Origin of the sequence: Paenibacillus albidus, from assembly GCF_014644435.1 — a bacterium.
In the GTDB taxonomy this organism is placed as follows: domain Bacteria; phylum Bacillota; class Bacilli; order Paenibacillales; family Paenibacillaceae; genus Paenibacillus_AQ; species Paenibacillus_AQ albidus.
Window position 1 is genome coordinate 1 of sequence record NZ_BMKR01000024.1, and the last position, 106,246, is coordinate 106,246.

Below are 106,246 nucleotides of genomic sequence, written 5' to 3' on the forward strand. Positions count from 1 at the left end.
GCTGATCTACTGCAAGTACCGCATATTTCCCTAAATGATCAACCTCTACGATCATCTGATCCTTTTATGATGCCGCCAACCTTAACCCATTTCCTCATCGCTTCGTCAAAGTAGAAAACAGCTGGTAGTTGGCCTTCCTTCAAGCTTGCTGGTTCAAAAACCAAGGTCAGCGTTACTGGTTTGTTGAAATTCCCGGGGGAATTTTTCAGAATTTCAAAGATCGGGCTGACGGGCACTTCATTATTCTGTAGTAGACTTTGTGTTTCCAATACTTTTTTAATCGTTAGGATTAAATCTTGTTCTGTTGCATTGGCCGGAATTCCAATCATAATCTCATCGCCCAAATGAACCTCGCCATTTTTGCCTGCCGGAAGCGATAGTACGCCATCCTTTGAGATCACTTTGCTGTTATTCGATGGTATTGGGGCACTGCCGCCGCTACCCCCACTATCGCCACCACTGCCAGGAACCGCCGTCCATTTCGCGTACAACGTTAGGTTCGCCGTCACCCTATCGGTCCCGTAATTCCATGGGGTATCGTAGTTTGCTTCCTTGTACCAACCCGCAAAAGTGTAGCCGTTCTTCGTCGGTTCTGCTGGGGCAGTAATCGTAGCTCCCGAGCTCACGTAGGTGATGTCTGTGACCGTGCTGCCTCCCTGTGAGTCGAACGTTACGGTGTAGGTGTCCGCCGGGATTGCTGTCCACTTCGCGTACAGGGTTGTGTTCTCCGTCACCGTATCTGTGCCGTAATTCCACGAGGTAGCGTATGTTGCTTCCTTATACCAACCCGCAAAAGTGTAGCCGCTCTTCGTCGGAGCTGCCGGGGCGCTGATCGTTGCTCCCAAGCTCACGTAGGTAATGTTCGTGACCGTGCTGCCTCCCTGCGAGTCGAAGGTTACCGTGTACGTCGCTGAGGCCGGGACCGCTGTCCATTTCGCGTACAGGGTTGTGTTCTCCGTCACCGTATCTGTACCGAAATTCCACAAGGTACCGTATGTTGCTTCCTTATACCAACCCGCGAAAGTGTAGCCGCTCTTCGTCGGAGCTGCCGGTGCGCTGATCGTTGCTCCCAAGCTTACGCCGGTGACGCTCGTGACCGCGCTGCCTCCCTGCGAATCGAAACTCACGGTATACTTCGGTGCCGGAACCGCCGTCCACTGCGCATATAGCGTCACGTTCGACGCTCCCATGTTGAAGGTGGCGTTTGGCGCATAGCTGGTGCCGCTTCCGTTCGCCGCTGTGTTCCAGCCCGTGAACGTATGGCCTGTTTTCATCAGACTTCCCGTGTTTCCCAGTACCGTTACCGAGGCATTTTGCTCATACGCACTACTATCCGTCGGCACCGTCCCTCCCGTATTGCCATTTCCGTTATACGTTAAGGTGTAGGTCGTCGGCGCCTTGTTAGCGGATTGCAGAATTGTTCCATGATCACCCACCGCCACATAGGAGCTGTCACCATAGGTAACGGCGTAAAGAGGATTCACGGTGTCCATCGTGCGGGTTGTCCAGTTCACCCCATCACTCGAGGTGAAAATTGCATTACCGCCCCCTACTGCCACATAAGTGCCGTTGCTGTAGCTGACACCTACCAAATTATTACCAGTGTCCAATGTCCGGCTCGTCCAATTCACTCCATCTCTGGAGGTCACAATCATCCCACCATCCCCCACCGCCACATACACTCCGTTGCCGTAGGTTACGCCATGTAGATCATAAATGGTGTCCGTCGTGCGGCTCGTCCAGTTCGCTCCGTCACTGGAGGTTACGATCGTTCCACGGTACCCCACTGCCACATAGGTGCCGTCGCCATAGGTGACCCCGTAAAGAGGGCTCGCTGAGCCCATCGTGCGGTTCGTCCAGCTTGCCCCGTCACCCGAGGTCAATATCGTGCCATTGTCGCCCACGCCCACATAGGTGCTGTCGCCGTAGGTGACGCCATTAAGAATATCCTCTATGCCAGACGTCCGGTTCGTCCAGTTCACTCCATCACTGGAGGTAACGATCGTTCCATCGCCCCAAATTCCCCCTACTGCCACATACCTGCCGTTGCCGTAGGTAACGCCAAATAGATTATTAAAGGTGCTCGCCGTACGGTTCGTCCAGCTCAGCCCATCCTTCGAGGTTACTATCGTTGCTCTGTAACCCACTGCTACATAGGTGCTGTTGCCGTAGGTGACACCTACCAGAAAAGACGAAGTACCCAACGTGCGGTTCGTCCAGCTTACCCCGTCACTGGAGGTCAATATCGTTCCACCGTCCCCCACGGCCACATATATGCCATTGCCGAAGATGACGTCAAAAAGCGTTCTCCAGGCGCCCGACGTATTACCAATCCAATTATGCCCATCAGTGGAAGTGTCAACTAATCCCGGATATCCAACCGCCACATACTTGCCGTTCCCGTAGGCAACGGCACCTAGATGTTCAATGGAGGAGGAGTTTCCCGATTTGGATGTCCAGCTTACTCCATCGCTTGAGGACATGATCGATTCACGATTCCCCACCACCACATACATGTTGTTGCCGTAGGTGATGCCATTAAGATTTCCCAAGTCGCCCGTATAGTTTGTCGTCCAGCTCGTCCCGTCATTGGAGGCCAATGTAATCCCATTATCCCCCGCCGCCATATACATACCGTTGCCGAAGGTGACGTCATTAATTTTATTCGTGGTGCCCGACATGCGGCTCGTCCAGCTCATCCCGTCACTGGAGGTCAATACCGTTCCACCTTCCCCCACTGCCACATACTTGCCACTACCATAGGTGACGCTAAGTAGCTTCGCAGTGCCCGACGTGTGGTTCGTCCAGCTCACCCCGTCACTGGAAGCCAATATCGTCCCTTCGATCCCCACCGCCACATACATGCCGTTGCCAAAAGCAACGTCTAAAAGATGATTTTCGGTGTCCGACGTTCGTTTCGTCCAACTTACCCCGTCACTGGAAGACACTATTGTTCCATAGTCCCCCACGGCCACATACATGCCGTTCCCATAGATGACACCATTCATATTCTGATTCGTGGACAAAGGACTTCTGGCGCTCCAATTGTCAAGAGGATCAGCAGAAGCAAAACTAGGGAACATGCCTGCTAAAATAAATAATGCCGTTAATAAAGAAATACAACGTCTGATCATCGATTCTTTCCCTCCTTTTCGCCTTTTGTCATTTTCTTTTGTTCAGCTTAATTAGTTCAAATTTTCCTTATCACTCCACTATAAGTCTATGCAGTCAAAAAAAACCTCCCCAAATGGGGAGGACGACGATTAAAAAAAGGGGGGCATCACTCAACAAGTATTTGTAATTGTTTAGCTCGCTGCAACTTTTTCAAATGCGATTCATTCATGAACATACTTTGAGTCCTCCGGTGACTCATCCTCCAGCAAAACGATATCTTCTCCTTGCCATTGTCTCATTTTAATATTCTCTTTCCCCCAAGTACACATAACGTCAACGAGCTTATTGGCTGTAACTCCGTAGTCCGTGAGGCTATATTCGACTTTTGGCGGCATCTGCGGGTATACATATCTTTTGACAAGTCCATCCTTCTCAAGTTCCCGAAGCTGCTGGATCAGAACCTTTTGTGAGATGCCGTGAATATTGCGCTGTAATTCGCTTGTTCTCTTTGCACCGGACATCAATAAGCAGATGATCAGAGCTTTCCACTTTCCGCCGATGATTTCAAGTGTTGCCTCTATGCCCAGATGATATTGCTTCATAGAATAACACCTCGTTAATGATGATCTTATAAATCCGGTCTAAAAATTCATTGTTGCATATACTTTTTTCCGGGTCCAGTACGTACTTTGAAGTAACCTTCTTACTTTATTGTGTGTATTTTCTTTTTTTCGAGCCTGCAAGATAATAAGGATATTCACAAAAATGAAGCAAAGCACTTTGAAGATACACTCTTGAATATGGGCCTGCGAAGGGAGATTTCATAATGAACACACTGGTAATTCTGGCACATCCGAATCTTGAGGTTTCAAGGGTCAACCAGCGCTGGAAAGAAGAACTGCTGCAATATCCAAACGATATTACAGTTCATGAGATTTACAAAGAGTATCCTGACTGGAACATTGATGTTCCTAGAGAGCAAAATCTATTAGAAACCTATCACCATGTAATCCTGCAATTCCCGCTGTATTGGTACAGTTATCCGCCTCTTTTGAAAAAGTGGTTTGACGATGTTTGGGCTTACGGATGGGCTTATGGATCAAAAGGTGACAAGCTTAAAGGGAAAAGGATTGGGCTTGCCATGTCCATCGGCGATAAACAAGAAAATTATCTGCCTGAGGGCTCTGTTTCTTTCACCGTGGATGAAGTGATTGCGCCTTTCAAAGCCAGTGCAGGACATGTGGGCGCAGTGGCACTACCCTACTTTGCTGTCTTCGGAGCTTCATTTCAAGCCAGTGATGAAGAAAATAATCATAGCGCAAAAGAATATATCAACTATATCCTTAAATACAGCAGCCAAGCTCTTCCAAGTCAGCTGTCCCATCACAACTAAACAAACACAACATGGGCTATCCCAAGTCTTTATCAAAAACTGCAAGGATAGCCCTTTGTCCAGCAAGATTATAACGTCTCTGTACTGAGCGTAAATCCTTCAATCACGACTTCCTCGTCAACCTCGATCATGATGCAGCGTTTTCCTTGATAATTCACCTGCTTCACATACCTTAGATCCTGCGGGCTGACCGAAATCGTGGCTACCTTCGTCTCGATCTTAATCGATTTTGTCGTATATTTCGGTATAACGCTGCTTGCCTTCATTTCGTAGTACTTATCGTCGATGACCGTTTCGAACGCCCGCTCCACCTTTTCCGCCGTCACGTTCTCTACGCCGCTTGCCGCCAGGACGCGTTCTACATCTTTGTAATCCAGCTTAGGAGGTTCTTCCTCCCCTTCGCCGCCTTCAATGACCTGTTGGATTTCCTCATACACCTGGGCGAGGGTGGTCGTATCGAGCTGTTCGCCCGCCAATTCCTTCACGATATCTTCGAAGAAGCTTCTCTCTTCCAAGGCTGTTACCGATCTCTCGGCATTCAGGACCTGCTCGATGAACTGCGGATCCGGATAATTTGATTTTCCCGTACAATACAGAATGCGGTTCACATCCGAATAGTTGTCCGTCACACTCGGATAAAAGAACCCTTGCTCCGGCGAACTCAGCTTGATAATCGGATCGACAATAACATTGTATTTGAATTCCCGCTCCACATAATCGAACATGAGGTTTTTGCGCTGCTGTTCCGTGGAATTTACGCTGCACAGAATAAACGGATGCGCGAACATCTCGTCCTTCCCGCTCTCTTCGGCTTCTTCATTTCTGGCCTTAGTCGGCCGGTAATACTGCCCGCGGACAAAAGTGACCACCATATCCTTTTCATACTTCGCATCTACCAGCATCTTGTCCACAAGCATCATCATCAGGTCCTGCCATTCTTCAGCATCACCTGTCACCAGGCCTTGGTGAAGCATTACCCGCGTCGGCTCCTCCGCTTCCTCTTGAAACTTCAACTCGAACAACTTATGGTCCAGCTCACCAGTGAGCAGTTTTTTGAAATTGCCCATATACAGTTCCTGCTTCTCTCTGTCCACGAGGCCAAACGGCAGGCGCTCCCAATGATAGATCTCGTTGCTTTCCTTCATAATGTACACGTTAAGAATATCGTGGATGTTCATCAAATCGTGATCCAGCTTAAACTGCTTGCGTATGTGTGCGACTTCTTTTTTATTCATAATGGGTTCGGCAGCTCCTTAGATGTGTAATAACTTTATTTAGTATAAAGGATAAGGATGAAAATGCTATAGCGGGGTTGTACATGTCACGGAAATAAGATAAGCTTCATCATCATTAATTTTGGGTTGGGAGGGCTTCCTTTGCAAGAGTTATTTAAAGAAATCATCTCGAAAGACGTCAAACCCTTTTTCTCCAAACATGGTTATCTTAAAAAGGATCTGAATTTCTACAAATCGAGTGAACCTCTCGTCTATAAATTCAATATTCAAAAATCGAAGGCGAACACCTGGAATCACGTCCTGTTCTATATCAACTGCAGTATTCATTCCACCGAGTTAGCGCTATTGCAATCCACTCCGACCTCGGCGCCGCCTCTGGAGGCCAAGTCTCATTTCACTACCCGAATCGAGCAAATCTCCCCATCCGCCCCGGACCGGTATTCGTTGACGCCTGATATTGATCCGGACAAATTTTCAGATGCGCTTTTACTGCATTTGCAAGAGGCGCTCACGTTCATGCATTCGATGACCAGCGCCAGAGCAATAGTGGATTATTATATGGAACGGACAGCGCTGCATTTGAGCGAAGAAACCTTCCGGTTTTTGCTGCTGGCAGGGGATACAGAAGCCGCCGGGCAATATCTGAAGCAGCTGCAATTGAAATACGGAACCGAAAAGCGATGGGCAATATTTGAAAAGAAGTATAAAGCTATTTTTGAGGAGTATGGGGTTCGATATATGCTGAATATTGTGTAAACAAAAAGAAATAGGCCGCCATGCTCAAAGCTAGCGGTCCTATTTCGGTCTCACTCCCGATCGCCCCATACCGAATCAAGCAGTTCGTCCACTGCCCGAATTCGGGTCACCGATGGTGTCTGTATAAGGTTTCCTCTGACCATAACCATAGCTACGTCCGCCAAAGCTTGTATGTTGTCCAGCGGGCTCTGCTCCAGCACGATTAAATCCGCCTGCTTGCCGATATCTATGCTCCCTGTCAGGTGATCGATTCCTAAAATTTCTGCATTAGTTTTGGTTGCCCGTTCAATGATCTGGCGCGAGTTCAGCTTCGTTTGTCTCATTAAATGGTCCAGCTCCCGCCACAAATCATAATGGGTGACATAGGGCATAGCGGCATCCGTACCAACGCCAATTTTGATATTATGTTCTACAGCCTGCCGCACCCCTTTCAGCATGGAGTCATACACAAGCCGGGAATTTTCCTTAACCGTCTCTCTCACCTTCGTCAGGCTCAGGTCCAATTTAGCACTGGGATACGCAGCCTGCAAAGTTGGGATCAACGCGGTGTAGCCCTTTAATGCCCTGGAATTATTCTGGTACAGGCTGATGATCTCCTCATCCATCTCCGCGCCGTGTTCAATGGTGTCGACCCCGCCCTTTAGCGCGATTCTCACCCCTTCGGTACTTTCCACATGGGCCGCCACATGTATGCCGATTTTATGGGCTTCCTCACAAATAGCGGCGACCTCTTCCTCCGTCATTTGCAAGCGGCCTGCTTCTCCGACCATTTTGGCATCGGTAACCCCACCGGTCACGCAGATTTTGATGAGATCTACTCCGTTTTTCACATTGATTCTTACATTTCTTCTCGCTTCCCATGGCGAATCGCCAACCAAAGCTAAATAAGGTGCACCATGCCCGCCCGTTACGCTTAGGAAATAACCGGACACCAGCAGATTAGGTCCAACAAACTGATTCGCCTTAATTTCATCCCTCAACTGCACATCAGTATAAAAGAACTCCCCTACGCTGCGCATAGTTGTAACCCCGGAGTGCAGTGCGGTCAGGGCATTTCGCTTCATCCGTTTCTTCAGCACGCTTCGGCCCAGCCTCGTATTCAAAATATGATGAAACGCAAAATCCAGCAGCCCTTCGCTGGCTGACAGCGTAAACGGCTTACCGTCGGCAAAAAGATGGACGTGCGCATTGATCAAACCGGGCATCACATATTTCCCTTCTAACTCGATTGCTTGATAATGGCTTGGGATGGCCACCTCACTTGCTTTTCCGATCTCCTGAATCAACCCATTCTCATGGATCAGGATTGTCATATGGGTATCTACGCCTCTTCCCGCGTCTCCATAAATCACCTTGCAGTCCTTAAATGCATAACCTGTCTTCATCGTTTCTTCCTCCTTGTCGTGATCACATCACTCAATATTGAATCCCAAATTCATTATTGGGTTAAAAAAAAGGGACTATCGATGCACAATGTGCTTATCCCTGACCTGAATATCCCAGATTGCAGCGCTGCGCCCCAGCTTCAGTTTTATTTACGCCATCGGCGTTATTCATTTATGCCTGTTAGTCCATGCAGCCAGTATAAGCTCAGTGCCTCAAAAATCCGTCTCCGGCTATCGGCGCTCATCTCCCGCTTCAATAAATCCAGAATCATATTGATGACGTTGCTCGCGATGATGTTCAGCAGAATCATATTTTCTTCAATGCCGATTTCATATCTTTTATAATGATCCTTTAAGTAAGGCTTCTTGGTTTCGATCATCAGCTCGATTAGCTCGTTTTTGGCATTGCTGTAGACCGTCCCTTTATTTTTCTCAAAAATAATAACGATCTGCATGCTATATTGCGTTAACAGGTTCATTTGCTCCTGAACGATGGCTGATTTCTTGTCATTATTGGCATCATCAAAAAATGTCTGGTTATCGATACGAATACTCTCCACCAACACATTCTTCAAATAATCCACCAATGACGGAGGAACAACTGAATAAAACAGCTCTTTTTTATTTTTGAAGTACGTATAAATATTTCCGACGGAAATGCGTATCTCATCGGCAATATCGTTCATTTTGGCATCCGCAAAGCCCTTGCGGAAAAATACCTTTAAAGCGGCGGATTCGATTTCCCTCTTAACTTCGTCTTTCTTCGCTTGCATGCTAGGCACTCCTTAATAGTGAATCATTTATTCATTATTAATGTAAGGCAAGGCTTGGGATTTGTCAAACTGCAGGGGGAGGTTGGGAGATCGACTTTATAGCGGGTGGCGTCTGAAGGGCATACGCTTGGAGAGATAACAAGTGAGCGTGAATGGTTGTAATTCAAAAAGCTCAAGCATCAGCAGGTTAGCCGCAGGCTTGAGCTTCTTCAATGTTATTAATTGCCAATCTTTGTGATAAGGGTGTCATACGGATCTAATTCCAAGGTTTGTTGTCCATATTCCGTATCAATAGTAGTTTTTTGAGGTTGACCGCTATTGTTAATAACAACCAATATTTTACTTTCCGGATAATAAGCACACTCTGTATATAAGTTATCCGTAATATACTTCGTTTCATTTAACTCATTGCCCGCATAGCGGATTACATTCAGCAGCAATCTTGTATTTTCCCAGCTGAATTCAAAAGAAGGAAGGTAGATCCCCTTTCCTTTACCGAAGGCATGGGTAGACAGTGTTATCATCCCACTCGTTTCATCCACTACCGTCGCTGACCCATCGGTAAGATAAATGCTGTTCTTTGGTGTTATGCTGGCCCCTTCAGGCACCAGACCAAACTCATCGCGGGCCTCATAGGTCCATCTTCCATGGCCAACCCTGGAGCCTGTATCCTCATCCAGACCGAGAATATGTGCCATTCTGAAAAAACTGTCGTACCCTTCCACCGCCGAAGGCTGGTTGATGCCAATAAAGGTACCGCCCTCATACACCCACTCTGTCAATAGGTCCACGCACTTGTTGTCATTCCAGTATTCTCCACCACTCCATGCTGAACCGGCAGAGCCGGCATTGATCACTACATCACAATCTTGTAGTATTCCCTGACGGATATCTTCAAAATCAATGAATTGTACTTCAACCGGCAATCCCGATAAAGCCTCATTGATATGAATCAAATCATGCATATACGTTTCATGGAAATGGCCGGACAATGTCCACGATCTCAATTTGCCCCAAGCGTGCAGAATGGCTACCTTCGTCTTAATTTGATAGGGTTTACCTTTATGATGCAGCTCTTTAATTTCTCTGAATTCATTGGCAATCTTTTCGATGTAATCGCAAAAATCCGGATAAGGCTCTACCAGATGTAAATATCCGCCCAATCCAATCCGGTCAATAGGCTCCCTGAGCAGGGCACGCCGGATATTGATCCAATACTTTTTGGCATCCAGCGTGGGGTCCCCGCCCTCCATAAAGGTAGGAAGCCCGCCTAAACCAACCGGAAATAAGTAGGGATGCAGCCGAATCTCATGCGTATCCACTTTTACACCTGAACACAGCCTTGCCTCATAACCTGAGAACACACATTTAATCATCCCGTCGAAGCCAAACTCCCCAAAGCGTTCATTGTAAGGCTCTATACCCACCCAACTGTCATCATAGAAGACATACGCCAGCTTGTCATGCCTATGCACAATATCAATTAATTTCTTGCCAAATTCGATGACAAAATCATTGATAAATGCCATATAGTCCAGCTTGCGCTGCTGCGCCGGGATATGACTGGAACGATATTTGCCGCCATTCACAAAATCCTCGGCAGTCAGCGAATACCCGTATCTTGCGGCAAACAGATCAAGCGCTCTTGAACTCACCGTGAAATCATATGAACCCCAGTCAGAGAACAGATGGCGATTGCGCTCATTACTGCCCCAGATCCAGGCGAAATTATAAAATAAGGAGGTAAACCGGACAACCGTTGTTTCCTTATGCTCGAGACACCAAGCTTCCATCCACTCCAGCAGATACTTTTGCGTTTCCGGATACACGGGATCAATCTGCATCAAATGCTCTTTGTCCCAATGATTCGTTGTGTGATTGTACATGGAGATCTCTTCCCAGATCCGGTAGACCATGAAGCTTACGGTGTATTTATGCCAAGGAACAATTCCGGTAAGGACCACATTTCCCGATTCCCGTTCATAATTCCACTGTTCTCTTGAAACTTCCTCGCCGGTCGTCCGGTCAAAAACCTGCCAGTACTTAAACGCCTCTTTGGAATCATTCACTCTGAATTGTTCAGCAAAAAAATCCTCCATTAAATAGATGGATAAATAATCTTGTACAGCTACCTTCGGATTTGTAATTAAAAAACTCTGCTGCAGCTTATCCGGATTCCGGGACGCCCACTCGTTATGATCTCTGATGATACAGATTGTAGAATAAATCCCGTACCCGGCATTGATAATCTCATCTGACAACTGCGTTCCGTCACTGTCACGGATGACATCGGCACCCCACCGTTCAGCTAATTGCAGGGTCAGTGCCTCATAACCGGATTCTCCGGGCAGCGTAAAGGCCCCTGTTGTTTGTTTGGACAACTTTAGCCCCTCCTATCTAAGCATATCGGACAGAAAAGCCAATGCTAAGCCTTGACCCCAGCCCTGAATCCAGTCTTTGGGAATATTGCGATACCCTTCCCGGTCTTTCATAACCGCTGTGCCGCCCGATACACTCAGTACTCGTCCATCTTCGCTGATATTGTCCAAAATGCCTTTGAGGGCCTTTTGCACATATTTGGAATGCAGCGGATTGCCGTTATTGATCATAGCAGCGGCGATCCCGCAAGATGCGGATACTTCTTCATAGGACTCCTCGTCATCCAGCACCGTCCGCCATAAACCGTTCTCCGTTTGAACAATCTTAAGCGCCGCCAATTGATCCCGAAGCGAACACTCCACGTCCATACACTGCGGATACAAATACCAGTCTTTTAAAAGCGGTTTGACCTGCGATAGGGTATAAGCACCCCAGGCATTCGCTCTGCCCCAGTATAATCCGGACATATGATCCTGCTTCATATTATTGTAGCCGTGGTACCAGAATCCGGTGCTAGGGTCCTGCAGGTATTTGATATGCCAGTAGTATTGATTCAGGGCATCCTGGATCATGTCCTGATCTTTCAACTTGCTTCCAACGCGGAGCAGAAAAAATGCCGCCATAAACAAGGTATCCGCCCATGCCTGTTCCGGAAAATCATTGGCAACGGATACGGTATGCTGCAGAACATGGTCTCCGAACCTGAGCGCATCGTTGCGGAGATAGTCCACCTTGCTCATCACAATATCCCAATATTTCTGGTTTCCTGTTTCTTCATATAATGTGATCAGCATATGGCCCATGGCACATGTGTTTACCGTCCAGCTCGGCAGGCCCAGCTCGATATATTCATCTGCCCACTGGACAAGCCTATCCAAATACTCTTTATTTCCTGTTGTTGTATAGGCTCTGGATACACCATAATAAGCCACACCGCAAGGCCAGTCCCACGTTAGATCCATCGCCATTGTTTTTCTGACGACTTTGTCGATGACGCTTAAGATCTCTTCCCTGTCATAATTTAATTGAAGCATTTAAATTCTCCCCTCTTTCGCACACGCCCCCAAAGGCGCTTGAGAGCTGTCCGTCCTTATTGTAAACGCTTTATACACTCAATTGTACGCAGCAAAATGGTCTGAATCTAAGCGTATTCGCAGCAAAACTGCGCAATTCCAACCATTTATTCTTTATGATTAGTTGAATTTGACATAACGTTCGCCTATAATCAACTCAAATTAACGTGAGTGGGAGTATGGAATATGCCCAGAAAAAAGAAGCCCGTCATTGAATACCGCCACTACAGCTTACCTATAAACTTCCCTATCTTGCTGTTAAGCGGTGAACGTTGGAAAATCTCCGATATCAAAAGTGAACATCTTCATTTCCATAACCATTTGGAGATTGGCATTTGCCATTCGGATAGCGGCATCATGGAGATCAAAGGAGAATCTGTACCCTTTACAGCCGGCGATGTGACCTTCATCCCCAGGTACCTTCCTCATACAACATATAGTTCGCCCAATACTGCCAGTCTTTGGTCTTATATCTTTTTTTCGCCAGAGGACCTCTTTGGGCATTCATTTAAAAGTGCTTACAGCAATTTCAAGCCGAATTTGTGGGCAGCGGAGGGAATGAACTGTATTTTGAACAAGGAGGAGCATCCCAAGGTTTATACACTTGCGACGTCGATCGTAGAGGAACTGAAGCAACAGAATCCTTACTATCAGGAAAGTGCCTACGGCTTATTGTTATCCCTTTATATAGAACTCCTTAGAATTCATTCCAGGAATGAACCCTTGGCAGATCAAGAAACAGAGCATAGCCTGAAAGGCGATTTTGTCATTTCTCCGGTTCTGGAGTATATCACTAAAAACTACATGACACCCATTACCATCGATTTTTTGGCTGATCTGTGCCACTTAAGCACAACTCATTTCCGCAGAAAATTCCATGAAATTATGGGCACGGCGCCTCTCGATTTCCTTAACAGCACCCGAATCGAAGAGGCCTGCAAGCAGTTAAAAAGCACGGAGGATTCCATTCTCTCGATCTCCGAACAAGTCGGATTCCAGTCCATTTCCAGCTTCAACCGATGTTTCTCCAGGCTTATGGGAGAGTCGCCAAAAGTATGGCGTAAAGGGGCTCAGTCCGAAGCACAATCCGCGAAAGCGTCTATACTGGAGTTTACGGGGTGGGTATAAGACTAACCGGGGAAAAAGAACAAAATCACCCTACGGGTGAATAACAACTCGGAGCTTATGAGCCCCGGATTGTTGTACAATAGGCAAGATTATCGTCATTTGACTTGCTTAGAGCTCACATTGTTGTACAATGTGCACAACTCTCGCCCATATAGGTGGTTAGGACATGCATTGTTGACCGTGCGATTCTGTGTGGGCCCCTCTGCGGACATGATGATGCCCCTTAACGATCTATCCGCGGCTGATGCGGACAGGAGATCTATTGGGGAGGATTCGTCTATCAGCAGGATAAACGGACAGAGATTCCGCTATTGGCGAGGATTCGTCTATTCAGCAGGGTAAACGGACAGAGGTTCCGCTAATTGTCCTATCCCCCCTCATTCTAAGCTCAATCGAACATTATAACGGCTCCTGAGTCCGAATCCCCCAGGAAAGCAGACTTTTTCGCAAAATAGGGTCTTCTCTGTCCGCTTCACTCCCATCATTTCCTAAACAATAAAAAATAAAGACGCTCGGGAGCAATTCCTGAGCGTCTTCTTGTGTTCTTTTATTTCAAATTATATTTATTTACTATCGTGTATCCATCAGACAAGAACCGAGTAGAATAAGAAATTTTATGTATGGGTATGAATATGTTGTATAGCTGTGATCCCAGATTTCACACGAATACGCGTGTATAATCGCAGAAGCAATAGAAGGCTTACAAGGACGGCCGGCTAACTCCCGGAAGGGAGGTGAGGCCAATGGAGGTGTATCAAGCGTAATCTTTGATGTTCATGTTCGGCATGTTCATTATCGCTTTGCTGAACTACCTGCTAACGCCACTCTTCTTACGCTTTCTTTTGTCCAAGGAGGAGCTTTGGGATGATTCATTATTTCATCGTAGGTCATCCAATGTACGGCTTCAATCTCATCGGGACTCTTGCTATATGCTGTACCTCTATCATATTCGCATAGGAAGACCATATTTATAACGTCGTATCCATCATCTGTCACAAAGGAGGAACTGTAAACAAAAGTAACAGCATCTTTTATCTCGATGCCAACTTCTTCAAAAAGTTCTCGCTTTATAGTCCGTTCTAGGATTTCGAGTGTGTTCCCTTCAACGTCTGCTTTTCCTCCCACAAGGGACAGAGTACCCCCTGCATGTTCTTCTTTGGTACTTCGTGTAATAACAAGCCATTTATCATCCCTACAGATTGCACCTTCTACGTTTACTATGAACACGCTGTTTTGCTCCCCTCTAAAGAGATTCTACTTTAGCAACTTTAACATTATCTTCCTAACGATGGAACCTTGTGTGCGTACAAGGTAGTATTGGAAACATAGTGATAACGGCTCATGGATTCAAAGATCAAAAAAGGCAGCCAATCCTTTCTGGACGGCTGCCTTCGATTAAAGTTGACTTCAATAAAATGAGAGGTTACTCATTTTTAGTCTTATAAGGATATTTTATTGTTAGGCTTACTTCACTAATAAATGTTGATCCCAGTAGCAGGATAGCGCCGAATATTTGAAATACTGTCATACTTTCGCCTATCACAAGTGCTGAAATCAATAATGATGTTAGGGGATCTACATAACTTAATATAGCGATGCTTTGACCATTTAGCCCTTTCATTCCAGAAAAGAAAAGGTAGAACCCCACGCCTGCATGGAGGATTCCCAAAATCAAAATAAGGATCACGGAATCGCTGGATATCTGAAATAATCCTGATTTCTCTTCAGCAATAAAAAGATAAGCCATCAGCAATATCGATGATAATAGTAGTTGTGCAATCGTGATTTCCAATCCATTCATATTCCTAATGAATTTGTTGGTCAAAGTCAGGATGGCATAAAAAGCGGCCGCAATAAGTCCATATACGATACCAAGCAAATGATTGCCGTCTTCACCGCTTCTCCCGCTCTGTAAAATTAAAATTAACCCCAAAATGGCAGCACAGGCACATAAACATTTTTTCAGGGAGAGCTTTTCTTTAAGCACAATAGGTGACATTACTATTACCAAAACAGGAGCGAAATAGTAACTTAAAGCGGCATTTGCGATTGTGGTTTCCTTATAAGCCTGAAAGAGAAAGACCCAATTTCCGCTCAAGGCGATGCTTGCAAGTAATAATGCAAGAGCATTCTTTTTCAGGTTAGGCCATGATACTTTATTCTTGGTTATGATGGAGATTCCGAACAATAACAAACCACCGATCAGGCTCATGAATAAAGCGATCTCACTTGAGCTCAAATCAATATATTTTGCAAAAACGCCAACTGCACCGAAAATCACCATAGACAAAACGAAATATATTTTTTCTTTCATTTGTTTTCCCGCTTTCTACTAATATGATGGTAAGACCAATAAGATATAGTCTGTCCTTACATACAGTAGAATCTATGGAAAAGGACCAGCAAACCTCATGTAGATACCTTGACAGTAGATTCTACTGTTGTGGTTCTACTGGGGGGGCAATAAAATTATACATTTTTTATCCTCCTTCACCAGCGGATTCATTTTTATGAGTCCTGGCAGGTTTTTTTCATTATAACACACGAAATTTAGCATCCCGAAACCAGAGCCATCTTTTATATTGATTTCATATATTTACTCCTTATTTCATCATGTTTCAGGCTGCTGCTTAGGTAAAGCTATAAATATGAAGAATCCAATAATAAATAGGGGGATAATCGCTAGAATACTAAGTTTTGCATTGCCTGTTAAGGTTGTTGTCAAAGACATCACCGCAGGACCGATAATCGCCGCAAACTTGCCGAAGATATTGTAAAAACCAAAGAATTCATTGGAGTTTTCCTTAGGAATAATCTTTGCAAAATAAGACCTGCTGAGCGCCTGGATCCCGCCTTGGGCTGAACCGATTAACGCACCCAGTATAAAAATATGCCACACTGAAGTAATAAAGAAAGCCGCGATACAGGAAAGGATATAGGTGAAAATACCGACGATAATCATCGTTCGGGCTGAATATGTTTTGGCCAGATTACCGTAGAGGATGGCACACGGAAACGCAATGATCTGGATGACTAATAAAATCCCAAGTAAGGTGAAGGTGTCGAAGGCATCCGCACCCAGAACTGATGTAGCATAGGGCACCACCATTTTAATGATGGTATCAACCCCGTCAATATAGAAGAAGTAAGCAATTAAGAAAACAAACACAACTTTGTGCTGTCTGATATTCTTGAAGGTGTCGGCCAGTCTTTTAAAACTGCTCACAACCGGTCTCGGTTCCGGCTCAATATAGTGTCTCTGCTTCACGTCCCTGATCATGGGTACAGTCAGCAGCCCCCACCAAAGGGCAGTAATGATAAATCCAATCTGATAACCGATGGACTTGTCCATTCCCATAACAAAAATCAAAAGAAGGCTGATCCCAAATGGAATGACGCTGGAGATATATCCAAACGCAAACCCTCTGGTGGATACCTTATCCATCCGTTCATCACTCGCAACATCCACCAGAAAAGAGTCATAGAAAATATTGGCTCCGGCAAAACCAATGGCGGACAAGATATAAAACACTATCAATAGCTGCCACTGCCCGCTCTCGGGTGCAATGAATGCCAGCGAAGCGGTAGCCATCACACCAATCACCGCGAAAAATACAAAGAAACGCTTCTTCGTATCCTTATAATCTGCGATCGTGCCTAAAATCGGGCTAAGGATAGCTACCAGAATACTTGCAATGGAATTGAAATACCCCAAATCCATACTGCTGTTCACATTCGTAAACATGCCAAATACAATGGGCAGCAGCGCAGTGGTAATGGCCATCGAATAGGCTGAATTGCCACAGTCATATAAAATCCATGATTTCTCCTCTTTGCTTAACTTCATATAACACCCGCCTCTTATAACCTATTGTTACTGTTATATCACGTGATCGTATGTGGCATGTTAAATGGGTGTTAAATCACAAATGACCGGATTCCCCGAACTACAGCGTTTCCCTTGATAATTCATTGTTGGCTTTGAGTTTATAGTTCCTGTCATCGACGACCGTTCAGAACGCATAGTCCACCTTTTCCGTCGTCAAGTCTATATCAATCCCTTCTCGCGGCAAACAGGCTTTTCGCGTCTCTTTGCAAGGTGCTGGAAGTTAGGTGCACCGTCAGCTCTTCGATCGCCGCCAGGCTGGCAACGATGCAGATCGTCCATTCCATTATACGAAAATCGACGAAAGGATAGAGAAAGGGAATACAAAATAAAAGCCCGCCCGTGGCTTTATTGGCATACGTATGAAGGACGGCAAAGGTGCGATGCTTCCGGTAGACAACCCACAGGGAAGCTATCCGGACAAACGTGATGCCTGCCATCCAGATCCAGATTTCTACTGCGATCGGCTGCGTCGTCAAGATCACGACGATGATGACGCTCATCAGAACCATGTCCGCGATGCTGTCCAGCATGGTGCCGAGCTTGCTTGACGAGCAGGTTCTTCTGGCTATATATCCGTCCAGCATGTCCGTGGCCCCGCATACGACGTAAATCGCCCAAAACAGGGGACCAAACGGGGGTAACGCGAACAGGAACAGCGACAACATGATTCTCAGCATGGAAAGCAGATTCGGTATGTACTTCATTCGTTACCCCGCTCACTATGGATTATCTATTAATTCTCCGCTTCCTTCGACATTCCTCTTAAACTATCCGATATACATATATATGAAACGCGAATCCGTTCCATGCCTTGTCGAAAGGCTGAAACGGATTCGGAATGATTGAAGCGGTATATGCTGCTTTCGATTTACTCAATCATGAGCCACGTACTTATCCGGACTTTTTATGTTTATACGCCCGGCAACGTCATCCCATCCGGATAACAGCCTTCACCACATCTTCCTTGTGATTGATGACAAAATCAAAAGCCTTCTGGGTATCCTCAAAGTTGAATTCATGCGTCACGATGCCCTTGACGTCAATTTTACCATCTGCGATTGCTCCAATGGCGGCGGGGTACAGATTGCGGTAACGGAACACCGACTTGATCTCGGCCTCCTTGAACATGATCTGCATAAAGTCGAAATCAATGATATCCTTGGCCGCCAGACCCACAAGCACAATCGTTCCCCCTCTTTTGACCAGATAAGGCGTCTGCTTGACGGTATGCTCGCTCCCCGCGGTTTCAATCACCTTGTCCACGCCCTGACCGCCCGTTAGTAGGGATATTACATCCAGAACATTCTCCTGCCTGGCGTTGATTACACGGGTGGCTCCCAGCTTCTTCGCTGCTTCCAGCCGCTTGTCAATGATATCAACCACCACAATATCTGTTGCTCCGTAAGCCTTGCAGGCCAGGAGCGTTACAAGCCCGATGCAGCCGGCTCCCAGAATGACAACACGGTCACCCAGCTTGATTCCGCCTTGAGCCGCAGCATGCAGTCCTACGGCCAGCGGTTCCACCAGCGCCCCCTCTTCCGAAGATACGCTGTCCGGCAGCTTGAAGGCCATGTTCTCCGGGAAGGCGATATAGTCCATCAGACAGCCGTGGTAGGGAGGAGTGGCCAGAAACTTCACATCCGGGCAGAGATTGTACTTGCCGCTCTTGCAGAATTCACACTGGCCGCAGGTGACTCCAGGCTCCAGAGCGACCCTGTCCCCCACCTTCAGATTCTTCACCCCGGAGCCAAGCTCTACCACTTCTCCGGCACATTCATGTCCCAGGATAAAATCGCCCTCGACAACGAAGTCGCCGATCCGGCCGTGCTCCAGGTAGTGGACATCGGAGCCGCAAATTCCGACAACCTCCAGCTTTACAATAACTTCGCCCTCTTTGGCTACAGGCATGCCGATTTCTTTCATCTCCAATTTCTTCAGATCCGTCATATAAAAGGCTCTGTTCTTCATAAGATACTCCTCCTCAGGGGCACTAGCGTTCTGTGCCTGGATTACTTCAGGGCTTCTGCCTTTTCCAGCAATTCAATATACTCATCCACATTATCCTTAGTAATCAGCGGGTTGCCGATATCGGTGTCAATCTGCTTCTCCACCCCGGTCAGCAGCTTATTGCTGGTGTCCAGAAGCTTTTCCGCCAGCTCAAAAGCATTCTGCAGACAGGTGGAGGTCATCTTGCCCTCCTTGATCAGCTGGAACGCCTCAGCAGTACCATCCACGCCATAGGCGAGCATGCCGCTGTACTTGGCATTATCCTTAACCGCTTCCAGCGCGCCTGCCGCCATATTGTCGTTCATGGAAACGACCGCGTCGATCTTGTCATTGGCCTGAACCCAATCCTCCATATATTTCATAGCCTCGTCCTTGTTCCAGTTGGCAATTTGTTCGCCGACGATCTGCACATCCGGACGCTTGTCGAAGAATTCCTTCTGCCAGCTCTCTCTGCGTTTATCCGCGTGGAAGTTCCCCGACGGGCCATTCAATACCACAACCTTGGCGTTCTGCGGAATCTGATCCAGCGCTGCGCGGGCGTTGACGCCGGCCTGCTCGTAAGGATCGGCATCCACGGTAGACGCCCCTTCAATACCGGAAATACGGGCGTTTGTGGTGATGGCAAAAATACCGGCATTAATCACCTTCTCTACGTAAGGTCTTTGGGCCTCACCGTTATTGGGCTGCACGATGACAAGGTCGAACTTATTGGTGATGGCATTCTCAATCATGGAATTCTCTTTATCGTCACTGGCCTGCCCGTCAAAGACTTCCAGCTTGATGTTGGGATATTTCTTCGCTTCTTCCTTCACCGCGTTGGCGAGCCAGGCCGCAAAGGAGTCGGATTGCGCACGGGCGATATAGGCGACCTTATAGACTTTCTCACCGCTGTTATTTCCTTGCGCTTCTGAACCGGACGATGATTGCGTATTCGAATTGCCACAGGCTGCGAGCAGTACCAGAACTAACAGCATCGAAACTACGGTAATAAATGTTTTTTTCATTTTTCTTCCCCCTTTTTTTTATTTTAAACAGCAATGCTGTTTAACCTGGTGGTCTGGCCTTTTACCTGCAATCAATGGGGTCCCTTGGCGATTTCCTGTATCGGCTCTCCTCTCCGCCCGCCGCTTTTGCCGCTCTTTCCGCTCTTGTCTTCAATTCTGCCTAGTGTGTTCTTGGTTCTGCGGTTCTTGGAACGGATATCGTAGATAACGGCCAGGGCAATGATGGCGCCGCGGATAATCTGCTGCATGTAGGAGTCGACATTGGTCAAGTTCATGATGTTATCCAAAAAGCCTACAATGAATGCTCCGGCCAGTGTGCCGCCTGCGGAACCGATCCCCCCGGAGAAGCTTGTGCCCCCGATGATCGCCGCCGTCAGCGCCGTAAACTCATAGTTGATCGCTCCGTTGGGAAGTCCGGCATTTACCCGGGACATGAAGAGAATCCCTGCCACCCCTACAAAAATACCGTTGATGATGAAGGCGCTGTATTTAACCTTAGATACGTTGATACCGGAAGCGGCAGCCGCTTCTTCATTCCCGCCTACCGCAAACAGCGAACGTCCGAATTTGGTATGCCGCAATAGATACCAGGTGATAATTGCGAATGCGATCAGAAACAGGACGGGGATGGGAATGAATCCGATGGAGCCTTGACCGAGTATAGTGAAATCCTCCAGCTGCAGGATATTCTGTCCCTTGGTAAAAAGGAGGGCAACCCCCCGGGCCATAGTCAGCATGGCCAATGTCGCAATGAATGGCGGCGTCTTGAAGGTGCTGACCATCACGGCGTTGACGACGTTGCACACTACCCCGGTTACGATGCCTGTTACAATGGCGACGGTAAATGAGCCTGTTGATTTGTAAGCGGATACAGCGAATACTCCGGAAAGCGCCAGCACGGAACCCGCCGATAAATCCAGCATCCCGCTGATGATCAGTATGGTTTGGCCAAAAGCCAGGATGGTGGTTACCGCCAGCTGAGTGGAAATATTGGTCAGGTTATTGACGGACAGAAAGTTGGGGTTGGCAAAAGAACAAACAATAAACAGTGCCAGCAGCACCAAATAGATGCTGTACGTCTTTTTAAATGTGCTCCAGAATAGGCTCCAATTCATGTTATCTTTCAATTCGGTTCACCTCATTTGATGTTATCGATCCGGTGGCGTATTTCATAATCTGCTCCTGGGAGAAATCTCCCCGGCTGATTTCCCCGGTAATGGTGCCCTTGGCCATAACGTAAATCCGGTCACACATCCCCAGCAGCTCGGGAAGTTCAGAGGAGACCATAATTACAACCTTGCCCTCCTTGACCAGCTCCGTCATCAGCTTATAGATTTCAAATTTGGCGCCGACGTCGATGCCCCGGGTAGGTTCATCCAGGATAAGAATATCCGGACCCAGGATCATCCATTTGGCGAGCAGCACTTTCTGCTGATTGCCTCCGCTCAGCGACGCAATGACTGTATCCATGGAGGGGGTTTTCACCCGCATTTTCTGGAACATATCCGAAACGATATCCTGTTCAACCTTGCCGTGATGCCGGAAGCGGTAGAACACGCTTTTCAGGGACGACAATGTCGTATTCTCCTTCACCGACCGCATGGGGATAATCCCGTACCGGCGTCTGTCCTCGGAGAGCATGACCATGCCGTTCTTAATGCTCTGTTCTACGTTCTTGATGGTGACCTTCCGTCCCTTGATGTACACATGCCCGGATGCGATGGGATCGAGCCCGAAGAGCGAACGCATCACCTCGGTTCTCCCTGCCCCGATTAGTCCCGCAAAGCCTACCATTTCCCCCTTGCGCACATGGAAGCTGACATTCCGGTAGCCGCCGGCACCGCTCAGATTCTCCACCTTCAGCAAGGTATCCCCGATCTCCACTTCTTCCTTCGGGTAGGTGTTGGTAAGCTTGCGTCCCACCATCAGCGAGATGACCGTCTCAATGTCGAGCTCCTCCCGGGGATGACTCTCCACTACCGTGCCGTCCCGGAACACCGTAATCTCATCGGCGATCTGGAAAATCTCGTCCAGCTTATGCGAGATATAGATGATGCTGACGCCCCGGGCCTGCAGCTCCCTGATTTTTACGAACATCTTATCCACTTCCTCGTGGGTGATCGCAGAGGTAGGCTCATCCATGATGATGATGTCCGACTTGTACGAAATCGCTTTCATAATTTCCAGCATCTGAATATCCGACACCGTCAAGTCCTTGAGCAGCGTAGTGGGGGAGTACGGCAGATTCTCTGCACGCAGCAGCTCCGTTGTGCGCTGTCTGACCTGCTTCCAGTCGACCTTGCCGAATCTGTTCGCCGGCAGATTCCCCAGGAAAATGTTCTCCTCCACTGTCATTTCGGGCACGTAATTCAGCTCCTGAAAAATCATCGAAATCCCCAGATTCCGTGCCTGGATCGGGCTGCCGATTTTGACGGGCTTCTCGTCTATGAAGATCTGTCCGCCGTCCGGCTGGTGAATGCCGTTGATGATCTTCATCAGGGTTGATTTTCCGGCACCGTTCTCACCGCACAGGACGTGCACCGAACCCTTTTTCACCGTAAAGTCAATCTTGTCTAGCGCCTTAACCCCCGGAAAGGACTTCTCGATCTGCGATACCCTAAGTTTAATGCTCTGTTCCATGCCCTTCCCCCCAAATGATATCGTTTCCATACATCTCCAAACCCTTACTGAAGGGGCCGCTTGCCCACTCGCAGCTCGGGTTTGGCACTTGGATTCTCCCCTGCTCCAATCATTACTAAAGCACTTTTATAAAACCTTCTAAATAAGATTATAGCCAGTTTTGATTTGAAGTCAACAAAAAACTAAAAAGAATGGAAGCGCATTCAACAGATGGCATTTCACAAACAGGCAGGCATGCAAAAACTCCCCCGGGCGAGGTCGGAGCCGCAGGTGCAGCGCCGTCCCTCTACCGGAGGAGCGGGAGAACAGAAGTATGCATGGTTCCGTTAGACTTACGGTTAGAATCACACTATTACAGCATCAGTCTTTAAAAGGCGGGAATAGAAGGCTCATTCGAAAGCTACCTCCCGGGAGGCAGGCTGTAAGCTTAAGGTGGAGATCGCTAGAGTGCACTTTATACATCAGGATGGGAAAAAGGAGGCTTGTTTTAGCATTTCAGTGTATTTAGTGCAGCAGGAACCGCAGCATTCGCCGAAAAGTGCCTTAGGGCTATCCTTTGAATGTACAAAATACATCAGTATGGATATTCGAGCCTCGTTTAAACCATTCTGATGTACGATATACATTAGAACAGATCGAAAGCCGGTGACCAACGCTAATCCCTATCAAACAACCTTCAGGAATCCCTTATTTTTAATCTGATGTTGAACTAGGTGTATTGAGGCAATCTTATTCTGCAACAATCTAGATGCTGTCAATAAATTCAGTCACCAGTTCCAGGGCCGCCCCCACGGCAGTAGCCTCCAGCTTGTATTTGCAGACCCGGAGGTATTTGCCGTCCACCTCAAAGGTGTTCTTCAGGGCCGCCAGCCCCTGGAGGGTATCAATATATTCCTCCATATAGGCGCCGGCATAGCCGCCTAGAATCACATCGCAATCGTACAGCATCCGCAGATTGTTAATCGTAATCACCAGATAACCGGTGTACTCCTCCCAAAGGGCCTTTTGCGGCTCATTGCCCTCCCTCAGCAGCCGGAAAAATTCAGAAATGCTTCCCTGTGTGCTGTCCGAGAGAATTTTTGCTGAGCAATAGGCATCCACGCAGCCCTTCTGCCCGCAGTAGCAGGTACGGCCTCCCGGCATGATCGTCATATGACCGAATTCCCCGCCCCGGTGGTTCTGCCCGGCATAGGTCTGGTTATTAACTATAATGGAGCCGCCCACGCTGTTGTTAAGGGATAGATAGACTACATTGTGAATGTCTTGTTCTCCCCACAATTCGGTGAAGCCGGCTGCGTTCGCATCATTGCTGAGCATACAGGGGTAGGGGATATACTCGGCGAAACGCCGGACGTTTCCCCCCTTGAAGTCAATGACGGTGGCATAACTCACCGTTTGGCGGTCATCAGACAGGATGGCGGGCAGCGCAATCCCGGCCCCCAGGATTCTGCTGCTGTCAATCTGGCATTCTTCCACAAAATCCTCCACCAGCTTGCCCACGCCTTTAAAGTAGACTTCAGTATTAGCAAAGGGGAAGTGGTTCCTGATATTCTTGACAATTTTACCGCTCAGGTCAATGATCACAATGCCGACATGATTTCGGGTCACATCCAGCCCGATTGCATATCTCGCCACACTGTTGCAAGCCATCGATTTCGCTTTCCTGCCTCCGGTGGATTGAAACAACCCGGTCTCTACAATCAGCTCCCTTTCCTGCAGCTCTTTCAGGTTCTGTGTAACCGTAGGAAGACTCAGATTGAGCGCTTGTGCAATCTCCTGAATGGAAGTAGATTCATGGTGATACAAATATCGATAAATGGCGTTACGGTTCATCTTCTTCACTTCCATGCTATTCAAACGGTGTGTCGCCATAATATACCCTCCGACTTTTACAAATGTACTTTAATAATGTATATGAATATATTATACAAGCACACCCGTTTTTGCAATGATCTGTATGTTTATTTTGTGATTTTTTTCACTACTTAACAAATCCCCTAACCACCGTAGCTCGCCCCGTTCCCGCATCCCCGTTCACTTGAACCTCCAAATGAACAGCTATAGCGGTCAGAGGGAGCATAATATTAGTTATGGCATAGCCGATCTCTGCAAGCCATTGGATTTTTTCTGAAAATCATAAGCCCCCCTCCTTCACCTGTTTTGTATAAACACATAAGTACTCTCACTCGATAACTCATCAGCAAAGCCGAAATTCAGCCCGTCGAAACTTTGGATATCCTCCACGCAGCTAATTTGCCGCTCGGCCATGAAGCGTACCATTTCACCTCTGGCCATCTTGACCAGGGTCCCTTTCTCAACCACCTTACCGCCGGCTTCCCGCCCGAATACACAACTAACCATTCGAACGTTCCCGCCAATATAAGGGGAAATGCACTTGCTGTATTCCTTGGAGGCTAGATTCAGAATGCAGTCGCTTTCCGAAAAAAGCTGATCCGCCAGCTTTCTGTTCCAGAACGAATAGAGCGAACTGAACCCGGGCCCGCCCAGCTTTGCCTGCATCTCCAGCCTGTACGGAACAACTCCGTCAAATGGCCGGACGACCCCATAGAACCCGGACAATATCCGCAAATGCTGCTGAAGATATTCCAGCTCCTCCATTGGCAACACCCCGGGAGCCATGTACTGGTATTGGATACCCTCGTAGGAAAAGAGGGCCGGCGTAAGGTTCCGGGTTAACTCCATATCCCGAATCCGCTCCACATTCAGCGTGGCAATGGCATCATTGCATTTCCATAGAGCTTTTGCTTCTTCATAATTCAACTTTTGTAATAAGGCCAGAAGCGTCTCCGACTCGCTTATGAATTGCGGCATCTGGCGGCAATCCAAGAAATCCATGTCTGTCTTCATCTTCTTGGCAGGCGAAATAATGATTCTCATGACGCTCGTGATGCTCCCTTTTCCTGTCCCTGCGGGGATCTTAATTGTAATTTTATCCTATCACACTTCATCCTCATAGACTGCTGTCAAACGAGTCTATAACGTCTCTGTACAAAGCTTAAATCCTTTGATTACAGCGTCTTCAAGCTGTGTGACCCACAAGATGCGCAACACGTTGCCCAAAATTCGGGATACCCACAAGACCGAGGGGGGTCGCCGATTTCAAAAGCATTTACACTGCGCCGGATAAGGATGTGGCCTTGGCCAATCTTTGATGTGATGCTAAAGAAATGGGGCAAAATCTATCCCAAGGAACTGGAGTCCTGGGGGGAGCAGTTGGATGTGTTTCTGCGTTTTTATGACTACCCGCCTCAGATCTGGTACGCCATTTACACGTCCAACCCGATCGAGCGAACCAACAAAGAAATCCGCAAACGACTGAGGCCCATGAACAGTTTGACGAATATGGATGCGGCCGAAAAAATTGTCTATCTGGAAGCGATGGGGTACAACGAGAGATGGAGCCAACGTGTCCTGCGGGGGTTTGGGGACCCCAAAACGAAAGCCGCTTTGAGTAAAAAGATATATTCACAAAAGACATTGTAGCACAAATGTTCGTATGTGAGAATCTCACAAACACCTGCCAATGACAGGTGCTTGTGAATTAACAACAACTTTATTCAGTGGCTCCGCACTAAGCTGAGGTTCCTTGGCTGCCGCTCAGGCCAGCAAGGCGCGGGCTACCTGATCCACAATGTAATTGATGCCTGTCGGTCCATAGCAGCCGATCCATGTAGCGGCATCCACCGGATATATATGCTCCCGCCCGTCTGCATCCAGCATGCCCCAGACGCTTTGCTCTGTCACAGATATTCCCTCCTGCATCATCTCGTTGCTAAGTAAAAAGTAGTGGTTAGCATGCACAGCCGGTAGTCTGTCGACTGAAATATGATAAGCCGTGTCGGAGGTGTCTGCGACAAATAGCGGAGCAGGCAGACCAAGGTCCCGGTACAGCACGGCGCCTGTACGATGAGAGGCAGTATGTACCCGAACCACTGACTCACGCGGGCGGATCAGAGCCACGCTCTTCCCCGCCAGTACCGGGGCAAGTTCTTCTGACAGTAATGCCGTCCGGCGAATGTAATCCGTAATAATACGTTCCGCCTCCCCCCGCTTGCCCGTCAGTTCGCCGAACAGGCTCAGAATTCTCTGCCAGCTCTCATTACGCTTAAACATTATAGTTGGAGCAATCCGCCTTAAGCGTTCATAGTGCTGATCATGCACCTCGGTACAGATAATCAAATCCGGCTGCAGCCGTTCCACAGCCTGCAGGTCCGGGTACTCATAGGTTCCAAGCATTTCCGTTGCCTTAAGTCTGTCCCTGATATATGGGGGGAAATTTAACGCCGCACTGCCCAATCCTACACTTCCTGCCGGTAACATCTCAAGCGCAAGCAAATGGTCAGCATATTGAACGTCGAGTACGGCGATCCGCCGCGGAGAGGCGGTAACGCAATATTCGCCTCGCATATGGCATATCACCGGTCCCTGCAGCGACTCGTACGAGCAGGCCAAGCGGTCCGGCAGCCCGGAACAAGCGGAGAGCGCACCGGTCCCGGAAGCGGCAGTGCGCCTGTAGCGCTGTGGGGGAACTCCATAATATTTCTTGAACGCTCTGCTGAAGTAATACATGTCGTGGTAGCCTGTTCTTTCAGCAATTTCGCCGATGGTAGCGTCCGTATGACGCAGCATCCGCTCTGCACTCTCCATCCGCAGTTGGATCACATATTCCATCGGTCCGAGCAGCTTCTCCTGTTTGAACCGCCGCTGCAGCTGTCTCGCGCCGCAGCCGGCAAGCGCAGCCAGCTCTTTAAGCTTCAGCTCCTGACGATAATGCCCCGCTATATAGGCAGCTACAACATCCACCATGTCCGACTCTGCACCGCCCCGGCCGCGTTCATGCTCCATAATAAGCTCATACAGCACTCCTTGCAGCAGCGCATTGGCATGGAAACGTTCCAGCCCCTCTCCCCGGCTCCATTTGGCTACAATCTTGTCCGCCGCCTGATGCAGCTCCGCCGGGAGCACAGGATAGTGAACAAACGAAGTGCGCAGCGGGTGATTACGCTGCGGGAACAGAACATGGGCGGCTCCCGTCATAGGAATTGCCTTATAGATAATAACGGTATAATGAATGTTTTCTGATCCGGCAGTCAAAGTAAAAGCTGATCCCTTGACAGCGTGACAAGCAAAAGAGGCCCGGACATGGCAAACTTCACCATTCATCACAAGCCCCCCTTCTCCGCCGCCTGCCAGCAGCAACAGATTGGCTGTCAATCCCGTTTCGCTCATAACACCGCCGGGCGGCAAAGTACCGCTGCGCACGTCAAGCGTCTTGATTGTCGTATCACTCCATAAACTTGCCTGCTCTTGCAGCGGCATTTCTCTCATCTCCTGACAATAGCACCCTCTGCTAAACGGACATACCTGAACAAGATTACATCGCTTAGTGCAAGCGTGCCTATAGCAAAGGTGAGCATGTTTCTATTGTCATTTTAATTGAGATTCATTCTCATTGTCAATTTTCGGACACTTTACGCAATATTCTCCTGACATCCGGTAATAAAAGCAGCAGGTGATGCGCTTGTTCTTCGCAACCTGAACCAGGTCATTGTTCTCTGTAAAACGGGTAAACGGATTCCTCCTTTCGCCAAACAGTTGCCCAGGGGCCATCCGGGTCAGGAACGTAAAATCTGCATTTATCCGCTGCCTTTCTTGTCTGGATTCGTCTGCTCCAGGAGAATACAGCGGAGCAATACGCACCATAATATTCTCCCAAAGCACCGCTATAGAGACGGGGCCAATGGCGGCAAGCGTCCGCAGCAGCGGCGCAAGTCTTACCGCAAAAATCTCCTCTACGACCTCTTCCCGCCACACTTCCCTGTCTTCCGGTGGCGATGCTGCCCGAAGTCCGTTCAGCGCCAGGAAAGGAAAATGCGTATCCGCTTTAAAAGCCGGGGAAGCCGGATGATATAGGAAGCTGTTGTCCAGCGGGAAGGAGACTTCCCGATTATGAAAGGTCATAGCGGTCAGCAACGGCGCGATCCACAGATAGCCGATCCGCTTGGCCAGCATGGAAGCAGCAACCTGCATATCCGGCGCGCCGATATAATCCTTAAGCCAGCTTACATATTCGCGGCATGCAGCTTCTTCATGCAACTGGCTCAGAGCAATAGTACGGACGCTGCCTTTAGGCGGCTCGCCTAGCCACAGCCGGTATTCTTCCGCCATTTGCTTCCAGGAGACAGACGACAGATAGTTGTCCATTTCAATGCGATCCCAGCAGCGCTTCCGAGGCCTGATCTACGATAATGTTGAGAGCAATGGGACCATAGTAAGCGATCCAGAGCGTTGAATTCACGTTATATGCACGGTTATTCTTGACTGCATCAAGGGATTTCCAGACCGGACTGCTCGCCAGAACCTCTGCCTCTTTGGCAAACAATTCATCCGACAGCAGGAAATAGTGATCTGCTCCGATATCTGCGACTCTCTCCATCGAAATTTCAACGGAGGTGTCATCTTTAATCTCCTGAACGAATGCAGGGACATTTAACCCCAAATCCTCATAAAGAATGCTTCCGGTCCGATGCTCGGGACCATGTACACGAATACCTTCCGGTCTCGGGCGAATCAGCGCTACCGTTTCGTCGCCCAGCTTCGCCGACAGCTGCCCCCGCAGTCCGACGATTTTGTCCTCGTAAGCCTGACGCACTACCTCCGCCTCCGCCTGCTTGCCTGTTATCGTACCGATGGTAGCCAACGTATCCCGCCAATCCTCGTAGAAGTCGAGTACTACTGTAGGCGCAATTTTACTGACGCTGTCATACACCTGCTCCTGAAAGTCGGTCATCAATATAAGATCCGGATTCAACGCCACAATAGCCTCAAGATTGGGCTCATCGCGCGTACCGAGGACCTTCACCTCACCCAGTTGGTCGCTTAAATATTCTGGAAACTTGGCGTCCTTCGCTCCAGCTACAACGCTGCCAGCCGGGCGCTCGCCAACCGCTATCAATTGATCGACGAATTTCACATCAAGCGCAGCAATCACCTTCGGCTTCCCGGTCAGCGTATATTCGCCCTTCATGTGCTGGATGGTAACCGGGAAGGCTGCAGCAGCCTGTGCCTCCGGCGATGTCTGAGCCTGTGTTTCAGACGCTGGAGACGGCTCGGCTGAAGCTGCAGCAGACGGCTGTGCGGCTGTGCCTGCACTGGTGCCCCCTCCACTGCCGCAAGCTGTCAGCACAAGTACCAGTGCCAGCATCCATACCATTAATGGTCCTGATTTTTGGGCAGCGTTTATCTTACTGCCGGTTGCCTGCCTCTTTGTTGCTCTGTTCATGCTGACTCCCCCTTTTGTATGATAATGATTTTCATTATCATATTATATAAAGCGAGTATAATCGATCAGCACACTCCGTTTCCATGTACTTTTGCGACATTGCAGCCGGATTAATGCGACATTGTGTTCCATAGGAGCATGCTCCTTTTACACAGTATCCCTTCGGGATTCCGATAATCCAATATAAAAAGACTGCCGACAATACCTTCGACAGTCTTAAGGAAGGGAACCTGCTCCCCTCTTTAACTAAGTTAAATATTAATTACCCCAATATTGCTGTGCAATCTGTTGTCCTTGTTTAATTTTCGCCCACTGTTCATCTTCCGTTAATTCATTACCGCCATCACAAGACGCAAAACCGCATTGATGAGAAAGTAATAATCTATCCTTATCAATAATTTTCGATGCTTCATCAAGCATTCTAACTACACGGGCCTCATCGTCAAGCGTATTGGTTTTAGAAGACAACAATCCAAGTACAATTTCCGTTTCAGGCTTATCTTTGAACACCGCAAGCGCCTCAAGTGAGCCTGCACGTTCATCATCCCATTCAAGGAAAAAGCGATCGTATTTAAGCTGCTTCAAGAACAGATTAGCAATTTTGGCATATGAGCCGCCGCCCATATTACGGGAATCATAGTTGCCACGGCAGTTATGCGTCCACATTTTGAGGCCTAAGCTATGACCGTAATCAATAATTGTGTTGTTGATGTCAATAAATTCTTCCGCCAGCTTCTGTACTTCCGCTTGATTGATATGCTCGCCGGTATATGGAGAGTTCGGGTTGTCGTCTGCGAACAGCTCCCATAGGCAATCGTCGAACTGCAGGATGGTTCCTCCGGCTGCAGCGAATTCCTGGACAAAATCCTTATAAGCGTTAACAAGACCGGCCTTCAGCTCAAGTCTGTCCTTATACACCGCTTCTGTTCCGCCAATGTTATCCGACCAGGACAGCTCACCAAAAATATGGGACGGAGAAGGCACGCACAGCTTGGTTTCACGGTCGCCAGCAAGGGCTTGAAGTTTCTTAAAGACATGAATAAAATGATGGTTTTTTCCACTCATTTCACCCGTAATGCGTAAACCAATATCTTTTCGAGTCTCATATTTTGAAGCTCCATCTGTATCTCTGAAAAAATATCCATGATCCGCTATATAGCGGCTAATTCCTTGGAAGCCCCAGACAAAATCCAAATGCCACATGGATTTGGAATATTCCCCATCCGTCAGAATGGACAGCCCATTCTCAGTTGCTTTGCCAACTACAGCCTGAATTGCCTCTGCCTCACACTGCTCATACCCCTCAAAGTCCTGGTAAAAGGGATAGCTGATATCATCCCGGTGTTCGATTTGCTGTTTATATTCCAGTAGCTCCGCCGGACGCAGCAGGCTGCCTACGATCTGAAATCTGTTGCACATATATAGTCCTCCTCTTTTCTCACACATCTCTTTCTGTTGTGTTTTGATTCTAGCATGGAGAAAAAGGACCTACATAACACTTATAAGTGATATCTGGCTATAGTCAAAAAGTATAATGCATTTACAAAAATGCACCGAAATAAAACTCCAGCGCTTCACGAGAATAGCCGTCATCCCCTGCTGGCCGGACTGAACTTCGCTGCCCATATGTATACACAGGTAAACAGGAAATCAGGGCCCCGCTTGAAAGGGCACTCCGCAAATAGACTTTTTCCGTCGACAGACTGTGCAGGAAGCTTTCCAGCCGGCTGATGTCCTCTACGATTGCCAACAAGAGCTCGTTCAGATATTCCGAACTTCCACAACCTTCCCTAAATCCACATACTGCTCATGATCCAGCTTCACCTTCACCCTGCCCTTGCGGCGCTTCTCACGCCATTCACGAAGCTCTTCCTCCGTTTCCAGACGGAGCTCTGCAATTTCCAAGGCCCGGTCCAAGATATACTTGCTCGTATACAGCACCGTGTAGATCCCTTGTCCTCCTAGCGTAATAGGAGCGGCTAAACTCTTCCATTCCTCAACCGCAAATCGTACATACAGCTCTTCTTCCGTACCCGGCCGACAAGGGACTTCCTTAATCTCCTTACGCCGCAGCACCTTCCAATCCGCTACTTTCCCTACCCAGTGAATCCCCGTCTTTGCAGGATCATTGAACTTTTTCCTGGATTGGCACATTGCCACGTATTCGATCTGAGTGAGTATCTTTACATCTGAAAGGTTTTTTAATGGCATATGATAAAAAGATTTCTGCAGCGCCACCTTCACTTGTTCGGGTCCCCGGACAGAACCGACAAGCACATTTTTGCCCGCAAGCTGATTGGCGTAGTATTCTTTCGTCCCGCGTGGACGTGTGGAGCGTTCGTAAGCTTTTTCCGGACTATCCTGAATGATCTCATCCAGGAATTGCTCCACTAGACTTGTAGAATTCGGCAGGAACGGTAAGGCGCCAATGTTCAGCAGCTCAATGCTTTTATAGAAACGGTGGGTCCTATACCGCTCCTCGTCAGGGTACGGGAATAACACATAAGCGCCAAACATGCTTCGCTCATATTCCCCTGAGCCCTTCTCCTGATACACTATGGCGTCCCGATAGCGATGCATGGTATTAATGTCATCCTCTTCAGGCCCAGGTTGTCTATATTTCTCATGATAGGAAGTGCCCTCATAAGCCGGATTTAACCGGTACTTCGCATCGAAGATATACTTATACTCCTTGATCTGACCAGCATCTTTCTTCTTCAAGGTAAGCACATTATCCGGTCGCTGACTGAGCGTCGGGGTCTTATCCGAGCTTGGAATCGAGTTATAGTACAGGATGAACTGCTCCCCGTTAAGCGGATTTTCGTACACCATACTAGCACTCTGTGAGCGATCCAGCGTAACAAAGATACCGTTCCGATTCACCTTAATAATGTCCTGCTTCACCAGTTTATACTTCTGCCCCAGGAGCTGATTCAGCTTGAGGAAGCACCAATACTCGTAGAGCTGAGCTACATCCTTCATAGATAAGCGGAACAGGTCGCCTTGAATAGACAGTCCCTTTAGCAGCATCAGATAACAGCGATAGACCTCGCGGTATCCAGGCGCCATCTGCAGCACAAGCGTAACGGACATCTGCTTCAGCATTCCAGCCTCACGCAAGAAATCCATCTGGAGCACTCGCTCTAGCTGGGTGAGCATGGCGTCTAACCTTTTGATAAGTAATGGATCTGGGGTTCGGCTATTCATCTTCCAGCGGCCCTTGAGCTCTTTCAGCTTCCCATGAATACGTTCCAGCATCCAGCGGATGAACCGGTTCTCATTGGTATCATAGGCGAGGCGTCTGCGCGTCTCCATTAAGTGAGTAGCTGTGTACTTTCGGTCCCCGATTATCAAGAATCCTTGGTTCGAATCTTCTCTCAATCGTTCGGGATGCTTCGAGAGCTCGCGGATATTCTCTCTTCCCGCCTTTTTGACCCGATTGGCATCCACTAGTCGGCGATCCTGGAGCAGAGCGTAGTTAGGATTCTTGTTAATCCGCTCTACGGCATCCAAAAGCTGTCTAAAGACATGCTGTAGTATGGTGAAGAACTCGGTCAAGCTCTGGTGCTGTGTCTCCCGCAGGCCTGTTAGCTGATAGGTTCGGCGCAAGAAGTCAAATGCCAAATTATAAATCTGCTCATTCACTTCATTCAGGATATTCTGGTAATCCAGCTTGTAATCCATCTTCGAGGGGAAAATCTCCATCTCTACCCGCAGCAGCGTCTGCCCCTCACCCCGGATTTCCCATTCCGTCAGGCCGACCTCATTCCCAAAATTGAGAGCGCCCGCAAGGATGGAATCGCCTAAAGGCTTAATCGATTGCCGCAGCAGCACATTGTCATGGTGAAACGAAAGGTTCCCGGAGGTCTTCTTCTGAATCACCAGCTCATACGACTGTGTCTCATAGAAACATGGAAACGCAGCCTCCCCCGGCTGCCAGTCCACCATCCCGCCCACTTCAGGTGAAAAGACTTTGATCTGGACATCACCAAGCCGTTCGGAATAATTAAGTCCAAGCTGAGCATTCACCCACTCCTGACTCGAAGACCGATGAAGCTGCAAAGTCTCTACCGTAGGATGATAAGGCCGTCCTTGAATGAAAAGCGTAAAAAGCTCCGTGTCCACACGGAGCAATTCCACCGTCTGATTAAGAGAGCCAGTATGAGGTGAATCCATCTTCCTCCAGCCTCCTGAGCATAAAAGCCAATTTACGAGCAGTTTGCGGATGTTTGGCCGTAGGCGGAGTTTGGCCAGCAGCCCATTTCATATAGAGTGGAGTAGCATCCTCTTTGAGTTCTTCAATATTTACCGTCACGCCAGCACCACTACCAATAGCACCCTTAATCAAGCTCAACAGGACTCGGCGAACCGAGGAGTGGCTCCCTTGGATTCGTGGTAGTATCTTTTGCAGCAGCTGCCAGTCAAAGGCTTCTTCCTCACTCATCAGCTTGTACCGATCGTTATAAATCATATAGAAGCAAATCGCATCCCGCACCCGAAAGCCCACATGAGCATGAATATCCTCAAGCAGGGCATTGATCTTAACCAATCTTTCTGTCGTCCGGACAACGAGCTCTTTGTTGACATCATAGGCATCAACTAGCTGCAAATAATCAGAGCGCAGGAAAAGATGATTCAGTTCAGCAGCGTCAGGGCTACCACTAGTCTCTACCTGCTCACCCAAATCCGGATACTGCTCTAGATTGATGTAATTGAACTCTAGCGTGTTGGCGCGGTCGAGTACTTTTTTGCTAAAAGGATGTGTTGTCTCGTCCATGTTCACCGTCCCGATCAAGAACACATTCTCCGGTATGCCAAGACTGCCATACTCCTCTTGATCCTCAAGCGTATCCAGCAAGGTAGACGAGATAAGGTCCTGCGTCGTAATCCTTCCCTCCCGCCACTCCTGTGTTTCCAGCACACTTAACAGATCACTGAAATAATGCTCGACCCGTGCCAAATTCATCTCATCCAGGCAGATAAAATAAGGCCTATGCTGATTCTCCAGCTTCCGCGCATCCACGAACACCTTCGTAATTGGGCCGGGCTGGAACCTGCCCGAAAGATCCTTATACCCGAGCAGATCCGCAGGATCACTCCAATCCGGCCGGACTGGGATCAAGGTAAACTGACCATTATCCCTCGTTGCTCCAAGCGCCTCCGCAAACAACTTCACTAGCCGAGTCTTTCCTGTGCCCGATATGCCCGCCAAAATAACAAAAGGCTTGGCCTTTAGCGAGAGGTAGAAGTTCTCAACAAGGTGCTCAGGGAAGAAGAAGCCTTGGCGGCGGATGTGGGATTGGATTTGGTGGAGGATACTTGTTACTTGCTCGTCCTTCAAAGGCTCCGCTTCTTGTGGCAATATTTCCACTTCCTCGTCATTGGCTTCATTACCTGTAGATGTCACAGTGTCCACATATAGACGATAATCTTCTATAACATTCTCCAGATCTCGAATCAGTTGTTCATCGTTCGGAACGCTTCCTCTTTCGTACTTAATGTAAGCAACAGTCGATACCTGATAATCTTGACCAAGTCCGCTATCCATGAGACGAATATTTTCATCCTTATTCATATGGGTAAGAGAAAGGAGCTCTCGAATCTCATGTGTTTGGTTTCGTAGATAAGCATAGCCTTCTCTACGTCCTTTCTCTTGAATAGGTACCGTCACACCTTGGTTAAACGTAAGATAGACAGCACTCATATCCTCAGCAAACAGATACACAACATATTCCCCATGCTGAGTCGTTTCCGTGATCCGTTTGTCCAGGATTGCTAGCCAAGGAACGGTTGCCCAATTTCCTTGTCCAACGGAACCTTGAACTTTGTATTGCTCATCTATGAAAGGTAATGCTTTGAGCTCGGAAGGAAGTGTCTGACGAAACAATGTACCAAGTGCATGACCCGCGAAAGGTTCCTTTTTGGCAGAAGTATACTCCGCCATAATCTTCTCCAGATAACCTTGCAAAGAGAAATGCTGTAAAGCGGCGTTGTAAGTCTGGAGTTCATCATTGGCCAGTCTCTCTAATTGCGAAAGCCCCTCTTCCCCTAGCTGTCTTTGAAGCTGGCTATGAAAACCAATAGTGTTATCTTCCGAATTCACAAACAAAATATGCGTAAGGGCATTAACAGGACTGTTAATGATATCTTTCAGCTGACTTTTAGGAGCATCCCTCCAAAGCTCCCGCCCTGGTGGCTGATCTACCCTATTTCCTCTTTCCTGTTCAGCTATGAAGTAGTTAAGAAACTGCTCCTTAACGCGATCGAACGAAACCCGCTCCTGATTGGTTGCTCTCAGCTCTTCAATTAAGGATAGGATTAGGACCATCTTATAGGATTTTTGCTTACGCTTGAAAATCTGTGTGATTATTTCCGGTAATGGCATGTTGTCCTCCAAGGATAGTAACGATTTGTAGTTATCTTAATCTTCCCACATGAATTTGGCGAATTTCTTAGTCTTTAATTTTCGAAAGACCATCCTGATACTTTAAGGATGGTCTTTCTTTTGGTTTACATAGCCTTTATCTTCCGGCAGCTTGGATAATTACTGCACCCCCAGAAAGCTGTGCCTTCCTTACTTTTACGTTGAACCATAGATGCTCCACATGCGCAGGTTACGGCATTTACTTTGGTACTATTAGCTTTCTTAGGCTTTACTTTGCCTTTTGTAGGCTGCCATTTGCCCCAGGCTCGGAGCTTGTTCTCGATTAGAGCCCCATGCCAGTAATCAACTTTAAATTGCTCCGCCTCTCGTTTTGCATCCGCTGTAAGATCTGAAGTGGTGATAAGCAGAGACAAGATGCAGTCATGATTTCTCTTAGCCCCTACCAATTCACGAACCGTCATAACCTGAACTTTATTATGTTCAGCATAACACTTGGCTTGCACCGCGGTTTTCTCGCCGCGCTTATCGATGATGACCAAGTCTACGCCCCCATCCTTGCCGCCCACTCCTACTTCTTTAACGGTGTAGCCTTGATCTCTGAAATACAGAGACAGCAATCTTTCAAACTCAGCGCCGTTAATTTGGTCTAAAGATGCTTTCAATAGCACTTCATCCGGTCTGCATGTTGTCGAGGAACGGTTAAAGGCAGTGGCCGTGCTTTTCTTAACGGGTGTTTTCCGCTTGGCTGAACTGCGTTTTTTCTTCTTATTTCTTTGCATCAGTCCGGCCAAGATGGATAAAAGGATGATAACTGCTATAAATCCAATAATTGATGCCATAATTGCTCCTTAGATACATTAGTATAATTGAGTTGTTATGCCATTACTCGCTTGATTTGACCTTCCAGGTACTCTCTTAGTTCTGGTTCTTCCTTTACCCTGACTGGGCCGTATGCCCATCTTGCTGATAAAAGCATTCTCAATTTACACTGTTAACTGGTTACTATCGACTTTCTCTCGGAAAGCTACTGCACTGCTGCTGTAAACAATCATGGATGCTCTCCTATAGGTCAGTATATTTGTCTTTCTTCCCAAATGCCTTCTCAATTGGATATTTAGCTTCATTCTTTTTAAGCTTAGTGAGGATTATGTCCTCAAGATCTAGATCTAATGACTGAGCTAAGTACACTGCGTAAACTAGCACATCCGCTAGTTCATCGGCGATCTGTTCTTTCTTAGACTCAACCGCTTCCTCTGAAGATTTCCACTGAAAATTCTCCAGCAGCTCTGAGGCCTCAATACTCAACGAGATAGCCAAATCCTTTGGATTATGGAATTGTTCCCAATTCCTATTCTCTCGAAAGGCTAAGATTAGTTTTATAAGCTCTTCTTTCATCCATATGCTCCTGTCATGAAAAGTGAGTAAACAACCCAAAAAGAGGCAGTTCTCCCGTTACCTGGGATACGCCTCTGAATGGTCAATCACGGCCATGCTTTGGCCTTGTTATATGCTTCTTAATTAAGAATATTATGGAGAGCAGGAATAGTCAAACTAAATAAAACACACTACTCTATTAAGCCTTCCGCATTTTATATAAATCTACTAGATAACAAAACCTCCTGTACTTAAAATGCGCAGTTTTATCCTGTACTAGCTTGATTTGACTTATATCATCATTTAAGTGACTCAACTGCTCGTCCACGTTCAGTCCATAACAAAGCGCAGTTTGCATAATAACAACCAGCCCATCAAGTAGTCCATTGGGGGAGTTCTGAAGAACGCGAGCATAATCATCCAGGAGTTCTGTTTTTCCAGATAAAATTTCTACGGCATATAAATTCACTTTTGCCAAATGACGAAATTCAAGAGCGATCTTACGCCCATCCGTCCCTAAATCCTCCATCCATCCAAGTTCTACATATCTGTAAATACTATCCCTGGCCTGCTCGTAATCCCCCAGATGCTGACATGCAACTCCCCGCATCTGTTGACTGAACCCAAAATAATAAACAAGAGGGTGCTGCATCTTAACAAAGGGGATCGTCATCCCCATCGCCTTGCAGTACAGCCGCTCTTCATAGATACGCTGGGCATAGCTATGCAAAATATCTGCAGTGTATAGCAGCTTGTCCCACTGTTCGAAGTAATGCGCAGTTTCCAGCATTTCCACAAGAACATCCGGGTTGAAGGACTTTAGAATTGAGAGGTGCATAGGTATAACCTCCTTATAGAGAGTAATTCCAGAAAAAGCTTCTTTCTCTATTTATGTGCTAGTAGTAGAATAATTAAAATATACTACTTATAAGGAGTTTTTTCAATAAATTTTACCGTCTATGAAACCCTGCTATTTATACCTGTACTCTCCTACCCTTTAGGAGAGGTGAATAATAATGACAAAGTTACGGAACTTGGTTGGGGATAGAGTAAGGGATATTCGGAAAGCAAAGGGCTTAACCCAACAAAAACTTGCGGAGTTATCCAATCTGGATGATGCCTATATAGGGTCAGTAGAACGAGGGGAACGAAATTTCTCTATAGATTCGCTTGAGAAAATTGTGGCAGCCTTAAAGGTTCAACCAAGTGAATTTTTTCAAAATTATGATAAACAAAATGAGATTGAAGCTGCACAAAGAGCGGCAGTTGATGAGTATATAGTTGCTGTGAGCGGGTTAAGTATTAAGCAAATCGAGGCTATGATGAGGATTGTAAAAGAGGTTAGCGGGGCCTTAGAATAGTGCACTAAGCTTTTTAGGTTATCTTTTTTATTTTCCCTTCATACATAAATGTTCTTTTCTGTAATAGTGATTAATTTAAAAATAGCTTTGGTATTTTGGAGTTAATTGCAAATATAGGAACAGCGAAGTCCTGTATCCACTCTCTATGACAATCCAATTATGCAGGAGACTAAAATGACGAATGAACTTATTTTTGAAAAAATAGGCTTTAATAAGTTGGATTCTGATCAGATTCAAGCAGATTATTTAATCAACCATCCAGTCGTCTATATTCTTTATAATCAACAGTTATCCCAAGCTTATATTGGGCAAACTGTTCACGTGAAGAGACGCCTAAATGAGCACCTAAAAAATCCACGGCGTAAAATCCATAATCAAACAATCATTATTGGAGACGAGAGGTTTCATCAATCTGCCACTTACAACATCGAGACCAATCTAATTAATTATTTTATTGCCGAAAATCAATATAAACTCCAAAATGTCAGTCAAACAGTAAAAACCCAGATGCATAATTACTATCAAAAGGAATATTACAACCAAGAAATCTTTATGCAAATATGGGAAAGGCTAAAGCAAGAACATATTGTAGAGGAAACGCTTGAGAACTTAAGAAATAAGGATACGTATAAGCTTTCTCCCTATAAAGAACTCTCGGAACAGCAACTAGAAGTAAAAAATTCTGTTATAGAGTTTTGTCAGAAGCACGCTAAAAAGACTACTCCTCACGTACTTGTAATTGAGGGTAATGCAGGCACAGGAAAAAGTGTATTATTAAGTTCAATATTTAATACTATTCAAGATTATGCTAATGATACTAGCTCCACTTTGAATGGTACAAATAATTACTTATTGGTTAATCATAGCGAAATGTTAAAAACTTATCAAAGTATAGCTAATAGTCTCCCTAATTTAAAAAAGAAAAACTTTTTGAAACCAACGTCCTTCATAAACAAAACAGTAGATCCAAATACTAAATTAGCTAATATTGTATTAATAGATGAAGCACATTTACTCTTAACTAAAGAAGACAATTATAATAACTTCCGGTATGCGAATCAGCTAGAGGAGATCATTAAAAGAAGTGTTGTAACTATTGTAATCTTTGATCCGAGGCAGGTTCTCAAGATTAAAAGTTATTGGAATAGACAAATGCTGAATGAAGTAACAGAAAAATATCCTACCAAAAAATTTCAATTAACTGATCAATTTCGAATGAATGCGGGTCCAGAAATCATAAATTGGATCGACTGCTTCCTTTCAAAGAAGCTTGTTAAGATTCCTACAGACAACAAAAATGCATATGATCTGCAAATCTTTAGTAATGTACATCAATTTAAGAAAGCGATTGAAGACAAGAATCAGGAATTTGGTCTGTCAAGATTGGTGTCAACCTTTGATTATGAACATAAAAAGGATGGAGAGATATATTACATAGAGGCTGATGGGCTGAAAATGCCATGGAATATAACGAGTAACAGTACTACTTGGGCCGAAGAAACTCATACTATTCAAGAAGTAGGTTCTATTTATACCATCCAAGGTTTTGATTTGAATTATGTTGGTGTAATCCTCGGCCCATCCATTGGATACGATGAGAAAACAGATCAAATTCTAATCGACGTTACTAAATACAAGGACGTAGGTGCCTTTGCCTCACGAACTGATTTCTCCAATGAGAAAATAAAACAGGTTAAAGAAGAGATCATATTAAATTCGCTCAATGTTTTAATGAAACGTGGCATCCATGGACTCTATATCTATGCTACCGACTCAAAGCTAAGAGAGAGATTATTATTATGCCGTCCCGATGCAGGCTCTTAGGAGCCTGCTGACATAGTCTATCTATAGTAAGTTTAAAGTATACCCGTTAGCAGAAATTCTAACATTTCAAGCTGTAGAAGCTGAAGGCTTATTATCCTTTCTGGCATCTATTAATACGATATCCTTATTACCTATTAGGGATAAATCATTTAGTACGGTATTTATTTTTTTGTATTCTATTTCAGAGAAATACAAAATAACTTTAATTGATTTTTTCGTATTATTAGCTTGTTGATATATCTCGACTTGTTTTTCTAAGTTTCTTTTTAACTTAGTGTTGCTTGCTAGCTTAAACTCAATAAGAGTTTTATCACTATCACCTCGCGAAATCTTAAAGTCAACTGGCCCTCTACCATTATTCACTTCTCGATTCACATCAGAAGAACTGGCGAACCACGTGAGCCTGTATAATATTTGCAAGTCATTTTCCTTCTGAATAGGTATTCCGTTAGAGTAAAATATTTTATATCCATCTTTGTTTTCAATAACGTCTTTTAAAAAGATAAGCCTTTGGTGTGCCTCCTCATATGTATCACCAGAAAATCCGTAAAAATTTGTACTAGAACTCAAAATCTTAGCCAACTCTCCAAATTGTTTTACATATTTGTTTATGGAGAACAATACCTTATCTATACTTATTTTCTCTGCAGTGTCCCCATGATCTTCCTTATTTTTTATATAGTAATCAATTAGTTCTGGGTACTCTTTTATTGTTTTAGAAAGCGCCTCTTGTTTATCTCTTTGTGTAGGTTTCTCTGGGATCATACTGTAAAAATAATTATTAATTTGCTCTCTTAGTTCAACATTTGAAATAGCAGGAGGAATGTCAGCAAATCTATTAAGAAGATCGAATCTACTTATCCACGTTTCATCCTTTGTAAGCATGTCCCTTGGAGTTAGAAGAACATAGTCATTATTAATAAAAGGCAGCTTAAAGCGGTTGGTCTCCCAAACCTCTCTTTCATAATTAAAATTAGCTCCCCTAACTGCGATTTCTTTTAAATATTTTTCATCAATATATTTTTCAGCGAACGTTTCAGTGTATTTGAGTAAATATCCATGTATTAGATTTGTCGTAAAATCACTTATGTTATCTTTACCTACCCTCTCTTTAATTAGACATAACTTTTCTAAATGCGTGCCTTTCGTTACCTTTTCATTTCCAAAATCATTAAATATATTTTGGAGGTTCTCGTGTAGAGAAATCGCAAACTCTTTTCCTAATCCACTTCCACCATTTCCGTCCTCACAAAAACCAAACCAATTTTGTTTTACTTCAGGAAACTGATACCATGCCTTTAATAAGCCGTCAGTTATTTTTATTGTATTTGATTTGTCTTTTAAAAAATATAAATACTTGAGAATATTCGTATGTAACTGTTGGTACTCTTCCTTTTTGCTGTTAAAAAGAAGAAAGGGATCAATAAATAAAGGTAAGTCATTTATAAGTGAAATATCAAATGCTCCATACTCTTCGATGACTTGCGGGCTTACTTCAAAAAAATCGCTAAAGTATAGCTTCACTTAATCACTCTCCTTTATGATTTTCAACACATCATCAATCTAATCAACAAATCACTAATCACTTTTTGAATATATGGTGTATTCGCTCAAGTTCATTAACTTTAGATTCTACTCTTTCAATTAACATTTCATTGGTTTCATCAATCCAACTTGCATTCAAATCAAAACTATTTAATCTCATGATCCCTTGTTTACTCTTAACTGGTATTTCAATGCTTGACCAAGGATTTTGATAAAAAACTTGGCAATTACTTAAACCGATTATTATGCCAGCCCATTCATGATTATTTCTAAAATATCCGTCGTATTGTTGTACATTCCTTTCATAAATCTGCCCTTCATAGTGCTTGAGCCAAGTTAGATCACCAAAAATCGAAGATCCTTTTTTGCCATAAAGCATCTGCCAAATACCAAAGTTACTAGTTTGATATATATTTTTAAAAGAATCCGAATAGCAAGGATAAACATCACTTTTATTAATAGATAGGTCACTATCTTCAAAGTTAAGCCACAATATATTTATTGCTCCATATACAGTTTGTTCAGCTTTTCCTTTATTACTTAGCAGCCTTTTGTACAGTTCTGCGATCCTATCCTTATTCTTCCCGCGTATGTAGTTAACTGAAACAGTACTTACCTTTAAGATATCGCTATTGTTTTTTAATTGTGAAATTTCTTGATTGTAAAATCCCCTTAACTTTTCTTCAGCCGCCTTATTCATTCTTGGCGTCATCACTTCAATGAATAACTCTTGGCCTGTATAATCGTTCACTTTAAAATCCGGTGTTTTTTTATCTTTCTTTTCTGCTATCTCTTCAACCTTGAATCTAGACTCTTCAAGCATATAGCGACATCTATACTCTCCAAGCGTTCCTACTGCTTGATTATAGTTATCCTTAGTTTGAAGCACTCGTGAATTCCAAGTCTTCTCAAAATAATTTGGGTGTTTTTTCTTGGTTTCTAATATAATTTCTAAGAGCTTTTCAGCACGTTTTTTCTCTTGAAAAAAAGTATTCTCACTTTCTAATACTCTTACCAACCTATCAATTGGGTGGGTTCTTATACATATTTTATTTTTATGAATGTTATCCCAAAACTTTTCTGGAATAATACTCTTTAATTCAATAATATTCTCCATAATTTCTCTCCTGTTAATAGAATATATGTGTGACTACGCATCACTTATCGTTTCTGACTATCAAACTTGTCTTCATATCTTTAAGCCTTATTGAATCGCTTCATCCGAGTTTACTTTGTCTACTTTATCAGGTCGTCATTGGCTTCAATTACATTGTACCATATGCTGGAATCTCCTTCTTTCGTATCGCAGAATACTCTCTAATAGTTGCTGAGAAGATGTGTACTACTTTACCTAGCATAGACAAACAGTAATTTGGATGTAATCTCCCTCCCAGCTATCTTTAAGCATCCTGCTCGCGCTTCAAATAATAACAAAAATACCCTCTCAGTAAAGAGAGGGTGATCACACATTAACTTCTCATTCGTTTTTTTCGTTCCAAACTAATAATAATGAACATCTTTCCACATGTATCGTGCGTTCAGTGCGAGCAACCTCGACACAAAGTGCCCCAACAAATGTAAAGCCGACAATCTAAACCAAAGGATCTTCGGATTAATAATTCCAAATATTTACCACTTAAAAATGAGCTCTTAATTATACTACCCCATCCACTTGCCGGGTGCCCCCTTGCCCATCTATGATCATCCGCGGGTAAAAATCATTCACCTCACAATGTATCACGCCGTAGTTCATAAAAATACTGCACAATCGGATGCTTCAACCTCATCTTCTCGGACATGCTTAAAATCCGCTTCTTCCCAACCCTCCTGTCCACCAAAGCCAGAATATTCAATACCATATCACTGCTCTCCAAGCTCTCCTCTATAGGAGTAGTTAGGAACTTATTTGCCACAACAATAAAATTGGATTTGCTTAATGAAGCTTGTGCTGCCAAAAGCTCTTTGGCGTGTTCTGTACTTTTTCTGCTTCTGGCCATTACGATTAGGCGATCCTCCGGCACTGGCCCCTTAGCTGCTTGTCTGACCGCTTCAATGTCGTCCTTGCTGACAGGAATCTGGATATCCGGATCATTCTTAATTTCCAGCTCTGTTTGATACCATCTGATCGTGTTCGTTTTATCACCCATATTGAGTATGTTCTTTTTATCTACTGAGATATAACAGATCCCAGATTTATCAGGCAGATAACGGTAACCTGGCGCGCGGTATTCTACCCTTCCATGTAACGCAGGACTGAGAAAGCCCTCCAGTTGTTGCTTCAATTTGCTCCAGGACATGTAATCCCCCTCCATAACCAAACAGAGGAAAGGCTTGTTGGCTCCGGGTTTATCCCATCTCCATTCATCCGATCCTCATTCTCTTGACGTCTTTTCTCTATTTTCTACACGGATTTATTTAGAATCACTTAATCTCCGTGCTCCTCCGCTCCATCCTGCTCTTTGCTTCCAAATTCATCGAGCAGCGCACGCACTTCATCTGTTGATTTTGCGTTCATTAAGTTATTTCTTAATTCACTTGCTCCGCGAAATCCGCGGACATATATTTTAAAGAATCGGGCAAGAGGTCTGAACGAACGTGGTTCCAGTCCTGAATATTGATCATGGAGATCCAGATGCAGCCGCAGCAAATCAAGCAATTCCCTACTACTGTGATCCTTCGGCTCCCTCTCAAACGCAAACGGATTATGAAAAATACCACGCCCGATCATAATACCATCCACACCGTATTGCTCAGCAAGCTTGAGGCCGGTCTCACGGTCAGGGATATCCCCGTTAATGGTCAGCAGTGTATCTGGTGCCACCTCATCACGAAGTTTCTTAATCTCAGGAATCAGCTCCCAGTGAGCATCTGCTTTGCTCATTTCCTCTCTTGTGCGCAGATGAATGGACAGATTAACAATGTCTTGCTGCAAAATATGGGTTAACCAGCCGCGCCATTCGTCTAAGCTACTGAAACCGAGCCTTGTTTTTACACTGACGGGCAGTCCCCCGGCTTTGGCTGCTTGAATGATATCCGCTGCGATTTCCGGACGGCAGATCAGGCCGCTTCCCTTCCCGTTCTCTGCTACATTCGCTACAGGACAACCCATGTTAATATCGATGCCTTTGAATCCTTCCTTCGCCATACCGATGCTCATTTGACGAAAGTATTCCGGCTTATCTCCCCAGATATGAGCTACAATGGGCTGTTCATCCTCTGTGAAAGTCAAACGCCCGCGCACACTCTGGTTCCCCTCCGGGTGACAATAACTCTCTGTATTCGCAAACTCCGTAAAAAACACATCCGGTCTGGCAGCAATACTTACGACATGGCGAAAAACAACATCCGTCACATCCTCCATGGGCGCCAGTATAAAAAACGGCCGCGGTAAATCACGCCAAAAATTATTTGTCATATCCAAAACCTCTCTATGCATACCAGGACAAATCTGTATCCCGAAGTGGTAAACCCAACCTGCTCAAGCCCTTACTTCTTCTTCACTTACAGCATGTTAAATCAAAGTATATCATAACCCCGAGAGAGGCATACATATCCCAAAAAATTCAAAAAAGAGGAGGCGGGGTGAATTTTTGAGTAAGCACCCGCTTCCTTATAAAATCCTTAAAAATGGCTATTACAATAGCAGTAACAATTTATCAAAAGTGTACAAACTGGAATGTAAAATGGAGGAATTTAAGATGTATGAGTACATAATAAAAACCAATAATGTTTCTAAAAAATTCAAAAAGACATATGCAATAAAAGATTTATCTATGTCTGTAAGAAAAAATTCTGTCTACGGTTTATTAGGACCTAATGGTGCTGGCAAATCAACATTATTGAAGATGATTACAGGAATTATCAGACCGACTTCAGGTGAAATATTATTCAACAATCTCCCTTGGACTCGAAAAGATTTATTGAATATTGGTTCATTAATCGAATTACCTCCACTCTATGAAAATTTAACGGCGTTTGAAAATTTAAAAGTGCGAGCGACTCTTATGGGCATTTCAACAAATAAATGTAATGAGGTTTTACAAAAAATGGACTTACTAAATGCTAAAAATAAAAAGACTCCGATTTTTCGTTAGGAATGAAGCAGAGATTGGGTATAGCATTAGCGCTACTAAATAACCCCCAATTATTAGTCTTAGATGAACCTACAAACGGGTTAGACCCTTTTGGTATTGAAGAATTAAGGAAAATGATTCGAACATTTGCGGAGTCTGGGATTTCTGTAATTATATCAAGTCATATTTTAAGCGAAGTACAAAAAGTTGCCGATGACATAGGGATCATATACAATGGTTTGCTCCTGTATCAAGATAAAATTGATGCAAATGAAAATCTGGAACAACTGTTTATGGATATCGTCAGAAAGGAGCGTGAATCCTGATGTTACGAACATATTTAAGAGCAGAAAACTTGAAATTTAAACGCTCCCTATTTAGAAAACTCATTATATTTATTCCAGTAGCTTTAATTTTAATATCGATGATATTTATATTTATTGGTATTGGTTTAGGTGGTTTTTCAAGCTCTATCGTTTGCAATTGGTGTATGCCTATTGCGTCTATATCCATTGTGATTTTATGTCATTTAGTTAATGATAAGGATCAAAAACACAAATACCGAACTCTTTATAGTTTGCCCATCGATTTGGAGAAGACATTTATTTCTAAAACAATATTGATAGTGCTTAATCTTTTGATACTATCATTATTGCTATCGTTTATCACTGTTATCTCTGAGTGCATATTGTCAGGTGTTTCAGGTGCAATTGGTCATAGCGGATATTATCTTTTAGGATACTGCTTATTGTGGCTCTCTTTATTATGGCAGATCCCTTTCTGTTTATTTTTGGATCAAAAAGTCGGATTTGTTGGTTCTGTGATCATAAATTTGTTTGCCAGTGCGTCAGGTGGTTTATTTTTTTCCTTGACGCCTTTGTTTTGGTTCTTCCCATATAGCTGGCCTGCGAGGTTTATGGTTACATTATTTGGAGTTTTGCCAAACGGATTATTAGTCGAAGCAGATTCAAGATACATTTTAAATTTAGGAGAAAGTTCATTGCTGGTATTGATATCCTTGCTTGCTATGCTGGTTCTTTCAGCATTGTTTTCGCGCTGGTACGGAAAGCAGGTGTATCGCAAATGACGATTATAAGGGAGTTTTTTTCTAACTTTACCAAAATCAAACGAACTCCAATTATTTTATTGCATTTGTTACTGCCTATCGTGGTTACAACATTATTTTTAGTTTATTACGCTTATGCTGGATACCATATTATTCCTGATGTGAGGTTGTTTTTCGTTATATTACAAATAGGTTATCCGATTTTTGTTAGTATCGTTGTGCCCATTTTAATTCATTTAGATAGGAATATAAACAATATTCAAAATGCTTTAGGTTTAGTGGAGTCTCGAAGAAGCGTATACCTGGGGAAATTGTTCTTTCTACTGTTTCTTTCAGCCATAAGTATGATAATATATGGACTTTGTTTCTATATTGGAGTCCATTTTTTTCTGGATATCAGCATAACACACTTTGGTTCATATCTTGACATATTTTATATATTTTTGTTTAGCAACTTATTTTTATATTTATTACACGTTCCGATTGCTTTTCGGTTTGGTTCAAGTATTTCTGTTTTGTTAGGGATCTCTGGTACAATTTTTGCAGGTTACTTTAAAAATGCTATTGGTGATCAAATTTGGCCGATCATTCCTTGGGAATGGGGTGTTCGGTTTTTGGAAAATGATTTTGGCTTTTCAAACACACCTGTTTTTCCTGGAATTATTTCTCTGATTATGATTACTTCGATTGTTCTGGTTTTGTCACTACTATGGTTTAGTAGATGGGAAGGTAAAGTCATACAAGAATAAAACAAGGAGGATAGACTATGCCGAAACTGTTGGTGGTCGATGATGACCTTGATATGCTGGCCCTGGTGCGCTCCGCCCTGGAAAAGGACGGCCACCAGGTAGACACCGAAACGGATGCCGCTACCGTGCAGCCCGCCCGGTGCCAGCTGTACGATCTTCTACTGCTCGATGTGATGATGCCCGGCGAGGATGGCTTTTCCCTTTGCAGCCGTATCCGTGCCGAGGTGGATTGCCCCATCCTGTTCTTAACCGCCAAGGCGGAAGACGCGGCCCTTGTACAGGGCTTTGGCCTGGGCGCCGATGATTACATTAAAAAGCCATTCAGTATTGCTGAGCTGCGCGCACGGGTAAACGCCCATCTGCGGCGGGAGGTGCGCCAGCCGACCTCCACCCTGAGCCGAGGCGGTGTGCGCTTTGATATGCAGGCAAAAGTGGCCATCGCGGGCGAACACACACTGCCCTTTACCAAGGGCGAATACGCCATCTGTGAGCACCTGGCCCTGCACGCCGGACAGGTGTTTACCAAAGAACAATTATACGAAGCGGTTTTCGGCTTTGATGCCGAGGGCGATTCGTCAGCCATTGCGGAGCACATCAAAAATATCCGCGCCAAGCTGAAAGCCGACGGCCTCAGCCCCATAGAAACCGTTTGGGGGGTGGGCTACAAATGGCGAAAAGACAGCGTTCTGTAAGCCTTTCCTTTGTGCTTTTGCGCTTTGCCATAGTTATGCTTGGCTGTATGCTGTTATGCTGCCTGGCATGGTATGTCGTCATGGTGCGGCTTCAAAACACCGGCGTTACTTACCAGGGAGCCGTCTCCAACCAACAGGTGGAGAAAATGCTGGCCGGAGAGCCAAAAACTTTTGTTTCTCCTGGTGACGATTTTCTGGCCGAGTACGCTTTGTTTGGCCGGAACGGCGAAGTATTGGAAAGCAACGTAGAGGGAAAGAAGCTGGAAGTCCTGGCCGGGTTTTTACAGGAGGATGCCTACAGCATACATGTTTCGCGGTACACCTACACGGATGGAAGCACCGTAATCTTTCGCTGGCATTACAGGGCAGAGTTTGTCAACCCTGTGCTGCGTGGCATCCTGCCCCCCGCTGAATACCTGGGGCTGGCCACACTTGGTGTAGCGTTGGTGCTCTGTCTGCTGTTTAACACCCTGTGGCTCCGTCGGCGCCTCGCCGCCAAGCTGAAGCTGTTCAGCGAGGTGAGTGAAAAGGTAGGCGCGCAGGAATTGGATTTCGCAATTCCCCACGCGGGCATACGGGAGTACGACCAGGCGCTCGGTGCTATGGAGCATATGCGGGAGGCATTGTACAGCTCCCTGTCCACTCAGTGGGCGGCACAGCAAGAACGCGAGGCGGAAATAGCAGCACTCGCGCATGATTTAAAAACCCCGCTCACCCTGGTGGGAGGCAACGCCGAACTTCTGCTGGATGAAGAACTGCCTGAGAGCAGCCGCAAAATGGTGGAAACAATTGAGGCAAGCAACGACCGGGCCAAGCAGTATGTTGCCAGCCTGCTGGAAACCTCCGCCGGTGCGGATGAGGTATTTGAAAACACCAGCCTGCCCGCCATGTTTGACGAGCTTTGCCAGAGCACAATGGCCATTGCAGAAGCCAAGAGGGTTTGCCTGCAAACCCAAAACGGCCTGGAGGGTGCTGCGAGCATTCAGAAAGACCATTTACTTCGCGCTCTCGGTAATGTGGTGCAGAATGCTATCGAGCATACACCTGCGGGTGGAAACGTGTATTTGGAAGGCAGCATGGTAGATGGCGGCTGGCAAGTCACTGTGTGTGATGAAGGCCCCGGCTTTAGCAAGGCGGCGTTACACCATGCAACAGAGCGCCTATGGCGTGGTGATGCAGCGCGTGGCACCGATGGACACAGTGGCCTTGGCCTTTGGTTTGCAGCACAAGTAGCAAAAACGCACGCAGGACAACTAGAACTGCGCAACTGCAATTCTGGTGGGGTGGTTACAATCAAGTTAACTTTGGATCACAAAAACTGTGTGGGAAATTAGGCGATGCGGGACCGGATCTACCCTCCATCCTACTGTGATGTTGAGCAAAAAACAGCACAAAATATCATGCGCTGCTCCCCTCCCCGCCTTAAACTGTAGAAAAAAGGAGGAGACAGGATGCTAACGATTCCCGTTCACACACTAGAATTGAAAGGAACAAGCTATGAAATAGGATATAAGCTAGGCAACCTCATTTCAGAAAACACAGCACACAAGATCGCTCATACTCGTACACTTGAAGGCTTCGGTCTAACCGATTATAAAGACGCAGTCAAGCTATTCGATGAGTGGTGCCCAGGCATATCGGAAGAAATTTCCGGCTTTGCCGATGCATTAAAGGTTAATACCAAGCAAATCGCTTACTACACCATGACGTATTTGCTGCCGCGATGCAGTCAGATTGCCTTGCTGCCAAATATGACAGCACAGAATATGCCATTGTTGGCTCGCAATTATGAATTCAATCATCAGAGCGAGGATTTTGTGTTAGTCAGAACCTCCGTTACAGGTAAATATACGCACATGGGTACAAGTACAATGAGCTTTGGCAGAGACGACGGTTTCAATGAGCATGGACTTGCTGTAACGATGAGTGCTTGCGGCTTTCCCGTTGGGGCTGTACCTTTTTTACGAGCTCCTAAAATCAAAGGATTACATTTCTGGGCGGCTATTCGGGCGTTACTGGAAAATTGTAAAAATGTCGAAGAATCACTTTATTATTTGAAAGAAATGCCTATCGCCTGTAATGTTAATTTGATGCTGCTCGATAAAAACGGGAACGCCGCCTTGTTTGAAACGATGGACGGCAAACAAGCAACGAAGCAAATATGTCCGTCTTCACAAGAGCAGTTTCTCTGGGCTACCAATCACCCAGTTCTTCCGCCATTAGTTCAATATGAGCCCCAGGCTGCCATTCATTCCTTGCAGCGAGGGGAATGGATCGTTTCCCAACTGGTAGGAGCATCGGCAATAACGAATAAACAGCTAAAGGAGATGCTGTTGTCCAAATACCCCAATGGGCTGTGTTCCCATTATTTTGAGGATTACTTCGGTACAACCAAAAGCATGGTGTTCTCCCCTGCGGACGGTATAATAGAGCTATGCTGGGGCGGCAGAGCGGAGAATGGCTGGCATACTTATGATATAAAACAAGCAATACCAGACTCATCAACCACTATCCAGATTAGCATGGAGAGAGCGGACAAAGCTATGTTCGGCTACCAATCCTTGCAGAGTTGACCGATGGAGGGATTCAGATTGGACTACCGGCTGGCGTTAGAGCAGGCGATCATCTACATCGAAGACAGGCTTGGCGAAGCGATCAAAGTGGAGGAGGTTGCTCAGGTAGCAGGATACTCCTACTATCATTTGAACCGCCAATTCACCGCTATATTGGGGGAAAGCATCGGCAGTTACATCAAGAAACGGCGGCTAGCCAATTCTGCAAAAGCTTTGCTTTACACCAACAACAAAATTATAGATATTGCGCTGGAACACGGCTTTGAGTCCGCCGAGTCATTTAGCCGCGCGTTTAAATTCGTATATAAGGCCAGTCCGCAGGAATATCGCGTCAATCGACTGGACACCTTCATTGCTTCCAAGACCAAATTGCACGCTCATTTATTGGAGCATCTAACGTGCAACGTTACCGTACATCCTGTCATTGTAGAACTGCCTGAGACGAAGGTCGCCGGAATACGCGGTGAAACGACGCTCAAGGATAACAAACTAGCCGAACTTTGGCAGGAATTCAACAAAATCTCCACTAGAATTCCCTATCGTTCACTTAATGGACGAGGATTTGGCATCTGCGAGGCTTGTCATGAAAATAGCCTGTACTCCATGAGCGATGAGGTGCTATTCACGGAGGTTGCTGGCATCGAAGTGGATTCTTTTGATGGACTTCCTTCAACCTTTGTGCAAAAAGTAATTCCTGAGGGGTGCTACGCCGTATTCACTCACACAGGCACGCTGCGTATGCTTCCTCAGACGTTCCATTACATATGGGGAACGTGGTTCCTTAACACGAAAGAGGAAATGGACGATCGGGAGGACTTTGAGCTATACGATCAACGATATTTGGGGTATGACAATCCTGATTCTAAAATAGATTTGTACATTCCGATTAAATAAGGTTCATAAATCACTGGTGCAGTTTTGATTGATAGAGTGGTGTAGACCGAATTGCAAAAGCCCAAGCGTTGAATAAGCTTGGGCTTCTATTTATAGGTAAATGTGGCTTTCAGACATTATTCATGAATCAACAACGCACAGCACTCACTCCACATGTATGGGTTGCTCAAAATAGACAGTTCAGATGTGGCAGTATTCGCTACCCGGTTACGGAACAGCTTCTCAATACGTCGCTTTTGGAGCAAACTGACCTTGATTCTTTAGAGCATAGTCAAAAAAACGAAGGATAAGTTCATTTTGAGTTTCAATCGCGTAATATTTATCGATATCTGCTTTTCCGCCTTGCAACAGGTTTGCCAATATGGGCGAGAATAAAGGTAGATCGGTTAAACTTAAATGTTTTGCGCCTTTAAAATGAACGTTGTATGCACCTTTAAAATTTTTATTCGAAATTCTATTCGCGATATACGGAAGATACGAAGAACTGCTGTCGAGCTGTATCCACACATCATCCGAATAAACATTAAGAAGCGGGATGGTGAAAGCTTCGGATTTTGCAGTTAATTCGTTCGTAACTTTATCATACACAAGCTCACTAAAGAACGGAGCATCTATATTTACTACGGCGTCAATGTCATCGCGTTCTCTGCTCAGTGCTACGCTTGCCGCCCCCCCCCATAGAATGACCGAACACACCTATTTTCTGTGTATCGATGCGTTCATATACAGAATCTTTTTTTTGCCCGGCTTGATCCAGAATCGTATCCATGACAAAATCCATATCATCCGTTCGCAATTTCATCCATTTTTGAGTAAGCTCGAAAAACTCACCAAGCGAATAAACCCCTTCTTTATTTGCATTGTTGACTTCTTGCATGTACTCGGGATTAACCGTCACGACCTTTCCATCCTCGGAGACGGTATAAAAAGAATGATAGGGATGGTCAATGGAAACGACGACATAACCGTGGCTCGCAAGTTCTGTAAAGGTAGAAGTGTTGCTTGCTTTAATACCGAATGCTCCGTGGGAGAACACAAGCAAAGGATAGGTTCCGTCTGCCTGATCAGGAAACCAAAATTCCACGTTAACAAACCGATTGTCTTCCTGATCCGTAAATTCTTCGATACGATTCTTGTCCACATAGCTGTAAGTGGCGGTCGCCACTGCATACGGACCTGTCACTTGCGGCAGCCTATACTGTGGAAAAAGTAAAACAGGAACCAGGGTAACGACAACGGTCAGTGCTAACAAAAGGAATTTCCATACCGTAGAAAAAGCTTTGTAACGCGGAGTGTGTGTTTGTTTGCGTAGGAGCACAAGCATTTCCTTGAACGCTAATATAAAGAGCAAGCCTGCAAATAGCCCCCAAGTGTACTCCCATACGATAACTTTCCCCAAGATCAGCATCATGAATCCTATAAACATTGCAATTCTCGTCCAACTCTTTATCTTGCTGCGGCTTTGCTTGGTTGCAATGGAATAAACGGCAATTGCCAGCTCGAAGACTAACGTAACAACAAGTATTAAAATCTCCATATGATCTCTCTGCTCCTCGTCCAACTTTTTATGAGTTCATTATAAAAAATGGCCGAGCAGGTGTATACGCATAAACGATAAGCTGTAGGTGAGAGCCAATAAGTTGTAGAAAACAACGCAAAGCTGTGTACTTACGCTGCGAATACGGCTTTTTTGGGGAGCGGTTTGTGTATATCTTCTAAACCTCGTTTTTAAATGTTTTTAGTCTTTCATTGATCTTTTGAGCTTCCTTTTTGTCATTCTTATACGTCAGTAGGCGAACGATAGCATATACTGCGGCAATTTGCAAAGCAAATAATAGTATACCGAAAGTGCCGTATACGAGATTCAATATGACAGCCAGAGAAATTAATAGGGCTTCCAGAAAAAAGAAATGTAAAATCACCCGGAGGCGCATTTTATTCTCGCTAATCGCATGTGGCGTATATAAAATGATTCCGGTCAAAGCACCCAGAAAACAGAAAGCCATAATTGTAAAAATCGTCTTTAATTCGAAACTTGCATCAGGAGCATAGATTTGCCGCAAAACAGTGATGATTATAATGATGGAGGCGAATATAATTAAGAAATCTCTAATCGTTTCTTTTATAAGCTCGGAATACTTCATATAGGTCCCCCTTTTATAATCCAAGCATTTGTTTAAGCATTGGCACATACTGCCGTGATATGACTACCTTTTCCCCGTTATCCAATAATGCTTGAAAACGGCCGCTGATCGAAGGATGAATACTGGCAATCTTAGCTATATTTAGAATGGTCGATTTGGAGGCGCGAAAACAATGTTTCTCTTTGCAAAGTTCCTCCAGTTCATAAAGCTTTAGTTTGACTTCATGAACGTTGTTCTTACCATACGCAAACACTTTTCCGTCAACAGCTTCAAAATAATAAATATCACTAAGTTTGATGCGGCTGATCTTATCCTCATGATAACCAAGTATAATGAGCGTTTCGGTTTTTAGTTTATTAACGAGCTCATGTATTTCTTCGTCTACTTGGTGACACCTGATGCGGATCTCCTCTTCTTCTGTATGGTCTATTACTTCGATGGAAATTTTGATAGAATCACCCTCGGAAATTCGAATTAAACTTGGCAATAAGAAGTTGAAAGTAAAACCCATAAACACATCATAATTTCCAAATTACTCAATTACCTTTTCTGAATCCTGTTACTTTTTTCGACTTCAAGACCTATGAATCCTTCTAAGAGAACCATTTTCTCCAAAATTCACCTTAATTCCGGACTAAAAAAGAGAGCTATCCAAGGACGCTCTCATCAAAATTTCCTACAAATGAATTTATTACTCTCTCATTTACTATTCTCTGACATATCTACACACTCGACGTCAAAACCAAGGTCCAGCACGACGAAACCTCGATTTTGTCCTTCAGCACCTTATTTTTGAAATCAGCGCCATCCTTCGTGAAGGTCATAAAACCCGCAAAGTGTTGAAAACAAAGGATTTCTACGTATCTATTCGTTGCATTCCTCCCTTGGGGTGGACTTTTTTATTTTGACAAACGAATACCGTTACAGTAAACTGTAACCAATACAGTAAAGTGTAACACATACATTTGAATGTCATTGGAGGTGTACCATGAATAGCTATACCGCTAAACAAATAGCTGAAATTCTCCAACAAGATGATCCACGCATGAATCTGCGAACGGTAAGGTACTACACTCAAATTGGTATGGTACCGCCCCTTGAATTAGTGGGTAACAAAAGGGTTTACACAGATAGCCACATCAATTACTTTCGCGCAATTATTACCTTATCAAGAACCGGGGAAACCTTGGCTTCCATTCAAGAGACATTGAAAAAACTTTCCTTGGAGGACATCGAAAAAATAAGTCAGCAATTAACATTGTATGAATCCAGCCGAATTATTGAAAACGAAACTCTAAAGATAACGGACGATGTCATTATAACGATTAGCCCTCGAATTTCTGCGGAGTTAAAACAAAAAGTCATTGATTCAGTATCTCAAGCACTAAGGGGTGAAAATCAATAATGCTCGACATTAAATTAGCCAAGTCAAAGATGGAGAACGAAGAAGGTATGAATCATCTTTGGGTTCAGTTATTTCAGGATGAAAAAGTTCAACCCCAAAAGTCGGAAATCCAAATACAACTACCAAAAGGTATCTACCGTTCGAATAACCTTAATGGTTTTGTTGAGAATGAACGAGAACACATTGTAGTTGATGCCTTCGACCAAGATGTTATCATAGAAATCTTTACCCAAGATGCGATTCAATGTGGTGAAATGACAATCGTAGTAAGCTTATTGACAGCCGAGACTACGATAAGCAAAGAAATTCGGATTCAAATAGTCGAAGAAGATGAAATGGATATGGTTGAGATTGACGAACAAGTTGTCGAACGAATCAAAGAGTTAAGCAATGCCGCTCCAACCTACGATGCGGAAACAAATATTGTATCAATTCAACCAAGGATACTGGAGAAAAGGGACAATGAGTATTCGCACTTAGAAAAGAAATATCGCATTGACTACTGATGATGAAGGGGGTATAGCCATGAATCTGATTCCTTATGTTGTCGAGCAATCCTCTAGGGGTGAAAGAGCCTACGATATTTACTCTAGGCTCCTGCAAGACCGCATCTTATTTGTGTCCGGAGAAATTACCGACGATGTTGCCAATAGCGTCATAGCACAGCTTCTATACTTAGATGCTATGGATTCGGAAAAGGACATTAACATGTACATCAACTCACCGGGCGGTTCCATTACAGCAGGCATGGGAATCTACGATGCCATGCATTTAGTAAAGGCTGATGTAACAACACTATGTGTTGGAATGGCGGCTTCAATGGGTGCCTTTTTATTGGCAAATGGAGCGAAAGGTAAGCGGCTTGCACTTCCTAACAGTGAAATCATGATTCACCAACCTCTCGGCGGAGCGCGAGGTCAAGCAACTGATATTGAAATAAGCGCCAAACGCATTATTCGATTACGAGATAAAATAAACAAGATATTATCTCAACAAACAGGCCAAGTACTTGAGAAGATTGAAAGAGATACCGACAGAGACAACTTTATGGATGCCCACGAAGCAAAGGCATACGGGTTAATTGACAAAGTGATACATGTAGCACAATAAAGAACGGATTGGTGGTAAGGTGCGTGGATAATAAAGAACTCGAATACACCGTTGAGTACCAAGACAGTTACGGTGTAATTTATTTTGAAAATATCAAAGCGTCTGACCTATCCGATGCAAAAATGCAAATCCGCCAAAGATTCCCTGATGTTTCTATTAGAGCAGTTACCGTTATTCCACACGATAATGGAGATGAATAAGTTTAACTATAAGAGACCGCGCATATATTGGCGGTCTTTTGTACGCACATTCGATTTGAAAAAACCGTAGAAGACAACATCAAACATTCCTCGTTCAGCATCACTCATGAGACGTTTCAATTCGTGATGTTGGGAGGTACTCGTGCCAGTAATGCCTTCATCAGCATACACGTCAGCTAATTCCCACCCTTTTTCTTTTATATAGTTTTCAAAGAACGACACCTGACTTTCGAGGCTATCCTTTTGACTATCGAGTCCTGTACTTACCCTTGCATAAATGGCACATCTCATGCGCATTCTCCCCCTTTGGAAGCATGTTTTTGAGATGTGACAGTATTCGCTTGTTTATGTGTGGACGTTCACAATGACGGTTCAACAGAAATCAGTTACAACTTTCAAAACCCACTAAAAACAAGGGGCGTAGCCTATATAGGCTCGCCCCTCCATTCCATCAATAATACGCACTCCACATGCACCGTATGCGGGAACATATCCACCGGCTGCACCTCTACCGTTCTATACCCGCCATCCTCCAGCACCCGCAAGTCCCTGGCCAGTGTCGAAGGATTACAGGACACATACACCACACGCTCAGGCTTCATAGTCAGGATGGTGTCCAGCAGCCGGGGATCGCAGCCTTTGCGCGGGGGATCGACGACGATGACATCGGCGGTGATCCCCCGCTCTTTCCACTTTGGCATTACGTCCTCGGAAGCGCCTACCTCGAAAGTGACATTGTCCATGCCGTTAAGCGCTGCATTTGCCCGTGCATCCTCGATTGCTTCGTGTACGATTTCTACGCCGTAGACCTGCTTGGCATGCTGAGCCAGGAACAGGGAGATCGTCCCGATGCCGCAGTAGGCGTCGATCACGGTCTCTTTGCCGGTAAGGCCCGCGTATTCCACGGTTTTGCCATAGAGGACTTCGGTCTGATCGGGATTCACCTGATAAAAAGAGCGGGCCGAGATCGCAAATTTCACCTCGCCGATGTAATCGTAAATCACGTCGCTGCCCCAGAGGGTCCGCGTAACGTCGCCGAAGATTACATTGGTCTGCCGGGTATTCACGTTCTGGCAGAGGCTGGTGACCGCCGGGATTTCGCGGCGGATCTCTGCGATCCACTCGTCGGTATGCGGAAGGCGGTCACCATTCGTGACGAGGACAACCATCATTTCACCGGTACGGAAGGCTACTCTCACTACGACATGGCGCAGCAGTCCTTTGCCAGACTCTTCATCGTATGTGGAAATGCCCAGCTTCCGGCCGATGGCCTTCACACGACGAACGACATCGTCGTTATGCTCATGCTGGATCAGACAGGTGTCCATGTCCACGATCCGGTGGCTGCCGCGGGCGTAGAAGCCGCCCACAAGGCCGCCTTCTACCGTGCCCATCGGCACCTGCGCCTTGTTGCGGTAGCGCCAAGGCTCGGCCATGCCCAGCGTAGGCGGCACAATAATCCCTGCGGGCTCATTATCCCCTCCGCCGCTGCTGCGGCCCGGACTGGCCACCTGGAGCTTCCCGATCCGCTCCAGGTTGTCCACCACCAGCTGGCGTTTCCACGCCAGCTGCGCGGTGTAGTCCATGTGCTGCAGCCCACAGCCGCCGCATTGGTCGTAAATCCCACAAGGCGGCGCGATACGGTCGCTGCTCGCTTCCACAAGCTTCAGCAGCTTGGCGTAGCCGTATTGCTTTTTAGTCTTGAGCACCTTGGCCTGTACCTTCTCTCCAGGCAGAGCTCCCTGCACAAAAAGGGTAAAGCCCTCTACGCGGCCTACCCCTTCGCCTTCATGCGTCATGCCGATGATATCCAGCATCACTTCGTCATTTTTGTTCACAGGCAGTCCGGCGATAGGTGCCGTGCCGTCCCGGCGGCTGGTATTGCGGCCGCTGCGGTGTCTACTCATTGGTTCACATTCACTTCTTTCATTGTATACATTATTAACGCCGTAAAGCTTTATATTTCATAAAAGCCGGCTTTGCTATTCGGTCTCAATTTCTCCCGCTAATGGACTCACCAGCCGCATAATATTCCGGCACACCTGCTGTTACCGGAGCAGCACCCACTTAGGTATTCTGCGCAAAAATCCGCAGATGCGAAGGCAACATCTGGAAGTGGCCCGGCAGCGTGCCGCCGAGTTCGCCGTCCAGATTAAGCTGTACATGCCCGGGGGAAGTGACCTCCATAGCGTCAGTACGGAAATAGACAACCTTCTTGTCCTGCAAATGCTCACCGCGGATCGCCAGGCTGACCAGGCGGATGAACTCCGCTAGGTTACATTTCTTGACGGCAATCACATCAAACAAACCGTCGTCGATCCGCGCATCCGGTGCAAGCTTCTCGAAGCCGCCCACAGAGTTCGTATTGGCGATCAGGAACAGCATGAATTCATCATGGATAAGCTCCTGGCCGTTCGCCCGGATAATCAGCTCCTGCGGGGAGAGACTGGCCATCTTCTCAATGCCCTTCAGATAATAAGCCAGCTGGCCCATCATGGTCTTCAGCCTGCTGGGCACTTCATATGTCAGCTCGGTCAGGCTTCCACCGCCGGCGATATTAATGAAATAACGGTCATTGGCCTTGCCGAGATCAATCAGACGCGACTCGTTGCGGAGGATCAGATCGACCGAATCCTCCCAATTCTTCGGAATACCCATCGCACGTGCAAAATCATTCGTCGTTCCCAGCGGCAATACACCGAGCGGTGGAAGATTAGGCTTCTCCGCCATGCCGTTGATAATCTCATTCAGCGTACCGTCGCCGCCGCCGGCTATGATCAGATCAAAGCCGCGTGCCACAGCATCCGCTGCAGCTGCCGTAGCATCGCCCTCTCCGGTGGTTGCATGGCAGGATGCTTCAATGCCGCCAATATCCAGCCGGTCCAAAATATCGGCGAGCCGCTTCCTCATTTCTTCCCGTCCAGAAGTGGGATTGTAAATCAATCTCGCAGTTTTCATTTACCGGAACGCCACCTGTTTATATATTAGATAACCTAACTGATTATACCCAATTCAGACCCCCACAATCAATGCTGAGAGGCATCCGGAGCATTATTTACCCTAAAGTCCCTCCGCAGAGCTCCATATGAGGCCGCCAAACGAACTATATATGTGTATGCGGCAGCGGCCCTGATGAGCACAGCGGATGCCCCCTCTTATTAAGGAGATCTGCCCTGCATCCGAACGCTAGCCCTTCATCCGCACCCGTTCCAGCAGCACCTCTACCTGGTGCTCAATCCAGTGTGGAAGCAGCGGATGCGGCAGAAGTGTCTGGCCCGAATAAGCATAGTCGAGCCCGGCCAGTCTTTGCGGAATGACTACCTTGGTGAAATAACCTTCACTGAGAAAAAGCGGAGCCACCAGCACAGCATGACCCTGCTCCTGCCAATATTCCACTTTGCTTCGGACACTGCCTGGGTTCAGCAGACCATAATCGGCCGCCGCAACTCCGCTCACCTGGCGGACACGCTGGGCCAGCGAAGAGATCCCTTGCTCCCAGCGCTGCCGGAAGCCATCATGCACACTGCCATGTCCCACCAGCAGAATCGTCTCGCGGGCCGGATTCTTCGACAGCTCACGCACCTTGTCCCAGATCATCACGGCGATATCAGGATCATCATCGACCGGATAACCATAGTGAACGTTGGCTTGTACATCAAACCGTTCAAGATCGGTCTCCCGTTCAGGCTCAGGTTTGGCACCCAGCGCATATTCTATCTCATCCACATGTGTGCTGCCCGAGGAAACAAACAATGGGATCACCAGAATATCTGTGACCCCCGCATGTTCCAGTTCATGAATTCCATCTTGTATCAAACGGCCTTCTACCAGCTCTAAAAAAGAAACCGCCACAGGAAGCTCTTCCCGCAGCGATATACCTTGTACAGCATCCATCACAATTGATACCCACGCTTCATCGCGGGAACCGTGACTGATAATAAGTACGCCCGGCTTCATTTATCGTCCCAAGCGTTCCAGCGTTAATTTATAACCGTCATTGCCATAGTTCAGGCAGCGTTTCACACGGGAGATCGTCGCTGTGCTTGCACCCGTCTCCGCTTCAATCTGGTTGTAGGTAGAGCCTTTGCCCAGCATACGGGCGACTTCAAGCCGCTGCGAGAGTGATTGAATCTCGTTTACCGTGCACAAATCATCAAAGAATACGTAGCATTCTTCCATATTTTTCAAAGTTAAAATAGCTTCAAATAATTGGTCGATACTTTTATCGTTTAGCTTCTTCAGCTGCATGAATAGATCATCCCCTAAAAGTTCTGTCAGCACCGGCTGCCCTGCTGCAAGCCTTAATTAGAACGGTTACATTAAGCCTGACCTGTGTGACTCTCTTGCCTCTACTATATTGTACTGGAGCGCATTTTTCAAGCATTAACGGTTTCACGCTGTAAAGAACGAAAATGATGGACAAACGTCCACCCCAGGCGCACACAAGATTATGTATTGGACTGTCCTCTATCTCTGCGCAGAACATCTTCTGCCTTTCTTATACTACTACATGAGAACCGAAAATACAGCATAGTCACGGTTTTTTCACTTCTGGACCCGCCTTATGGGCATCCGCCCTTTTCCGCTCCTATCCCGGTTGACCGGGCGTTTGTCTATACCGTATGTTCGCCCATGACATACAGTATAGCAAACCACTAACGAAGGAATGTGATGTTATGTCCAGTCATTACTATAATCATTCCCGCCGAAGCCACCGTTCGCTGGCTGCCGATCCATACCATACATCGCCTTACCCTGGTATCAGTCCATACGTGCAGGCAGCACTCCCCGGGGACACCGGCATCTCCCCGGCTTTGGGAACGGAAGTTGTCGATACGGCCCTTGCTGTCCCCGTGGCTGAAGCCGCTCCGAAGGCAGGCGGATTGCTCGGAGGGCTCGGCTCACTGGGCAATCTGGCCAACATGGACCAGATCAAAGGTTTTATCGACCGCATGGGCGGCATCGATGGAATTGTGAACTCCGTGGGCAAGGTACAGAAGGTGATGTCGAGCTTTCAGCAGATGGCCCCCATGGTGAAGCTTTTGATGGGGAGCTTCGGCAAATCAAAGGGCGGAGCTGGGGCGCTTGCGGCAGAAGAGGATGCCGCTCTGTATAGCCCGAGACGCCGCCGCAAAAAACGCCCCGCTCCCAAGCGGCGCAACTCGGCCGCCAGCTCTCCCAAAAGCCGCCGCCCCGCCAAGTCATCCCGCAAACGCCGCCGTTAGCCGAAGTGTAATCCACCCGGCTTTCATGAACGCGTAAAAAGCGTATGCCCCGCGGGCATACGCTTTTGCTTTGTGTCCGCAGCAGTTCACTTGAACCAGCCGCTCCGCCGGAACCACTGGAACATGCCGCCGCCGAGCACCAGCATCAGCAGCAATATGGCCAGATACCCATACTTCCACTCCAGCTCGGGCATCACCCGGAAGTTCATCCCGTAGATTCCGGCAATCAGGGTCAATGGCATGAACACGGTTGTGATCACCGTCAGCGTCTTCATAATAGAGTTCATGCGGTTGGAATTCAGGGAGATGTAGCTGTCACGCAGATCGGCGGTCATTTCCCGGTCCACCTCAATCATATCGGTCAGCTTCAGCAGATGATCATAGATATCGCCAAAATAAATCCGTTCTTCCCCGTTGCTCTGGACATGCTGCGAATTGACGATCCGGTACATCAGATCACGCATGGGGACTATGGTCCGCCGCAGCTTCAGCAGCCGGCCGCGCACATCAAACACCTGGCTCATCAGCTCTTCCACCGATTCACTGCTGCCTCTGCTCTCCAGATCGGCCAGCTCATCTTCAATACTGTACAGACTGGGAAAATATTTGTCGACGAGCTTGTCCATCACCGTATATGCCGCCGCCATCGGCCCCCCGGACCAGCCTTTGCGGCTGTGAATCTCACGCCTCACCTGGTCCCAGGCTTCGTTCATCTCGGATTTCTCCTGATGATGATAGGAGACCAGGAAGTTTTTGCTAAGAAACAAGTCTATTTCTTCTGCCTCTAGCGTACGTTCATTCAGCGCATGGAGTACAAAAAACTGCACACTCTCGTAATAATCCAGCTTTGGACGCTGCAGGATATGCATACAATCCTCAATCGCCAAGGGATGAAAATGAAAATAGGAATCCAGCATTAAGGTCTCCTCAGCCGTGGGTGAAGCGAAATCCACCCAAATCCAGGCATAGTCGGCCAGTTGAATCTCACCAAGCGCCAGATTAAGCAGCACTTCCCCCTTATGTGTTACTGCCAGCGTACGTATCATAGTTGGTTCCTCCGTATGTTCATCTTCCACTCCTTCCATTGTACAGCAAGAATCTGACTCTTCCAAAAAAATAACCGCCACTTTCGCTTCCGGCGTTCCGGAAACGACTCCTGGCGGAATCAGTTCTCCCTGCTCTCCAGCCTTCTGGATAACAGCGATAACAGGAAATTGACGGTAAAATAAATCAGGGCCACTAGCAGCAAGGTAGGAATCGCGTAGCTGTACCCATGACCAATGACAATCCCTGCATGATGCATCAGCTCCGGCAGTGAAATGACTACCGCAAGTGAGGTGTCCTTCAGCAGGGAGATGAATTGGCTGACCAGCGGCGGAACCATCCGCCGCAGTCCTTGAGGGAGCACAATATGCCATAACGTCTGAAAGTTGCCGAGTCCCGACGAGCGTGCCGCCTCAATCTGCCCTTTATCAATGGAGGTGAGTCCTCCGCGGACAATTTCGGCAATCATCGCCGCTTCAAAAATAGTCAGCGCTGCAATGGCCGCCGCCATCAGCCCCATTCGGATCCCTACCTCCGGCAGTGCAAAACGTATAAAGAAAATGATCAGCAGCAGCGGCAGATTCCGGATCAGCTCCACCAGTACAAACATGATTGGGGACAAAAACGGAACCCGCGCATATCGAATGATGCCTACGACACAGCCGATCACAAAGCTGAGAATGATCGAGAAAAAAGCTACAATTAGCGTAACATACAGTCCATCCAGCAAAAATTTCAAATGATCAGCAGAGTAGGCACCGGCAAAATCCATAGGAACCCTCCTTGTTCTGCTCTATCCCTAATTACGCTGAAGTCTGCGCTCCCACACTCTGACTCCATAACTGAGCGGCAGTGTCAGCACCAGGTAGAACAAAGCTACAAAAATATAGGTGTCGAAGGTACGGTAAGTCTCGGTGGAAATCGAATCGGCGAAGTACATCAGATCCAGACCGGCAACGATCGTCAGTACAGAAGAATTCTTAATGAGGTTAATAAATTGGTTGCCCAGGGGTGGAATGACCAGCTTGATCGCCTGGGGCAAAATCACATGTTGCATCGTCTGAATGTAATTCAGGCCAGAGGAACGTGCTGCCTCCATCTGGCCTTTGGGCACCGCCATAATTCCTGCACGGATCGCTTCGGCAATAAACGCCGACGTATATACAGCAAGCCCAATCGTACCTGCCGTGAACCCGTCCAGCGGAAACCCCAGTGCGGAAGGTCCATAATAGAAGGCATAGACCACGAGCAGCAGCGGAATATTGCGGACGAATTCGACATAACCGGTGCCGAACCAGCGCAGACCTCTTACAGTAGTGATACGGAAGACGGCGATCAGCGCACCAATCAGGAAGCTGCCCGCCAGAGCCAATGTACTGGACAAGGTCGTCCCCAGGAATCCTTTCATATATAGGCCGAAATAATCGGTCATTATTGAAAAATCCACAGCTGTTCACCTACCCTCGTCTAGAGTATATTGGCCTCCCCTATTTGCCTACTTTGTCGGAGCCTTGCCGATCCACTTCGTATAGATAGTGCTATATTTTCCGCTTGCTTTCAATTCATCCAGTGTATCATTAATGGCCTGAACCACATCGCTGTTGCCTTTTTGCACAGCAATGCCGTAAGGCTCATCCGTGAAGGGTTCGCCCACCACCTCAAAGCCCGGATCCTGCGAAGCCATCCCGTACAGAATGGCATCATCTGTCGTCAGCGCATCGCCTTGTCCGGCTTTGAGGGCACTGAACGCATCCTGGTAATTATCGAATTCGAGAACCGTCACGCCGGGAACCTTTTCTTTAATATTTTTGATCGAAGTGGCCCCTTTGGAACCCAGAATCTTGGTCTCTTTCGTCACATCCTGCAGTCCGGTGATCGGGCTGCCTTTCTTCACCAGCAGCGACTGTCCGGCCTGAAAATAGACATCGGAGAAATCAACTTCCTTCTTGCGTTCTTCCGTAATGGTCATCGTCGCTACCACCATATCAATCTCACCATTGTTCAGCATCGGAATGCGTGTCTTGGAGGTAACCTCCTTAAGTTCAATCGCATTTTCGTCCCCGAGAATATGCTTGGCGATAGCCTTGGAGATGTCGATGTCGAAGCCTTCCACATTCCCGCTTGCCGGGTCCTTGAGCCCGAAGAGACGGGTATCATATTTCACGCCGACCAGCAGCTTGCCGCGTTCCTTGATTTTGGCAATGGCATCCGAACCTGCGGCTCCCGGTGCGGGAGTTGCTGTGCCAGCTGCATTGTTGTTGCCTGCGGTATTGTTATTGCCACAGCCCCCAAGTACGAACATAGCGGCAACCATAAGAACACACATCAGCTTCCAGCTCTTCACCTTTTTCATGTCTCCTCATCCCCTTATCCTGTTTCTAGATTCAGTGGCTTAACACCCGGCTAAGAAAGAGCTGCGTCCGTTCTTCACGTGGACTGGCGAAGAATTGCTCCGGCATCCCTTCCTCCACAATCTGCCCCTGATCCATAAAAATCACCCGGTCCGCCACTTCACGCGCGAAACCCATCTCATGGGTCACCACTACCATGGTCATGCCCTCGCGGGCCAGGTTACGCATCACATCCAGCACCTCCCCAACCATTTCCGGGTCCAGCGCCGAGGTCGGCTCGTCAAACAGCATAATTTTAGGTTTCATGGCCAGCCCCCTGGCAATGGCTACCCGTTGCTGCTGTCCGCCGGACAACTGGGAAGGATAGGCTTGCGCCTTGTCGGCAATCCCTACCTTTTCCAGATAATACATCGCGGTCTTCTCCGCTTCCTCCTTGGACAAACGAAGCACCTTGATGGGCGCCAGAGTGATGTTGTCGATCACTTTTTTATGGGGATACAGATTAAAGTGCTGGAACACCATCCCAATTTCTTTGCGCAGCTTATTGATATCGGTCTTGCGATCATTTACCGTAATATTGTCCACTGTCAATCCGCCGCTCGTAATGGTCTCCAGCCGGTTGATACAGCGCAGCATGGTACTTTTCCCCGAGCCGGAAGGGCCCACGACCACCACCACTTCCCCTTCTTGCACATGTAGATTAATACTCTTCAGCACATGGAAATGTCCGTAATGTTTGTCTACCTGATGAAAGTCGATCAACGCCAGGCCTCCTCTGCTCAAAGTTAGGCAACAATCTCATCCAACTGTCAGCTTTAATAACATTTCCGGCTCACCCTGCTACAACGGCTACGAAATCCTACTTTATCCTACGCTAACTTTTATTTTGTCATGTCATTTTCTTTTCTAAAAGTCAGATACATATTTTCTTTTCCGGATGATTTAGGTTGTTTATCGGTTGTTCGTCAGGTTTTGTGACATTGAATATCTTGAAAAACACACAAATAAAGCAGAGCCGGTGTGTTAACCCGACGCTGCTTTGAATGCACATGATAAATTTCTAAATACTTCCAATACACTTGAGAGGAATGGCCATACCGCTGAGTGTGGTTAACAAAATAACAGCTACCATGATGAGTTGCTGTTTCACATTGATGTAACTGTATAACCGAACAAATAAAATTTTCATATCTTTCATAAAGGCCCTACCTCCAGGCTACATTATAAAAGGAACCTTATTGTACTCCAACCATAATAAGGTTACTTGGTCCCCTGAAATGCAAACCTTGGCTTTTTTCGTTTTTTCGCCGTACATAACATAGCAGGCATCGCAACCGTCCTGTTGATCTAATTTCATTTTGCGCGGGTGGAGCAGCAGTTGACGGAGATGCTCCATAGTAAATCCCGCTTGTCGAAAGACGTGTACGGCACGGTCGGCCATTTGAAGCTCCTGTTGATTAAGCGCCTCCTCCACTCTGTTCAGAAATATGATTTTGTCCATATCTTTCCACTCCTTTATGCTGTTTTTTCAAAGAGGACATCAGTATATTTTCACTTTCCATGCGGCAGGACAGCCAGCCAACAATCGAAAACAATACCGGATTGCAATCGCGTAGATAAGTCCATAAGTATGCTGTATGACTCTCCCCTCTTAAAATAAGTAGTTCTAGCTCTGCATGGAAAGTTATAATCTTATTTATACTTTATTCCAATTTTCTATATTCAAGATATACTAGTATTATAATTAATCACATGAAAATCGTCACATTTAATGGAATAAAATAGAATTAACAGACATTTAAATCAAAAAAAATGCCCGTAGCCCCATCAGGGCCACATGGCATTTTCACAATTCGTTTATGTTTAGAAAAACAGTTTGAAAATGATACCCGCCAGCACTGCGCTGATCGGAATGGTGATGAACCAGGTCACTACGATACGTCCGGCCACACCCCACTTGACAGCGGAGAAACGTTTGGCCGAGCCTACACCCAGAATTGCGGAGGTGATGGCATGTGTTGTACTAACCGGCAAATGCAATAGTGTTGCTGAGAAAATAACGGTAGCCGCCGAGATATCCGCCGCGAAGCCGTTGATGGGCTCGATTTTGAAAATCTTGGTGCCCATGGTCTTGATGATCTTCCAGCCGCCGATCGATGTTCCGAGTGCCATCGCTGTCGCTGCAGCAATCTTAACCCACAGCGGAACCTCCATGGTGTCCAGACGGCCTGAGGTTACCAGGGCAAAGGTGATAATCCCCATCGCTTTCTGGGCATCATTGGTACCATGGGTAAACGATTGAAGGGCAGCCGTTATGATCTGCATCGTCCGGAAGCCTTTATTCACTGTATGCGGACTGCGCTTGGCAAAAATCCACTTCAAAATCATCATAACAATGTAACCTATAACAAAAGCAATGAGCGGCGAGAACACAAGCCCCTCAACAATTTCGATAAAGCCGCTCCATTTGATATGTTCCGAGCCGGCCCCGATATATACAGCCCCTGCCAAAGCCCCGATCAGGGCATGCGATGAGGAGGAGGGAATCCCAAGCCACCAGGTCACCAGATTCCAGATAATTGCGGCAATCAGCGTAGCGATAACGACGTCAATTCCGTTCTCCAGCTTCGTTGGGTCGGTAATGCTCCCGCCAATCTTTTTGGCAACACCGGTAAACATCAGAGCACCTACAAAATTCATCACAGCCGCCAAGATAATGGCTGTACGCGGCTTCAGTGCCCGCGTGGAGACAGAGGTAGCGATTGCGTTGGCTGTGTCATGAAAGCCATTGATAAAGTCAAACGCAAGCGCAAGAAAAACAACGATGCCTAGCACCAATAATGATGTTTCCATATCTACAGGCCCCTTAAGAGTTACGCATGATGATCGATTCCAGCATGTTGGCTACGTCTTCGCATTTATCCGTAGTCGTCTCCAAACGCTCGTACAGCTCTTTGCGCTTAATCAGCTCAATAGGGTCCTTCACAGTTTCAAACAAGGCTTTTGTACATATAAGAAGCACTTCATCAGCCTGATTCTCAAGATCGTTGAGGCGGATGGTGTATTCGCGAATAGCCAGCAGCTTCTTCTGGGAGAGCAAGTGAACCGCTTTTTGGATCTCATAGGCACTCTGGCGAAGAATCTCGGCAAATTGGACAATATATTCATCCGTATCGAGCAAGTTATACATATAGAAACGAGAAGCAGACGCCTCCAGGCCGTCCATGACATCATCCATGCTTGTAATCAGATCCATAATGTCGTCGCGTTCAAGTGGTGTGATGAACGTCTTGTTCAATTCCTTGATAACGGTGTGCGTGTAAGTATCACATTGGGATTCGTATTTCTTCATCTCCGCAGCGAATTCATCCACTTTATTCTGGAGATCGGTAATATTCTGAGCGAAGTAATCCGCAGCTTGGACAATGGTATCCGCCATATTTTCCAACGTCTCAAAGAATATATCCTTTTTTCTCAACCTCATCCTTGTAAACCCCTTTACATAAAATTACCGTGACAACGCGAGGTCATCCAAATGTAAAAAGCATGAAAATGAATGACAACCCTTGTTATCTTATCACAACAGTAGAAGGGATAGAAGTAAAAAAGGCGAACTTTTTTACACTCGTTTGATAAATATCGACAATAAAGAAAACAAACCTCAATACCCGGAAGGAATGGGATTAACTGGTTTACTCATTTTTTGTACATTCCAGCCGGGTAATCCTTACTTTGCACCCGCAGATGACTTCCTATTCGCCTGGCTCCTGGTTAGATTCGGCATACTGGATGTGGCTGCTGAACGAAGGCGCATTCGGAACGATCAGGATATGCGTGACCCCCGTTGCCATCAGTGCCTCTTTTCCATCTTTCACGAACCGGATAATGTCGTCTTGCTTGCGCGACCATCTGCCCTTCGTGACTTGCCCGTGCTGGAACAGCAGCGCTTCACCGCCCAGCTCCACATCCACTTGAAGTCTGCCCACATCATCAAGCACCTTGTGATCGGCTCCCATTACCATAACATTCGCGGCTTCCACCGGATTATTGTTATTCAGATCCAAATGCGGCTTGCCATTTACCCAACGCACAAACGTTTTCCGTTCGGCATTATATTTATAATCCACCGTGTAACTCTTGAGCAGGAAATTCACTGTGAATTCGGGTGCGGCCTCCCCGCCTAGCGGGAGCTCTGCCGGACTGAAGAGATAACCCGGAACCTTCGTATCCTCTGCGAATCCAAGCCATGCCGCGCCTTCACGCAGCATGGCAGCGTTGCTGTACAGGTTATGCGGAGCCTTGCGTTCCTTGTCACGCCAGAAATAGGCGCCGGCCCGGCCGATCTCGTCAAGATCCTCCTTGTTCTGCTTCTGCAGAATCGCATAGGCATCCGGACTGCCTCCTGCGTGAACCGTTACTCCACCATAGCTCTCCCCGATATCGATCAGGTAGGGGCGTATGCTGCGGATCGGTCCGATTTTGACGACCCCGGTATGGCTCTGGAAGATTCCAATCAGCCGTGTAATGCCTCCTTCGGCAAGTACTTCATACACAACATCCGCTTCGCTGATTCCGGACTGCGGCCGGGCAGCTGGTGCATTATTAATCATCACGGACAATGGCCGGAGCAGTGCGCCTTCGGTTACCGGAAGACCCGTTAATGGCGACAGCAGTTCTGCGGCGGGCTCCGCTGTAGGAGAGGGCGACGGGGACAGGGTGGGCTGCGGAGACAGAGTTGGCTCTATCGAAGGGGCAGGTTCAAGGTTCGCGCTTGGCGCACTGCAGGCGGATAACAGCAATGAACTCAAAAGTATAGCGGATATTAGCTGCAAAGAAGAGCGGTTTACCTTCATAAACAGTGGTTTCCTCCTAAAAATAATGCAGAGTAGTTCCTTCCATTTAATCATAGCCCGCCCTGTTTGTCCTTGATTTCCGCAGATTTCCCCACGATATATTAAAAAGGTTGTGACCGGAATCCGTCCGGCCACAACCTTGTTCACATTATACAATTAATCGAGCATCCAGCAATTCAGACTGAGCGTGCCGTATTGATAGGCCTGAATCATTAAACCGGCCTGCCGTCCTTCATCCGCCGCGCCCATCGCATAGAACAGCGGAACGAAATGTTCTCTCGCATACGAGGGAACCGCTTCCCGGACATGCGGCGCCTTCTTCTCAAAGGCAAACAGTTCCGGCAGATCCCAAGTTTCAAGCCGCTTGGCAATCCAGGCATCGAATTCCTGGGCCCAGGCCTCCGGCTGGTCCTTCTCGCTCAAAAGGCGCAGGTTGTGAACCAGTCCCCCGCTCCCAATCAGCAGAATGCCCTCTTCCCGCAGCGGAGCCAGCATCTGTCCGATCTGATACTGCTCGTGCGGCGATCTCAGGGAATCGACGGATAACGCTACGACCGGGATATTGGCCTCCGGGAACATTTTTTGGAGAATGACCCAGATGCCATGGTCCAGCCCGCGTCCCAGAACTGGCTGATGCGGCAGATTATGATCCTTGAAAAGCTCAGAGATCCTGCGGCTGAGCGCAGGGTCGCCCGGGGCCGGGTAGGTCAGCGAGTATATTTCTTCGGGAAAGCCGTAGAAATCGTGCTGCGTCTCATGCTGTTCGTCCACCGTAAGCAGTTGTTCCGGGCTGTCCCAATGGGCCGAGAACACTACGATACCGCGTGGCACTTCAAGATCCTCACTAAGCCGCGCAAGGAAACGCGTATACTCGTTATCCTCCAGGGCAAGGAGTGGAGAACCATGCGCTATAAAGAATGCCGGTAATTTCATCGATGCCAACCTCCTATAACCCAGTATATGGTCTGCATCTTTATTTTACCGCTTCTTCTCATGGATTGCGAGTGGAGGACTAGCCTGTTAGGGCGTATATTCAAACCCGAAACGAAGGATTGAATCTACCGCCTAGATCATCCAATTCTGCCACTCCTCCTGCAGATGCTCCTGCTGGTTCATCCACTCCCTTGTCCGTTTGAGCAGCTGCACCTGAGCGGGTCCGGAAGAGAAGGTGTGATCGCCCTGAAAAATAATCTCTTTATCGCAGCGCCCCTCGGGACGGGTCCAGAACAGCTTTTGATAAAGGAAAGCATAATCTACCGGAATCACATCGTCTGAGGTTCCGTGGATCACCAGTACATCTCCGCTGAATTTGCCAGCTTCCTGAAAGGGCTGGAAGGCTGCCAGGGAATTGAAATATACCGGTGTAAAGGCGTAACCCGCATGATCTGCCGAGCCGGTCTTGACCGCCTGGTCGTATGCCTCCCGGCCGACAATCTTGACGATATCATTAAACGGGTAGCCCACTGCGGACCACATAACCAGATTCTTGACACGGCGGTCACGGACAGCCGTCAATAGCGCGACTGCGCCCCCCAGACTGTGCCCGATCAGCGTAATCCGCTGCGGGTCCACATCAGTGGAGCCGATGCCGTAGTCCAGGACTGCCCGGGTCTGGGCGATCATCGACTCCATATCCTCGCTTCCGTAATTGCCGCTGCTTTCTCCGCAGCCGGCATAATCAAAGCGGATAACCATATAGCCATCCTCCGCCAGCTCCCGCGCAGCCTTGACAAAAAGCCGGTCCACGCCGATCCGGCTGCCCACGAAGCCGTGGCAGATCACCGCCAGGGGCACACGGTCTTTGCAGCGGCCGGAGTTCCCTTTTGCTTTAGATGGATAATGTATGCTTGCAGTCAGTTCCTCCCGGTTATGCCGGATGACAATCGCCCGTTCCATTCCTGTGTCCTCCTATTATTCCGATTAACTTACTGTGATTAATCCCATGTCTTTATTATACGGCTTCTATTTATACTGTCAACCTGAAAAGCCCCTTCTGCTCCTTTACGGAACAGAAAGGGCTTCCCGCTGGTTCATTTAATTGTAGCTGTCGTGAAACATATCATGAGTTTCCTGTCTGCCCTTCCAATCCTTAAGCCAGCCCTCAGGCGATTCCGCAGCGGATTCCCAGAGGCTGAAGCCATCGGAATTGCCCCAGTCTCCCACTTCCAGGGAAGTTTCAGGCTCGAAGCCATCGCCCATGAATCTCTCCTGCTTGTGCTCATGTTCCATAATGCCCGCTCCCTGCCTTTCCCTAACGTAATATTTCTGAATCAACTACCCTCTCAGTGTTCACCCTTTATAACGGTTTATGCATCAATCCTGCAGGTGGCCCGTCCTTGCACTGAACCGCCGCACAAACGTATACTCTAGGTTAGAGACTAACCCGATTACACACTGGAGGTTTATGTTCCTGCTATGAAAGTCAAAGATATGATTAGGGAAAACAATCGGCTACGTGAGCAGCTGACACCGTCCAACCGCTCTTATTTGGAAGATATGATTCTGGCACTACGGGACAGTCCTGTAGACGCATTGAGGACAGAGGAGCTGCTCCTCGAGGCTGCGAAGCTTCTGCTGCAAGCCCAGGAGAAGGGCAAAAGTGCCCAGGAGATCTTCGGGGAGGACCCGGAAAGCTATTTCCAACAGATTATAAGCAGTGCTCCGGTACGTCCCCCCCGCAGCAAACTGAACTATTATTTAATGATTCCTTGGGCGGCGCTTACCTGTCTGTTCGGCATCCTGTCCATAGGCGGTCTGATTATGCTGTGGAGCAGCGGAACTGCCGGTATCTTCGGACAAATCAGTCTCTTTACACTGATCGCTGTGGGGGCGGGTTCGGTTATTCTCGTCGAAATGTTAATGAAATGGCTGTCCTCCTTATCCGAAGACGACAAACCCTATCCCAAACCATTCGATATTAAGCGGCTGGGGAGCTACATTGTGATCGCCATTATTGCCGTATTTGCCGGCAGGTACCTCGACACCTTGCTGCCGGTAATCCCTATCTCCCCCTGGGTGAGCCTGGCTCTTTTTATAGTGGGGGTAGTGGGACTAAAGTTTATCTTTTTCAAAAAATAATGGTCTTATTCATATCCATTCCATATCTTCGAAACAGGGGTGAATTTCACATGAAGAAGAAAGCAAGCCTGCTAAGTGCTGTCATCGCGGCAATACTCACGCTGCAAATCTTGCCCGGGGCTGGGAATCCAGCCTCAGCAGCCAAGGCTGACAGCAGTCATGCCGAAGCGATTTACAAGACGGCCCTGCCGTTACTCACTTCCTCCGAGAAGCTTCCACAGGCGATCAAGTATTTAAACAGCCATATCTACGCAACCGGGTCATATCGGGCTACCGTTCTTACCCTGAAACTTGAGAATCTGCATAAGGCGGGTCTACAAACCTGGGAGAGTAAATTCAGCACAAGCGGGGTCCAGCGCAAGCTCGCCTCCATCTACAAAGCGGAGACAAGCATGTCCAAGCTTGCAGAGAGCACCCAAGACACTTCTTTGCGTGCTCTGCTAAAAAGTGCAGGAGAAAGCGGCTATAAGCTGGAGACGGCGGAGGGCTACTATTTTCCCGTAATTGACTATGGGGCATACCGTAAATATAAATTATATGTAACGGACGATATCAGTGATTATATTACAATCATGGCGACTGAGACGGACCTCCCCCCTTCCAAGGACAACGGGCTGATCATTTCCTGGACCGACGTCGCTGCCCGGGCTCTGGCCCAGGAGCAGTTCACGCAGAAGTATCCGGGTTCCAACCGGATCTCGGCAGTCAAGTCTTTATACAGCATGTATGTAACCAACACGTTCTACGGCCAGAACAACACGCCTTTGTTCCATTATGACGACCTCGAGATGGACCTCGAAGCCCAGAAAGCCTATACCGGTATACTGGCCCAGAAAAGCGGAAGCAGCCCGTTCCTGCAGAAACTCGACAGCTTTATGAAGCTGCTGAAGGACAAGCAGTACAAGCTTGACGATGAGGTCAAAGCGTTCCTGAAGAAGGAAGTTCCGCTTGAACCGCAATAACATTCAAAAGCCCGTTCCACTTTTTTCTGTGGGACGGGCTTTTATAATGCTTATACGGGCAATCAGATCAGCATATTGAACAAGTTCGGGTCCTTGTTAACCTCGATATAATCCACGCCCTTCTGCTGCAGCCTTTCGATCAGCGGGGCGTACGCGTCCGTGGACAGGAGTTCGATGCCGACCAGCGCCGGACCATTTTCCTTCTCGTTTTTCTTTGTATATTCAAACCGGGTGATATCATCATCGGGCCCCAGCACCTCGGCCAGAAACTCCCGGAGAGCTCCGGCACGCTGCGGGAAGTTAATCATGAAGTAATGCTTAAGACCTTCGTAGATGAGCGACCGTTCCTTGATCTCCTGCATCCGGTCGATATCATTATTCCCGCCGCTCACAATGCACACCACGTTTTTGCCGCGGATCTGCTCACGGTACAAATCCAGTGCTGCGATCGGCAGCGAGCCTGCCGGCTCCACTACAATGGCATTCTCGTTATATAGCTCCAGAATGGCAGTGCAGGCCTTGCCTTCCGGCACCTTCACTACATCATCCAGATAGCGGGCACAAATATCATAGGTCAATCCGCCCACACGCTTCACGGCGGCACCGTCCACAAATTTGTTAATCTCCTGAAGAGTCACCACTTCCCCACATTTCAGAGCTTCGCTCATCGAAGCGGCACCAAGCGGTTCGACCCCAATAACCTGAGTCGACGGACTTACCGTCTTCACATAGGTGGCAACACCCGCTGCCAACCCGCCTCCGCCAATGGTAACAAAGACGAAATCCGCAGGGTTGTCCAGACTCTCCATCACTTCCATAGCGATGGTGCCATTGCCCGCAATAATCCGCGGTTCATCAAACGGGTGAATCAGCGTCATGCCGAAATCAATACAGGCCTGAAGCGCTTCATCATAAGCATCGTCAAAGGTATCCCCCTTCAGGATGACCTCCACGAACTCGCCGCCGAATCTGCGGACCTGCTTCACCTTTTGATTAGGGGTGGTGCTCGGCATATAGACCTTGCCTTTAATGCCCAGCGCCTTGCAGGAATAAGCCACGCCCTGGGCATGATTTCCTGCGCTGGCACAGACAATTCCTTTGGCTCTGTCCTCTTCGGACAGACTACGAATCATATTGTAGGCGCCGCGGATTTTAAAAGAACGCACAATTTGCAAATCCTCGCGCTTCAAATACACATTGCAGCCATATTTGGCAGACAGCACAGCGTCCCGTTGCAGCGGAGTCCGGACAATGACCTCACGCAGCACATGATGCGCCCTCACGATATCTTCCATTCCAACGATCCGGCCTTCGCTTTCTTTCAACATTTTCTCGCCTCACTGTCTCTATTAAATCAAGATACTTCAATCTTGTTACTTCTTGTAAAGATACTCTTCCGGGAGCAATTTTTCAAGCATTCTCCATTTCCTCATCATTCTGCGTTCATCTGAATAAGCTACGCCGTAAATCTCGATACGGTCTCAAGCAGCCGTGCCGAGCTCTGCTTGATCTCTTCCATCTCGGTGACGATTCTGCCGGACTTGCCCATCATCTCTTCGTTTTCGGCTGCAATACTTGAAGCCCCTTCCGCACCCTCCTGGGTCGCAATACGGGTCTCTCCAATTGCTGACAGCATGTTCTGAATGGAGGCCAGCAGTTGTTCGGAAGTAGCGCTGAGATCCGTCACCAGATCCTCTACATACGCAGCATCTCTGCTGTACTGGAGGCCCGTCTCCTGCATAAGTTCATAGTCTTTCAGAACCTGTCCGTCCACGAAACGCAGCATACTCTCCGCTCCTTCAACCAGACTTGCTACCGCTCCAATCACCGACTGGGTAACCTCCTGAATTTCGCTCACTGTATCCTTGGAATTGTCGGCGAGCTTGCGGATTTCCTCCGCAACCACAGCGAAGCCTTTGCCTGCATCCCCCGCCCGGGCTGCTTCAATGGAAGCATTCAAGGATAAGAGATTGGTCCGGGAGGCGATCTCCAGAATCGCTCCGGATAACGTATGAATCTGCGCAATCGATTTGGATTGTTCAATGGCGGCCCGCAGCCTCTCTTCGTTCTCTCCAAAGAGTCGATCCGCCTGCTCCCGCGACTGGCCCGCTGTTTCCTTAAGCTGTTCTGCCCGTTCATTGATCGCGTTAGCCTCTTCCGCGCCCGCCTGCGCCTTCAGTGCAATGCCGCTGACCGCATGCTCAATCTCTGCCGTGCTCGCACTCATCTCCTGCATGGAAGCCGCTGTCTGCTGCATACCTGCCGACAACTCTTCCGTAATGGCCGAGACATCAATGATCCCCTGATCGAGCAGCGCAACATTTCGTTCTGTATTGTCTACCGCTTCAGAGATACTGTGCGAATTTCGGATGATCCCCTGAATCAGATTCTGCTGCGAAGAGATCATTTCGTTGAATCCTTCGGCCAATTGGCCCATTTCCCCCTTCGCCGTTACCCGGGCCCGCACCGATAAATCTCCGGTCATCGCTTTATGGAAGGCTTTGGTCAGAACGGGGATGGGTTTCAAAATGCTATTGGAAACAACATACAGGAGCAGCGACAGAACCACAATCGCTGCCAGTATCGACAGTACAAAAATGTGCTGGAACTGCGCAAGAGCCTGCTCCGCATCCTTCTGGGACACAACCAGCGCTACTGACCACTGGTTATCAATCGCCGGTGCGTAGGAAACATAGCTTGGCTCTCCGTCGAGTCTTGTCTGGACGACATCATCGCCCCACTGGAGCATTAGGTCGCTCACAGATTTCCAGTCGGTACCGAGGTCCGCCATCTTTTGCTTCAGCACATAGTCGCTGTTCGGATGATATATTAACTTACCGGATTTATCGATCAACACGGCGTACCCGTTGCCCTTATAATTAAAAGCGCTAAGTGCCTGCGTGATCTTCTCTGTAGAAATATCTACGCTCGCAATGCCCAGCAGGCTGCCCGAATCGTTCAGGATAGGCGTGCTGACACCGATAACCGTCTTGCCGGAGCTGACATCAATATAAGGGTCGCTGATGGTAAGCCGCTTATTCCGGGACGTTACCGCATACCAATCGCGCTCCTTCATTTTGAAATCGGGCGGTGTCTCGAGCTCATCATGGGTAACAATCTTATTTGCAGCATCCAGGCCGATATATACATTCAGCAGATTTGCATTGGTATCCTTAATCATGTTCAAGGTACGAATAAGCTCATTGTAGCCGTCCGTGGACTTCACTTGGTCCGCAGCCTTTACCTGTGAAATATATTCCCGGACATAGGCATTGGCGTTCAACAGCTCTACGCTGTTTGAAGCGGGCTGCAGCAAATTGTTCACTTCCACTCGGATTTGTTCCTTTTTATGCGCCAGTGAACTGTCCAGCTCCGCCACGATCATCGTTTTGGCTTTGCTATAGATGAGCAGCGATACGGCAACAAAGATAACGACCACCGTCACTAGCACGGACAGGAGCAACCTGCCGCGTATCCCCATATTGCCCAGAGCTTGAACCTTTTTTCGTATTCCGAACAAAGATTTCTCCTTCTCACCAATCTTCTCTTGCAGAAATTCCGCGCCATTCCCCGCAGCCGTTTGCTCCAGCCGTTGTCCAGTCCCTTCTTTCTTCTGTTCGCTCTCTTTTTGTGCCATGGGACGCCCGCCTTCCAAAATAATGATGAGCCTATAACTCTCTCTCCCTTTGAGTATCTCTTAATTTTCGACATTTTTCCACAAAAAACTACATCCCGGTATGAATTTCCCCGCACTGCTGTAGACATCACGGCAGGAACGCAAATAGACCGCCTCCGATAGTGGAAACGGTCTATTCCTCTTCAATTATCATTAGCAAATCCACCGCCCTCAAAAGCGACTCTGTCCAAAGACCGTTAACGGTCTTTTCTTACGATGCAGTATTCGAGTTACGGTAAAGCCGGGAATGAACCGGTACAAGCTCTTCGTTCAGGCTGCGGTCGCTCTTGCGGGTCCTGTTAGTGATCTGCATGTAGTACTTCCGGTTATACTGATTAATATACTCGTCCAGCAGCATCGATTGACGCAATACACTGGGATGGCTGAGCCCATACCTTTGCTCCAACTCATTTAACTCTTGTCTGGCCTGCTCCAACCCCTGATATAAACTTATCTCTAATTCCACTCTCTATCCCTCCTTGGTTATGCTTATTTTAGAGGGCTATGCCTATTTCTATGAAAAAAATAGTTTTGGAATTAATGTTTAGAATGCATAATAAAAGACCAGCTTGAGGCTGGTCTGGAGGGAAATATATAAATAAGATATTTAACCTCCCCCGTGCCGATCAAAGGGTACGACCATGGCAACAGAGGAATGAGGTTGAACCGGGGCTGTAGATATTAGTAAAACACTAACGGCTACTAATAACACTAGTATTTTTTTCATCGTGATTCTCCTCCTTAAGTAATCTTTGATACTCGAATATTGTTTCGTGTGATGAGAAACTCCTGAAACGTTCCAATAATCTCACAAACTTGATAATTCGAGTCTCATTGTTAGTTTGTAAAGATTTATTCAAGCCCACTAGTAAGTACTTAAACCCAATGTGATACGCTTCTTTGGTTAAGTAATATAATGCAATTTCATAAAAGAAACGCGTAAGTTGTTCTGCAACTACCTGTTCTGTGTAAATTCCTATTCCTTTGGAAGGATTGTCAGTATAGAATCGGATTTCCCACTCAAAAGTTTCTATTATTTTGTCTACATTGATATCATATAAGTTAGCTGCTTTCATAATGTTTAACAGCCCCGTTATAATCTCGTCTTCGTTATCTTTTATGTAAAATACATACTCTTGAAGAATACTCTGATCACCACACATGAGTTTAGCCACACACACATTCGCTTTTGCCCATCCATTATAAAGCTGCAACCAGTGTTTAGTGTCACTGTCCGTATCTATTACCCAACTTAAATCTTCATAAGCCTGGTTAAATTGCAAACCTTCTTCATACTCTCCCCGTGAATCACACACACTTCCACGAAGGAGATTAGAAAAGGCCCAATATACAAAAAGCGGTCTTTGAGATTTCTTCCTCGCCTCTTGTCTACTACTCTTCGGCTGCTGTGTCAGCGAAATCTGAATTCTCGCCAAATTCCCCATCTCCTCAGCAACCTTGTCCACCTTATCCCATCTTTGCAACGAACGATAAGTATTGGCCAGGTCCCTCAACGCATCCAACTGGTCAATTTCATCCAGCCTGTCCACAAAAGGCTCAAACTGCAAAGCGGCCTGTAAATTCTGCTCCTGGTCATCCCCTAGCCGCAGCGTGAACAACCGGTATTGACAAAAAGCCAGCCGTTCCGAATGCTGACGCCGTTCGCTGTTGGCAACACTTTCATAGAGCAAAGCAGCGGATGCTTTCCGCCCTTGTTTGAAGAAGTCTTCAGCTACCTCGAACAACAAAGGGGAATACGTTAAGTTGTCGAGCAGCAAGAGCACAATCTGCCGGATACAATCCAGCTTGTCCAATTCAGCACAGCGGTACAACAGCGGCCTGATCCTTCGCCAATTTGGCACGGCTTCAACCATACATTCCTGAATGTACTGCTCATAATAGTAACCCTGAGGCAAAGCCAGTACTGCGGTCATCCGGTCCAGTTGATCGACAGCCATCACGCGGTTGCCTTTCAGAATCGAACTCACCGTTCCCGCATTAAGCCCCGCTTCCTTGCCCAATTGACTAATGTTTAAACCCTTGCGTTTAATGAACGCTTCCAGCTCTGTGCGAATCGTGGGTGTATTGGTCAAATAAACCACCCCTTAACGGTACGTTACGACAAGACTGGCGATCACTTCCTAATATATTACAAATATAACCATAAAATGAATATACGTCAATCGTTTTTTCAACTCTTGTAAACAATCCTATATCACGATCTAGCGTATCTCTTCAGACGATATAAAAATTCCCGCGCCAGTATGATCAAAGCGCGGGAGCTAAAATAATTATTTAATTGTATAAGCTGTTAGTGAGAGTTTACCAGACAAGTAATCGGAAAAATACGCTGTTTTTGTTTTTGGGTTATAACTTAAAAATTAGGTTATAAAGACCATGTGTGCTCCAACAGATCTCCTACAAACACTTGGCCGTTAATAAACTCAGTTTGCCATCCTGACAACTCTTCTTTTTCTTTAAAAGAATTCTTTATTGAAGAAGTCTCTAATCCGCTTGTACTATTAATTAATCGAAAAACCTTTTGAGCTTTAGAAGCAGTAGTAGAGTATCAGCCTTTAAAAGGTGGGAGTAGAGGGCGCATTCAAAAGCTGCCTCCCGTGAGGCACGCTGTAAGCCTAGGGCGGAGATCGCTAGAGTGCACTTTATACATCAGGATGGGAAAAAATAGGCTCATTTTAGGATTTTAGTGTATTTGGTGCAGCAGGAACCGCTGCATTCGCCGAAAAGTGCCTTATGGCTATCATTTCAATGTATAAAATGCATCATTACGGATGTTTGAGCCTCATTTAAACCATTCTGAGGTACTTTATACATTAGAACAGCTCGAAGGCTGGTGACGAACGCTAATCCATATCAAATAGCCTTCAGGCATCCCTTATTTTTAATCTATGCTGTACTAAGACGATCTGCATTACTTGAAACTGCTTCATAATCATAAGCATAAGAAGTGAAAACAGCTAAATTTCCACCACTATAAATGCTCCCTTGATAAAAACCCAAATATGGCCTATTAAAAAAAACCACCGCCCGCTTAAGGCAGTGATTCTTCAGATTCACTTCTAACCTACTGCTTCAGCATCCACTTCAGCAGGTCCGGCACGCTCGCCCATAGGCGGGAATGTATAATCACATATTCAATCGCTTCGTTCGCATCGCCCATCCCGACATAGTCGGGAAGATTGTGAGGAAGCCGTTTGAGGCCGAGCAGGTAGTCCGGCACATGCTTATTCACATTGCGGGCAACGCGGTACAGCATCTTCAGCTGTGACGTGATCCCGTTCTTCTTGTATTCCAGCACAATCCGGTCGTAGGCATAGGCCGCAGCCATGTCGTCTTTGTTGCCCATCAGCTTCTGCGCCTCGGCCAGCTTGTTGCTGTACAGGTAAGAGGCAGCCAGCAGATAACGCGCACCTGTATTGTCATCCGGGTTCAGTTCAAGAATGTACTCAAGCGTCTGCGCCGCTTCTTCCGCGTTGCCGCCGAACCAGCAGGATTCCGCATAACTTTTGCACACTCTGATATAGGGACGGCTCTCGTGCAGCCCCCAGAAGTAGCCTTTATTTTGGGCAAAAAACAGCTCTCCCAGCTCACGCTCACCTGCGGCCATCCCGGCTTTCAACAGTTCACGCGCATCCTGTTCATTCTCCGATTCCTCGGCCAGAATAAGATAGGCATCCGGGCTGTCCGGATAGATCTCCAGGGCCGCCTGGGCAAGCTGAACACGCCGTTTCGAAGAGGTTGCTTCCATCGCCTTGTAGAGCAGCAACTGCTCTTTCTCTTTCGGACTGCCGGAGTTCCCCAGATCATCCATTTCCACGTCGTCTCCGCCCATGCCGTACTCTTCCACATAATTGAAGATCTCTTTCACTTTACGTGAAATGGTAGCCGTCGTAACGTCATATTTTTTGGACAGATCCACCTGTGTAATCAGGAATCCATACTGCTCGGACAGCAAGTATTCGATGGCTGCGCAGAACGAGCCGGTCTTCTTGACTGCTGGCTTCATCTGACGGGAATATCCGTTCCAGAGAACCAGGCCTTCCACAATAAGCTCTTTGTCATAGTCATACCGCATGCTCTCGATCAGCTCCAGCGCAAGCTGCTCATGGGCCGGATGTTCCCATTTCAGATCACGTGTAACCATTTTTCTCACCTTGGCCAGGGTCAGCTTGCCTTCTGGACGTGGAGCGGGCACTGGTGCAGCTTGGGTCATTGCCGGCTCGGCCGTGACTGACTCATGGGCCGCCGCTTCTTCCGTTGTTACCAGCCGCAGTATGGATTCCACCGCAGAGGTTTCCTTGCCCAGACAACATTTCTTATATTTTTTCCCGCTTCCGCATGGGCATAAGTCATTTCTTCCAACCTTACTCAAAACATATTCCCCCTTAAATCTGTAGCTAACGCCACGCCCGGAGCGCAGTGCTATTGTGCATGTAGAAGTATCATTTCCCGGCAAGGGATATTCTATATCCATCAGCCTTCCGCAGGTCCGGGGACTATCATTTAAAAAAGGCCTTTCCATGATCGGAAAGACCCTTTATCTGTATATATCCGCACATTTTCCCCCGTACGTGTTGTATTATAGCACTTCTTCTATGACTTGTCAGTCCTTTTTTTAGGACTTATAGCGTAAACATTTACTAGATACGGTTCTTTATCCTCAGACCAAGGCCTTCATGGCAATGTCACTGCGGTTTTGCTTCCCGGCAAAAGCAATGCTCTCTGCCTGGGCGTACGCCGCCTCACGGGCCTCAGCAATGGATGCTCCCAGCCCGACGACACCCAGTACCCGGCCGCCGTTCGTGACATAGCTGCCGTCTTCGCCAAAAGCGGTACCGGCATGAAAGACCAGTCCGCCCCCACGCTCAGACAGCCCGCTAATTGGAACTCCCTTTGGATAAGAACCCGGATACCCTTCAGAAGCAAGCACCACGCACACGGCAGCTTCCTCGCTCCACTCAATCTCAATATCCGCCAGCCTGCCCTCTACCACCGCCAGGAAGATCTCAAGCAGATCACTCCGCAGTCTGGGCAATACAACCTGGGTCTCGGGATCGCCGAAACGGGCATTGAATTCGATCGTCTTCGGCTTGCCGTCCGGCGAAATCATCAGTCCAGCGAATAACACGCCGCTGAATGGACGGCCTTCGGCCACCATCGCCTTGGCCGTCGGCTCAATAATCGTCTCCACCGCTTCCCGGATAATCTCATCCGCGATATGCGGCAGCGGCGAATAGGTGCCCATACCGCCGGTATTGGGCCCTTTGTCACCATCGAATACCGGCTTGTGGTCCTGGGCCGCTGCCATGGGACGTACGGTTTCGCCGTCGACAAAAGCAAGGATCGACATTTCCTGACCCGCCAGGAATTCCTCAATGACCACCTGTGCGCCCGCTTCACCGAACACTTTGGAGACCATAATGTCACGGAGTGCCAGCTCCGCCTCTTCCCGTGAGTAGGCCACCGTCACACCTTTGCCTGCCGCAAGGCCATCCGCCTTGATGACAATCGGCAGCTCCTGATTGCGTAAATAAGCAAGAGCCGTCTCATAATCGTCAAACTTCTCATATGCCGCAGTAGGAATGTTGTATTTGTGCAGAAGATCCTTCATAAAGGTCTTGCTGCCTTCGATCTCCGCCGCATTCCTGCGCGGGCCGAACACCGGGATACCCTCTGCTTCAAAAGCATCCACAATGCCCCCGGCCAGTGGATCATCCGGGCCGATGACCACAAGACCCACTTCACGCTCCTTGGCAAAAGCCGTCAGACGGTCGAACTCGAATACGCCGATCGGCACACATTCCGCCAGCTGCGCAATCCCGGCGTTGCCGGGTGCACAGTAGATTTTACCGGCACGAGGGCTTTTTGCCAGACTCCAGATGATCGCATGCTCCCGGCCCCCGCCGCCAACCACTAAAATATCCATAAGTTCCTCCCTGAGAGCCTAGTGTTTGAAATGACGAACGCCGGTGAAGACCATGGCAATCCCATATTCATTAGCCACTTTAATGGATTCCTCATCCTTGATGGAACCGCCCGGCTGAATGACAGCCGTGATGCCTGCCTTAGCCGCCATTTCCAGCGTATCACCCATAGGGAAAAAGGCATCGGATGCCAGTACTGCACCCTTGGACTTCTCACCGGCCTGCTCAATCGCGATTTTGGCTGCACCCACACGGTTCATCTGGCCTGCACCTACGCCAACCGTCATATCATCTGCCGCGAGTACGATCGCATTGGATTTCACATGCTTAACAACCTTCCAGCCGAACAGCAATTGCTTCAGTTCATCTTCGGTTGGTTTGCGGTCCGTTACAACCTGAAGCTCATCCGCATTCACGGAATGCACATCGCTCTCCTGCACTACCATACCACCGTCGATGGAAGTCACGACGAAGCTGCTCTTTCGGGCCGCAGCCGCACTGAGATTGCCGATTTGAAGCAGACGGATATTCTTCTTTTTCGTGAGAATCTCCAGTGCTTCTTCGGTGAAGCCCGGTGCCAGCACGATTTCGAGGAAAATATCCTTCAGCAGGTTGGCAGTATCGGCATCCACGATCCGGTTCGCTGCAACAATTCCGCCGAAGATTGAGGTCGGGTCGGCGTTGTACGCTTTTTGATAAGCTTCATACACACTCGCCCCTACGCCAACCCCACATGGATTCATATGCTTCACCGCGACCACCGCAGGCTCTTCAAATTCCTTGACAATTTGCAGCGCCGCGTTGGCGTCATTGATATTGTTGTAGGAGAGTTCTTTGCCATGCAGTTGCTCGGCAGAGGTCAGCGTATCCAGGGCCGCCAGCGGCTTGCGGTAGAAAGCAGCCTTCTGATGCGGGTTCTCCCCGTAGCGCAGATCCTGAATTTTCTCGTAAGTTACGGTATAACGCTCCGGCAGGGGATCCCCCGTCACATTCGCCAGATAATCGGCAATCAGGGCATCGTAAGCCGCCGTATGACGGAACACTTTTGCCGCAAGACGTTTGCGTGTCTCAAGCGTAGTATCGCCGCCTGCACGAACTTCTTCCAGCACTGCAGCATAATCTCCCGCATCCACTACCACACTGACAAAAGCATGGTTCTTGGCTGCAGAACGCAGCATCGTCGGTCCGCCGATATCGATATTCTCGATAGCTTCCTCGTACGATACATCCGGCTTGGCAATCGTCTCAGCGAATGGATACAGATTCACGACTACCAGATCGATATAATCGAGACCCAGCTCGGTCATCTGGCGCGTGTGCTCCTCATTGTCACGAACCGCCAGCAGACCGCTGTGCACTGCAGGATGCAGTGTTTTGACGCGGCCATCCATGATTTCAGGGAACCCTGTCACATCGGAAATTCCGATAACCGGCACGCCTTCCTTGGCAAGTAATGTGCTTGTTCCGCCTGTGGAGATAATTTCTACGCCCAATGCAGACAACTCGCGGCAAAAATCTACGATACCCTGTTTATCCGATACGCTGACCAGCGCTCTTTTGATACTCACTTTGAATAGTCCTCCTCCGGTATGCTTGCGGTTTAATGGGTTGGCTCAACTGTTGTGCTGGGAAAAATAAGGCCACAGCAGGGCCTGTTTTGTGTACGGGTGTTGTTTGGCCGGTTATCAACCAGATCCACCAAAATGCGACGCATTAAGCGGCCGATGCGGTATTTCCCGAGAAATATCGAAAATGACCGGTGATGCTCATAAAATTACTTGTCACGTGTTGTCGAAATACGGCCCTGAAGTGTAATTCTGCCGTCTGCAAAAGCACCGACCACCTCGGGGTACAGTTCATACTCTACCTGGTGGATGCGTTCAGCCAATGATTCGGGGGTGTCATTCTCCTCGACACTTACGGAACGCTGGGCAATCACAGGCCCCGTATCCATGCCGCCATCGACAAAATGCACCGTGACCCCCGTCAGCTTCACACCATAATCCAGTGCTTGGCCTATCGCGTCTTTGCCTGCAAAAGCGGGCAGCAGCGAAGGGTGAATGTTGATGATCCGGCCTGCGTATGGCTCAAGCAGCGTTGGCGTAATCAGCCGCATATAACCGGCCAGCACAATTAGGCCAATCTCCCGGCGCTGCAGCTCAGCCACAATCTCGACCTCGTACAGTTCACGGCTGGCAAATTCCTTGGGCCGCAGCAAAAGGCTCGGAATACCTGCATCCGCCGCCCGCTGCGCCACAGGGGCTTCCGGGCGGTCGGAGACTAGCAGCTCTATTCTGCCCGCGCCCAGCCTTCCGGCGTTCTGCGCCTCAATCAATGTTGCAAAATTGCTGCCCTGCCCGGAGGCAAACACAGCGATTCTACTCTGCTCCATTACACTTCAGCTCCTGTAAAGGTAACAATCCGCTCGCCTTTTGTTACGGTGCCGATGATATACGCCTCTTCTCCGCTGGCTTTCAGAAGTTCAAGCGCACGTTCCCCATTGGCAACATCCACTACCAGAACAAGGCCAACGCCCATGTTAAACGTGGTGAACATATCGCGGTTGCTTACATCGCCTTGTTTTTGCAGCAAGTCAAAGATCGGCAGGATCGGCCAAGCTCCATAGTTAATCTCTACATTCACACCATCCGGCAGCATCCGCGGGATATTCTCGATGAATCCGCCTCCGGTAATATGAGCCATGCCTTTCACCGGGAGCTGTTCTAGGAGCGCCAGCAAAGGTTTGACATAGATTTTGGTAGGAGCGAGCAGCACATCTACAAGCGGTGCTCCCAGTTCATCTACTACATCATTCAAGCCATAACCGCCCGACTCCAGCAAAAGCTTACGCACCAGCGAGAACCCGTTGCTGTGCACACCGCTGGATGCGAGGCCAATCACCGTATCACCAGCTGAAATGCTCGCCCCTGTTACCAGCTTAGCCTTGTCGACTACGCCTACTGTAAAGCCGGCAATGTCATATTCGCCCTCCGAGTACATTCCCGGCATTTCCGCCGTTTCGCCACCGATCAGCGCACAACCTGCCTGGTGGCAGCCTTCTGCGATTCCGGCTACGATAGCTTCAATCTTCTCCGGGATAACTTTGTCGCATGCCAGATAGTCCAGGAAGAACAACGGCTCCGCACCTTGCACGACTATGTCGTTCACACACATGGCTACGGCATCGATGCCGATGGTGTCGTGGCGGTCAGCCGCGAACGCGATTTTGAGCTTGGTGCCGACTCCGTCTGTTCCCGATACGAGCACCGGCTCCTCATACTTGTCCTTATTCAATCCGAACAGCGCTCCGAAACCGCCCAGCTCGGTCATCACTTCAGGACGGTACGTACGCTTCACGTGCTTCTTCATGCGTTCTACCGCTTCGTTGCCAGCTGCAATATCCACTCCGGCATTTTTATAAGCTTCCGACACTTTTGGACACCTCATTTAAGTTAGTTTAGAGCGCGGTTGCGGGGCAGACAGCTCCTGGGTGGTTATGAGGCGTTATTACAGGGAATGTTTGGACTTCCGATCGCTGTTATGTTTGGATTTCCTGATTAATACCGCTCCTAGCGGTAGAAATCCAAACCTAAAGGCGAACGCTGCCGCTTCTCCAGTTCCAAACTTCCCTTTCATAACTTCCAAACCACCGGCAGAACCTTACTGCAAGCCGCAGTACGCGCCTTGCACAGTGGGCAGTTAAGCCCTCGGCGCATTAGGCGAAGCCATGTGCCTCCCCAGCCAGCGAAGCGAGCCGTATTTGCGCAGCAAACAGGGCTGGAGCTTCGAGGGCTTGGGGTTTCCGCACTTGAAGCGAAGCCATGCGCTACCTTAGCCAGCGAAGCGAGCCGTATTTGCGCAGCAAACAGGGCTGGAGCTTCGCGGGCTTGGGGTTTCGGCGCTTGAAGCGAAGCCAAGCGCATTCCCAGCCAGCGAAGCGAGCCGTATTTGCGCAGCAAACAGGGCTGGAGCTTCGCGGGCTTGGGGTTTCCGCGCTTGGAGCGAGGCCATGCGCCTTCCCTGCCTGCGAAGCGAGCCGTATTTGCGCAGCAAACAGGGCTGGAGCTTCGAGGGCTTGGGGTTTCCGCGCTTGGAGCGAAGCCATGCGCCTTCCCTGCCTGCAAAGCGAGCTGCATTTGCGCAGCAAACAGGGCTGGAGCTTCGCGGGCTTGGGGGTTCCGCGCTTGAAGCGAAGCCAAGCGCCTTCCCAGCCAGCGAAGCGAGCCGTATTTGCGCAGCAAACAGGGCTGGAGCTTCGCGGGCTTGGGGTTTCGGCGCTTGAAGCGAAGCCAAGCGCCTTCCCAGCCAGCGAAGCGAGCCGCATTTGCGCAGCAAACAGGGCTGGAGCTTCGCGGGCTTGGGGTTTCGGCGCTTGAAGCGAGGCCATGCGCCTTCCCTGCCTGCGAAGCGAGCCGCATTTGCGCAGCAAACAGGGCTGGAGCTTCGCGGGCTTAAAGTGTAGACACGGCTTGCGGTAAGCCGCCGGGGCGCGGAGCGCCGTAGAGCGTGTCCCGCAGGGACAAAGCGGGAACCCGCACCCACGCCCGCTTAGCAAGTTAACACCAAACTCCTACCACCGAGCTTTCGGGTGGCCGGAGGGCAGCGCCCTCCGGAATCCCCCTTTGAAAGGGGGACTTAGGGGGATCGGCCCACAGTGGATCAGCACGAACAGCCGTCCTTCTCTTCCCCTCCAAAATCCACCTGCGTCGGATAATCGTTGTCGAAGCAGGACAGGCACAGCCCGCCTTTGTAATCGTTGCTGTTATAACCGCCGATAGAGGTGATCAGACCCTCAGGAGACAGGAACGCCAGAGAATCGGCGTTGATCTCCTCGCGCATCTCTTCGATGGTCTTGTAGGATGCGATCAATTCGCGGCGGTCTGGCGTATCAATGCCATAGAAGCAAGGATTCTTGAACGGCGGCGATGTAATCCGCACGTGGACTTCAGCGGCACCCGCTTCACGCAGCAGATTGACGATCCGGCGCGAAGTGGTACCGCGCACGATGGAGTCGTCAATCATGACGACGCGTTGGCCTTCAACGACGCGACGCACGGCGCTGAGCTTCATTTTGACACCTTGCTCGCGCAGCTCTTGACTGGGCTGGATGAAGGTCCGGCCCGTATATTTGTTTTTGATTAATCCAAGTTCATAAGGGATACCGGTCTGCTCCGCATAGCCGATGGCGGCGGAGATACTGGAATCCGGCACACCAGTGACGATATCGGCATCGACAAAAGCTTCCAGCGCCATCCGGCTTCCCATCCGCTTACGGGCGGAGTGGAGGTTAGAACCGTTCAGGTCACTGTCCGGACGGGCAAAATAGATATACTCCATAGCGCACAACGCCTTGCGTTTCGGTTCGGTGAACCGGTCTTCGCGCAGGCCGTCTTTGCCCAGCACGAGCAGTTCTCCCGGCTCAATGTCCCGTACCAGCTCGGCGCCAATCACTTCAAGAGCGCAAGACTCGGAAGCGAAGACATAAGCTTCGCCGACACGGCCCATCACCAATGGACGCAGACCATGCGAGTCCGAAGCGATCACCAGCTTGTCATTTGTCATCAGCATGAAAGCGAATCCGCCCACCAGCTGCTGCAGGGCTTCCTTAGCCGCTTCGACAAACTCCTTCGGCGAACGCGCAATCAGATGCGCCAGCACCTCGGTGTCGCTGGTCGTCTGAAAAATCGAACCGCTTTGCTCCAGCTGTTTGCGGATCAGCGGTTCGTTGACAATGTTACCGTTCGTAGCGATCGCCAGATCCCCGTCCCGGTATTTGAAGACCAGCGGCTGGGCATTGGTCAATCTGCTGTCGCCGCTGGTGGAGTAACGCACGTGGCCGATGGACATGTCGCCGACCAGTGAGGCGATTTTGTCCTTGTCAAAAACTTCCTTAACCAGTCCCATGCCGCGGTGGTAATTGAAGTCGCGGCCGTCTGCTACGCAGATGCCCGCGCTTTCTTCCCCCCGGTGCTGCAAGGCATGCAGCCCATAGTAGGACATGGACGCGGCTTCCGGGTGTCCGAAGACCCCGAAGACGCCGCATTCTTCTTTTAACGTATCAAAAATATCTCCCGAGCCCGTTCCTTCGTTGTAAAAGTCGCCGGTCCACAGGATAGGGGCAGCCTGCTCTTTCCCGGTCTTTATTTCATAAGACATGGAATGGCATCCTCCCAAACAGATTTAAGTTCTACTAAAGCTTCATCCAGTGCTTTTGTGCCGTCCAGGTTCACACGCAGCCGGTCACCGCCTACGGTTCCGATGATCTCCACCGGCACGCCGCCGGCAGCAATGACCGCCTTTAGCTCCTCGGCACGATCCGGTGCCGCAGTCAGTACAAGGCGGGATTGGCTCTCGCTGAACAGCGCCACATCACGGCGCAATCCGCCAGCAGAGAGATCCACATTCGCACCGATTCCGCCGCTGATGCAGCTCTCGGCCAAGGCCGCAGCCAGTCCGCCTTCGGACAAGTCATGCGCGGAGCGCACAAGGCCACTACGGATGGCACTGAGTGTGGCATCCAGCAGTTTTTTCTCCGTAGCGAGATCAAGTGCCGGTGGACGGCCTTCTGTTAAGCCATGCACGGCATATTGGAATTCGCTGCCGCCGAGTTCGGCATAGGTTGCACCCAGCAGGAGAATGGCGTCTCCCTCTTGTTTGAAGCCTTGCGTCGTAATATGATCTGTATCCTGCACCAGTCCGACCATGCCGACTACAGGTGTCGGATAGATGGCACCGGAAGCATTTTCGTTATACAAGCTGACGTTACCGCCGATTACCGGCGTCTCCAGTACCCGGCAAGCTTCCGCCATCCCATCTACCGCACGTTCCATTTGCCAGAAAATATCCGGTTTCTCCGGACTTCCGAAGTTCAGGTTATCCGTAATGGCCAGCGGCTCTGCTCCCGAACAGACAATGTTGCGCGCAGCTTCGCTGACCGCAATCCGTCCGCCCACTTCAGGGTCAAGATACACATACCGGCCGTTGCAGTCCGTAGTCATTGCCAGACCTTTGCGTGTACCCGGCACAGTCACTACAGCCGCATCCGAACCCGGACGAACCGCGGTGCTGGTCCGCACCATGTAATCGTATTGGTTGTAGACCCATGCTTTGCTCGCCACGGTTGGCGAACCCAGGATCGTACGCAGCGCGCCGCCCAGATCCGTCACTTCGTCGTAACGCAGCGTATCTACCTTGGCATTCTCTTCATAGTAAGCAGGAACTGCCGAAGGCTTATCGTACACTGGACACTCATCCACCAGTGCTGTTACCGGCATATCACCAACCACTTCACCGTGATGGAACAGCTTCAGGCGGCCGTCATCCGTTACCTTGCCCACTTTGCAGCAAATGACGCCCCAACGGTCAAAAATCTCCTGCGCCTGTGCCTCATCCTTCGGCTCAACCACGAACAACATACGTTCCTGCGATTCTGACAGCATCATTTCGTAAGGCGTCATGCCTTCTTCACGCTGCGGCACCTGGTCCAGATACAGCTCCAGCCCGTTGCCCGCTTTGCTGGCCATTTCGGCACTGGAGCAGGTAAGACCCGCTGCGCCCATATCCTGAATCCCGACAACGATGCCGCTGTCGATCAGTTCCAGACAGGACTCCATGACGAGCTTCTCCATAAACGGATCGCCGACCTGTACAGCCGTCCGATTGGCTTCCGATTCCTCGCTCAGCTCCACGGAGGCGAAGGTTGCGCCGTGAATTCCGTCGCGTCCAGTAGGCGGACCTACGTAGAACACCGGATTGCCTACACCTTTGGCGACACCACGCTGGATTTTATCATGATCGATCAACCCTACACACATCGCGTTTACGAGTGGATTACCGTCATAGCTGTCGTCGAACATAATTTCGCCGCCGACGGTTGGAATCCCGATACAGTTGCCGTAACCGGCAATCCCGGATACCACATGCTCGAACAGATATTTGACCCGGTCACTCTCCAGCTTGCCGAAACGCAGGGAATTGAGAATGGCCACCGGTCTCGAACCCATAGAGAAAATATCACGGATAATTCCGCCCACTCCTGTGGCTGCCCCCTGAAAAGGCTCAACCGCGGAAGGGTGGTTATGGCTTTCGATTTTGAACACAACCGCCTGGTTATCCCCGATATCGACAATTCCCGCACCCTCGCCCGGTCCCATCAGAACACGTGGTCCAGTAACCGGGAAGCGGCGCAGCAGCGGCTTGGAGTTCTTATAGGCACAGTGCTCAGACCACATCACACTGAATACGCCAATCTCTGTATAGTTCGGGAGGCGTCCCATGAAAGAGGTAATCAGCTCATATTCGCTGTCCGACACGCCAAATTGACTGTAGATCTTCTGTTCCTTGATTTGTTCTGCGGTCGGTTCCTTAACGGATACTTGCTGCGCCATGACGATCCCTCCATGTCTTGAGAATTGATGTGAACATCCGTTTGCCGTCTTCCGAACCAAGCAAGCTGTTCGCCGCACGTTCCGGGTGAGGCATCATGCCCACGACATTGCCTGCCACGTTGCTGACCCCGGCAATGTCGGCTACGGAGCCGTTCGGATTGTCGCTATAAGTGAATACGATCTGATTGTTTGCTTTGAGCTGTGCCAATGTCTCTTCATCGCAATAATAGTTCCCTTCGCCGTGTGCAATCGGAATCACAATCTCTTCATCCTTAGCGTAATCAACAGTAAACGGGGTTGTATTATTAACAACCTTAAGCACGGAATCATGACAGCGGAATTTCATCGACATGTTGCGGCGCAGTGCACCAGGCAGCAGTCCCGCTTCCGTCAAAATCTGGAATCCGTTGCAGATGCCCAGTACAAATTTCCCTTGCTCCGCAGCCTTGGCTACTTCAGCCATGACTGGAGCGAATCTGGAAATGGCGCCGCAGCGCAGATAATCACCATAGGAAAAGCCACCCGGAACGAGAATGCAATCATAGGCAGACAGGTCCGTCGCCGTATGCCACACATAATCAACGGGTTCGCCTAGCGTCTCTTCAACTGCTTTGTAGCAGTCGATATCACAATTGGAACCTGGGAAGACAAGTACCGCAAATTTCATGACGTTTAGTCCTCCAATTCGTAGCGGTAATCCTCGATCACCGTGTTGGCCAGCAGCTTCTCGCACATTTCCTTCAGGCGGCCTTCCGCTTCAGCGCGGTTGTCCGTATCCAAAGTCAACTCCATATACTTACCGATACGCAAGGATTCCACTTCCTGAAATCCTACCGAATGCAGTGCCCCTTGCACGGCTACACCTTGGGGATCGAGCACGCTTTTCTTGATGGTGACATACACAGTCGCTTTTAACATACGCTTGTAGTTCCTCCTAAAGGGTTCATTTATCTGAAAATGTAAGAATTATATTTCAAGAAGGGCTGCTTGCCTACACCAGAGTCTTGCCGGTAAGACGATGATAAATATCCAGATAACGACGGGTTGTTTCTTCCACCACTTCGCTTGGAAGCGGGTCAGGCATGCTGTTCTTATCCCAAGAGGAGGCGGACAGGTACGTTCTCACCGGCTCTTTGTCCATGCTGTCAATCTCAATATCGAGTGCGTATTTATCTTTGGCCCAGAAGCGGGAAGCATCCGGCGTAAAAATTTCGTCAATCAGAATCACCTTGCCATCCAGCAGTCCGAATTCAAACTTGCAGTCCGCCAGGATAATACCATGTTCAGCGCAATAGTCTTTGGCAAAAGCGAACAGCTTCAGGCTCTTCTCCTTCAGCTCTAGTGCCAGGTCTGCACCAATCAGCTCCTGCATTTGCTCGAATGGGATATCCTCGTCGTGGCCGACATCATTTTTGGCAGCCGGAGTGAAGATCGGCTCGGCCAGCAGCGCATTTTTGCGCAGGCCTTGCGGCAGCTCAATGCCGTTGACCTTGCCGGTCTCCTCATATTGTCTCCAGCCTCCGCCGGTAATACAACCACGCACCACACATTCGATATCAATACGCTCGGCTTTGCGGACGACCATGATGCGGTTCTTGAGGGCTTCCCGGTCCTTCACAAGGTCTCCAAGCTGATCCACGTCGATATGCACGACATGATTCTCGATCAGCTCTTGCGTCTTGCCGAACCAGAACGCGCTTAGACGGTTGAGCACATTGCCTTTCTCCGGCACTGCGGGGTCCAGCACATAGTCGAAGGCGGATATCCGGTCCGTCACGACGATCAGTACATGTTCCCCCAAATCGTACAGCTCACGAACCTTTCCTTTATAGAGCAGCGGCGCATTTACAAGTTCCACGGCTGTGGATATGGCCGGTGATGTCATGACCTTTCCTCCCTTGAACTAATGATCTTCTTAATAAGAAGCCGGTCTAAAGGAAGCAACTCCGAGAAATATTTGGACTTCCGATCGCTGTTATGGTCATATTTCCTGATTGAACCGCTTCTCGCGGTAGAAATCTGACCATAAAGGCGAACGCTAACGCTTCTACAGTTCCAAAATTTCTCTGCGTCACTTTTTATCCAGCCTTATATTTATGAACACGTTCCTTAGTTCACCAATTTCCGCACCTTTAGATGAGCTCAAGCTTGCGGAAGATGGTGTCGACATGCTTCAGATGCCAGGACGGGTTGAACGCATCCTCGATCTCTTCCGTACTCAGGACGCTGGTGATTTCAGGCGTAGCTTCAACGATGTCACGGAATTGGGTTTGCTCTTCCCAAGCCTGCATCGCACGCGGCTGCACGGTGTCGTACGCTTGCTCGCGGCTCATGCCTTTGTCGATCAGCTTGGTCAGGATACGGCCCGAGAATGGCACGCCGAACGTGCGGTTCATATTGCGTTTCATATTCTCAGGGAAGACGGTCAGGTTCTTCACGATGTTACCGAACCGGTTTAGCATGTAATTCAGCAGCATGGTCGCATCCGGCAGGATGATCCGTTCCACTGAGGAATGCGAGATATCGCGTTCATGCCAGAGCGGCACGTTCTCATAAGCAGTGACCATGTGGCCCCGGATCACGCGGGACAGGCCGGAGATGTTCTCGCAGCCGATCGGGTTGCGTTTATGCGGCATGGCGGACGACCCTTTTTGACCCTTGGCAAAAGCTTCTTCCACTTCGCGGATCTCACTCTTCTGAAGGGCACGAATTTCGGTCGCGAACTTGTCCAGGGAGGTGGCGACCAGTGCCAAAGTGGCCATATATTCGGCGTGACGGTCACGCTGCAAGGTCTGGGTGGAAATTGGAGCCGGGCTGGTACCCAGCTTGCGGCAGACGAATTCTTCCACGGACGGATCGATGTTGGCATAGGTGCCGACTGCGCCGGAGATTTTGCCGAACTGTACACCATCCGCCGCACGGCGGAAACGCTCCAGGTTGCGCTTCATCTCTTCGTACCAAAGCGCCATCTTCAGGCCAAAAGTAGTCGGCTCGGCATGTACGCCATGCGTACGGCCCATCATCGGAGTATCTTTATAGGCAATCGCCTTGTCTTTGAGAATTTCAATGAAATTGAGGATGTCTTTCTCCAGAATCTCATTCGCTTGACGCAGCAGGTAGCCCAGCGCCGTATCCACAACGTCCGTGGAAGTCAGGCCGTAGTGGACCCATTTGCGTTCCGCCCCAAGACTCTCGGAGACCGCGCGGGTAAAAGCAATGACATCATGTCGCGTTTCCAGTTCGATTTCATTGATGCGGTCAATATCAAACTTTGCATCCTTGCGCAGCTTGGCCGCATCTTCATGCGGGATGACTCCCAGCTCGGCCCAGGCTTCACAAGCGCACAGTTCTACTTCCAGCCACGCGTTGAATTTATTCTCTTCGGTCCAAATGGCCCGCATTTCCGGTCTGCTGTAACGTTCGATCATAAGTGGTCAATGCCTCCAAAGGTTAGTTTGCTCTACCCAGGACAATCCGTCTCCGGTATCCTTGCAGAGCAGGTTGATGTGGCCCATTTTGCGGCCAGTTTTGCTTTCGGTCTTGCCATATATATGAAGCTTAGGGACAACCCCCAGCTTGTTAGCTTCTTCATCATTCCTGTAGACAATACTCACGGCCCGATCCAGATGCTCGCCCAGCACGTTCACCATCACCACCGGTGTCACCAGCGAAGTGTCGCCCAGCGGCAGATTGCAGATTGCCCGCACATGCTGCTCGAACTGCGAGGTGACGCAGGCATCCATCGTATAGTGCCCGGAATTATGCGGCCGGGGTGCCAGCTCATTTACGAACAGCTCCCCGTCTTCCGTCACGAACAGCTCTACGGCCAGCAGTCCTACAGCATCCAGTCCGGCAATCAGTGTCTCGGCCAGCTCACAGGCCCGGCGCTGAATGTCTTCCGGCACTCTTGCCGGCACAATGGACAGGTGCAGGATGTTGTCCACGTGGATGTTCTCCGCCGGCGGGAAGCTTTTGACCTCGCCGGAGGCGCTGCGGGCAGCCACTACAGAAATTTCGCAGCGGAAAGCGACGAATTTCTCCAGCACCAGCTCCGGCGCTGCTACACCGGCAGCCACCTGTGTGAAGGCGGCTTCCAGCTCTTGAGCTTCGCGGATGACGGCTTGTCCCTTGCCGTCATAGCCCCCTGTGGCGGTCTTCAGCACACAGGGCAGGCCCAGGTCGGCAGCGGCAGCGGTTAACTCCGCCAGGCTGCCGACCTTCCGGTACGGGGCAACGGGCACGCCCGCCGCCTCGATAGCGGCTTTCTCGCGTAAGCGGTGCTGCGTAGTGTACAGCAGCGCGCTGCCCTGGGGCACGTACGATTCCTCCGCCAGCAGCGCGGCTACGCCTGCGTCGACGTTCTCGAACTCGTACGTGATGACGTCGCTGCGACGCGCCAGCTCGCGCGCCGCCTCGCGGTCATTGTACGCCGCCGTAATCTGCGGCGTTACCTGCCCGCAGGGCGCTTCCGGCGCAGGGTCCAGCGCCACGAAGCGGTACCCCATGGCGCTGCCGGCCAGCGCCAGCATGCGCCCGAGCTGCCCGCCGCCGAGCAGGCCAACGGTGGCTCCAGGCAGCAGCTTCCGCGGCTCCGCGCCGCCAAGCTCCCTCAGACTCATAAGCTGTCGCTGCTTTCCAGCACTTCGTCACGGATAGCGTCACGGCGCTGCTGTGCCCGGCGCTGCACCTCAGGGTCGAACGCGCCGATGATTTGCGCCGCCAGCAAGGCCGCATTGATCGCACCCGCGCGCCCAATGGCTACCGTCGCTACCGGAATGCCGCCCGGCATCTGCACGATCGAGAGCAGGGAGTCGAGGCCGTTCAGCGCCTTCGACTGCACCGGCACACCGATTACGGGCAGTATAGTCTTGGCTGCTACCATGCCGGGCAGGTGCGCGGCTCCGCCAGCGCCTGCAATAATGACGCGGATGCCGCGGTCCGCCGCTTCCTCCGCGTAGCTGAACATCAAATCCGGCGTACGGTGGGCAGATACTACCTTTTTCTCATAGGACAAACCCAGCTCTTCCAGCACCGTACACGCATGCTCCATCGTTTCCCAATCCGATTTGCTGCCCATGATGACAGCGACCTGCACAGACATGTTTCGACCTGCCTTTCGCTTCGGTTATAAATGTAGTCTCCCTAAATCTCGAAAAAAAAGCCCGATTTCCAAACGCATACTGCTGCGGGAGATCGGACTGCTTCAGGAACAGGGGACAGCTGTCCCGCATGCCCCTTAAGCTAAGCCTGGCATCACGTGACCTGCGCACGGGCGCTCCGGGAACCGGCGCAGCACCATGGCATACTATCTATCTGTTCCTCGTAGTCCGGTAATTTACGGTTCCCGGGTAGAGACTTCCGGGCCATATCCCCGGCTTTATACGAGTTGCTCATGATATCAGTTTAACAATGCCCTACACAGGATGTCAACTTAAACACGAACATTGTTAAATCTACCAGTTTAAACGTTCGCTTTTGGAGCGGTTTGTAGCGGTATCTTGCCATAACCTGCTATTACAAAAAAGGGGAACGCCGTCAGCGTTCCTCTCCCCAAGCTTTATTATTTTACGACCAGCACCGGAATCCGTGCGCTCTGGACCACATTGTGGCTGACGCTGCCCAGAACAAATTCACGAATTCCCCCAAGTCCACGGCTGCCGATGACAATAACATCTACGGCCTGCTGCTTGGCATAGCTTAGAATCACTTCTGCAGGCGAACCCTGCAGCAGCTCCACAACAGCGTTCACGCCTTCGGCTGCAAGACGGCTCTTCACTTCCTCTGTCGTCTGAACCGCCAGATCATAATACTCCTTGTTCACCGAAGCCGGCAGCGGTGCGAGTGCCTCCCCGATAAAAAAGCGGGGGAATTCAAAGGCATGTACAACGTGCAGAGTAGAATCCGGTTTGACTTTAGCCAGTTCAATGGCCCGCTCCAAGGCCTGATTCGAAGCCTTTGAACCGTCATAGGCGAGTAAGATTGTAGAGAATAACATGTACGCCACCTCTTTTTCTGCTAGTGTATTGTAATCAAGGAATCTATGAAGCCATCATTGTAAAAAATAACCGTACAGCAGGACATTCAACAGCAGCAGCAGCGGAATACCGATCCGGAAAGACATATGCCGCGTCTTGTGGCGCTTGCGGTACATGGCAATCAGCACTCCAAGCGCACCGCCCATCGCTGCCAGCAGGAACAGGGTCTTCTCCGGCACACGGTCACGCCGCTTGCGGGCCTTGTTCTTGTCCTCAGACATCACCACATATCCGATAATATTGATAACCACGAACCACAACATGACAATCTGGGCCATTCCCGACGGCTCCTCCTCCTTGCACTATCTGCCTCTATTATATTACTCTTTCAGGCAAAAACCAACAAATGCCTCGCCCCGCTTGCCTGCCTTTACTGTGTTCTTCCTCCCGAGGCGGAGGTATCCTTTATCCAAAGCCAGGATAAAGCAGCAGCAAGCAAAGCGGCAACGGCCCCGAGCCAGAATCCGCCCGTCAGTCCATACCTTGAGCTCATCCAGCCTGCCGCAAACGGTCCTCCCGACATGCCTATCGCATATACCGCCTGATAGAATCCCATCGCCGTTGCCCGTTTGAAGGGAGCAACGCCAGAGACCGATTTACTAAGCAGAAGCGGGAAAATCAACCCCTGCATAAACCCGTTTCCAATCTGTGTCGCACACAGTGCTCCAAGTGTTGGCATGGACGGAATGAGCAGGGTGAACACTGCACTTCCAGCAAAACCCAAGATTAGTGTCCACCGCTCTCCCACCAGCCTGCCAAAAAAACGGGCCCCATACAGCGTCGCCACCGCATGCGGAATCATAAATGACAGGGTCAGCCAGCCGAGACTTTCTTTGCTTGCTCCAATATGCAGCGCCTGGCTAGGTGTATACCCGAACATTGTAATGAACAGCACACAGTGTGCAAGCACCGACAGCAAGGATACCTTGACCAGCAGCGGCTCTTTGACAACTACGGCCAAATCCTTGAGCTGTATGGCCTGCCTCTGCTCAGACTTTGGTTCAGGCAGCCGGAAAGCCAGCCCGAGTGCGCCAATCGCTACGATTCCACCGATCAGGAACGGAGCACCCCAACCCCAGTGCTCTGCGATATACCCGCTGAGCATCATGCTGCTGAGCTGTGCGATGACCGTAGTAAACTGCAGCATACCCATGGCTTTGGCAGCTTCCTCTTTGGGGAAATACCCCGCAAACATCACCGTATACACAACCCACGCAGATGCTGCAATGCCGGATACGGCCCGGGCAGCCAGCGCCCATCCGGGACTTGCCCCCCAGAGGAACAGGAAGCAGCTTACCGCTGTGGCGATGAGCCCAAGGTAGATAAAGGGGCGTCTCCGCTTCATATAATCCGAGCCCATGCCCAGCGGCAGCCGGAACAAAATTTGCATCAGCCCATATACACCCAGCACCATGCCCACCATCATATAGGAAGCACCCAGATGCTCCACATAGGGTGAGAGCACGGGAACATAAATATAAGAAGAGAACCAGAACAAAAATACGATAGCCAAAAAGAATAACCGGCTCTCTCCCCTGCTTTGTGGGCTTTCTGCCGATTTCAACGTATCTGACTGCTGCTGAACTGTCACTTCATCCCCCACTTTATTACCAATATTACAATCGCCTGTCATCTCTCCGAAAGCTAACCCAACATGACATCCAGGAGCCGTCAGCTGTTATCTTTTTTGGCTTCCAGCGCAGCCTTCAGCAGTTCTCCCAGGTTCGAGCCGATACTCTCGGTCTTGCTGTACTGCTGCACCAGCTTCTGTTGCTCACGTTTGTTTACATGTTTATGATCTTTGTCCATAGTCTCGGTGATCCCGCAGCCAAGGCACTGCACGAACATTCCGGCCTTGCCCTCTTTCAGCTCCATTTTTTTATGGCACTGCGGACAGCGGCGGTTCGACAAGCGTTTCTCTCCTGCACGGGTATAGCCGCAGCTCTCCGCCGGGCAGACCAGCATCTTGCCGCGTTTGCTCTTTTTCTCCAGCAGCCTGGTGCCGCATTCCGGGCAATGACTGTTCGAGACATTATGCGGCTTATACTCCGCAGCACTCGTCTTTACGCCGGATACCAAATCTTGCGCCATAGTGCGGATGCCTTGCAGGAACGGCTCGGGTTTGCCTTGCCCGCGGGCAATCTTCTCCAGCTCCGCTTCCCAGCGTGCCGTCAGATCCGGCGTGCGCAGCTGCGCGGATACCAGACCAATCAGCTGCTTGCCTTTACCGGTTGGATGCAGCAGATTACCTTGACGTTCGATGGTGTCGGAACTTACCAGCTTCTCGATAATATCCGCACGTGTAGCCGGTGTGCCTAACCCATGTTTCTCCATTTGCGTCAGGAGCGTTGCTTCATTATAACGCTTAGGCGGCTGTGTGCGGCCAGCTTTCACAATACAGCGCTGGATCGTGACGTTTTCGCCTTCCCGCAGCTCCGGCAGCTTCACACTTCCTGCTGCGGGTTCCCCTGCTGCATTCTCTTCCTCATCGTCAGTACTCATATCACCGCCGTATACCTCGCGCCAGCCGGCATCTTTGACCGTGGTCCCTTTGACATGGAAGCTCTCACCATCCACTTGTACGGTTACAGCTACCGCATCATAACGGGCCGGAGGGTAGAACAAGCTGATGAACCGTCTTACTATCAGATCGTACAGCTTGCGTTCCTCCGTACTCAGGCCGTTCAGCAGCACCGTCTGCTCCGTAGGGATAATCGCATGGTGATCACTGACCTTACTGTCATCCACAATCCGTTTGGTCATCGGCAGCGGCTTGCGCAGCAGCGGACGGGCCAGAGCGGCATAGGGTCCTACAGCCACACTGTCCAGCCGTTCCTTTAACGTACCGGTCATATCGGAAGTCAAATAACGGCTGTCAGTACGCGGGTAAGTCACCAGCTTGTGCTGCTCATAGAGACGCTGCAGCAGATTGGAGGTTTGCTTGGCCGAGAAGCCATATTTTTTGTTGGCATCCCGCTGCAGCTCCGTTAAGTCGTAAGCCAGTGGATGCGGCTCGCTTTTTTCACTTTTCTGCACCTTCGCGATCCGTCCATTGCGGCCGGTCAGTCTCTCGCTTAGCTTCGCCGTCTTTTCCTTCTCAAAAATCCGCCCGTCACCGCTCCCCGCTCTCCAGCCCGCCTGAAAGCTGCCGAAATCGGCCGTAAGTGTCTCGAAATCCTGTGACCGGAAACCCGTAATTTCGTCTTCACGATCCATAATCATCCCAAGCGTTGGCGTCTGCACCCGGCCTGCGGACAGTGGAGCCCCGAATTTGCAAGTAAGCGCCCGGGTCACATTAAGCCCGATCATCCAATCCGCCTCCGCCCGGCAGCGCGCAGACTCATACAGCCGGTCATAGTCCTTACCCGGCCGCAAAGCCGCAAAACCTTCTTTGATCGCCTTATCCGTCTGCGAGGAGATCCACAGCCGCCGGAACGGCTTTTTCCAGCCTGCCATCTGGATAATCCAGCGTGCCAGCAGTTCGCCTTCCCGCGCCGCATCCGTCGCCACAATCAACTCACCGACATCCTGCCGCTTCATCAGATGCTGGACCGCCTTATACTGCTGGCTGGTCTCCCGAAGTACCTTTAGCCTCGCCTTTTCCGGCAGAATCGGCAGATCCTCCAGCGCCCAAGTGGCGTATTTATGATTATAATCCTCAGGCTCCGCCAGTCCGACCAGATGACCAAGCGCCCATGTCACAATATATTGTGGACCTTCCAGATAACTTTTCTGCTTCTCCCGGCACCCCAGCACTCGCGCAATTTCCCGCGCTACCGAAGGTTTCTCTGCCAATACCAATGCTTTCATAGCTCTCTCCTTTCCACACTCATATAATTATACCATGCCTTATTCAAGTAACAGACCAAAAAGACCCCACCCTCCACGTTGCAAAGTGAAGAATGGGGCGTTTATTGTTAACAGAAACATCTATGGGATTTGAATCGTCTGTTCCAACTCTGTAATGTATGTCTTTATCATCTGACCCTTAGCGTCTTCAAGGACCTTAAGGTTTTTGTCAAAAGTTAATGTGTAAGGCTTCACGGTAATAGACGTTGGGGTTACCGCAAAAGGATCATAGGACTCATCTACAATAGGATGCTGTAGCCCAGCTATCGGAATAACGCCGTGATTCCCGCCTTTAACGGCCACTCCGTCCTGATCGACAATTTCATAGTATACGGCGGAAGGGCTGTAGTCGCCGGTCTGTTCGGACGAATACGGAACTGCACCCTTGCTGTGAATAATCAGCCGGCTCGCTGCCGGGGTCAACTCCAGCTTTTTCACCGTGTAGCTGAATTCTCCCTTTGTCTTCGTTTGGTCCAGATCCAGTCGGATGATACCTTCGGTCACCTTCTTCACCGGTACCTTAAATACAAAAGGTTCAGCGATTTGGGCAACTTCCACACTGACGCTCAGCTCAAATTCATTTCCTAACGCATCGGTATTCAGCAATTTCTTAGCGTCAAATAACATGGTGTTCCTTTTCCCCTCAATATCGCCTGTACTTGTGTTTCCAGATTGTACTTCTTCTCCACTCGGCAACTTAACTACAGGGATACCCAGCAGACCTTTAACAGACTGATCCAGCTCAGATCGAGATCCCTTGACTTCTTTGACCGACGGATCGAACTTAATTGGCTTTGGAATTATCTTGCCTACCACCTGTTCATTATCAATACCTTCTCGCTCGAACGCGATGGCCAGGCGCGTCCCGTCATAATAAACGTCGGTAACCTTCAAAGTCACTCCATCATGGGTGACACTCTGATTAGGAGCGGTGGATAATCCTTTGTCACCTGCGGTGCTTAGACCACGGTCTTCCGTAATTTTGAACACACTGCCTACAATAGGAATCTGTCTAATTGTATCTGCCCATGCGGGTGAGATAAAACCTGTTGCAATCACAACCGTCCCTAATACTGCTGCTGCGGATACAGCAACTAAGGTTTTCTTAATTATCTTGCTTCTGCGTCGTGCCTTTTTTCGGCGTTCCATGTCCATCTCTCCGATCTGATTCATAATTTGGGAACTGTAGCTATCTTTCGGCATTGCCTGATTTCGAAGGGTTTGGCGAATATCATCCATTTTTTGGCTTTCAGTTCGATTTTGCCATTGTTTCATGGCTTCTCCCTCCTTCGTTCGTTCTTTGCTGAACCAACTTTTTGCGCAGTCGTTCGTACTTTTTTCGTAGAGAGGCCGGTTTGCATTCCATAATCTGGCCCATCTCCTCAAAGCTGTACTGCTCTACAACCTTGAGAATCAGGAGATTGCTCTCCTCCGGTGTTAGTTGATCCATGAACAACGACTCTACGGGATTCTCCAGGCCGGGATCCATGTAAGCTCTGGGCTGCTGCTGTTTATACAAGGATAACAAGCGGATGCGACGTTTACGTTTACGGATCTGATCGAGACAATGATGGTAAGCCACTTTATACAACCAGGCAGAAAAAGACACCTTTTTCTCATAACGCCCCAGTTCCTTGTAGACTTTCACAAAAACATCCTGGACCGCGTCTTCCGCCTCTTCCCGGCTTTTCAGAATGTAATAGCAATACGTATAGATTTGCCTTTCAAAAACATGAATGATCGTTCTGAAGGCTTCACGGTCGCCTGTACGCACCTTATCTACTGCTTCATCAATCAGTCCTGGATAATTTTTGGCCCCGGGGTCTTCACGTTCCAAAGAATCACCTCCTTTTAGACTGCTTACACCTGTATAACGCTTGTTGTCCTTTCATTCGTGACAACCCGCAAAAAAAGCGGCCGGCTCCGTCATCCCCGGAGTACCGCCGCTATTTAAAGTTTATCAAAGCCACGTATCTGTAACTCTGATCGATTACTCTGCCTCTTTTTCTAATCCAAGTTCCACGCAGGCTTCAAAAAACACCTTCTCCCCATTTTGCCCACGTATGAATATCCCTTCCGGGGTCACTTGGCTCCTCATGATCTGAATGGCTTCATCAAATATAGCTTCCTGTATATAACTAATCCGAAAACGCCTTTGTTCCATCTGCTCCCATTCTTCCAGTGTCAGCACATCGGAACACAAATCTCCGTAACGCGCATTGTTCAAGTGACCGTTGTTATCCAGGCCGCTGTAGCGCACCTTGTAGGGGTAGGCTTCCTCCATAGGAAGTTGTGGAGGAACCCGTAGCTTTTCCGGTATCCCCCCTACTGAATCCCCGTCATAATGTGTTACCTTTACCGGGAGTGCGCTGGGACGGAGGATCTTACGCTCCGCAATATCCACAAGCACCCAGATGGAACGTGCGGATGCAATTTCCACCTTATTACTGTCGAAGATCCGGTAATCCCGTTGCCACATTGCCCCCTTGGTTCCTTTACTCCAGGTATAAATAGTCAAGAGATCATTCGGCCGTGGCATCTGCTTAAGCTGAAGATCCAGAGTAATCAGCATCCAGCCCATTCCAGCTTCCATCATCTTCTCCAGACTTAGGCCAAGTCCACTGACCGCTGAATCCGCTGCACGTTGCATGATATCCAACAAGAAAGATAATTTCCCCTTTGAACGGTAATCTGTATCACTGGTATGTACGCTATATTGGGATATCCACAACCCCTGATCCTTATTATTCATAAATGTGCCCCCTATATCTCTTACTATATCAACCTTCACAGAGTGTATCCACATTTCCGCCTCTTCTATCCACAAGATTTGGGGAGAAGTTTTAAAATGCTGTAATTCTATCCACATGTTAGTAAGTTTTCGAAATCACAGATTTACGCCAGACTTACCCACAAGATAGACTAAAGTTATACACACAAGAAGAAACGGCTTCGCCGTCCTCTGGAAGAGGAGGGTATCCGTTTCTCGTAGAAATATAAGACTGATTTATGGCGTAAACATATAAATCCTTATATTTTAACAAAAAAAGCCACTGTTGATTACTCAACAATGGCTTCCTCGTGCTTGGCGACGTCCTACTCTCCCAGGACCCTTCGGTCCAAGTACCATCGGCGCTGGAGGGCTTAACGGTCGTGTTCGGGATGGGTACGTGTGGAACCCCTCCGCTATCGCCACCAAACGGGCATTTGCGGTGCAAATGCATAATTCAGGTCTCAGCATTGCCAAATGCTGAAAACAATATCTTCTCCTTGCAATCACTTGGATTGTAAAGTTTAGATCTTGATTCCTGAAAACTGAATCCGAATCGAATTTGCGTTCTATATTTATTTGGATAAGCCCTCGACC

96 protein-coding genes, 1 rRNA gene, 2 pseudogenes and 1 riboswitch are annotated in these 106,246 nt (G+C 48.4%); of the genes and pseudogenes, 21 read left to right on the top strand and 78 right to left on the bottom strand.

What is annotated here, in order from left to right:
* Positions 1–38: 38 nt before the first annotated feature.
* Positions 39–3,134 (bottom strand): InlB B-repeat-containing protein, encoded by a 3,096-nt coding sequence (locus IEY53_RS22775; protein WP_189029112.1) that lies wholly within the window; start codon positions 3,132–3,134, stop codon positions 39–41.
* Positions 3,135–3,335: 201 nt separating this feature from the next.
* Complete coding sequence (locus IEY53_RS22780) at positions 3,336–3,716, bottom strand: winged helix-turn-helix transcriptional regulator (RefSeq protein ID WP_189029114.1); 381 nt, start codon at positions 3,714–3,716, stop codon at positions 3,336–3,338.
* Positions 3,717–3,940: 224 nt separating this feature from the next.
* On the opposite strand from IEY53_RS22780, the gene IEY53_RS22785 reads away from it, so the two are divergent.
* A complete protein-coding gene (locus IEY53_RS22785) occupies positions 3,941–4,507 on the top strand; it encodes an NAD(P)H-dependent oxidoreductase (protein WP_189029116.1) in 567 nt (188 codons plus the stop codon).
* Between the two features lie 68 nt (positions 4,508–4,575).
* Here the strand turns inward: IEY53_RS22785 and IEY53_RS22790 are convergent, their stop codons facing one another.
* Positions 4,576–5,742 (bottom strand): DUF4317 domain-containing protein, encoded by a 1,167-nt coding sequence (locus IEY53_RS22790; RefSeq protein WP_189029118.1) that lies wholly within the window; start codon positions 5,740–5,742, stop codon positions 4,576–4,578.
* A gap of 141 nt (positions 5,743–5,883) precedes the next feature.
* On the opposite strand from IEY53_RS22790, the gene IEY53_RS22795 reads away from it, so the two are divergent.
* Positions 5,884–6,498: a DUF4304 domain-containing protein gene (locus IEY53_RS22795; RefSeq protein WP_189029120.1), complete on the top strand. Its 615-nt coding sequence runs from the start codon at positions 5,884–5,886 to the stop codon at positions 6,496–6,498.
* A gap of 50 nt (positions 6,499–6,548) precedes the next feature.
* On the opposite strand, the gene IEY53_RS22800 is transcribed toward IEY53_RS22795, so the two are convergent.
* From IEY53_RS22800 to IEY53_RS22815, 4 genes are all read right to left on the bottom strand, one after another.
* Entirely contained in the window at positions 6,549–7,883 is a 1,335-nt protein-coding gene (locus IEY53_RS22800) for a metal-dependent hydrolase family protein (RefSeq protein ID WP_189029122.1), read from the bottom strand.
* 164 nt (positions 7,884–8,047) lie between these two features.
* Entirely contained in the window at positions 8,048–8,656 is a 609-nt protein-coding gene (locus tag IEY53_RS22805) for a TetR/AcrR family transcriptional regulator (protein ID WP_189029124.1), read from the bottom strand.
* A gap of 218 nt (positions 8,657–8,874) precedes the next feature.
* Positions 8,875–11,037 carry a 1,3-beta-galactosyl-N-acetylhexosamine phosphorylase gene (gnpA, locus tag IEY53_RS22810; RefSeq protein WP_189029126.1) on the bottom strand — a complete coding sequence of 721 codons (2,163 nt, stop codon included), beginning with the start codon at positions 11,035–11,037 and terminating at the stop codon, positions 8,875–8,877.
* A gap of 12 nt (positions 11,038–11,049) precedes the next feature.
* Complete coding sequence (locus tag IEY53_RS22815; protein WP_189029128.1) at positions 11,050–12,069, bottom strand: glycoside hydrolase family 88/105 protein; 1,020 nt, start codon at positions 12,067–12,069, stop codon at positions 11,050–11,052.
* A 225-nt stretch (positions 12,070–12,294) separates the two neighbouring features.
* On the opposite strand from IEY53_RS22815, the gene IEY53_RS22820 reads away from it, so the two are divergent.
* Entirely contained in the window at positions 12,295–13,236 is a 942-nt protein-coding gene (locus IEY53_RS22820) for a helix-turn-helix domain-containing protein (protein WP_189029130.1), read from the top strand.
* Positions 13,237–14,028: 792 nt separating this feature from the next.
* Here IEY53_RS22820 and IEY53_RS22825 read toward each other — a convergent pair.
* The 10 genes from IEY53_RS22825 to yaaA form a co-directional block, all read right to left on the bottom strand.
* Positions 14,029–14,463 carry an NUDIX hydrolase gene (locus IEY53_RS22825; RefSeq protein WP_189029132.1) on the bottom strand — a complete coding sequence of 145 codons (435 nt, stop codon included), beginning with the start codon at positions 14,461–14,463 and terminating at the stop codon, positions 14,029–14,031.
* 196 nt (positions 14,464–14,659) lie between these two features.
* Positions 14,660–15,550 carry a DMT family transporter gene (locus IEY53_RS22830; protein WP_189029133.1) on the bottom strand — a complete coding sequence of 297 codons (891 nt, stop codon included), beginning with the start codon at positions 15,548–15,550 and terminating at the stop codon, positions 14,660–14,662.
* A 297-nt stretch (positions 15,551–15,847) separates the two neighbouring features.
* A complete protein-coding gene (locus IEY53_RS22835) occupies positions 15,848–17,083 on the bottom strand; it encodes an MFS transporter (protein WP_189029135.1) in 1,236 nt (411 codons plus the stop codon).
* Positions 17,084–17,289: 206 nt separating this feature from the next.
* Positions 17,290–17,829, bottom strand: a complete 540-nt coding sequence (locus IEY53_RS22840) for a CDP-alcohol phosphatidyltransferase family protein (protein WP_189029137.1) — start codon at positions 17,827–17,829, stop codon at positions 17,290–17,292.
* Positions 17,830–18,052: 223 nt separating this feature from the next.
* Positions 18,053–19,093, bottom strand: a complete 1,041-nt coding sequence (locus tag IEY53_RS22845; protein ID WP_189029139.1) for an NAD(P)-dependent alcohol dehydrogenase — start codon at positions 19,091–19,093, stop codon at positions 18,053–18,055.
* Positions 19,094–19,134: 41 nt separating this feature from the next.
* Positions 19,135–20,136: a sugar ABC transporter substrate-binding protein gene (locus IEY53_RS22850; protein WP_189029141.1), complete on the bottom strand. Its 1,002-nt coding sequence runs from the start codon at positions 20,134–20,136 to the stop codon at positions 19,135–19,137.
* Positions 20,137–20,207: 71 nt separating this feature from the next.
* Positions 20,208–21,263 carry an ABC transporter permease gene (locus IEY53_RS22855; RefSeq protein WP_229696294.1) on the bottom strand — a complete coding sequence of 352 codons (1,056 nt, stop codon included), beginning with the start codon at positions 21,261–21,263 and terminating at the stop codon, positions 20,208–20,210.
* Positions 21,253–22,776: a sugar ABC transporter ATP-binding protein gene (locus IEY53_RS22860; protein ID WP_189029143.1), complete on the bottom strand. Its 1,524-nt coding sequence runs from the start codon at positions 22,774–22,776 to the stop codon at positions 21,253–21,255. The genes IEY53_RS22855 and IEY53_RS22860 overlap by 11 nt, the downstream gene beginning before the upstream one ends.
* 744 nt (positions 22,777–23,520) lie before the next feature.
* Positions 23,521–24,648, bottom strand: coding sequence for an ROK family transcriptional regulator (locus IEY53_RS22865; protein WP_189029145.1), 1,128 nt, complete (start codon positions 24,646–24,648; stop codon positions 23,521–23,523).
* Between the two features lie 279 nt (positions 24,649–24,927).
* On the bottom strand, positions 24,928–25,674 hold the full coding sequence (gene yaaA, locus IEY53_RS22870; protein ID WP_189029147.1) for a peroxide stress protein YaaA: 747 nt from the start codon (positions 25,672–25,674) through the stop codon (positions 24,928–24,930).
* Positions 25,675–25,822: 148 nt separating this feature from the next.
* Here yaaA and IEY53_RS22875 point away from each other — a divergent pair.
* Positions 25,823–26,280 (top strand): annotated as a pseudogene (locus IEY53_RS22875) (transposase); the annotation flags it as partial.
* A gap of 114 nt (positions 26,281–26,394) precedes the next feature.
* Here IEY53_RS22875 and IEY53_RS22880 read toward each other — a convergent pair.
* From IEY53_RS22880 to IEY53_RS22925, 10 genes are all read right to left on the bottom strand, one after another.
* Positions 26,395–28,116, bottom strand: a complete 1,722-nt coding sequence (locus tag IEY53_RS22880; RefSeq protein WP_189029150.1) for a helix-turn-helix domain-containing protein — start codon at positions 28,114–28,116, stop codon at positions 26,395–26,397.
* A gap of 108 nt (positions 28,117–28,224) precedes the next feature.
* Entirely contained in the window at positions 28,225–29,001 is a 777-nt protein-coding gene (locus IEY53_RS22885; protein ID WP_189029152.1) for a (2Fe-2S)-binding protein, read from the bottom strand.
* A 1-nt stretch (position 29,002) separates the two neighbouring features.
* A complete protein-coding gene (locus IEY53_RS22890; RefSeq protein WP_189029154.1) occupies positions 29,003–30,079 on the bottom strand; it encodes an ABC transporter substrate-binding protein in 1,077 nt (358 codons plus the stop codon).
* Positions 30,080–30,337: 258 nt separating this feature from the next.
* Positions 30,338–31,498, bottom strand: a complete 1,161-nt coding sequence (locus tag IEY53_RS22895) for a cobalamin-independent methionine synthase II family protein (RefSeq protein ID WP_189029156.1) — start codon at positions 31,496–31,498, stop codon at positions 30,338–30,340.
* A 121-nt stretch (positions 31,499–31,619) separates the two neighbouring features.
* Positions 31,620–31,829 carry a hypothetical protein gene (locus tag IEY53_RS22900; RefSeq protein WP_189029290.1) on the bottom strand — a complete coding sequence of 70 codons (210 nt, stop codon included), beginning with the start codon at positions 31,827–31,829 and terminating at the stop codon, positions 31,620–31,622.
* Positions 31,830–31,840: 11 nt separating this feature from the next.
* Positions 31,841–34,255, bottom strand: coding sequence for a restriction endonuclease-like protein (locus IEY53_RS22905; protein ID WP_189029158.1), 2,415 nt, complete (start codon positions 34,253–34,255; stop codon positions 31,841–31,843).
* Entirely contained in the window at positions 34,227–36,464 is a 2,238-nt protein-coding gene (locus tag IEY53_RS22910) for an MrcB family domain-containing protein (RefSeq protein WP_189029160.1), read from the bottom strand. The genes IEY53_RS22905 and IEY53_RS22910 overlap by 29 nt, the downstream gene beginning before the upstream one ends.
* 125 nt (positions 36,465–36,589) lie before the next feature.
* Positions 36,590–37,303 carry a restriction endonuclease gene (locus tag IEY53_RS22915; RefSeq protein WP_189029162.1) on the bottom strand — a complete coding sequence of 238 codons (714 nt, stop codon included), beginning with the start codon at positions 37,301–37,303 and terminating at the stop codon, positions 36,590–36,592.
* A 223-nt stretch (positions 37,304–37,526) separates the two neighbouring features.
* Positions 37,527–37,859, bottom strand: coding sequence for a nucleotide pyrophosphohydrolase (locus IEY53_RS22920; RefSeq protein WP_189029164.1), 333 nt, complete (start codon positions 37,857–37,859; stop codon positions 37,527–37,529).
* Positions 37,860–38,037: 178 nt separating this feature from the next.
* Positions 38,038–38,676 (bottom strand): DNA-binding protein, encoded by a 639-nt coding sequence (locus IEY53_RS22925; RefSeq protein ID WP_189029166.1) that lies wholly within the window; start codon positions 38,674–38,676, stop codon positions 38,038–38,040.
* Between the two features lie 178 nt (positions 38,677–38,854).
* Here IEY53_RS22925 and IEY53_RS22930 point away from each other — a divergent pair, with 178 nt between their 5' ends.
* Positions 38,855–39,199 (top strand): helix-turn-helix domain-containing protein, encoded by a 345-nt coding sequence (locus IEY53_RS22930; protein ID WP_189029168.1) that lies wholly within the window; start codon positions 38,855–38,857, stop codon positions 39,197–39,199.
* Positions 39,200–39,373: 174 nt separating this feature from the next.
* Entirely contained in the window at positions 39,374–41,023 is a 1,650-nt protein-coding gene (locus IEY53_RS22935; RefSeq protein WP_189029170.1) for a DUF2075 domain-containing protein, read from the top strand.
* A 66-nt stretch (positions 41,024–41,089) separates the two neighbouring features.
* On the opposite strand, the gene IEY53_RS22940 is transcribed toward IEY53_RS22935, so the two are convergent.
* The 4 genes from IEY53_RS22940 to IEY53_RS22955 form a co-directional block, all read right to left on the bottom strand.
* Positions 41,090–42,547, bottom strand: a complete 1,458-nt coding sequence (locus IEY53_RS22940; protein ID WP_189029172.1) for a DUF8370 family protein — start codon at positions 42,545–42,547, stop codon at positions 41,090–41,092.
* Between the two features lie 58 nt (positions 42,548–42,605).
* Positions 42,606–43,685, bottom strand: coding sequence for a hypothetical protein (locus IEY53_RS22945; protein ID WP_189029173.1), 1,080 nt, complete (start codon positions 43,683–43,685; stop codon positions 42,606–42,608).
* 610 nt (positions 43,686–44,295) lie between these two features.
* Positions 44,296–44,865, bottom strand: a complete 570-nt coding sequence (locus IEY53_RS22950; RefSeq protein WP_189029176.1) for an SF0329 family protein — start codon at positions 44,863–44,865, stop codon at positions 44,296–44,298.
* A gap of 128 nt (positions 44,866–44,993) precedes the next feature.
* Positions 44,994–45,983, bottom strand: a complete 990-nt coding sequence (locus tag IEY53_RS22955; protein ID WP_189029178.1) for a tRNA dihydrouridine synthase — start codon at positions 45,981–45,983, stop codon at positions 44,994–44,996.
* Between the two features lie 283 nt (positions 45,984–46,266).
* Between IEY53_RS22955 and IEY53_RS22960 the strand changes: the two are divergent.
* From IEY53_RS22960 to IEY53_RS22990, 7 genes and pseudogenes are all read left to right on the top strand, one after another.
* Positions 46,267–46,967: pseudogene (locus tag IEY53_RS22960) on the top strand (lantibiotic protection ABC transporter ATP-binding protein).
* Entirely contained in the window at positions 46,967–47,728 is a 762-nt protein-coding gene (locus IEY53_RS22965) for a lantibiotic immunity ABC transporter MutE/EpiE family permease subunit (RefSeq protein ID WP_189029179.1), read from the top strand. Before IEY53_RS22960 ends, IEY53_RS22965 begins: the two are co-directional and overlap by 1 nt.
* Positions 47,725–48,456 (top strand): lantibiotic immunity ABC transporter MutG family permease subunit, encoded by a 732-nt coding sequence (locus IEY53_RS22970; RefSeq protein ID WP_189029181.1) that lies wholly within the window; start codon positions 47,725–47,727, stop codon positions 48,454–48,456. Before IEY53_RS22965 ends, IEY53_RS22970 begins: the two co-directional genes overlap by 4 nt.
* Before the next feature lie 17 nt (positions 48,457–48,473).
* Entirely contained in the window at positions 48,474–49,148 is a 675-nt protein-coding gene (locus tag IEY53_RS22975) for a response regulator transcription factor (protein ID WP_189029183.1), read from the top strand.
* Positions 49,124–50,482, top strand: a complete 1,359-nt coding sequence (locus IEY53_RS22980; protein WP_189029185.1) for a sensor histidine kinase — start codon at positions 49,124–49,126, stop codon at positions 50,480–50,482. The genes IEY53_RS22975 and IEY53_RS22980 overlap by 25 nt, the downstream gene beginning before the upstream one ends.
* A 117-nt stretch (positions 50,483–50,599) precedes the next feature.
* Positions 50,600–51,721, top strand: coding sequence for a C45 family autoproteolytic acyltransferase/hydrolase (locus IEY53_RS22985; RefSeq protein WP_189029187.1), 1,122 nt, complete (start codon positions 50,600–50,602; stop codon positions 51,719–51,721).
* An 18-nt stretch (positions 51,722–51,739) separates the two neighbouring features.
* On the top strand, positions 51,740–52,615 hold the full coding sequence (locus tag IEY53_RS22990; RefSeq protein ID WP_189029189.1) for an AraC family transcriptional regulator: 876 nt from the start codon (positions 51,740–51,742) through the stop codon (positions 52,613–52,615).
* Between the two features lie 222 nt (positions 52,616–52,837).
* Here the strand turns inward: IEY53_RS22990 and IEY53_RS35235 are convergent, their stop codons facing one another.
* The 4 genes from IEY53_RS35235 to IEY53_RS23005 form a co-directional block, all read right to left on the bottom strand.
* Positions 52,838–53,203, bottom strand: coding sequence for a hypothetical protein (locus tag IEY53_RS35235; protein WP_229696295.1), 366 nt, complete (start codon positions 53,201–53,203; stop codon positions 52,838–52,840).
* 46 nt (positions 53,204–53,249) lie between these two features.
* Complete coding sequence (locus IEY53_RS22995) at positions 53,250–54,152, bottom strand: alpha/beta hydrolase family protein (protein WP_229696296.1); 903 nt, start codon at positions 54,150–54,152, stop codon at positions 53,250–53,252.
* Between the two features lie 178 nt (positions 54,153–54,330).
* Positions 54,331–54,759, bottom strand: a complete 429-nt coding sequence (locus IEY53_RS23000; protein WP_189029190.1) for a DUF3021 family protein — start codon at positions 54,757–54,759, stop codon at positions 54,331–54,333.
* Between the two features lie 13 nt (positions 54,760–54,772).
* Positions 54,773–55,270, bottom strand: a complete 498-nt coding sequence (locus IEY53_RS23005) for a LytTR family DNA-binding domain-containing protein (RefSeq protein WP_229696297.1) — start codon at positions 55,268–55,270, stop codon at positions 54,773–54,775.
* Positions 55,271–55,747: 477 nt separating this feature from the next.
* Here IEY53_RS23005 and IEY53_RS23010 point away from each other — a divergent pair, with 477 nt between their 5' ends.
* The 4 genes from IEY53_RS23010 to IEY53_RS23025 are packed head-to-tail and all read left to right on the top strand — an operon-like array spanning position 55,748 to position 57,474.
* A complete protein-coding gene (locus IEY53_RS23010) occupies positions 55,748–56,164 on the top strand; it encodes a MerR family transcriptional regulator (RefSeq protein ID WP_189029191.1) in 417 nt (138 codons plus the stop codon).
* Entirely contained in the window at positions 56,164–56,670 is a 507-nt protein-coding gene (locus IEY53_RS23015) for a hypothetical protein (protein WP_189029193.1), read from the top strand. Before IEY53_RS23010 ends, IEY53_RS23015 begins: the two co-directional genes overlap by 1 nt.
* A gap of 19 nt (positions 56,671–56,689) precedes the next feature.
* Positions 56,690–57,274: an ATP-dependent Clp endopeptidase proteolytic subunit ClpP gene (clpP, locus tag IEY53_RS23020; RefSeq protein ID WP_189029194.1), complete on the top strand. Its 585-nt coding sequence runs from the start codon at positions 56,690–56,692 to the stop codon at positions 57,272–57,274.
* A gap of 23 nt (positions 57,275–57,297) precedes the next feature.
* Positions 57,298–57,474, top strand: a complete 177-nt coding sequence (locus tag IEY53_RS23025) for a hypothetical protein (protein ID WP_189029196.1) — start codon at positions 57,298–57,300, stop codon at positions 57,472–57,474.
* 6 nt (positions 57,475–57,480) lie between these two features.
* On the opposite strand, the gene IEY53_RS23030 is transcribed toward IEY53_RS23025, so the two are convergent.
* The 5 genes from IEY53_RS23030 to IEY53_RS23050 all read right to left on the bottom strand — a co-directional run bounded on the left by IEY53_RS23030 (position 57,481) and on the right by IEY53_RS23050 (position 61,722).
* Positions 57,481–57,765, bottom strand: coding sequence for a recombinase family protein (locus IEY53_RS23030; RefSeq protein WP_189029198.1), 285 nt, complete (start codon positions 57,763–57,765; stop codon positions 57,481–57,483).
* Positions 57,766–57,899: 134 nt separating this feature from the next.
* Positions 57,900–59,381 (bottom strand): 23S rRNA (uracil(1939)-C(5))-methyltransferase RlmD, encoded by a 1,482-nt coding sequence (rlmD, locus tag IEY53_RS23035; protein WP_189029200.1) that lies wholly within the window; start codon positions 59,379–59,381, stop codon positions 57,900–57,902.
* Between the two features lie 160 nt (positions 59,382–59,541).
* Positions 59,542–60,432 (bottom strand): diacylglycerol kinase, encoded by an 891-nt coding sequence (locus tag IEY53_RS23040; RefSeq protein WP_189029202.1) that lies wholly within the window; start codon positions 60,430–60,432, stop codon positions 59,542–59,544.
* Between the two features lie 228 nt (positions 60,433–60,660).
* Positions 60,661–61,431: a sirohydrochlorin chelatase gene (locus IEY53_RS23045; protein ID WP_189029204.1), complete on the bottom strand. Its 771-nt coding sequence runs from the start codon at positions 61,429–61,431 to the stop codon at positions 60,661–60,663.
* On the bottom strand, positions 61,432–61,722 hold the full coding sequence (locus IEY53_RS23050; protein WP_019913624.1) for a YerC/YecD family TrpR-related protein: 291 nt from the start codon (positions 61,720–61,722) through the stop codon (positions 61,432–61,434).
* A 428-nt stretch (positions 61,723–62,150) separates the two neighbouring features.
* Here IEY53_RS23050 and IEY53_RS23055 point away from each other — a divergent pair, with 428 nt between their 5' ends.
* Complete coding sequence (locus tag IEY53_RS23055; RefSeq protein WP_189029206.1) at positions 62,151–62,699, top strand: tyrosine protein kinase; 549 nt, start codon at positions 62,151–62,153, stop codon at positions 62,697–62,699.
* A gap of 86 nt (positions 62,700–62,785) precedes the next feature.
* Here IEY53_RS23055 and corA read toward each other — a convergent pair whose 3' ends face one another.
* From corA to IEY53_RS23120, 13 genes are all read right to left on the bottom strand, one after another.
* Positions 62,786–63,745 (bottom strand): magnesium/cobalt transporter CorA, encoded by a 960-nt coding sequence (gene corA, locus IEY53_RS23060; protein ID WP_189029207.1) that lies wholly within the window; start codon positions 63,743–63,745, stop codon positions 62,786–62,788.
* Between the two features lie 119 nt (positions 63,746–63,864).
* Positions 63,865–64,515, bottom strand: a complete 651-nt coding sequence (locus IEY53_RS23065) for an amino acid ABC transporter permease (RefSeq protein ID WP_189029209.1) — start codon at positions 64,513–64,515, stop codon at positions 63,865–63,867.
* 27 nt (positions 64,516–64,542) lie between these two features.
* Positions 64,543–65,175, bottom strand: coding sequence for an amino acid ABC transporter permease (locus tag IEY53_RS23070; protein ID WP_189029286.1), 633 nt, complete (start codon positions 65,173–65,175; stop codon positions 64,543–64,545).
* Between the two features lie 63 nt (positions 65,176–65,238).
* Complete coding sequence (locus tag IEY53_RS23075; protein WP_189029211.1) at positions 65,239–66,096, bottom strand: glutamate ABC transporter substrate-binding protein; 858 nt, start codon at positions 66,094–66,096, stop codon at positions 65,239–65,241.
* 31 nt (positions 66,097–66,127) lie between these two features.
* Positions 66,128–66,856 (bottom strand): amino acid ABC transporter ATP-binding protein, encoded by a 729-nt coding sequence (locus tag IEY53_RS23080; RefSeq protein WP_189029213.1) that lies wholly within the window; start codon positions 66,854–66,856, stop codon positions 66,128–66,130.
* A 298-nt stretch (positions 66,857–67,154) separates the two neighbouring features.
* A complete protein-coding gene (locus tag IEY53_RS23085; RefSeq protein ID WP_189029215.1) occupies positions 67,155–67,292 on the bottom strand; it encodes a hypothetical protein in 138 nt (45 codons plus the stop codon).
* Between the two features lie 18 nt (positions 67,293–67,310).
* Complete coding sequence (locus IEY53_RS23090; protein ID WP_189029217.1) at positions 67,311–67,595, bottom strand: hypothetical protein; 285 nt, start codon at positions 67,593–67,595, stop codon at positions 67,311–67,313.
* A gap of 362 nt (positions 67,596–67,957) precedes the next feature.
* On the bottom strand, positions 67,958–68,947 hold the full coding sequence (locus tag IEY53_RS23095; RefSeq protein WP_189029219.1) for an inorganic phosphate transporter: 990 nt from the start codon (positions 68,945–68,947) through the stop codon (positions 67,958–67,960).
* A 13-nt stretch (positions 68,948–68,960) separates the two neighbouring features.
* Positions 68,961–69,578, bottom strand: coding sequence for a DUF47 domain-containing protein (locus IEY53_RS23100; RefSeq protein ID WP_189029221.1), 618 nt, complete (start codon positions 69,576–69,578; stop codon positions 68,961–68,963).
* 268 nt (positions 69,579–69,846) lie between these two features.
* Positions 69,847–70,947 carry a DUF3048 domain-containing protein gene (locus IEY53_RS23105; RefSeq protein ID WP_189029223.1) on the bottom strand — a complete coding sequence of 367 codons (1,101 nt, stop codon included), beginning with the start codon at positions 70,945–70,947 and terminating at the stop codon, positions 69,847–69,849.
* 156 nt (positions 70,948–71,103) lie between these two features.
* On the bottom strand, positions 71,104–71,880 hold the full coding sequence (locus tag IEY53_RS23110) for a DODA-type extradiol aromatic ring-opening family dioxygenase (protein WP_189029225.1): 777 nt from the start codon (positions 71,878–71,880) through the stop codon (positions 71,104–71,106).
* Between the two features lie 132 nt (positions 71,881–72,012).
* A complete protein-coding gene (locus IEY53_RS23115; RefSeq protein ID WP_189029227.1) occupies positions 72,013–72,843 on the bottom strand; it encodes an alpha/beta hydrolase family protein in 831 nt (276 codons plus the stop codon).
* Positions 72,844–72,981: 138 nt separating this feature from the next.
* On the bottom strand, positions 72,982–73,176 hold the full coding sequence (locus IEY53_RS23120; protein ID WP_189029229.1) for a hypothetical protein: 195 nt from the start codon (positions 73,174–73,176) through the stop codon (positions 72,982–72,984).
* 186 nt (positions 73,177–73,362) lie between these two features.
* On the opposite strand from IEY53_RS23120, the gene IEY53_RS23125 reads away from it, so the two are divergent.
* Positions 73,363–74,025 (top strand): DUF1129 family protein, encoded by a 663-nt coding sequence (locus tag IEY53_RS23125; protein WP_189029231.1) that lies wholly within the window; start codon positions 73,363–73,365, stop codon positions 74,023–74,025.
* 50 nt (positions 74,026–74,075) lie between these two features.
* A complete protein-coding gene (locus IEY53_RS23130) occupies positions 74,076–74,987 on the top strand; it encodes a hypothetical protein (protein WP_189029233.1) in 912 nt (303 codons plus the stop codon).
* A gap of 62 nt (positions 74,988–75,049) precedes the next feature.
* Here IEY53_RS23130 and ilvA read toward each other — a convergent pair whose 3' ends face one another.
* From ilvA to purM, 9 genes are all read right to left on the bottom strand, one after another.
* Positions 75,050–76,315 (bottom strand): threonine ammonia-lyase IlvA, encoded by a 1,266-nt coding sequence (ilvA, locus tag IEY53_RS23135; protein WP_229696298.1) that lies wholly within the window; start codon positions 76,313–76,315, stop codon positions 75,050–75,052.
* 128 nt (positions 76,316–76,443) lie between these two features.
* Entirely contained in the window at positions 76,444–78,624 is a 2,181-nt protein-coding gene (locus IEY53_RS23140) for a methyl-accepting chemotaxis protein (RefSeq protein ID WP_189029235.1), read from the bottom strand.
* 250 nt (positions 78,625–78,874) lie between these two features.
* Entirely contained in the window at positions 78,875–79,129 is a 255-nt protein-coding gene (locus tag IEY53_RS35925) for an aspartyl-phosphate phosphatase Spo0E family protein (RefSeq protein ID WP_189029236.1), read from the bottom strand.
* A 226-nt stretch (positions 79,130–79,355) separates the two neighbouring features.
* A complete protein-coding gene (locus IEY53_RS23150; protein WP_189029238.1) occupies positions 79,356–80,756 on the bottom strand; it encodes a helix-turn-helix domain-containing protein in 1,401 nt (466 codons plus the stop codon).
* 992 nt (positions 80,757–81,748) lie between these two features.
* Complete coding sequence (locus IEY53_RS23155; RefSeq protein WP_229696299.1) at positions 81,749–83,056, bottom strand: SEC-C metal-binding domain-containing protein; 1,308 nt, start codon at positions 83,054–83,056, stop codon at positions 81,749–81,751.
* A 288-nt stretch (positions 83,057–83,344) separates the two neighbouring features.
* Positions 83,345–84,610 carry a phosphoribosylamine--glycine ligase gene (gene purD, locus IEY53_RS23160; protein WP_189029242.1) on the bottom strand — a complete coding sequence of 422 codons (1,266 nt, stop codon included), beginning with the start codon at positions 84,608–84,610 and terminating at the stop codon, positions 83,345–83,347.
* Between the two features lie 18 nt (positions 84,611–84,628).
* Positions 84,629–86,176, bottom strand: a complete 1,548-nt coding sequence (purH, locus tag IEY53_RS23165) for a bifunctional phosphoribosylaminoimidazolecarboxamide formyltransferase/IMP cyclohydrolase (protein WP_189029244.1) — start codon at positions 86,174–86,176, stop codon at positions 84,629–84,631.
* Positions 86,177–86,382: 206 nt separating this feature from the next.
* Positions 86,383–87,000, bottom strand: coding sequence for a phosphoribosylglycinamide formyltransferase (gene purN / locus IEY53_RS23170; RefSeq protein WP_189029246.1), 618 nt, complete (start codon positions 86,998–87,000; stop codon positions 86,383–86,385).
* On the bottom strand, positions 87,000–88,040 hold the full coding sequence (purM, locus tag IEY53_RS23175; protein WP_189029248.1) for a phosphoribosylformylglycinamidine cyclo-ligase: 1,041 nt from the start codon (positions 88,038–88,040) through the stop codon (positions 87,000–87,002). Before purM ends, purN begins: the two co-directional genes overlap by 1 nt.
* Before the next feature lie 389 nt (positions 88,041–88,429).
* Here purM and IEY53_RS23180 point away from each other — a divergent pair, with 389 nt between their 5' ends.
* Complete coding sequence (locus IEY53_RS23180) at positions 88,430–88,984, top strand: hypothetical protein (protein WP_189029251.1); 555 nt, start codon at positions 88,430–88,432, stop codon at positions 88,982–88,984.
* A 283-nt stretch (positions 88,985–89,267) separates the two neighbouring features.
* Here IEY53_RS23180 and purF read toward each other — a convergent pair whose 3' ends face one another.
* The 16 genes from purF to rrf all read right to left on the bottom strand — a co-directional run bounded on the left by purF (position 89,268) and on the right by rrf (position 106,079).
* Positions 89,268–90,764, bottom strand: a complete 1,497-nt coding sequence (purF, locus tag IEY53_RS23185; RefSeq protein ID WP_189029253.1) for an amidophosphoribosyltransferase — start codon at positions 90,762–90,764, stop codon at positions 89,268–89,270.
* Positions 90,749–92,995, bottom strand: a complete 2,247-nt coding sequence (gene purL, locus IEY53_RS23190) for a phosphoribosylformylglycinamidine synthase subunit PurL (RefSeq protein WP_189029255.1) — start codon at positions 92,993–92,995, stop codon at positions 90,749–90,751. The genes purF and purL overlap by 16 nt, the downstream gene beginning before the upstream one ends.
* Positions 92,973–93,662: a phosphoribosylformylglycinamidine synthase subunit PurQ gene (gene purQ, locus IEY53_RS23195; RefSeq protein WP_189029257.1), complete on the bottom strand. Its 690-nt coding sequence runs from the start codon at positions 93,660–93,662 to the stop codon at positions 92,973–92,975. The genes purL and purQ overlap by 23 nt, the downstream gene beginning before the upstream one ends.
* Positions 93,663–93,667: 5 nt before the next feature.
* A complete protein-coding gene (gene purS / locus IEY53_RS23200) occupies positions 93,668–93,913 on the bottom strand; it encodes a phosphoribosylformylglycinamidine synthase subunit PurS (protein WP_019913657.1) in 246 nt (81 codons plus the stop codon).
* 73 nt (positions 93,914–93,986) lie between these two features.
* Complete coding sequence (locus tag IEY53_RS23205) at positions 93,987–94,880, bottom strand: phosphoribosylaminoimidazolesuccinocarboxamide synthase (RefSeq protein ID WP_189029259.1); 894 nt, start codon at positions 94,878–94,880, stop codon at positions 93,987–93,989.
* A 247-nt stretch (positions 94,881–95,127) separates the two neighbouring features.
* Entirely contained in the window at positions 95,128–96,423 is a 1,296-nt protein-coding gene (gene purB, locus IEY53_RS23210) for an adenylosuccinate lyase (RefSeq protein WP_189029261.1), read from the bottom strand.
* Between the two features lie 6 nt (positions 96,424–96,429).
* Positions 96,430–97,614 (bottom strand): 5-(carboxyamino)imidazole ribonucleotide synthase, encoded by a 1,185-nt coding sequence (purK, locus tag IEY53_RS23215; RefSeq protein ID WP_189029263.1) that lies wholly within the window; start codon positions 97,612–97,614, stop codon positions 96,430–96,432.
* Positions 97,611–98,096: a 5-(carboxyamino)imidazole ribonucleotide mutase gene (purE, locus tag IEY53_RS23220; RefSeq protein ID WP_189029265.1), complete on the bottom strand. Its 486-nt coding sequence runs from the start codon at positions 98,094–98,096 to the stop codon at positions 97,611–97,613. Before purE ends, purK begins: the two co-directional genes overlap by 4 nt.
* A gap of 202 nt (positions 98,097–98,298) precedes the next feature.
* A riboswitch (purine riboswitch) is annotated at positions 98,299–98,400 on the bottom strand.
* Between the two features lie 155 nt (positions 98,401–98,555).
* Complete coding sequence (locus IEY53_RS23225; protein WP_189029267.1) at positions 98,556–98,990, bottom strand: universal stress protein; 435 nt, start codon at positions 98,988–98,990, stop codon at positions 98,556–98,558.
* A gap of 54 nt (positions 98,991–99,044) precedes the next feature.
* Entirely contained in the window at positions 99,045–99,308 is a 264-nt protein-coding gene (locus IEY53_RS23230) for a DUF1294 domain-containing protein (protein WP_189029269.1), read from the bottom strand.
* Positions 99,309–99,400: 92 nt separating this feature from the next.
* Positions 99,401–100,633, bottom strand: coding sequence for an MFS transporter (locus IEY53_RS23235; RefSeq protein ID WP_229696300.1), 1,233 nt, complete (start codon positions 100,631–100,633; stop codon positions 99,401–99,403).
* Positions 100,634–100,701: 68 nt separating this feature from the next.
* A complete protein-coding gene (locus tag IEY53_RS23240) occupies positions 100,702–102,840 on the bottom strand; it encodes a DNA topoisomerase III (protein WP_189029273.1) in 2,139 nt (712 codons plus the stop codon).
* 120 nt (positions 102,841–102,960) lie between these two features.
* Positions 102,961–104,154, bottom strand: a complete 1,194-nt coding sequence (locus IEY53_RS23245; RefSeq protein ID WP_189029275.1) for a DUF4179 domain-containing protein — start codon at positions 104,152–104,154, stop codon at positions 102,961–102,963.
* Positions 104,129–104,716, bottom strand: a complete 588-nt coding sequence (locus IEY53_RS23250) for an RNA polymerase sigma factor (protein ID WP_189029277.1) — start codon at positions 104,714–104,716, stop codon at positions 104,129–104,131. The genes IEY53_RS23245 and IEY53_RS23250 overlap by 26 nt, the downstream gene beginning before the upstream one ends.
* 153 nt (positions 104,717–104,869) lie before the next feature.
* Positions 104,870–105,631 (bottom strand): acyl-[acyl-carrier-protein] thioesterase, encoded by a 762-nt coding sequence (locus tag IEY53_RS23255; RefSeq protein WP_189029279.1) that lies wholly within the window; start codon positions 105,629–105,631, stop codon positions 104,870–104,872.
* A 331-nt stretch (positions 105,632–105,962) separates the two neighbouring features.
* Positions 105,963–106,079, bottom strand: a 5S ribosomal RNA gene (gene rrf, locus IEY53_RS23260).
* Between the last annotated feature and the right edge of the window lie 167 nt (positions 106,080–106,246).

Excerpts from the sequence above, each read along its gene's own strand:
- IEY53_RS23180 (WP_189029251.1), top strand. The coding sequence starts at position 88,430 with ATGCGCTACCTTAGCCAGCGAAGCGAGCCGTATTTGCGCAGCAAACAG.
- IEY53_RS23010 (WP_189029191.1), top strand. The coding sequence starts at position 55,748 with ATGAATAGCTATACCGCTAAACAAATAGCTGAAATTCTCCAACAAGAT.
- IEY53_RS23070 (WP_189029286.1), bottom strand. The coding sequence starts at position 65,175 with ATGACCGATTATTTCGGCCTATATATGAAAGGATTCCTGGGGACGACC.
- IEY53_RS23065 (WP_189029209.1), bottom strand. The coding sequence starts at position 64,515 with ATGGATTTTGCCGGTGCCTACTCTGCTGATCATTTGAAATTTTTGCTG.
- IEY53_RS22950 (WP_189029176.1), bottom strand. The coding sequence starts at position 44,865 with ATGTCCTGGAGCAAATTGAAGCAACAACTGGAGGGCTTTCTCAGTCCT.
- IEY53_RS23055 (WP_189029206.1), top strand. The coding sequence starts at position 62,151 with ATGTCCAGTCATTACTATAATCATTCCCGCCGAAGCCACCGTTCGCTG.
- IEY53_RS22915 (WP_189029162.1), bottom strand. The coding sequence starts at position 37,303 with ATGGCATCAATTATTGGATTTATAGCAGTTATCATCCTTTTATCCATC.
- IEY53_RS22955 (WP_189029178.1), bottom strand. The coding sequence starts at position 45,983 with ATGACAAATAATTTTTGGCGTGATTTACCGCGGCCGTTTTTTATACTG.
- IEY53_RS22845 (WP_189029139.1), bottom strand. The coding sequence starts at position 19,093 with ATGAAGAACAGAGCCTTTTATATGACGGATCTGAAGAAATTGGAGATG.
- IEY53_RS22880 (WP_189029150.1), bottom strand. The coding sequence starts at position 28,116 with ATGCCGCTGCAAGAGCAGGCAAGTTTATGGAGTGATACGACAATCAAG.
- IEY53_RS22910 (WP_189029160.1), bottom strand. The coding sequence starts at position 36,464 with ATGCCATTACCGGAAATAATCACACAGATTTTCAAGCGTAAGCAAAAA.
- IEY53_RS22965 (WP_189029179.1), top strand. The coding sequence starts at position 46,967 with ATGTTACGAACATATTTAAGAGCAGAAAACTTGAAATTTAAACGCTCC.
- IEY53_RS23245 (WP_189029275.1), bottom strand. The coding sequence starts at position 104,154 with ATGAAACAATGGCAAAATCGAACTGAAAGCCAAAAAATGGATGATATT.
- purE (WP_189029265.1), bottom strand. The coding sequence starts at position 98,096 with ATGTCTGTGCAGGTCGCTGTCATCATGGGCAGCAAATCGGATTGGGAA.
- IEY53_RS22850 (WP_189029141.1), bottom strand. The coding sequence starts at position 20,136 with ATGAAAAAAACATTTATTACCGTAGTTTCGATGCTGTTAGTTCTGGTA.
- IEY53_RS23090 (WP_189029217.1), bottom strand. The coding sequence starts at position 67,595 with ATGGACAAAATCATATTTCTGAACAGAGTGGAGGAGGCGCTTAATCAA.
- IEY53_RS22935 (WP_189029170.1), top strand. The coding sequence starts at position 39,374 with ATGACGAATGAACTTATTTTTGAAAAAATAGGCTTTAATAAGTTGGAT.
- rlmD (WP_189029200.1), bottom strand. The coding sequence starts at position 59,381 with ATGAGTAGACACCGCAGCGGCCGCAATACCAGCCGCCGGGACGGCACG.
- IEY53_RS22895 (WP_189029156.1), bottom strand. The coding sequence starts at position 31,498 with ATGTGCAACAGATTTCAGATCGTAGGCAGCCTGCTGCGTCCGGCGGAG.
- IEY53_RS22775 (WP_189029112.1), bottom strand. The coding sequence starts at position 3,134 with ATGATCAGACGTTGTATTTCTTTATTAACGGCATTATTTATTTTAGCA.
- IEY53_RS23005 (WP_229696297.1), bottom strand. The coding sequence starts at position 55,270 with ATGGGTTTTACTTTCAACTTCTTATTGCCAAGTTTAATTCGAATTTCC.
- IEY53_RS23230 (WP_189029269.1), bottom strand. The coding sequence starts at position 99,308 with ATGGCCCAGATTGTCATGTTGTGGTTCGTGGTTATCAATATTATCGGA.
- IEY53_RS22980 (WP_189029185.1), top strand. The coding sequence starts at position 49,124 with ATGGCGAAAAGACAGCGTTCTGTAAGCCTTTCCTTTGTGCTTTTGCGC.
- IEY53_RS22815 (WP_189029128.1), bottom strand. The coding sequence starts at position 12,069 with ATGCTTCAATTAAATTATGACAGGGAAGAGATCTTAAGCGTCATCGAC.
- IEY53_RS23100 (WP_189029221.1), bottom strand. The coding sequence starts at position 69,578 with ATGAGGTTGAGAAAAAAGGATATATTCTTTGAGACGTTGGAAAATATG.
- purD (WP_189029242.1), bottom strand. The coding sequence starts at position 84,610 with ATGGATATTTTAGTGGTTGGCGGCGGGGGCCGGGAGCATGCGATCATC.
- IEY53_RS23130 (WP_189029233.1), top strand. The coding sequence starts at position 74,076 with ATGAAGAAGAAAGCAAGCCTGCTAAGTGCTGTCATCGCGGCAATACTC.
- IEY53_RS23045 (WP_189029204.1), bottom strand. The coding sequence starts at position 61,431 with ATGAAGCCGGGCGTACTTATTATCAGTCACGGTTCCCGCGATGAAGCG.
- purL (WP_189029255.1), bottom strand. The coding sequence starts at position 92,995 with ATGGCGCAGCAAGTATCCGTTAAGGAACCGACCGCAGAACAAATCAAG.
- IEY53_RS22985 (WP_189029187.1), top strand. The coding sequence starts at position 50,600 with ATGCTAACGATTCCCGTTCACACACTAGAATTGAAAGGAACAAGCTAT.
- purN (WP_189029246.1), bottom strand. The coding sequence starts at position 87,000 with ATGGAGCAGAGTAGAATCGCTGTGTTTGCCTCCGGGCAGGGCAGCAAT.
- IEY53_RS22780 (WP_189029114.1), bottom strand. The coding sequence starts at position 3,716 with ATGAAGCAATATCATCTGGGCATAGAGGCAACACTTGAAATCATCGGC.
- IEY53_RS22790 (WP_189029118.1), bottom strand. The coding sequence starts at position 5,742 with ATGAATAAAAAAGAAGTCGCACACATACGCAAGCAGTTTAAGCTGGAT.
- corA (WP_189029207.1), bottom strand. The coding sequence starts at position 63,745 with ATGATACGTACGCTGGCAGTAACACATAAGGGGGAAGTGCTGCTTAAT.
- IEY53_RS23095 (WP_189029219.1), bottom strand. The coding sequence starts at position 68,947 with ATGGAAACATCATTATTGGTGCTAGGCATCGTTGTTTTTCTTGCGCTT.
- IEY53_RS22830 (WP_189029133.1), bottom strand. The coding sequence starts at position 15,550 with ATGAAAGAAAAAATATATTTCGTTTTGTCTATGGTGATTTTCGGTGCA.
- IEY53_RS23225 (WP_189029267.1), bottom strand. The coding sequence starts at position 98,990 with ATGTTATTCTCTACAATCTTACTCGCCTATGACGGTTCAAAGGCTTCG.
- yaaA (WP_189029147.1), bottom strand. The coding sequence starts at position 25,674 with ATGAGAATCATTATTTCGCCTGCCAAGAAGATGAAGACAGACATGGAT.
- clpP (WP_189029194.1), top strand. The coding sequence starts at position 56,690 with ATGAATCTGATTCCTTATGTTGTCGAGCAATCCTCTAGGGGTGAAAGA.
- purS (WP_019913657.1), bottom strand. The coding sequence starts at position 93,913 with ATGTTAAAAGCGACTGTGTATGTCACCATCAAGAAAAGCGTGCTCGAT.
- IEY53_RS23085 (WP_189029215.1), bottom strand. The coding sequence starts at position 67,292 with ATGAAAGATATGAAAATTTTATTTGTTCGGTTATACAGTTACATCAAT.
- IEY53_RS23140 (WP_189029235.1), bottom strand. The coding sequence starts at position 78,624 with ATGGCACAAAAAGAGAGCGAACAGAAGAAAGAAGGGACTGGACAACGG.
- IEY53_RS22905 (WP_189029158.1), bottom strand. The coding sequence starts at position 34,255 with ATGGATTCACCTCATACTGGCTCTCTTAATCAGACGGTGGAATTGCTC.
- IEY53_RS22890 (WP_189029154.1), bottom strand. The coding sequence starts at position 30,079 with ATGAACAGAGCAACAAAGAGGCAGGCAACCGGCAGTAAGATAAACGCT.
- IEY53_RS23255 (WP_189029279.1), bottom strand. The coding sequence starts at position 105,631 with ATGAATAATAAGGATCAGGGGTTGTGGATATCCCAATATAGCGTACAT.
- IEY53_RS23110 (WP_189029225.1), bottom strand. The coding sequence starts at position 71,880 with ATGAAATTACCGGCATTCTTTATAGCGCATGGTTCTCCACTCCTTGCC.
- IEY53_RS22840 (WP_189029137.1), bottom strand. The coding sequence starts at position 17,829 with ATGAAGTACATACCGAATCTGCTTTCCATGCTGAGAATCATGTTGTCG.
- IEY53_RS23125 (WP_189029231.1), top strand. The coding sequence starts at position 73,363 with ATGAAAGTCAAAGATATGATTAGGGAAAACAATCGGCTACGTGAGCAG.
- IEY53_RS22995 (WP_229696296.1), bottom strand. The coding sequence starts at position 54,152 with ATGGAGATTTTAATACTTGTTGTTACGTTAGTCTTCGAGCTGGCAATT.
- IEY53_RS22820 (WP_189029130.1), top strand. The coding sequence starts at position 12,295 with ATGCCCAGAAAAAAGAAGCCCGTCATTGAATACCGCCACTACAGCTTA.
- purB (WP_189029261.1), bottom strand. The coding sequence starts at position 96,423 with ATGATCGAACGTTACAGCAGACCGGAAATGCGGGCCATTTGGACCGAA.
- IEY53_RS23000 (WP_189029190.1), bottom strand. The coding sequence starts at position 54,759 with ATGAAGTATTCCGAGCTTATAAAAGAAACGATTAGAGATTTCTTAATT.
- IEY53_RS22860 (WP_189029143.1), bottom strand. The coding sequence starts at position 22,776 with ATGGAACAGAGCATTAAACTTAGGGTATCGCAGATCGAGAAGTCCTTT.
- IEY53_RS23040 (WP_189029202.1), bottom strand. The coding sequence starts at position 60,432 with ATGAAAACTGCGAGATTGATTTACAATCCCACTTCTGGACGGGAAGAA.
- IEY53_RS22785 (WP_189029116.1), top strand. The coding sequence starts at position 3,941 with ATGAACACACTGGTAATTCTGGCACATCCGAATCTTGAGGTTTCAAGG.
- IEY53_RS23105 (WP_189029223.1), bottom strand. The coding sequence starts at position 70,947 with ATGAAGGTAAACCGCTCTTCTTTGCAGCTAATATCCGCTATACTTTTG.
- IEY53_RS22930 (WP_189029168.1), top strand. The coding sequence starts at position 38,855 with ATGACAAAGTTACGGAACTTGGTTGGGGATAGAGTAAGGGATATTCGG.
- IEY53_RS22920 (WP_189029164.1), bottom strand. The coding sequence starts at position 37,859 with ATGAAAGAAGAGCTTATAAAACTAATCTTAGCCTTTCGAGAGAATAGG.
- purF (WP_189029253.1), bottom strand. The coding sequence starts at position 90,764 with ATGTCTTATGAAATAAAGACCGGGAAAGAGCAGGCTGCCCCTATCCTG.
- IEY53_RS22970 (WP_189029181.1), top strand. The coding sequence starts at position 47,725 with ATGACGATTATAAGGGAGTTTTTTTCTAACTTTACCAAAATCAAACGA.
- IEY53_RS22865 (WP_189029145.1), bottom strand. The coding sequence starts at position 24,648 with ATGGCGACACACCGTTTGAATAGCATGGAAGTGAAGAAGATGAACCGT.
- IEY53_RS22805 (WP_189029124.1), bottom strand. The coding sequence starts at position 8,656 with ATGCAAGCGAAGAAAGACGAAGTTAAGAGGGAAATCGAATCCGCCGCT.
- IEY53_RS23115 (WP_189029227.1), bottom strand. The coding sequence starts at position 72,843 with ATGGAACGGGCGATTGTCATCCGGCATAACCGGGAGGAACTGACTGCA.
- IEY53_RS23015 (WP_189029193.1), top strand. The coding sequence starts at position 56,164 with ATGCTCGACATTAAATTAGCCAAGTCAAAGATGGAGAACGAAGAAGGT.
- purQ (WP_189029257.1), bottom strand. The coding sequence starts at position 93,662 with ATGAAATTTGCGGTACTTGTCTTCCCAGGTTCCAATTGTGATATCGAC.
- IEY53_RS22925 (WP_189029166.1), bottom strand. The coding sequence starts at position 38,676 with ATGCACCTCTCAATTCTAAAGTCCTTCAACCCGGATGTTCTTGTGGAA.
- IEY53_RS22975 (WP_189029183.1), top strand. The coding sequence starts at position 48,474 with ATGCCGAAACTGTTGGTGGTCGATGATGACCTTGATATGCTGGCCCTG.
- IEY53_RS23030 (WP_189029198.1), bottom strand. The coding sequence starts at position 57,765 with ATGAGATGTGCCATTTATGCAAGGGTAAGTACAGGACTCGATAGTCAA.
- IEY53_RS23075 (WP_189029211.1), bottom strand. The coding sequence starts at position 66,096 with ATGAAAAAGGTGAAGAGCTGGAAGCTGATGTGTGTTCTTATGGTTGCC.
- IEY53_RS23240 (WP_189029273.1), bottom strand. The coding sequence starts at position 102,840 with ATGAAAGCATTGGTATTGGCAGAGAAACCTTCGGTAGCGCGGGAAATT.
- IEY53_RS22800 (WP_189029122.1), bottom strand. The coding sequence starts at position 7,883 with ATGAAGACAGGTTATGCATTTAAGGACTGCAAGGTGATTTATGGAGAC.
- IEY53_RS22885 (WP_189029152.1), bottom strand. The coding sequence starts at position 29,001 with ATGGACAACTATCTGTCGTCTGTCTCCTGGAAGCAAATGGCGGAAGAA.
- IEY53_RS22945 (WP_189029173.1), bottom strand. The coding sequence starts at position 43,685 with ATGGAGAATATTATTGAATTAAAGAGTATTATTCCAGAAAAGTTTTGG.
- IEY53_RS23120 (WP_189029229.1), bottom strand. The coding sequence starts at position 73,176 with ATGGAACATGAGCACAAGCAGGAGAGATTCATGGGCGATGGCTTCGAG.
- IEY53_RS23050 (WP_019913624.1), bottom strand. The coding sequence starts at position 61,722 with ATGCAGCTGAAGAAGCTAAACGATAAAAGTATCGACCAATTATTTGAA.
- IEY53_RS23205 (WP_189029259.1), bottom strand. The coding sequence starts at position 94,880 with ATGACATCACCGGCCATATCCACAGCCGTGGAACTTGTAAATGCGCCG.
- IEY53_RS22835 (WP_189029135.1), bottom strand. The coding sequence starts at position 17,083 with ATGAAGTTAAGCAAAGAGGAGAAATCATGGATTTTATATGACTGTGGC.
- purK (WP_189029263.1), bottom strand. The coding sequence starts at position 97,614 with ATGAGTCTGAGGGAGCTTGGCGGCGCGGAGCCGCGGAAGCTGCTGCCT.
- ilvA (WP_229696298.1), bottom strand. The coding sequence starts at position 76,315 with ATGTTGAAAGAAAGCGAAGGCCGGATCGTTGGAATGGAAGATATCGTG.